Source organism: Modestobacter marinus (genome assembly GCF_011758655.1).
In the GTDB taxonomy this organism is placed as follows: domain Bacteria; phylum Actinomycetota; class Actinomycetes; order Mycobacteriales; family Geodermatophilaceae; genus Modestobacter; species Modestobacter marinus.
In genome coordinates this window covers 1,936,040-2,047,916 of record NZ_JAAMPA010000001.1, presented here as the reverse complement: position 1 = coordinate 2,047,916, position 111,877 = coordinate 1,936,040, and the positions used below count along the sequence as shown (strand labels likewise).

115 protein-coding genes and 1 riboswitch (2 of these 116 cut by a window edge) are annotated in these 111,877 nt (G+C 75.0%); of the genes, 44 read left to right on the top strand and 71 right to left on the bottom strand.

Annotated features, from left to right (window positions below; translation table 11 throughout):
- The 7 genes from nuoF to FB380_RS09710 form a co-directional block, all read right to left on the bottom strand.
- Positions 1 to 456: the 5' end (the start) of an NADH-quinone oxidoreductase subunit NuoF gene (gene nuoF, locus FB380_RS09740; protein WP_166754887.1), read on the bottom strand. The gene continues 870 nt to the left of window position 1, outside the view; only the first 456 of its 1,326 coding nucleotides appear in the window; it begins with the start codon at positions 454 to 456; the stop codon falls past the left edge of the window.
- A gap of 1 nt (position 457) precedes the next feature.
- Positions 458 to 1,462: an NADH-quinone oxidoreductase subunit NuoE gene (nuoE, locus tag FB380_RS09735; RefSeq protein ID WP_188959503.1), complete on the bottom strand. Its 1,005-nt coding sequence runs from the start codon at positions 1,460 to 1,462 to the stop codon at positions 458 to 460.
- 76 nt (positions 1,463 to 1,538) lie between these two features.
- Positions 1,539 to 2,861, bottom strand: a complete 1,323-nt coding sequence (locus tag FB380_RS09730; protein WP_166754886.1) for an NADH-quinone oxidoreductase subunit D — start codon at positions 2,859 to 2,861, stop codon at positions 1,539 to 1,541.
- Positions 2,858 to 3,577, bottom strand: coding sequence for an NADH-quinone oxidoreductase subunit C (locus FB380_RS09725; RefSeq protein WP_166754885.1), 720 nt, complete (start codon positions 3,575 to 3,577; stop codon positions 2,858 to 2,860). Before FB380_RS09725 ends, FB380_RS09730 begins: the two co-directional genes overlap by 4 nt.
- Complete coding sequence (locus FB380_RS09720; protein ID WP_166754884.1) at positions 3,574 to 4,242, bottom strand: NuoB/complex I 20 kDa subunit family protein; 669 nt, start codon at positions 4,240 to 4,242, stop codon at positions 3,574 to 3,576. Before FB380_RS09720 ends, FB380_RS09725 begins: the two co-directional genes overlap by 4 nt.
- A 36-nt stretch (positions 4,243 to 4,278) precedes the next feature.
- A complete protein-coding gene (locus tag FB380_RS09715; RefSeq protein WP_373286324.1) occupies positions 4,279 to 4,641 on the bottom strand; it encodes an NADH-quinone oxidoreductase subunit A in 363 nt (120 codons plus the stop codon).
- 667 nt (positions 4,642 to 5,308) lie between these two features.
- The gene (locus tag FB380_RS09710) at positions 5,309 to 6,025 is read right to left on the bottom strand and encodes a demethylmenaquinone methyltransferase (RefSeq protein ID WP_166754883.1); all 717 of its coding nucleotides are present in this window, start codon (positions 6,023 to 6,025) and stop codon (positions 5,309 to 5,311) included.
- A 38-nt stretch (positions 6,026 to 6,063) separates the two neighbouring features.
- Here FB380_RS09710 and FB380_RS09705 point away from each other — a divergent pair, with 38 nt between their 5' ends.
- Both FB380_RS09705 and FB380_RS09700 read left to right on the top strand, forming a co-directional pair.
- Positions 6,064 to 7,338, top strand: a complete 1,275-nt coding sequence (locus FB380_RS09705; protein WP_166754882.1) for an isochorismate synthase — start codon at positions 6,064 to 6,066, stop codon at positions 7,336 to 7,338.
- Positions 7,339 to 7,450: 112 nt separating this feature from the next.
- Positions 7,451 to 10,159, top strand: a complete 2,709-nt coding sequence (locus FB380_RS09700; RefSeq protein ID WP_166754881.1) for a putative bifunctional diguanylate cyclase/phosphodiesterase — start codon at positions 7,451 to 7,453, stop codon at positions 10,157 to 10,159.
- 1 nt (position 10,160) lies between these two features.
- Here FB380_RS09700 and menD read toward each other — a convergent pair whose 3' ends face one another.
- Positions 10,161 to 11,906 (bottom strand): 2-succinyl-5-enolpyruvyl-6-hydroxy-3-cyclohexene-1-carboxylic-acid synthase, encoded by a 1,746-nt coding sequence (gene menD / locus FB380_RS09695; RefSeq protein WP_166754880.1) that lies wholly within the window; start codon positions 11,904 to 11,906, stop codon positions 10,161 to 10,163.
- Entirely contained in the window at positions 11,903 to 12,865 is a 963-nt protein-coding gene (locus FB380_RS09690) for an o-succinylbenzoate synthase (protein ID WP_229681860.1), read from the bottom strand. Before FB380_RS09690 ends, menD begins: the two co-directional genes overlap by 4 nt.
- Before the next feature lie 132 nt (positions 12,866 to 12,997).
- Here FB380_RS09690 and FB380_RS09685 point away from each other — a divergent pair, with 132 nt between their 5' ends.
- Genes FB380_RS09685 through FB380_RS09670 form a run of 4 tightly spaced genes read left to right on the top strand, consistent with a single transcriptional unit; the run spans position 12,998 to position 16,291 of the window.
- Positions 12,998 to 13,702 (top strand): CDP-alcohol phosphatidyltransferase family protein, encoded by a 705-nt coding sequence (locus FB380_RS09685; protein ID WP_166754879.1) that lies wholly within the window; start codon positions 12,998 to 13,000, stop codon positions 13,700 to 13,702.
- Complete coding sequence (locus FB380_RS09680) at positions 13,695 to 14,252, top strand: P-loop NTPase family protein (protein ID WP_166754878.1); 558 nt, start codon at positions 13,695 to 13,697, stop codon at positions 14,250 to 14,252. The genes FB380_RS09685 and FB380_RS09680 overlap by 8 nt, the downstream gene beginning before the upstream one ends.
- A 27-nt stretch (positions 14,253 to 14,279) precedes the next feature.
- A complete protein-coding gene (gene menE / locus FB380_RS09675) occupies positions 14,280 to 15,425 on the top strand; it encodes an o-succinylbenzoate--CoA ligase (RefSeq protein WP_229681859.1) in 1,146 nt (381 codons plus the stop codon).
- Complete coding sequence (locus tag FB380_RS09670; protein WP_166754877.1) at positions 15,422 to 16,291, top strand: 1,4-dihydroxy-2-naphthoate polyprenyltransferase; 870 nt, start codon at positions 15,422 to 15,424, stop codon at positions 16,289 to 16,291. Before menE ends, FB380_RS09670 begins: the two co-directional genes overlap by 4 nt.
- A gap of 63 nt (positions 16,292 to 16,354) precedes the next feature.
- On the opposite strand, the gene FB380_RS09665 is transcribed toward FB380_RS09670, so the two are convergent.
- Both FB380_RS09665 and FB380_RS09660 read right to left on the bottom strand, forming a co-directional pair.
- Positions 16,355 to 16,678, bottom strand: coding sequence for a DUF4229 domain-containing protein (locus FB380_RS09665; protein ID WP_229681858.1), 324 nt, complete (start codon positions 16,676 to 16,678; stop codon positions 16,355 to 16,357).
- Positions 16,671 to 17,108 carry an Lrp/AsnC family transcriptional regulator gene (locus FB380_RS09660; protein ID WP_166756189.1) on the bottom strand — a complete coding sequence of 146 codons (438 nt, stop codon included), beginning with the start codon at positions 17,106 to 17,108 and terminating at the stop codon, positions 16,671 to 16,673. The genes FB380_RS09665 and FB380_RS09660 overlap by 8 nt, the downstream gene beginning before the upstream one ends.
- 130 nt (positions 17,109 to 17,238) lie before the next feature.
- On the opposite strand from FB380_RS09660, the gene FB380_RS09655 reads away from it, so the two are divergent.
- Positions 17,239 to 17,481 (top strand): hypothetical protein, encoded by a 243-nt coding sequence (locus FB380_RS09655; RefSeq protein WP_166754876.1) that lies wholly within the window; start codon positions 17,239 to 17,241, stop codon positions 17,479 to 17,481.
- A 202-nt stretch (positions 17,482 to 17,683) separates the two neighbouring features.
- Here the strand turns inward: FB380_RS09655 and FB380_RS09650 are convergent, their stop codons facing one another.
- The 14 genes from FB380_RS09650 to FB380_RS09585 form a co-directional block, all read right to left on the bottom strand.
- Positions 17,684 to 18,274 carry a hypothetical protein gene (locus tag FB380_RS09650; RefSeq protein WP_166754875.1) on the bottom strand — a complete coding sequence of 197 codons (591 nt, stop codon included), beginning with the start codon at positions 18,272 to 18,274 and terminating at the stop codon, positions 17,684 to 17,686.
- 135 nt (positions 18,275 to 18,409) lie between these two features.
- On the bottom strand, positions 18,410 to 19,384 hold the full coding sequence (ccsB, locus tag FB380_RS09645) for a c-type cytochrome biogenesis protein CcsB (RefSeq protein WP_166754874.1): 975 nt from the start codon (positions 19,382 to 19,384) through the stop codon (positions 18,410 to 18,412).
- The gene (resB, locus tag FB380_RS09640; protein WP_166754873.1) at positions 19,381 to 21,033 is read right to left on the bottom strand and encodes a cytochrome c biogenesis protein ResB; all 1,653 of its coding nucleotides are present in this window, start codon (positions 21,031 to 21,033) and stop codon (positions 19,381 to 19,383) included. Before resB ends, ccsB begins: the two co-directional genes overlap by 4 nt.
- 64 nt (positions 21,034 to 21,097) lie before the next feature.
- Positions 21,098 to 21,943: a cytochrome c biogenesis CcdA family protein gene (locus FB380_RS09635; RefSeq protein WP_166754872.1), complete on the bottom strand. Its 846-nt coding sequence runs from the start codon at positions 21,941 to 21,943 to the stop codon at positions 21,098 to 21,100.
- Positions 21,944 to 21,946: 3 nt separating this feature from the next.
- The gene (locus FB380_RS09630) at positions 21,947 to 22,522 is read right to left on the bottom strand and encodes a TlpA family protein disulfide reductase (RefSeq protein WP_166754871.1); all 576 of its coding nucleotides are present in this window, start codon (positions 22,520 to 22,522) and stop codon (positions 21,947 to 21,949) included.
- Positions 22,515 to 23,150 carry a histidine phosphatase family protein gene (locus tag FB380_RS09625; RefSeq protein ID WP_229681856.1) on the bottom strand — a complete coding sequence of 212 codons (636 nt, stop codon included), beginning with the start codon at positions 23,148 to 23,150 and terminating at the stop codon, positions 22,515 to 22,517. Before FB380_RS09625 ends, FB380_RS09630 begins: the two co-directional genes overlap by 8 nt.
- Positions 23,147 to 24,511 carry a glutamate-1-semialdehyde 2,1-aminomutase gene (gene hemL / locus FB380_RS09620; protein WP_166754870.1) on the bottom strand — a complete coding sequence of 455 codons (1,365 nt, stop codon included), beginning with the start codon at positions 24,509 to 24,511 and terminating at the stop codon, positions 23,147 to 23,149. Before hemL ends, FB380_RS09625 begins: the two co-directional genes overlap by 4 nt.
- A 102-nt stretch (positions 24,512 to 24,613) precedes the next feature.
- Entirely contained in the window at positions 24,614 to 25,612 is a 999-nt protein-coding gene (hemB, locus tag FB380_RS09615; RefSeq protein WP_166754869.1) for a porphobilinogen synthase, read from the bottom strand.
- Entirely contained in the window at positions 25,609 to 27,168 is a 1,560-nt protein-coding gene (locus FB380_RS09610; protein WP_166754868.1) for a bifunctional uroporphyrinogen-III C-methyltransferase/uroporphyrinogen-III synthase, read from the bottom strand. Before FB380_RS09610 ends, hemB begins: the two co-directional genes overlap by 4 nt.
- Positions 27,169 to 27,280: 112 nt before the next feature.
- A complete protein-coding gene (gene hemC / locus FB380_RS09605) occupies positions 27,281 to 28,219 on the bottom strand; it encodes a hydroxymethylbilane synthase (RefSeq protein ID WP_166754867.1) in 939 nt (312 codons plus the stop codon).
- Positions 28,216 to 29,634 (bottom strand): glutamyl-tRNA reductase, encoded by a 1,419-nt coding sequence (locus FB380_RS09600; protein ID WP_166754866.1) that lies wholly within the window; start codon positions 29,632 to 29,634, stop codon positions 28,216 to 28,218. The genes hemC and FB380_RS09600 overlap by 4 nt, the downstream gene beginning before the upstream one ends.
- On the bottom strand, positions 29,631 to 30,320 hold the full coding sequence (locus FB380_RS09595; protein ID WP_166754865.1) for a redox-sensing transcriptional repressor Rex: 690 nt from the start codon (positions 30,318 to 30,320) through the stop codon (positions 29,631 to 29,633). The genes FB380_RS09600 and FB380_RS09595 overlap by 4 nt, the downstream gene beginning before the upstream one ends.
- A gap of 277 nt (positions 30,321 to 30,597) precedes the next feature.
- Entirely contained in the window at positions 30,598 to 30,858 is a 261-nt protein-coding gene (locus tag FB380_RS09590; RefSeq protein ID WP_166754864.1) for a glutaredoxin family protein, read from the bottom strand.
- Positions 30,851 to 32,515 (bottom strand): AMP-binding protein, encoded by a 1,665-nt coding sequence (locus FB380_RS09585; protein ID WP_166754863.1) that lies wholly within the window; start codon positions 32,513 to 32,515, stop codon positions 30,851 to 30,853. The genes FB380_RS09590 and FB380_RS09585 overlap by 8 nt, the downstream gene beginning before the upstream one ends.
- Positions 32,516 to 32,669: 154 nt before the next feature.
- Between FB380_RS09585 and FB380_RS09580 the strand changes: the two genes are divergently transcribed.
- Together FB380_RS09580 and FB380_RS09575 are read left to right on the top strand one after the other, a co-directional pair.
- Positions 32,670 to 33,323, top strand: coding sequence for a sigma-70 family RNA polymerase sigma factor (locus FB380_RS09580; protein WP_166754862.1), 654 nt, complete (start codon positions 32,670 to 32,672; stop codon positions 33,321 to 33,323).
- A 76-nt stretch (positions 33,324 to 33,399) separates the two neighbouring features.
- The gene (locus tag FB380_RS09575) at positions 33,400 to 34,311 is read left to right on the top strand and encodes an HAD family hydrolase (protein WP_166754861.1); all 912 of its coding nucleotides are present in this window, start codon (positions 33,400 to 33,402) and stop codon (positions 34,309 to 34,311) included.
- A gap of 330 nt (positions 34,312 to 34,641) precedes the next feature.
- Here the strand turns inward: FB380_RS09575 and FB380_RS09570 are convergent, their stop codons facing one another.
- The 5 genes from FB380_RS09570 to proC form a co-directional block, all read right to left on the bottom strand.
- Complete coding sequence (locus FB380_RS09570; protein WP_166754860.1) at positions 34,642 to 35,547, bottom strand: lysophospholipid acyltransferase family protein; 906 nt, start codon at positions 35,545 to 35,547, stop codon at positions 34,642 to 34,644.
- Positions 35,540 to 36,670, bottom strand: a complete 1,131-nt coding sequence (locus tag FB380_RS09565) for an NAD-dependent epimerase/dehydratase family protein (RefSeq protein WP_166754859.1) — start codon at positions 36,668 to 36,670, stop codon at positions 35,540 to 35,542. The genes FB380_RS09570 and FB380_RS09565 overlap by 8 nt, the downstream gene beginning before the upstream one ends.
- 10 nt (positions 36,671 to 36,680) lie before the next feature.
- On the bottom strand, positions 36,681 to 36,779 hold the full coding sequence (locus FB380_RS09560) for a 30S ribosomal protein bS22 (protein WP_012854759.1): 99 nt from the start codon (positions 36,777 to 36,779) through the stop codon (positions 36,681 to 36,683).
- A 268-nt stretch (positions 36,780 to 37,047) separates the two neighbouring features.
- Complete coding sequence (locus FB380_RS26325) at positions 37,048 to 37,386, bottom strand: helix-turn-helix domain-containing protein (RefSeq protein WP_229681855.1); 339 nt, start codon at positions 37,384 to 37,386, stop codon at positions 37,048 to 37,050.
- A gap of 288 nt (positions 37,387 to 37,674) precedes the next feature.
- Positions 37,675 to 38,505 (bottom strand): pyrroline-5-carboxylate reductase, encoded by an 831-nt coding sequence (gene proC, locus FB380_RS09550; protein ID WP_166754858.1) that lies wholly within the window; start codon positions 38,503 to 38,505, stop codon positions 37,675 to 37,677.
- A gap of 58 nt (positions 38,506 to 38,563) precedes the next feature.
- Here proC and FB380_RS09545 point away from each other — a divergent pair, with 58 nt between their 5' ends.
- The gene (locus FB380_RS09545; protein WP_166754857.1) at positions 38,564 to 39,109 is read left to right on the top strand and encodes a type 1 glutamine amidotransferase domain-containing protein; all 546 of its coding nucleotides are present in this window, start codon (positions 38,564 to 38,566) and stop codon (positions 39,107 to 39,109) included.
- A gap of 9 nt (positions 39,110 to 39,118) precedes the next feature.
- Here FB380_RS09545 and FB380_RS09540 read toward each other — a convergent pair whose 3' ends face one another.
- Both FB380_RS09540 and FB380_RS09535 read right to left on the bottom strand, forming a co-directional pair.
- Positions 39,119 to 40,111, bottom strand: coding sequence for a hypothetical protein (locus FB380_RS09540; RefSeq protein WP_166754856.1), 993 nt, complete (start codon positions 40,109 to 40,111; stop codon positions 39,119 to 39,121).
- Positions 40,111 to 41,055: a Ppx/GppA phosphatase family protein gene (locus FB380_RS09535; protein ID WP_166754855.1), complete on the bottom strand. Its 945-nt coding sequence runs from the start codon at positions 41,053 to 41,055 to the stop codon at positions 40,111 to 40,113. Before FB380_RS09535 ends, FB380_RS09540 begins: the two co-directional genes overlap by 1 nt.
- Positions 41,056 to 41,094: 39 nt before the next feature.
- On the opposite strand from FB380_RS09535, the gene FB380_RS09530 reads away from it, so the two are divergent.
- Entirely contained in the window at positions 41,095 to 41,934 is an 840-nt protein-coding gene (locus FB380_RS09530) for a DUF3109 family protein (RefSeq protein WP_166754854.1), read from the top strand.
- Here FB380_RS09530 and FB380_RS09525 read toward each other — a convergent pair.
- Positions 41,830 to 42,915 carry a helix-turn-helix domain-containing protein gene (locus tag FB380_RS09525; protein ID WP_166754853.1) on the bottom strand — a complete coding sequence of 362 codons (1,086 nt, stop codon included), beginning with the start codon at positions 42,913 to 42,915 and terminating at the stop codon, positions 41,830 to 41,832. The two genes, FB380_RS09530 and FB380_RS09525, sit on opposite strands and share 105 nt — an antisense overlap.
- Positions 42,916 to 42,996: 81 nt before the next feature.
- Here FB380_RS09525 and FB380_RS09520 point away from each other — a divergent pair, with 81 nt between their 5' ends.
- Entirely contained in the window at positions 42,997 to 43,290 is a 294-nt protein-coding gene (locus FB380_RS09520) for a hypothetical protein (protein ID WP_166753292.1), read from the top strand.
- 10 nt (positions 43,291 to 43,300) lie between these two features.
- Positions 43,301 to 43,519 carry a DUF3072 domain-containing protein gene (locus tag FB380_RS09515; RefSeq protein ID WP_166754852.1) on the top strand — a complete coding sequence of 73 codons (219 nt, stop codon included), beginning with the start codon at positions 43,301 to 43,303 and terminating at the stop codon, positions 43,517 to 43,519.
- A gap of 425 nt (positions 43,520 to 43,944) precedes the next feature.
- On the opposite strand, the gene FB380_RS09510 is transcribed toward FB380_RS09515, so the two are convergent.
- Together FB380_RS09510 and FB380_RS09505 are read right to left on the bottom strand one after the other, a co-directional pair.
- Complete coding sequence (locus FB380_RS09510; protein WP_036333121.1) at positions 43,945 to 44,625, bottom strand: response regulator transcription factor; 681 nt, start codon at positions 44,623 to 44,625, stop codon at positions 43,945 to 43,947.
- Positions 44,622 to 45,944 (bottom strand): sensor histidine kinase, encoded by a 1,323-nt coding sequence (locus FB380_RS09505; RefSeq protein ID WP_229681854.1) that lies wholly within the window; start codon positions 45,942 to 45,944, stop codon positions 44,622 to 44,624. Before FB380_RS09505 ends, FB380_RS09510 begins: the two co-directional genes overlap by 4 nt.
- Before the next feature lie 242 nt (positions 45,945 to 46,186).
- Between FB380_RS09505 and phoU the strand changes: the two genes are divergently transcribed.
- Positions 46,187 to 46,855, top strand: coding sequence for a phosphate signaling complex protein PhoU (phoU, locus tag FB380_RS09500; protein WP_229681853.1), 669 nt, complete (start codon positions 46,187 to 46,189; stop codon positions 46,853 to 46,855).
- Between the two features lie 56 nt (positions 46,856 to 46,911).
- Here phoU and FB380_RS09495 read toward each other — a convergent pair whose 3' ends face one another.
- The 5 genes from FB380_RS09495 to mshA all read right to left on the bottom strand — a co-directional run bounded on the left by FB380_RS09495 (position 46,912) and on the right by mshA (position 52,711).
- Complete coding sequence (locus FB380_RS09495; RefSeq protein ID WP_166754851.1) at positions 46,912 to 47,676, bottom strand: phosphoglyceromutase; 765 nt, start codon at positions 47,674 to 47,676, stop codon at positions 46,912 to 46,914.
- A gap of 79 nt (positions 47,677 to 47,755) precedes the next feature.
- Complete coding sequence (locus FB380_RS09490; protein WP_166754850.1) at positions 47,756 to 49,030, bottom strand: aminotransferase class I/II-fold pyridoxal phosphate-dependent enzyme; 1,275 nt, start codon at positions 49,028 to 49,030, stop codon at positions 47,756 to 47,758.
- Between the two features lie 209 nt (positions 49,031 to 49,239).
- Positions 49,240 to 50,799, bottom strand: a complete 1,560-nt coding sequence (locus FB380_RS09485; RefSeq protein WP_188959502.1) for an MFS transporter — start codon at positions 50,797 to 50,799, stop codon at positions 49,240 to 49,242.
- The gene (locus tag FB380_RS09480) at positions 50,796 to 51,320 is read right to left on the bottom strand and encodes a type III secretion system chaperone family protein (RefSeq protein WP_166754849.1); all 525 of its coding nucleotides are present in this window, start codon (positions 51,318 to 51,320) and stop codon (positions 50,796 to 50,798) included. The genes FB380_RS09485 and FB380_RS09480 overlap by 4 nt, the downstream gene beginning before the upstream one ends.
- Positions 51,317 to 52,711 carry a D-inositol-3-phosphate glycosyltransferase gene (mshA, locus tag FB380_RS09475; protein WP_229681852.1) on the bottom strand — a complete coding sequence of 465 codons (1,395 nt, stop codon included), beginning with the start codon at positions 52,709 to 52,711 and terminating at the stop codon, positions 51,317 to 51,319. The genes FB380_RS09480 and mshA overlap by 4 nt, the downstream gene beginning before the upstream one ends.
- 111 nt (positions 52,712 to 52,822) lie before the next feature.
- On the opposite strand from mshA, the gene FB380_RS09470 reads away from it, so the two are divergent.
- Positions 52,823 to 53,608, top strand: a complete 786-nt coding sequence (locus FB380_RS09470) for an SDR family oxidoreductase (protein WP_166754848.1) — start codon at positions 52,823 to 52,825, stop codon at positions 53,606 to 53,608.
- Positions 53,609 to 53,688: 80 nt separating this feature from the next.
- Here FB380_RS09470 and FB380_RS09465 read toward each other — a convergent pair whose 3' ends face one another.
- Positions 53,689 to 53,964 carry a hypothetical protein gene (locus tag FB380_RS09465; protein WP_166754847.1) on the bottom strand — a complete coding sequence of 92 codons (276 nt, stop codon included), beginning with the start codon at positions 53,962 to 53,964 and terminating at the stop codon, positions 53,689 to 53,691.
- The gene (locus tag FB380_RS09460; RefSeq protein WP_166754846.1) at positions 53,961 to 54,995 is read right to left on the bottom strand and encodes a UDP-N-acetylmuramate dehydrogenase; all 1,035 of its coding nucleotides are present in this window, start codon (positions 54,993 to 54,995) and stop codon (positions 53,961 to 53,963) included. Before FB380_RS09460 ends, FB380_RS09465 begins: the two co-directional genes overlap by 4 nt.
- Before the next feature lie 40 nt (positions 54,996 to 55,035).
- Between FB380_RS09460 and FB380_RS09455 the strand changes: the two genes are divergently transcribed.
- The 4 genes from FB380_RS09455 to FB380_RS09440 are packed head-to-tail and all read left to right on the top strand — an operon-like array spanning position 55,036 to position 57,803.
- Positions 55,036 to 55,881, top strand: coding sequence for a class I SAM-dependent methyltransferase (locus FB380_RS09455; protein ID WP_166754845.1), 846 nt, complete (start codon positions 55,036 to 55,038; stop codon positions 55,879 to 55,881).
- A 26-nt stretch (positions 55,882 to 55,907) separates the two neighbouring features.
- The gene (locus FB380_RS09450; RefSeq protein WP_166754844.1) at positions 55,908 to 56,687 is read left to right on the top strand and encodes a maleylpyruvate isomerase N-terminal domain-containing protein; all 780 of its coding nucleotides are present in this window, start codon (positions 55,908 to 55,910) and stop codon (positions 56,685 to 56,687) included.
- 2 nt (positions 56,688 to 56,689) lie between these two features.
- Positions 56,690 to 57,550 carry a spermidine synthase gene (locus tag FB380_RS09445; protein WP_166754843.1) on the top strand — a complete coding sequence of 287 codons (861 nt, stop codon included), beginning with the start codon at positions 56,690 to 56,692 and terminating at the stop codon, positions 57,548 to 57,550.
- Positions 57,551 to 57,599: 49 nt separating this feature from the next.
- Positions 57,600 to 57,803 (top strand): PspC domain-containing protein, encoded by a 204-nt coding sequence (locus tag FB380_RS09440; RefSeq protein ID WP_166754842.1) that lies wholly within the window; start codon positions 57,600 to 57,602, stop codon positions 57,801 to 57,803.
- Between the two features lie 27 nt (positions 57,804 to 57,830).
- On the opposite strand, the gene FB380_RS09435 is transcribed toward FB380_RS09440, so the two are convergent.
- From FB380_RS09435 to FB380_RS09400, 8 genes are all read right to left on the bottom strand, one after another.
- A complete protein-coding gene (locus tag FB380_RS09435) occupies positions 57,831 to 58,118 on the bottom strand; it encodes a DUF2516 family protein (protein ID WP_166754841.1) in 288 nt (95 codons plus the stop codon).
- A gap of 237 nt (positions 58,119 to 58,355) precedes the next feature.
- Positions 58,356 to 59,273 (bottom strand): hypothetical protein, encoded by a 918-nt coding sequence (locus tag FB380_RS09430; protein WP_166754840.1) that lies wholly within the window; start codon positions 59,271 to 59,273, stop codon positions 58,356 to 58,358.
- A complete protein-coding gene (locus tag FB380_RS09425) occupies positions 59,270 to 59,773 on the bottom strand; it encodes a helix-turn-helix domain-containing protein (RefSeq protein ID WP_166754839.1) in 504 nt (167 codons plus the stop codon). Before FB380_RS09425 ends, FB380_RS09430 begins: the two co-directional genes overlap by 4 nt.
- 58 nt (positions 59,774 to 59,831) lie before the next feature.
- On the bottom strand, positions 59,832 to 60,821 hold the full coding sequence (locus tag FB380_RS09420) for an asparaginase (RefSeq protein ID WP_166754838.1): 990 nt from the start codon (positions 60,819 to 60,821) through the stop codon (positions 59,832 to 59,834).
- A complete protein-coding gene (locus tag FB380_RS09415) occupies positions 60,821 to 61,384 on the bottom strand; it encodes an RsiG family protein (protein ID WP_166754837.1) in 564 nt (187 codons plus the stop codon). The genes FB380_RS09420 and FB380_RS09415 overlap by 1 nt, the downstream gene beginning before the upstream one ends.
- Positions 61,381 to 62,250, bottom strand: coding sequence for a beta-keto acid cleavage family enzyme (locus FB380_RS09410; protein WP_166754836.1), 870 nt, complete (start codon positions 62,248 to 62,250; stop codon positions 61,381 to 61,383). The genes FB380_RS09415 and FB380_RS09410 overlap by 4 nt, the downstream gene beginning before the upstream one ends.
- Positions 62,251 to 62,308: 58 nt before the next feature.
- Positions 62,309 to 63,436, bottom strand: coding sequence for a CAF17-like 4Fe-4S cluster assembly/insertion protein YgfZ (gene ygfZ, locus FB380_RS09405; RefSeq protein WP_166754835.1), 1,128 nt, complete (start codon positions 63,434 to 63,436; stop codon positions 62,309 to 62,311).
- On the bottom strand, positions 63,433 to 63,882 hold the full coding sequence (locus FB380_RS09400) for a Fur family transcriptional regulator (protein WP_229681851.1): 450 nt from the start codon (positions 63,880 to 63,882) through the stop codon (positions 63,433 to 63,435). Before FB380_RS09400 ends, ygfZ begins: the two co-directional genes overlap by 4 nt.
- Before the next feature lie 63 nt (positions 63,883 to 63,945).
- Between FB380_RS09400 and FB380_RS09395 the strand changes: the two genes are divergently transcribed.
- From FB380_RS09395 to FB380_RS09385, 3 genes are all read left to right on the top strand, one after another.
- Positions 63,946 to 64,791, top strand: coding sequence for an aminotransferase class IV (locus tag FB380_RS09395; RefSeq protein WP_166754833.1), 846 nt, complete (start codon positions 63,946 to 63,948; stop codon positions 64,789 to 64,791).
- A 70-nt stretch (positions 64,792 to 64,861) separates the two neighbouring features.
- The gene (gene nhaA / locus FB380_RS09390; RefSeq protein WP_166754832.1) at positions 64,862 to 66,259 is read left to right on the top strand and encodes a Na+/H+ antiporter NhaA; all 1,398 of its coding nucleotides are present in this window, start codon (positions 64,862 to 64,864) and stop codon (positions 66,257 to 66,259) included.
- Between the two features lie 362 nt (positions 66,260 to 66,621).
- Positions 66,622 to 67,350: a hypothetical protein gene (locus FB380_RS09385; RefSeq protein ID WP_188959501.1), complete on the top strand. Its 729-nt coding sequence runs from the start codon at positions 66,622 to 66,624 to the stop codon at positions 67,348 to 67,350.
- A gap of 80 nt (positions 67,351 to 67,430) precedes the next feature.
- On the opposite strand, the gene FB380_RS09380 is transcribed toward FB380_RS09385, so the two are convergent.
- Entirely contained in the window at positions 67,431 to 69,131 is a 1,701-nt protein-coding gene (locus tag FB380_RS09380) for a DUF885 domain-containing protein (RefSeq protein ID WP_229681850.1), read from the bottom strand.
- A gap of 5 nt (positions 69,132 to 69,136) precedes the next feature.
- A complete protein-coding gene (locus tag FB380_RS09375; protein WP_166754831.1) occupies positions 69,137 to 69,709 on the bottom strand; it encodes a heme-binding beta-barrel domain-containing protein in 573 nt (190 codons plus the stop codon).
- Between the two features lie 287 nt (positions 69,710 to 69,996).
- Here FB380_RS09375 and FB380_RS09370 point away from each other — a divergent pair, with 287 nt between their 5' ends.
- Together FB380_RS09370 and FB380_RS09365 are read left to right on the top strand one after the other, a co-directional pair.
- Positions 69,997 to 70,845, top strand: a complete 849-nt coding sequence (locus FB380_RS09370; protein WP_166754830.1) for an alpha/beta fold hydrolase — start codon at positions 69,997 to 69,999, stop codon at positions 70,843 to 70,845.
- Positions 70,845 to 72,593 (top strand): putative bifunctional diguanylate cyclase/phosphodiesterase, encoded by a 1,749-nt coding sequence (locus FB380_RS09365; protein WP_166756182.1) that lies wholly within the window; start codon positions 70,845 to 70,847, stop codon positions 72,591 to 72,593. Before FB380_RS09370 ends, FB380_RS09365 begins: the two co-directional genes overlap by 1 nt.
- On the opposite strand, the gene FB380_RS09360 is transcribed toward FB380_RS09365, so the two are convergent.
- Positions 72,527 to 73,510 (bottom strand): NAD-dependent epimerase/dehydratase family protein, encoded by a 984-nt coding sequence (locus FB380_RS09360; protein ID WP_166754829.1) that lies wholly within the window; start codon positions 73,508 to 73,510, stop codon positions 72,527 to 72,529. The genes FB380_RS09365 and FB380_RS09360 overlap by 67 nt on opposite strands.
- Before the next feature lie 126 nt (positions 73,511 to 73,636).
- Here FB380_RS09360 and FB380_RS09355 point away from each other — a divergent pair, with 126 nt between their 5' ends.
- Entirely contained in the window at positions 73,637 to 74,326 is a 690-nt protein-coding gene (locus FB380_RS09355; protein WP_166754828.1) for a TetR/AcrR family transcriptional regulator, read from the top strand.
- A 147-nt stretch (positions 74,327 to 74,473) separates the two neighbouring features.
- Here the strand turns inward: FB380_RS09355 and FB380_RS09350 are convergent, their stop codons facing one another.
- The 5 genes from FB380_RS09350 to FB380_RS09330 all read right to left on the bottom strand — a co-directional run bounded on the left by FB380_RS09350 (position 74,474) and on the right by FB380_RS09330 (position 77,837).
- Positions 74,474 to 74,767, bottom strand: a complete 294-nt coding sequence (locus FB380_RS09350) for a DUF1416 domain-containing protein (RefSeq protein ID WP_166754827.1) — start codon at positions 74,765 to 74,767, stop codon at positions 74,474 to 74,476.
- Positions 74,768 to 74,773: 6 nt separating this feature from the next.
- Entirely contained in the window at positions 74,774 to 75,601 is an 828-nt protein-coding gene (locus FB380_RS09345) for a sulfurtransferase (RefSeq protein ID WP_166754826.1), read from the bottom strand.
- Between the two features lie 276 nt (positions 75,602 to 75,877).
- Positions 75,878 to 76,225 carry a TlpA family protein disulfide reductase gene (locus FB380_RS09340; RefSeq protein ID WP_229681849.1) on the bottom strand — a complete coding sequence of 116 codons (348 nt, stop codon included), beginning with the start codon at positions 76,223 to 76,225 and terminating at the stop codon, positions 75,878 to 75,880.
- A 79-nt stretch (positions 76,226 to 76,304) separates the two neighbouring features.
- On the bottom strand, positions 76,305 to 76,994 hold the full coding sequence (locus tag FB380_RS09335; RefSeq protein ID WP_166754825.1) for an LmeA family phospholipid-binding protein: 690 nt from the start codon (positions 76,992 to 76,994) through the stop codon (positions 76,305 to 76,307).
- Between the two features lie 21 nt (positions 76,995 to 77,015).
- The gene (locus FB380_RS09330) at positions 77,016 to 77,837 is read right to left on the bottom strand and encodes a hypothetical protein (protein WP_166754824.1); all 822 of its coding nucleotides are present in this window, start codon (positions 77,835 to 77,837) and stop codon (positions 77,016 to 77,018) included.
- 182 nt (positions 77,838 to 78,019) lie between these two features.
- On the opposite strand from FB380_RS09330, the gene FB380_RS09325 reads away from it, so the two are divergent.
- The 6 genes from FB380_RS09325 (at position 78,020) to pstB (ending at position 84,046) form a co-directional block, all read left to right on the top strand.
- Entirely contained in the window at positions 78,020 to 78,757 is a 738-nt protein-coding gene (locus FB380_RS09325) for a winged helix-turn-helix transcriptional regulator (protein WP_166754823.1), read from the top strand.
- Positions 78,758 to 78,776: 19 nt separating this feature from the next.
- Positions 78,777 to 79,712, top strand: a complete 936-nt coding sequence (gene mshD, locus FB380_RS09320; RefSeq protein ID WP_188959500.1) for a mycothiol synthase — start codon at positions 78,777 to 78,779, stop codon at positions 79,710 to 79,712.
- 258 nt (positions 79,713 to 79,970) lie between these two features.
- Positions 79,971 to 81,086, top strand: coding sequence for a phosphate ABC transporter substrate-binding protein PstS (gene pstS, locus FB380_RS09315; protein WP_166754822.1), 1,116 nt, complete (start codon positions 79,971 to 79,973; stop codon positions 81,084 to 81,086).
- A gap of 109 nt (positions 81,087 to 81,195) precedes the next feature.
- A complete protein-coding gene (gene pstC, locus FB380_RS09310; protein ID WP_166754821.1) occupies positions 81,196 to 82,146 on the top strand; it encodes a phosphate ABC transporter permease subunit PstC in 951 nt (316 codons plus the stop codon).
- Entirely contained in the window at positions 82,146 to 83,228 is a 1,083-nt protein-coding gene (gene pstA / locus FB380_RS09305; protein ID WP_166754820.1) for a phosphate ABC transporter permease PstA, read from the top strand. The genes pstC and pstA overlap by 1 nt, the downstream gene beginning before the upstream one ends.
- A 38-nt stretch (positions 83,229 to 83,266) precedes the next feature.
- Positions 83,267 to 84,046: a phosphate ABC transporter ATP-binding protein PstB gene (pstB, locus tag FB380_RS09300; protein WP_166754819.1), complete on the top strand. Its 780-nt coding sequence runs from the start codon at positions 83,267 to 83,269 to the stop codon at positions 84,044 to 84,046.
- A gap of 24 nt (positions 84,047 to 84,070) precedes the next feature.
- Here pstB and FB380_RS09295 read toward each other — a convergent pair whose 3' ends face one another.
- A complete protein-coding gene (locus tag FB380_RS09295) occupies positions 84,071 to 85,564 on the bottom strand; it encodes an LCP family protein (protein WP_229681848.1) in 1,494 nt (497 codons plus the stop codon).
- A 1,049-nt stretch (positions 85,565 to 86,613) separates the two neighbouring features.
- Here FB380_RS09295 and FB380_RS09290 point away from each other — a divergent pair.
- Positions 86,614 to 87,918 (top strand): hypothetical protein, encoded by a 1,305-nt coding sequence (locus tag FB380_RS09290; RefSeq protein WP_166754817.1) that lies wholly within the window; start codon positions 86,614 to 86,616, stop codon positions 87,916 to 87,918.
- 61 nt (positions 87,919 to 87,979) lie between these two features.
- On the opposite strand, the gene FB380_RS25955 is transcribed toward FB380_RS09290, so the two are convergent.
- Together FB380_RS25955 and FB380_RS09280 are read right to left on the bottom strand one after the other, a co-directional pair.
- Positions 87,980 to 88,405, bottom strand: coding sequence for a DUF2795 domain-containing protein (locus tag FB380_RS25955; RefSeq protein WP_166754816.1), 426 nt, complete (start codon positions 88,403 to 88,405; stop codon positions 87,980 to 87,982).
- 34 nt (positions 88,406 to 88,439) lie between these two features.
- Positions 88,440 to 88,649, bottom strand: coding sequence for a hypervirulence associated TUDOR domain-containing protein (locus FB380_RS09280; RefSeq protein WP_164703215.1), 210 nt, complete (start codon positions 88,647 to 88,649; stop codon positions 88,440 to 88,442).
- Positions 88,650 to 88,966: 317 nt separating this feature from the next.
- Between FB380_RS09280 and FB380_RS09275 the strand changes: the two genes are divergently transcribed.
- The 5 genes from FB380_RS09275 to cysD all read left to right on the top strand — a co-directional run bounded on the left by FB380_RS09275 (position 88,967) and on the right by cysD (position 94,019).
- Positions 88,967 to 89,791, top strand: coding sequence for a siderophore-interacting protein (locus FB380_RS09275; protein ID WP_229681847.1), 825 nt, complete (start codon positions 88,967 to 88,969; stop codon positions 89,789 to 89,791).
- A 123-nt stretch (positions 89,792 to 89,914) separates the two neighbouring features.
- The gene (locus FB380_RS09270) at positions 89,915 to 90,655 is read left to right on the top strand and encodes a response regulator transcription factor (protein ID WP_229681846.1); all 741 of its coding nucleotides are present in this window, start codon (positions 89,915 to 89,917) and stop codon (positions 90,653 to 90,655) included.
- Positions 90,652 to 92,223 carry a sensor histidine kinase gene (locus FB380_RS25950; protein WP_229681845.1) on the top strand — a complete coding sequence of 524 codons (1,572 nt, stop codon included), beginning with the start codon at positions 90,652 to 90,654 and terminating at the stop codon, positions 92,221 to 92,223. Before FB380_RS09270 ends, FB380_RS25950 begins: the two co-directional genes overlap by 4 nt.
- 33 nt (positions 92,224 to 92,256) lie before the next feature.
- Positions 92,257 to 92,976 carry a PaaI family thioesterase gene (locus FB380_RS09260; RefSeq protein WP_166754815.1) on the top strand — a complete coding sequence of 240 codons (720 nt, stop codon included), beginning with the start codon at positions 92,257 to 92,259 and terminating at the stop codon, positions 92,974 to 92,976.
- A gap of 134 nt (positions 92,977 to 93,110) precedes the next feature.
- Entirely contained in the window at positions 93,111 to 94,019 is a 909-nt protein-coding gene (cysD, locus tag FB380_RS09255) for a sulfate adenylyltransferase subunit CysD (protein WP_166754814.1), read from the top strand.
- Here cysD and FB380_RS09250 read toward each other — a convergent pair.
- Entirely contained in the window at positions 94,010 to 94,321 is a 312-nt protein-coding gene (locus FB380_RS09250) for a hypothetical protein (protein ID WP_229681844.1), read from the bottom strand. The genes cysD and FB380_RS09250 overlap by 10 nt on opposite strands.
- Positions 94,322 to 94,413: 92 nt before the next feature.
- Between FB380_RS09250 and FB380_RS09245 the strand changes: the two genes are divergently transcribed.
- Positions 94,414 to 95,727: a sulfate adenylyltransferase subunit 1 gene (locus FB380_RS09245; protein WP_229681843.1), complete on the top strand. Its 1,314-nt coding sequence runs from the start codon at positions 94,414 to 94,416 to the stop codon at positions 95,725 to 95,727.
- A gap of 43 nt (positions 95,728 to 95,770) precedes the next feature.
- On the top strand, positions 95,771 to 96,991 hold the full coding sequence (locus FB380_RS09240) for a CynX/NimT family MFS transporter (protein ID WP_208382805.1): 1,221 nt from the start codon (positions 95,771 to 95,773) through the stop codon (positions 96,989 to 96,991).
- Here FB380_RS09240 and FB380_RS09235 read toward each other — a convergent pair.
- Positions 96,988 to 97,170 (bottom strand): hypothetical protein, encoded by a 183-nt coding sequence (locus FB380_RS09235; RefSeq protein WP_166754813.1) that lies wholly within the window; start codon positions 97,168 to 97,170, stop codon positions 96,988 to 96,990. The genes FB380_RS09240 and FB380_RS09235 overlap by 4 nt on opposite strands.
- Positions 97,163 to 97,651: an ATP-binding protein gene (locus tag FB380_RS09230; protein WP_208382804.1), complete on the bottom strand. Its 489-nt coding sequence runs from the start codon at positions 97,649 to 97,651 to the stop codon at positions 97,163 to 97,165. The genes FB380_RS09235 and FB380_RS09230 overlap by 8 nt, the downstream gene beginning before the upstream one ends.
- 199 nt (positions 97,652 to 97,850) lie before the next feature.
- Here FB380_RS09230 and FB380_RS09225 point away from each other — a divergent pair, with 199 nt between their 5' ends.
- Positions 97,851 to 98,213 (top strand): hypothetical protein, encoded by a 363-nt coding sequence (locus FB380_RS09225; RefSeq protein ID WP_166754812.1) that lies wholly within the window; start codon positions 97,851 to 97,853, stop codon positions 98,211 to 98,213.
- A gap of 38 nt (positions 98,214 to 98,251) precedes the next feature.
- Here the strand turns inward: FB380_RS09225 and hrpA are convergent, their stop codons facing one another.
- Positions 98,252 to 102,253, bottom strand: a complete 4,002-nt coding sequence (gene hrpA, locus FB380_RS09220; RefSeq protein ID WP_166754811.1) for an ATP-dependent RNA helicase HrpA — start codon at positions 102,251 to 102,253, stop codon at positions 98,252 to 98,254.
- Between the two features lie 189 nt (positions 102,254 to 102,442).
- Here hrpA and FB380_RS09215 point away from each other — a divergent pair, with 189 nt between their 5' ends.
- Entirely contained in the window at positions 102,443 to 102,961 is a 519-nt protein-coding gene (locus tag FB380_RS09215; protein WP_166754810.1) for a MarR family winged helix-turn-helix transcriptional regulator, read from the top strand.
- Positions 102,958 to 104,898, top strand: coding sequence for an MDR family MFS transporter (locus FB380_RS09210; protein WP_166754809.1), 1,941 nt, complete (start codon positions 102,958 to 102,960; stop codon positions 104,896 to 104,898). The genes FB380_RS09215 and FB380_RS09210 overlap by 4 nt, the downstream gene beginning before the upstream one ends.
- A gap of 94 nt (positions 104,899 to 104,992) precedes the next feature.
- Here FB380_RS09210 and FB380_RS09205 read toward each other — a convergent pair whose 3' ends face one another.
- The 3 genes from FB380_RS09205 to FB380_RS09195 all read right to left on the bottom strand — a co-directional run bounded on the left by FB380_RS09205 (position 104,993) and on the right by FB380_RS09195 (position 107,079).
- Entirely contained in the window at positions 104,993 to 105,307 is a 315-nt protein-coding gene (locus FB380_RS09205; RefSeq protein ID WP_166754808.1) for a DMT family transporter, read from the bottom strand.
- A gap of 10 nt (positions 105,308 to 105,317) precedes the next feature.
- Positions 105,318 to 105,382, bottom strand: a riboswitch (guanidine-III (ykkC-III) riboswitch).
- A gap of 54 nt (positions 105,383 to 105,436) precedes the next feature.
- Entirely contained in the window at positions 105,437 to 106,612 is a 1,176-nt protein-coding gene (locus FB380_RS09200; protein ID WP_166754807.1) for a zinc-dependent alcohol dehydrogenase, read from the bottom strand.
- The gene (locus FB380_RS09195) at positions 106,609 to 107,079 is read right to left on the bottom strand and encodes a hypothetical protein (protein ID WP_166754806.1); all 471 of its coding nucleotides are present in this window, start codon (positions 107,077 to 107,079) and stop codon (positions 106,609 to 106,611) included. Before FB380_RS09195 ends, FB380_RS09200 begins: the two co-directional genes overlap by 4 nt.
- A 174-nt stretch (positions 107,080 to 107,253) precedes the next feature.
- Here FB380_RS09195 and FB380_RS09190 point away from each other — a divergent pair, with 174 nt between their 5' ends.
- A complete protein-coding gene (locus FB380_RS09190; protein ID WP_166754805.1) occupies positions 107,254 to 109,047 on the top strand; it encodes an acyl-CoA dehydrogenase in 1,794 nt (597 codons plus the stop codon).
- A 78-nt stretch (positions 109,048 to 109,125) separates the two neighbouring features.
- On the opposite strand, the gene FB380_RS09185 is transcribed toward FB380_RS09190, so the two are convergent.
- Positions 109,126 to 109,305: a hypothetical protein gene (locus FB380_RS09185; RefSeq protein ID WP_166754804.1), complete on the bottom strand. Its 180-nt coding sequence runs from the start codon at positions 109,303 to 109,305 to the stop codon at positions 109,126 to 109,128.
- Positions 109,306 to 109,593: 288 nt separating this feature from the next.
- On the opposite strand from FB380_RS09185, the gene FB380_RS09180 reads away from it, so the two are divergent.
- A complete protein-coding gene (locus FB380_RS09180; RefSeq protein WP_166754803.1) occupies positions 109,594 to 110,634 on the top strand; it encodes a YihY/virulence factor BrkB family protein in 1,041 nt (346 codons plus the stop codon).
- 62 nt (positions 110,635 to 110,696) lie between these two features.
- Here the strand turns inward: FB380_RS09180 and FB380_RS09175 are convergent, their stop codons facing one another.
- Entirely contained in the window at positions 110,697 to 111,446 is a 750-nt protein-coding gene (locus FB380_RS09175; RefSeq protein ID WP_166754802.1) for an enoyl-CoA hydratase-related protein, read from the bottom strand.
- A 77-nt stretch (positions 111,447 to 111,523) separates the two neighbouring features.
- Positions 111,524 to 111,877 carry the 3' end of a hemerythrin domain-containing protein gene (locus FB380_RS09170; RefSeq protein ID WP_166754801.1) on the bottom strand. The gene runs 357 nt beyond the window's last position, so the window shows 354 of its 711 coding nt (coding positions 358-711); the start codon falls outside the window, past its right edge; its stop codon occupies positions 111,524 to 111,526.

The following is a 111,877-nucleotide window of genomic DNA, read 5'->3' as shown; positions in this document are numbered from 1 at the left end:
GGCGTAGGCCTCCTGCACGGCGGCCACCAGCCGGCGGTGGGCGTGCACCGCCTCACCGCGGACGTAGATGACGGCGAAGCTCGAGCGGATCGCGTAGGCGGTGATGATCACCCCCTCCAGCAGGGAGTGCGGGTCGGCCATCATCAGCGGCAGGTCCTTGCAGGTGCCGGGCTCACCCTCGTCGGCGTTGACCACCAGGTACTTCGGGGCCGCCGCCGGGCCGGTCGGGGTCTCCCCCGGCTTGGGCTGCGGGATGAAGCTCCACTTCATCCCGGTCGGGAAGCCGGCACCGCCGCGGCCGCGCAGGCCGGAGTCCTTGACCAGCGCGACGACGTCGTCCGGCGCCATCTCCAGGGCCGAGCGGAGCGCGCGGTAACCGTCCAGCCGCTCGTAGGTGTCCAGGGTCCAGGAGAGCGGCGCGTCGAACCGGGAGGTGAGGACAGGGGTCAGGGGCATCTCAGGCCTCCCGCTCGATCGAGCTGTTCTGCCCGGCGCCGGAGCTGGTGGGCGGGGTGTCGGTGCCCTCGCGGCCGCGCTCGGCCGGCTGGCGGCCGGCGGGCTCCGGGGAGTCGGGGTGGTGCTGGGCGGCACCGGCCCGCTCGGCCGGGGTGTCGGCGGAGGCGACGGCGGTGTCGGCGGCCTGCTCGGACGGCGTCTCGCCGGCACCGCCCGCGGGCTCGACGTCCGGCTCCGGTGCGGACTCCGGCTCCGGGGACTGCATCGGCGGCGCGGACTCGCCCCGCTCGGCGGCCAGCCGCACCCCCACCAGCGTCGGCACCCCGGCCGACGGGGCGTCGACCGCCGCCCGCTCGGCCGCCGGGTCGGCGTGCTGGGAGAAGCCGGCCAGCTGGCGGGAGATGCCGCGGAAGTCGGTCAGCGGCGCCCCGCGGGTGGGCGGCGGCTTCTCCCCCGCCCGCAGCGCGGCCACCAGGGCCCGGGCGGACTCGACGTCCTGCTGGTCGTAGAACTCGTAGTCGACGGTGACCACCGGCGCGTAGTCGCAGGCGGCCAGGCACTCGGCGTGCTCCAGGGTGACCGAGCCGTCGGCGGCGGTCTGGTCGTGGCCCACGCCGAGGTCGGCGGAGACGGCGTCGTAGATCTGCTGCCCGCCGAGGACGGCGCACAGCGTGTTGGTGCAGACGCTGACCAGGTGCCGGCCGGTGGGGTGCCGCTTGTACATCGTGTAGAAGGTCGCGACCGCGCCGACCTCGGCCTTGGTCAGCCCGAGCAGCCGGGCGCAGAAGCCGACGCCCTCCGGGGAGACGTAGCCCTGCACCGACTGGACCAGGTGCAGCATCGGCAGCAGCGCCGAGCGCGGCTGCGGGTAGCGGGCCATCACCTCGCGCGCCTCGGCCTCGGTCTGCTCGGTCAGCGGCGGCAGGTCCGGGGCGGCCGGCTCGACCGGGCTGGAGTCCAGCCCGGTGACCGCCGTTCCCTCGTACGACCCGGGAAGCGCACTCACGTCGTCACCTCGCTGGCGCTCGTCGACGCCGCTCGCGCGGCACTGCTCTGCTCTCCGGATGAGCTCGCGAGCTCGCTCATCTGTCGACTCCCCCCATCACGGGGTCGATGGAGGCGATCGCGGCGATGACGTCGGCGATCATGCCGCCCTCGCTCATCGCCGCGGTGGCCTGCAGGTTGACGAAGCTGGGGTCGCGGACGTGCACCCGGAACGGCCGGGTCCCGCCGTCGCTGACCACGTGGTAGCCGAGCTCGCCGCGCGGGGACTCGATGGCCGCGTAGACCTGGCCGGCCGGCACCCGGAAGCCTTCGGTGACCAGCTTGAAGTGGTGGATCAGGGCCTCCATCGACTGGCCCATGATGTGCCGGACGTGGTCCAGGGAGTTGCCCATCCCGTCGGCGCCCAAGGACAGCTGCGCCGGCCAGGCGATCTTCTTGTCCTCGACCATCACCGGCCCCGGCTCCAGCCGGTCCAGGGCCTGGCCGATGATCTTGATGGACTCGGTGATCTCGCCCATCCGCACCAGGTAGCGGCCCCAGGCGTCGCAGGTGTCCGCCGTCGGCACCTCGAAGTCGTAGGTCTCGTAGCCCAGGTAGGGCTCCACCTTGCGCATGTCCCAGGGCAGCCCGGCCGCACGGAGCACCGGGCCGGTGACGCCGAGGGCCACGCAGCCGGTGAGGTCGAGGTAGCCGACGTCCTTGAGCCGGCGCTGCCAGATCGGCTGGCCGGTGAGCAGCCGGTGGGTGCCCGCGACCCGCTCGGGGAGGACGGCGAGCAGCTCCCGCACGGACTCGACGGCGCCCTCGGGGAGGTCCTGCGCCAGCCCGCCGGGGCGGACGTAGGCGTGGTTCATCCGCAGCCCGGTGATCTCCTCGAGCACGTCGAGGACCAGCTCGCGCTCCCGGAAGCCGTTGGTCATGCCGGTGAGCGCGCCCATCTCCATGCCGAAGGTGGCCAGCGCGACCAGGTGCGAGGCGATCCGGTTGAGCTCCAGGACCAGCACCCGGATGGTCTGCGCCCGGGGCGGCGCCTCGATGCCGAGCAGCTTCTCCACGGCCAGGCAGTAGGCGGTCTCGTTGAACAGCGGGGCCAGGTAGTCCATCCGCGTCACCAGGGTCGTGCCCTGGGTCCAGGTGCGGTACTCCGTCGTCTTCTCGATGCCGGTGTGCAGGTAGCCGATGACGACGCGCGCCTGGGTGACGGTCTCGCCCTCGAGGTCGAGCACCAGGCGGAGCACCCCGTGGGTCGAGGGGTGCTGCGGGCCCATGTTGACCACGAGCCGCTCGTCGTCGTGGGTGTCGGCGCCGAAGGTCTGGTCCCAGTCGCCGCCGGTGACCGTGTAGACCCGGCCCTCGGTCGTCTCCCGCGAGCCGGCGTACGGGTCGCTCGTCGTCGTCATCGGTAGCTCCGGCGCTCGTCGGGCGGGGGGATCTGGGCGCCCTTGTACTCGACCGGGACACCGCCGAGCGGGTAGTCCTTGCGCTGGGGGTGGCCCTCCCAGTCGTCGGGCATGAGGATCCGGGTCAGCGCGGGGTGGCCGTCGAAGACGATGCCGAACATGTCCCAGGCCTCCCGCTCGTGCCAGTCCGCCGTCGGGTAGACCGAGGCGACGGAGGGGACGTGCGGGTCCTCGACGGTCACCGCCACCTCGAGCCGGATCCGGCGGCGGTAGGTCATCGAGGTGAGGTGGTAGACGACGTGCAGCCGCGGCCGGTCCGGCGTCGCGACCGGGCCGCCGCTGTCGGCGTAGTCGACGCCGGAGACGCTGCTGCACAGCTCGAAGCGCAGCGCCTCGTCGTCCCGCAGCGCCCGGACCAGGGTGAGCAGGTGCTCCCGGGCGACGAACCAGGTGATCTCGCCCCGGTCGACCAAGACCCGGTGGACGGCGGCGGCGTAGGTGGCCTCGCCCACCGCGTCGATGAGCGCGTCGGCGACCTCGTCGAACCAGCCGCCGTAGGGCCGGTCGGTGGAGTGCAGCGCCACCGCGCCACCGGGCTCGACCCGGACCAGGCCGCCGAAGCCGGAGGTGTCACCGCTGCCGCTGACCCCGAAGGCGCCCTTGCGGAACCCCCCGCCGGGCTCGGTCGCCGCGCCGAAGCCGGCCTCGTCGCTCACCGGTCTGCTCCGCGCAGGACGACGGCGTTGCCCCCGCGCTGCTCGATGGTGAACTGGCCGGTGCGCCCCTCGGCGGCGGCCTGCTCGTAGGCCCGCCGGGCCGCCGGGTCGGCCCGGACGCTGGAGGGCATCGCGAGGTGCAGCTCCGGCGCCGTGCCGTTGGCCCGGGCCTCGGCCTGCTCCCGGGCACGCTTGGCGCCCAGCGGCTGGTGCTGGATCTTGTGGTGCAGCTTGAGGATGGCGTCGGTGAGCATCTCCGGCCGCGGCGGGCAGCCGGGCAGGTACATGTCCACCGGGACGATGTGGTCGACGCCCTGCACGATCGCGTAGTTGTTGAACATGCCGCCGGAGCTGGCGCAGACGCCCATGGCGAGCACGTACCGCGGCTCGGGCATCTGGTCGTAGATCTGCCGGAGGACCGGCGCCATCTTCTGGCTGACCCGCCCCGCCACGATCATCAGGTCGGCCTGGCGCGGGGAGGCGCGGAAGACCTCCATGCCGAAGCGGGCCAGGTCGTAGCGGCCGGCGCCGGACGCCATCATCTCGATCGCACAGCAGGCCAGGCCGAACGTGGCCGGCCAGAGCGAGGACTTGCGGGTCCAGTTGACGAGCTTCTCGACGCTGGTCAGCAGCACGCCGCTCGGGAGCTTCTCCTCCAGGCCCATCTCAGCGCCTCCCGTCCGTGGTCGGTGCCGTGTCGGTCAGTCCCATTCCAGCCCCCCGCGGCGCCACTCGTAGACGAAGGCGATGAACACGGTGCCGATGAAGACCGCCATCGCGCCGAGACCCCACAGGCCCAGGGCGTCGTTGGCGACCGCCCACGGGTAGAGGAAGACGATCTCGATGTCGAAGACGATGAAGAGCATCGCGGTGAGGAAGTACTTGACCGGGATCCGTCCGCCGGTGAGCGGCTGGTCGACTGGTTCGATCCCGCACTCGTAGGCCTGCACCTTCGCGCTGTTGTAGCGGCGCGGCCCGATGAACGGGGCAGCGGTGACCGAGAAGAGCGCGAAGCCCGCGGCGAGCACGAAGAGCCCGACCAGGGGCACGTAGTTCGACAGCATCAGCAGCTCCCGGGCAGGTCGGTCGGGAGCATGTACGTCGTCGGGCGGAACACTGTGCCGACCTCCCCCTGCCTGCGACGTCCGGACGGACCGTCGTGACCTGTCTCACCTGCCGCTTGTGAACTTGTTCACAAAGTCGGGTGATCGAAGCCTATGCCGAGGGGTGCCGGAACACCAGGACCCCCGGTGATCGAGTTCACACCGGGGGTCCTGACAGGCCGCGCTGGACGCGGATCGGGCTGGGGCTCACCGCAGCCGGGGGCCGGGGCTCAGAGCGGCCCGGGGGCCGGGGCTCAGAGCGGCCCGGGGGCCGGGGCTCAGAGCGGGCCGGGGCCCGGGGTGGGCGGTGGGGCGGTCGGGTCGGTCGGGTCCGGGCCCGGGACGGGCGCGGGGGCCGGCGGGGAGATCGGGTCGGTCGGTGACGGGGACGGCGAGGGCGGCTGGGGCTCGGGGGTGGGCGGGATCGTCATGCCCGGAGCCTGCTCCTCCTCGGGCGGTCGGGGAACGCTGTCCGCTCCGGGCAGAACACTCCCCGACGAGCCCTCGCCGAGAGACGAGCTGTGCACGTCTGCTCCGGGCCGCAGGCGTCGACGACTCGACACTCGATGCCGGGCCCGGAGCGGCCCCGGGCGGGCCCGGGGGCGGGGCCGCGCCGGGGTCGGAGCCGCTAGACGCGGGTGCCGCGGTGCAGGGCGACGACGCCGCCGGTCAGGTCGCGCCAGGCGACGTCGGCCCAGCCGGCGCCCTGCAGCCAGCGCGCCAGCTCCGACTGCGGCGGCCACGCCCGGATCGACTCGGCCAGGTAGACGTAGGCCTCCGGGTTGCTGCTCACCGCCCGCGCGATCGTCGGCAGTGCCCGCATCAGGTACTCGGTGTAGACGGTGCGGAACGGCGCGAACGTGGGGCTGGAGAACTCGCAGACCACCAGCGTGCCGCCGGGCCGGGTCACCCGGGAGAACTCGCGGAGCGCCGCCTGCGGGTCGGCGACGTTGCGCAGCCCGAAGGAGATGACCACGCCGTCGACGCTCTCGTCGGCCAGCGGCAGCGCCATCGCGTCCCCGGCCACCTTCGGCACCGGCCGGGAGGCCCCGGCGCGCAGCATGCCCTGGGAGAAGTCGCAGGCGATGGCGTGCACCCCGCCGGCGGCGAGCTCGACGGTGGAGACCGCCGTCCCGGCGGCGACGTCCAGCACGGTGGAGCCGGGGCGGGCCCCGAGCGCCTCGCGGGTGGCCCGCCGCCAGCCGGCGTCCAGCCCGGCGGAGAGCACCGTGTTGGTCAGGTCGTACCGGCCGGCGACCCGGTCGAACATCGCCGCGACGTCGGCCGGCCGCTTGTCCAGCCCGGCTCGCGTCCCCGCTGCCCCAGCCCGTTCCCCGGTCGCCACGACGGCGACGCTACCTGCGCCTCTCCTACCCTGGAGCGGTGACTCCGGCAGCCGCACGCACCGCGACCAGCGCGGCAGCCGTCACCACGACCCCGCTGGGCGCCCGGCGCACGCCGCTGCTGACCCTGCTCCCCCGCGACGGCGCGCTGGCCTGGGTGCGCCGCGGTGAGGGCCTGGTCGGCTGGGGCGAGGCGGCCCGGCTGGAGGTGTCGGGCCCCGGTGCGCTCGCCGCGGCCGCCGACTGGTGGGCCCAGCGCTGCGCCGGCACCGAGGTCCACGACCCGGTCGGCGTCCCCGGTTCCGGGCCGGTCCTCTTCGCCTCCGTGGCCTTCGACCCGGCGGTGGGGACGTCGGTGTTCGTCGTCCCCGAGGTGGTCGTGGGCCGCCGCGACGGGTGCACCTGGGTGACCGTCACCGGCGACGCGGACGACGAGGACCGCGCCGTCGTCGAGACCTCCCCGCAGCACGCGGCCACCTCGATCGGCCGGCTGGCCTACGCCGACGGCGCCCTGGACCCGATGGCGTGGTGCCGCGCCGTCGCCGCCGCGGTCGCCCGGATCGACGCCGGCGAGCTGGACAAGGTGGTGCTGGCCCGCGACCTGCTGGTCACCGCCGACCGGCCGCTGGACCCCCGCCGGCTGCTGCTGCGGCTGGCCGAGCGGTTCCCCGACACCTGGACCTTCGCCGTCGACGGCCTGCTGGGCGCCACCCCCGAGCTGCTGCTGCGCCGCACCGGCCGCGAGATCGACTCCCGGGTGCTGGCCGGCACCGCGCCCCGCGGCGCCGGCGCCGAGGACGACCGGCTGGCCGCCGGCCTGCAGACCTCGGTCAAGGACCACGCCGAGCACGCCTACGCCGTCGACTCCCTCGCCGACGCGCTCCGCCCGTTCGTCGACGAGCTCGTCGTCCCGGAGCAGCCGACCGTGCTGACCCTGCCGAACGTCCGGCACCTGGCCAGCGACGTCCGCGGCCGCCAGCGGGACGACGACGCGACCGGGCTGCTGGAGCTGGTGGGCGCCGTGCACCCGACCGCCGCGGTCTGCGGCAGCCCGACCACCGCCGCGGCGCGGGTGATCGCCGAGCTGGAGGGGATGGACCGGGGCCGCTACGCCGGGCCGGTCGGCTGGCTCGACGCCCGCGGTGACGGCGAGTTCGGGCTGGCGCTGCGCTGCGCTGAGCTGACCGGGGCCGACGGGGGACGACAGGCCCGGTTGTTCGCCGGGTGCGGCATCGTCGCCGACTCCGACCCGATCGCCGAGCTGGCCGAGACCCAGGCGAAGCTGGCCGCCTTCCAGGCCGCCCTCGAGGACTGAGCCCCTCCCCCCGAGGGGGGATCCCGCCCCTCGGGTGCCCCGGAGAGGTCAAGAGGGCGCGCCCGCGTTCCGAGACTGTTCGGTACAGGAGACCGACAGGGGGACGACGGACATGGACAGCAGGACGGCGGACGGCCGCGACCGCAGGATCGCGGTCGGCTGGCTCTCGCTGGCGGCTGCCCTCGTCGTCCTGGTCGGTGTCGGCGACGGGTACGAGGCGTCCTCGGTGCTCTACCTGGTGGTCAGCACCGGCGCCGCGGTCGCCGCCTGGCTGGGTCTGCGGCGGTGCCGCCCGGGCCCGGCGGCCCGGTGGGTCGCGGTCGCCGTCTCGCTCAACGCCGTCGGCGACCTGCTCTGGCAGGTGCAGACGTGGCTGGCCGGGTCCTCACCGGACGTGTCGGTGGCCGATGCGGCCTACCTGGCCTCCTACGGCGCCCTCGGTGCCGCGCTGCTGGTCTACGCCGGCGACGGGGACACCCATCCGCGGGCCCGGTTCCACGCCCTGCTCGACGGCGGCGCCGTGCTGGTGGTCGCCCTGCTGGTGGTCTGGCAGAGCTCGGTGCACTCGACGCTGACCGACGCGGGCCTGCCGCTGGGCACGCGGGCGATCTGGGCGGCGTACCCGCTGCTGGACGCGGTGGTCATCGGCCTGGTGGTGCGCGGCATGGTCGTGCAGTCGCGGGTCGGGGTGCCGGCGCTGCTGCTGGGGCTCGGTTCGTGCGCCTGGCTGGCCTCGGACCTGGCCTGGCTGCTGCTCGCCGCCCCCGACACGGTCGGTGGCTGGCTGGACGCCGGCTGGCTGGTCGGCGCGGTCGCCCTCGCCGCGCTGACCTGGACGGACCGCCAGGACCGCGGACCCGGGGTGCAGACGGAGCTCGCAGCCGGCACCGGACGCTGGCGGATGACGCTGGCCTTCCTGCCACTGCTGGTGCCCGGCGCCTTCGAGCTGCGGGCCTGGGTGACCGGTGAGGACATCGACCCGCTGCCGGGGCTGCTGGCCACCTGCACGCTGACCCTGCTGATGATCGTGCGCGCCCAGCGGCTGCTCACCGACCAGTGCCGCTCGCGGACGGAGGTCCGTTCCCTGGCCCGGCGGTACGAGGCGCTGGCGATGACCTCCTCCGACGCGGTGGCCGTCGTCGACCGCGACGGGCGGCTGACCGCGGACTCCCGGTCGCTGGCCGAGCTGCTCGGCCGCCCCGGGGGCGCCGGGCGCTCCCTGCCGCAGCTGCTCAGCGGCGTCGGCGTCGACCCCGCCGACGTGCTGGCCGCCCTGGACCGCGCCCGGCTCGCGCCGGGTGAGCCGGTCGAGCTGGAGCTGCGCGGCGACCACCCCGCCGGGGGCACGGTGTGGCTGGGCGGTCGCGCCGTCGACCTGCGGGACGACCCGGACGTCGGCGGGATCGCCGTCAGCGTCTACGACATCACCGCCCGCAAGCTGGCCGAGCAGGAGCTGGCCCACCAGGCCTTCTACGACGGGCTGACCGGGCTGGCCAACCGGTCGCTCTTCCTGGACCACACCGAGCAGGCGCTGCGCCGGGCCGGCCGCACCGGCAGCCCGCCGATCGTGCTGTGCCTGGACCTCGACGGCTTCAAGGACGTCAACGACAGCCTGGGTCACCTGGCCGGCGACGACCTGCTCTGCACGGTCGCCGAGCGGCTGCGGGGCGTCGTCCGGGCCGCCGACACCGTGGCCCGGCTGGGCGGCGACGAGTTCGCCGTCCTCGTCGACGACACCCGGGGCGGGCTGCCGGCCGCCGCCTCGCTGGCCGAGCGGCTGCTGCAGGTCCTCGGCGAGCCGGTGCTGCTGCACGGGCACCGGGTGACCGTGGCCGCCAGCATCGGCATCGTCGCCGCCGAACCCGAGGCCACCCCGCTGTCGCTGTTCCGCGACGCCGACATCGCCATGTACCGGGCCAAGGCCGCCGGCCGGGCCCAGTGGGTCGTGTTCGACCCGGGGATGCGCGCTGCCGCGCTGGAGCGGATCGAGCTGGAGCGGGAGCTGGGTGGGGCGCTCGCCGCCGGCCAGCTGCGGCTGGTCTACCAGCCGGTCGTCGACCTGCAGACCGAGCAGGTGGTCGGCTTCGAGGCACTGCTCCGCTGGCAGCACCCCACCCTCGGCGCCATCGGGCCGGACCGGTTCGTCCCGGTCGCGGAGGACTCCGGGCACATCGTGCCGATCGGTCGCTGGGTGCTCGCCGAGGCCACCGCCACCGCCGCCCGCTGGCAGCGCGCCCACCCCCGGGCCACGCCGCTGTCCATGGCGGTCAACGTCTCCGCGCGGCAGCTGGCCGGCGGCACCCTGGTCGAGCACGTCGCCGAGGCGCTGGCCTCCAGCGGCATCGCGCCGTCCTCGCTGGTCCTGGAGGTCACCGAGACGGCGCTGGTCACCGACCCGGACGCGGTGGCCGAACGGCTCACCGAGCTGCGCGCGCTGGGCACCCGGCTGGCGCTGGACGACTTCGGCACCGGCTACTCCTCGCTGAGCTACCTGCGCCAGTTCGACGTCGACGTCCTCAAGATCGACCGCTCGTTCGTGGACCTGCTCGACGGCTCGGCCGACGACGCGGCCATCGTGCACGGACTCGTCCAGCTGGGCCGCACGCTGCGGCTGGAGGTCGTCGCCGAGGGCGTCGAGACCGAGGCCCAGCGCGACCGGCTGCGCGCCGAGCGCTGCGACCTGGCCCAGGGCTGGCTGTTCGCCAAGCCGCTGGAGGCCGACGAGGCGGAGCTGCTGCTGCTCGCCCAGGCCTCCGGCGCACCGGCGCTGCCCCGCCCGCGGCCGGCGACCACCGGCGAACGGCCCGTCGCGCAGGCCTGAGTCAGCCCAGGGCGGCGACGGCGGCCGCGCGCAGCCGGGTGGCCAGGGCGGCCTCGGCCGCGGCGTCGGTGCGGACGACGACCACCCGCGGCCCGCCCGCGCCCAGCGCGGCCACCAGCTGGGTGGGGTCGCTGACCGCGGTCGCCGCCCAGCCCAGCGAGCGCGCCACCGCCACCAGGTCCCGGCCGTGCGGGGTGCCGAACACCCGCCGGTAGCTGGCCGCGTACTGCGGCTGCCCCGGCTCCAGCTGGGCGAAGATGCCGCCCCCGTCGTTGTCCGGGACGACGACGGTCAGGTCCGGTCGCGGCTCGCCCGCCCCGGGCAGCAGACCGGTCAGGTCGTGCAGGAACGTGAGGTCGCCCATCAGCGCGAACGCCGGGCCGCCACCGGCCCCCTGGTGTGCCAGCGCGGCCCCGACCGCGGTGGAGATCGTGCCGTCGATGCCGGCCACCCCGCGGTTGGCCAGCACGGTCAGCCCCGGTCGCGGCACGGCCAGCCGGTCGACGTCGCGCACCGGCGTGGAGGACCCCAGCACCAGCAGGGCGCCGGCGGGCAGCGTGGCGACCACGTCCCGGGCCAGCCGGGCCGCGGTCAGCCCCGGCCCGGGGAGGTCGTCCAGCTCCGCGTCGACCGCGGCGCCGACCAGCCGGGCGGCCTCGGCCCAGCGGGCGGCCCACTCCCCGCCGCCGCGCGGTCCGGGGTCGCGCAGCGCCAGGCCCGGGTCCAGCCGGGCGCTGCCGACGACGCTGCTGCCCCGGCCCGGGTCGGCCCAGCGCGGCGTGGGCCCGTAGGTCTCCACGCTCACCGCCGGGTCGGCCAGCAGGGCGTTGACCGGCCGGGACAGCGTGGGCCGGCCGACGACGACGACCCGCTCGGGCCGGTGGGCGGCCAGCCAGTCGGCGGCCCCCAGCAGCAGGGCGGGCCCGCGCAGCGCCCCGCTCGCCCCCCAGGCCCCGCTGCTGGGCTCGGCCAGCACCGGCCAGCCCCGCTGGTCGGCGACGACGGCAGCGGCCCGCCCGACCGCGGACGGAGCGTCCCCGGCGACGAGCAGCGTGCGGCCCCCACCGGCCGGCTCACCGCCGCTCAGCGGCGCCCCGAGCGTCCCGTCCCCAGCAGCTGACGTCCATGGCGCACCACCGGGGCGGCCGGCGAACCCACCCGACAGCGGCGCCGGCCGCTCCCCGGCGTCATCGGGCATGAGCGGCTCCCGGAGCGCCACGTTCAGGTGCACCGGGCCGGGGTCGCCGGACAGGTCGCCCCGGGCCACGAGCAGCGCCTTGGCCACCACCGACCGCCAGTACCGGTTCTGCGCCACCTCGCGCCCCGGCTCGGGCACCCCGACGTCCAGGGCCCAGCGCACCGCCCCGCCGTAGAGGCCGACCTGGTCGATCGTCTGGTTCGCGCCGGTGGCCCGCAGCTCCGGCGGGCGGTCCGCGGTCAGCGCCAGCAGCGGCACCCCGCTCTCGTGCGCCTCCAGCACCGCGGCGTGCAGGTGCGCGGTCGCCGTCCCGGAGGTGGTGAGCACCGGCACCGGCCGCCCGGCGGCCTTGGCCAGCCCGAGCGCGAGGAAGGCCGCCGTCCGCTCGTCGATCCGCACGTGCAGCCGCAGCCGGCCCGCCGTCTCGGCGTTGGCCAGCGCGAGCGCGACCGGCGCGGACCGGGAGCCGGGGGCGAGCACCGCGTCGGTGACGCCGCCGCGGACCAGCTCGTCGACGAGCACCCGGGCGAAGGCGGTGGCCGGGTTCACGGGGCCGTCACCGCGGCCAGCCGGGCGCGCCAGCGCTGCTCCACGGCCGGCCCGGCCGCGGTCTCGGCCAGCCGGTCCGGCTCGGGACGGCGCACCGGCAGCGCCCCGTCGACCGGCAGCAGCGGCGCACCGGTGACGTCGTCGGTGAACAGCGCGACGGTGGCGAGGCCGCAGGCGAACGGCAGCTCCGGCAGCGCGGCGGCCAGCGCGACCCCGGCGGCGATCCCCACCGAGCTCTCCAAGGCCGAGGAGACGACGCAGGGCAGCCCGTGCGCCTCGGCCACCGCCAGCCCCGCGCGCACCCCGCCCAGCGGCTGCACCTTCAGCACGACGACGTCGGCCGCCTCGCGGAGGTCGACGGTGCGGGGGTCGGCGGCGCGGCGGACCACCTCGTCGGCGGCGACCCGGACGTCGACCCGCCGGCGCACCGCGGCCAGCTCGGCGAGCGTGGCGCAGGGCTGCTCGGCGTACTCCAGGCCCACGCGGTCCAGCTCGCGCAGCCGGGCCACCGCGGTGTCGACGTCCCAGGCGGCGTTGGCGTCGACCCGGATCGCCCCGGCCGGGCCGAGCGCGTCGCGCACCGCCTCCACCCGGGCGAGGTCCTCGGCCGGGGACTGGCCGGGCTCGGCGACCTTCACCTTCGCGGTGCGGCAGCCCGACGCCGACACGATCGCGTGCGCCCGCTCCGGTCCGACGGCCGGCACGGTGGCGTTGACCGGCACGCGGTCGCGCACCGGGTCCGGCCAGCCGAGGACGGCGGCCTCGTGCGCCGCGGCCCACCAGCGGCGGCTCTCCGCGACGTCGTAGTCCCAGAACGGGGAGAACTCGCCCCACCCGGCCGGGCCGCGCACCAGCACCCCGTCCCGGACGTCGATGCCGCGGAACCGGGTGCGCATCGGCACCGACCAGACGTGCGCCTCCAGGGCCGCCGCGGCGGCGTCGGGAGGGGCGGTGACCACGGCCGACAGCGTAGGCGGGCGGCCGGGACACCCGGCGCGGTCCTGGTGCACCGACCAACCGACCCCTAGCGTGCACCCCGCAGCGCCGCCCGCGCCCCTGATCCGGCGCGCCCGAGACCCGGAGGTCCCCCCGTGGCCCACTCGACGGCTCCACGGACCGTCTCCGTCGACCGCACCCCGCGCCGTCCCGGGCTGCCGGTGCGCTGCGGCGTGCGCGGCTGCGCCTGCGAGGACCCCCGCCAGCTGCTCAACGCCGCCAACGTCGTCACCGTCATCCGCACGCTCGCCTCGCTGGCGCTGGTGACCACCGCCGCCGTCCAGCACTCCTGGCCGTGGCTGCTCGCCGCCTACCTGACCTACTGGATCGGCGACTCGGCCGACGGCAACATCGCCCGCTGGCGGGGCCAGGAGACCCGCTTCGGCGCGGTGTTCGACGTGGTCTGCGACCGGGTCAACTGCGTGAGCTGCGCCATCGTGTTCCTCCAGTTCGTCGACGCGCCCTGGCCGATCGCGGTGTTCCTCTTCCAGTTCGTGGTGGTCGACCTGCCGCTGACCCTGCTGCCGATGCGCTGGCCGGTGCTCTCGCCCAACTACTTCGCCCTCGTCGACCGGCTGGCGTACACGCTCAACTGGCACGTGGCCGCGAAGGTCACCAACACCACCCTGCTGATCACCCTGCTCGTCGTGCTCCCCGACCAGCAGTGGATCGCCCTGGTCGCCGCGTCGACCGTGCTGGCGATCAAGGTCTGGTCGCTGGGCCGGGTGCTGCGGCTGCCCCGGCCGACCGACCTGGTGCACGTCCGGCAGCCGACCCCGGGCGCCGCCGCCCGTGCCTGACGCCGGCACGCTCGGTCTGATCGCGCTGGGCCTGGTGGTCGGCGCGGTCTCGGCCGTCACGCCGTTCCTGCCGGTGGAGGCCTACGTCATCGGCCTGGCGGTGACCCGCTCCCCCACCGTGGCCGTCGCCGGCGCCCTCGCCGCCGCGGTCGGCCAGACCGTGGGCAAGGTGCTGCTCTTCTCCGCCGCCCGCGGGGCGACCAGCTCCCGCTGGCTGGAGCGGCTGCGCGAGCGCGGGGCGAGGGAGGCCGCCGAGGTCGCCGCCGCCGAACGGGCCGGGGAGCCACCGCCGGGCGGGCCGGTCACGCGGGCGCTCCGGCCGGTGACACGCTGGCTGGGGCGGGTCAACGCGCGCGGCATCGAGCTGCTGTCCGGCCGCTGGGGCCCGGGGGTGGTGCTGCTCAGCGGCTCGGTGGGCATCCCGCCGCTGCTGGCGATCGCCTTCTACGCCGGGACGTCGAAGATGACCCTGCGGGCGTTCGTGGTGACCTGCCTGCTCGGCCGCGCGATCCGCTTCGTCGTCCTGGCGCTGGTGCCCGACCTGTTCTGAGGGCGGGCCGCCGTAGCCTGACTCCTCGTGCACCGGCAGCTGACCCTCGTGGCCGCGCCGCCGCCGGAGGCGGCCGCGGCGGTGCTCACCACCGTCTGGCCGGCGCTCCTGCGCAGCCTGGACGGCGACGGGCCGCTGGCCGTCCTCCCCGCCGGCACCGGGCCCGCCGACGCCGCCCGCGCCGTGCTGCGCCCCGACCAGCCGCTGGAGCCGGGCACCGACCTGGTCGTGGTCACCTCCGGGTCGACAGGCACCGGCAAGGGCGTGCTGCTCACCGCGGCGGCGCTGCGGGCCTCGGCGGCCGCCACCGCCGACCGGCTCGGCGGCCCCGGCAGCTGGCTGCTCGCCCTGCCGACGTCGGCGATCGGCGGGCTCCAGGTGCTGGTCCGCACCGCGCTGGCCGGCCGGGAGCCCGCCGTCCTCGGGCGGGGGGAGTCCCTGGCCACCGCCGCGGCCCGGCTGCCCGCCGGCGACCGCCACTACGTCGCCCTGGTGCCCACCCAGCTGCGCCGGTACCTGGCCGAGGAACCGGCCGCGCTGGCCACCTTCGACGCCGTCCTCATCGGCGGCGCCGCCACCGACCCCGCGCTGCTCGCCGCCGCCCGCGCCGCCGGGGTGCGGGTGCGCACCGCCTACGGCATGAGCGAGACCGCGAGCGGCTGCGTCTACGACGGCGTGCCGCTGGCCGGGGTGTCGGTGCGGGTGGCCGACGGCATCGAGGTCTCCGGCCCGGTGCTGGCGTCGGGCTACCGGCTCGACCCGGCCGGCACGGCGGCCGCCTTCCGCGACGGCTGGTTCCGCACCCGGGACGCCGGCACGCTGGACGACGCCGGCCGGCTCACCGTGCACGGCCGGCTGGACGACGTGGTGATCAGCGGCGGGGTCAACGTCTCCCCCGCGGCCGTGGAGGCGGCGCTGCGCGAGCACCCGTCGGTCGCCGACGCCGTCGTCACCGGGCTCCCCGACCCCGAGTGGGGGCAGCGGGTGGTCGCCGCCGTCGTCGCCGCCCCCGGCGCCCGCCCCGACCTGGCCGAGCTGCGCCCCTGGGTCAGCGCCCGGCTCGGCGCGGCCGCCGCCCCTCGGGCGCTCACGCTCCTCGACGCCGTCCCCACCCTGCACACCGGCAAGCCCGACCGCCGGGCCGTCCAGCGCACCCTTGGAGAGAGCCAGTGACCACCGCCGCCCAGTGGCTGGAGGGCGCCCGCCCGCGCACCCTGCCCGCCGCCCTCGCCCCGGTGCTCGTCGGCACCGGCGCCGCGGCCGCGCTCGACGGGTTCCGGCTGGTGCCGGCGCTACTGGCGCTGGTCGTCGCGCTCGCCCTGCAGGTGGCGGTCAACTACGCCAACGACTACTCCGACGGCAAGCGCGGCACCGACGCCGACCGGGTCGGGCCGATGCGGCTGGTCGGTTCCGGCGCGGCGACCCCGCAGCAGGTGCTGGTGGCCGCGATGGCGTCCTTCGCGGTGGCGGCGGTGGCCGGCCTGGCGCTCGCGGCGGTGTCCAGCTGGTGGCTCGTCGCCGTCGGCGCGGTGAGCATCCTGGCGGCCTGGACCTACACCGGCGGCCCGATCCCCTACGGCTACCGGGCGCTCGGCGAGGTGTTCGTCTTCGTCTTCTTCGGCCTGGTCGCCGTCGTCGGGACGACGTTCGCGCAGACCGAGACGCTGGACGGGCTCGCGTTCGCCGCGGCGGTGCCGATCGGGCTGCTCTCGGTGGCGCTGCTGGTGGTCAACAACCTCCGCGACGTGCACGGGGACGCCGCCGTCGGCAAGCGGACCCTGGCGGTGCTGCTCGGCGAGGCCCGCACCCGGCTCTTCTACACCGGGCTGCTGGTCGTCGCCTTCGCCGTCGTCGCCGGGATCGGCGTCGTCCGGCCCTGGGCGCTGCTCGGCCTGCTCGCCGCCCCCCTGGCGGTGCCACCGGTGCGCACCGTGCTCGGCGGCGGCCGCGGGCCGGCGCTGATCGGGGCGCTCCAGGGGACCGGCCGGCTCACCCTGGTCACCGGCGTCCTGTTCGCCCTGGGCCTCGCGCTCAGCTGAGGCCGCGCTCAGCTGAGGCCGCGCTCAGCTGAGGCCGCGCTGCAGGGGCGCGCAGCAGGGCCGTCAGCCGTCGTCGGCGTCGCTGCCGCGGAGCTCGGCCCGCAGCCGCTGCTTGCGGTCGCTGCGCGCCACCAGCGCGCCCGTCAGCTGCTCGCGCACCCGCCGGAGCACCAGGTAGGACACCGGCATCGCCAGCAGCACCCCGAACAGGAAGCCGGGGGTGCCGGGCAGCCCCAGCACCCACAGCAGCCCGATCAGGACGGCGGCGATCGCCAGGCGCCCGAGGGTGTAGATCGCGAACCACTTCGCGACCCCGCCCTGGCCCGGCGAGCCGCCGTCGGCGCTCCCGGCCACCGACGAGCCCTCGGCCCGCATCCGTTCAGCCACGACGGCCCTCCCACTTGGTCGACAGCACCACGGTCGTCCGGGTGCGTGCGACGCCCCGGATCCTGTTCAACGCACTGATGGTGTCCTCGAGTGCCCGGATGTCGGGGACCCGCACCTTGAGCACGTACCCCTCGCTGCCGGCGACCCGCCAGCAGTCCTCCACCGACGCCAGCTCGGCCAGCGCCTCCTCCAGCCCGGTGTCGTCGACCTGGTCGCTCTCGATCACCCCGACCAGCGCCGTGACACCGAGCCCGACCGACGCCGGGTCGACCAGGGCCTGGTAGCCGGTGATCACCCCGGCCGCCTCCAGCTTGCCGACCCGCTCGTGCACCGAGGGCGCCGAGAGCCCGACCTGTCGGGCGAGCTCGGCGTAGCTGGCCCGGCCGTTGGCCCGCAACAGGCTGATCAGCTGCTCGTCGACCGCGTCGATGTCGCCCTCCGGCTCCTCGTGTGCGCGCCCGGCAAGACGCCGGCGCAGGGCCCGCCCCGATCGGGCAGGAGATCACCGGGTCCGAGTATCGCCGCGGTCGTACATTGGTGGCGATGAGGGGGGTGGCCCGATGGTCTTCCTGGTGATGATGGTGATCGCGGTGGCCGTGGTCGTGCTGGTGATGCGCGCCGCGTCGGCGCAGGAGGGTGGCCGAGGAGGGTCGGGCGGGATCGGTCGCCCGGAGCGGCCGCCGCGCGCGCCGCGTCCGCCCCGGGCGCAGCGGCCCACCCGGCCGGTGGCCCCCGACGACGACCCGGAGTTCCTGCGCGAGCTCGAGCGGCGGGCCCGGCGGGACGACGGCAGCCTGAACTGAGACCCGCGGGCACCTGGCCCGCTCCCTGACGCGCCACGAGCCGTCAGCCCCCCGGGGCTGGCGGCTCGCTGCGTTCAGGCGACCGGGCTCGAGGCGACCGTGCTGGGGTCGCCGTGCTCAACGCGACCGTGCTCGGGGTCGCCGTGCTCGGGGTCGCCGTAGTCGGAGCGCCCGGCGCGGATCCCGCGCCCGGGCCGCCTGCTCAGGCGGCGTCGGTGCCGGGCGTCGCGGGTGAGGCGGCCGGGCTCCCGCCGAACCAGCGACGCCAGCCGAACCGGCGCCGGGCCGGTCGGTCGGCCCCGGTGGCCGGGGGCACGGGAGACGCCACCACGCCGCCGGTGATCACAGCCGTGTCGGCCGGGGTCGGTGTGGCGTCGGCCGGTGCCACGACGGCCGGTGCCGTGTCGAGGGCGCCCCCGTCAGGGGCGCCGATGTCGGCGGCGGTGGTCGCAGCAGCGGTCCGGTCGGCGGCAGCCAGGTCGGTCGTGCCGTCGCGGTCCGGCCACCCCAGGCCGTCGCCTTCACCGGGCTCACCGGGCCAGCCCAGCCCGCCGTCCGACTGGCCGCCGCCGGGCTGTCCGCCGTCCGCCTGGCCGCCGTCGGGCTGGCCACCGGCCCGCGGCGGGGGGATGGGGTGATAGCCGACGTGCTCGCTGCCGGCCGGCCGGCTGCCGCGGGAGTCGCTCGGTGCAAGGCGCGCTGGGGCCGGCTCCACCGACGTCGTCCGCTGCCGCAGCGCGGCCGCGACGATCGGGTCGATGCGCGCACCGTTCCCCGCCGAGTGCCTACCCACGGTGGACTCGACCGCGTCCCGTCATGCGGTCAGGATGACATGGCGAGCGCACGCGGGCCCAGCACTCCGGGTACCGGCCGGTCCGGTTCCACCCGATCGTGACGATGGGTGATCAGCCGCCGAGCCTCCGGAGGGTCAGACGCCGCCGTAGCTGTGCAGCCCGGTCGACACCAGGTTGACGAACAGCAGGTTGAAGATCATCACCGCTAGGCCGACGATGTTGATCCACGCCGAGGGACGCCCCCGCCATCCGGCGGTGGTGCGCGCGTGCAGGTAGGCCGCGTACACGATCCAGGCGATGAACGCCCAGGTCTCCTTCGGGTCCCAGCCCCAGAACCGGCCCCAGGCGCTCTCCGCCCAGATGGCGCCCGCGATGACCGCGAAGGTCCAGATCGGGAAGCCGAAGACGGCGGTGCGGTGGGCCGTGCGGTCCAGCGCCGCCGCCGTGGGCAGCCGGTCCAGCAGGGACGGCGCAGCGGGTGCACCCGTCGAGGCGCCCGCGGCCACGAGCGCGTCCCGCCGGGTGCGCACCAGGTAGAGAATGCTCGCGATGCCGCTGACGAAGAAGATGCCGAACCCGATGGTGGCGGTGCTGACGTGGATGGCCAGCCAGCTCGACCGCAGGGCGGCCACCAGCGGACCGGCCTCGGCGTAGAGGAACAGCCCGATCAGCACCATCGACAGCACGACCGGGGCCAGCAGGAAGACCCCGATGTGCCGCAGCGCCGGCGCCCGCACGGCGAGCACCAGGTAGGCCACGACGGCGACCAGGACCACCGCGGTGGCGAACTCGTACATGTTGCCCCAGGGCAACCGGTCGGTGGCCATGCCCCGCGCCACCAGCACCCCGGCATGGGTCACCGCGCCGAGCCCGGTCAGCACCATCGCGACCAGGCCCAGCCGGCGGGCACCCTCGGGCTCCGCGGCCGGGGTCACGGCCGACGCCCCGGCCGGTGGCAGCGCGGGCCCGCCGGCGGCCACGAGCTCCCGCGGCTGCCGCGACCGGCCGAAGGCCAGCTCGGCGCAGAAGGCGACCACGGCCAGGGAGTACAGGCCGACGCTGACCGAGAACAGGGTGTCGGACAGTGCGGCCAACGACTCGTCGATCACGACGGCGGTGCCTCCTCATCGGGTGCCGGCCCGTGTCCACGGGCCGCTGGGGTGCTCGCCGGGGCGTCGGCGCGGGCGGCCAGGGCTGCCTGCACGTCCTCGGTGAGCGAGGTGAAACGGGGACCGGTGTCCGCGCTGCCCCGGGTCAGCGAGCCGATCGACAGCACGGTACCCCCGCCGTCCGGGGCGGGGCCGGAGCGGGCGAAGACCCGCTCCCGACGCACCAGCAGCATGCCCAGCAGGCCCGCCAGGACGGCGATCGACGCCCCCAGCACCCACACCTGGCCGGGGTCGTGCGAGACCTGCAGCGCCGCGTACTCCTTGAGACCGCTGAAGGTGACCACGGTGCCGTCGGGCAGCGTGGTCGACTCCCCCACGGCGAGGTTCGTCCGGGCCACCCGGTTCAGCAGACCGCGGTCGATCTGGTCGCGGTCGAGCGCGTAGACCGACTGCGGCAGGCCGGAGTCCAGCCCCAGGTAGCCGGTGTAGACGTCGATGCCGACCTTCGGGTCCAGCGGGGCCGGGTTGATCGAGGTGAGGAAGCCGGCCTCCAGCACGCCGGTGGGGGCGAGGAACCCCTCGATGGCCAGCTGCTCGGTCGTGTCGGCGCCCAGGTCGGGCACCTTCAGCACGCCCTGGCTGAGCATCGTCCCCGTGTCGGCGGGGAGGAACGGCGCGGACAGGTCGGTGAGGGTCTGGCCGTCCGGCCGGGTGATGCTGAAGACGGGGCTGAACCCGTGTCCGGTGACGTAGACCCGGTCGCCGTCCACCCGCAGCGGGTCGTTGACCCCGATGGTGGTGCTCACCGGGTCGGCGCCGTCCAGCTCCCAGCTGATGTCCGCGGTGTAGGACGCGGCGGTGAGGTTCTCCTCGTAGTCGGCCTCGAAGTCCTCGAGGTCCACGCACAGCCGCGACAGGTCCGCACCGTCGACCAGCGGGCCGGACCGGTGGGTGTCGTACTGCTGGAACGCGTTGCAGAAGCCCTGGCCCTCGGTCACCAGGATGCTGCCCTCGTAGCCCCACAGCTTGCCGCCGGCCAGACCGAGCAGCAGCGCCAGCAGCGAGAGGTGGAACAGCACGTTGCCGGTCTCCCGGAGGTAGCCCTTCTCCGCGGAGACCTCCGGACCGGACCTGCCCGCACGGCGGACCACCCGGAAGCGGCGGACCCGCAGCTCCTCCTCGACGACGTCCAGCGCGGCCGGACCGGCCAGCGACGTGCTGAGCTCGGCCGACTCCGGCAGCCGCTGCAGGTGCCGGGGGGCCGTCGGCGGCGGGGTGAACAGCGCGCGGCCGTGCTCGATCGCCCGGGGCACGACGCAGCCGATCAGCGAGATGAACAGCAGCAGGTAGATCGCCGCGAACCACGGCGAGCTGAAGACGTCGAACAGGTAGAGCCGGTCCAGCCAGGGTGCGAGCGTCGGGTGGTCGGTGAAGTAGCCGGCCACGTTGCGCTGCGACAGCGAGCGCTGCGGCAGCAGCGACCCGGGGATCGCCGCGAGCGCCAGCAGGAACAGCAGGATCAGCGCCGTGCGCATCGCGGTCAGCTGCCGCCACCAGCGCAGCAGCCGGGCCAGCACCCGGCGGCCCGGTGAGGGCGGGGACGACGGACCGGCCGGCGCGGCCGGGCGCGGTGGGGCGCTGGTGGTCACCGGGCCTCCTCGCCGTCGCAGGTCGGGCCGGCGACGCCGCTCGTCGATGGCCGCACGTGCCCGGTCACAGCGGCGCCGACTCGGCCAGGCCGGTGGCGGCCAGCCAGCCGCGCAGCCAGATCATCAGCTCGGTCCACGCCCCGGTGACCAGCATCAGGCCGACGCCGATCAGCACCACGCCACCGACCCGGGTGACCGTGCGGGCGTTGCGGCGCAGGAACGACATGGCCCCCACCGCCCAGCGGGCGCCCAGCGCCACCAGCACGAACGGCACGCCGAGCCCCAGGCAGTAGGCGAGCCCGAGGAACGCGCCGCGCCCCACGGTCGCCTCGCTGAAGGCCAGGCTCTGCACGGCCTGCAGGGTGGGGCCCAGGCACGGGGTCCAGCCCAGGCCGAACACCACGCCCAGCAGCGGGGCACCGGCCAGGCCGACGGCGGGGCGCGCGGTGATCCGGGCGGTGCGCTGCAGGAACGGCAGCCAGCCCAGGAAGCCCAGCCCCACCACGATGGTGACCAGGCCCATCACCCGGGTGATGACGTCGTTGTACTCCAGCAGCAGCCGGCCCAGCCCGCCCACGGCGCTGCTGATCGCCACGAAGACCACGGTGAAGCCGAGCACGAACAGCACCGCGCCCAGCACCATCCGGCCGCGCGAGGCGCGCTCGTCGACCGGCCGGACGGCGGTGGCCACCGAGGCGCCGCCGGCCGCTGACCCGCCTCCCGGCGGCGGGCCGGCCGGAGCCGCCGGCCGCGGGGCGCTGCCCACCAGGCCGGTGACGTAGGAGAGGTAGCCGGGGACCAGCGGCAGCACGCACGGCGAGGCGAAGCTGATCAGGCCGGCCAGCGCCGCCACCGCGGCGGCGACCAGCAGCGGCCCGTTACCGATCAGCTCCCTGATGGCCTCCACCACGGCTCAGGCCTCCCCGGTCAGCTGCGCGATCACCGTGCGCAGGTCGTCCTGCTGCACAGCACCGGTGTACACCGCCGCGACGCGACCCTCGCGGTCGAGCACGATCGTCGAGGGGATCGCCGCGGCCGGGTAGTCGCGGAACGCGAGCGCCACCTCACCGCGGGGGTCGAAGAGCGAGGGGAAGGTGATGCCCTTGCTCTCCACGAAAGCGGTGGCCAGCTGCTCGGTGTCCTTGACGTTCAGGCCGAGGAACTCGACGCCGTCGTCCCGGACCTCGGTGTAGACCTCCTGGAACTCCGGGCTCTCCACCCGGCAGGGCGCGCACCACGAACCCCAGAAGTTGAGCACCGCGACGTCCCCGGCCAGCTCCGCGGAGTCGAACTCCCCGCCGCCGAGCAGCGTGCCGGAGAAGCCCGGGGCGCCGGCCCGCTCCGCCTCGGGGATGACCTCGCCGGACGGCGTGCCGGCCACGAACCGGAACTCACCGCCGTTGGTCACGTCCACCGCGTCGTCGCCGGTGCTGCAGCCGGCGGTGAGCACCGCGGCCACCCCCAGCGCCGCGACCAGTCGGCTACGCACCGGGCACCGCGTCGGGATCGGTGGCCCCGGCCGGCTCGGCGTACTCCAGCCGCACCAGCCGGTCGCCGTCGTAGGTGAGGGAGGTGACGCTGGCCAGCCCGCACTCCCGCCGCCGCGGGTCGTGCAGGTAGCGGCGGCCCTCCAGGTGCAGCCGCACGGTCCAGACCGGCAGCTGGTGGCTGACGCAGACCGCGGCGTGCCCGCGGGCGGCGTCCCGCGCGGAGTCGATCGCCCCGAGCATCCGGGCGGCGATCTCCCGGTAGGGCTCGCCCCAGGACGGCGTCCACGGGTTGCGGAGCCGCCACCAGTTGCCCGGGTGCCGCATCGCCCCGTCGCCGACGCCGAAGGTCTTGCCCTCGAAGGAGTTGCCCGCCTCGATCAGCCGCTCGTCCGTGGCGATCTCCAGGCCGAGGGTGTCGGCGATCGGGCGCGCGGTCTGCTGCGCCCGCTCCAGCGGGCTGGCCACCAGGTGGGTGACGTCGCGGTCGGCGAACCAGGCGGCCGCGGTGCGGGCCATGCCCTCGCCGGCCTCGCTCAGCCGGTAGCCGGGCAGCCGCCCGTAGAGGACGCCGGCGGGGTTGTGCACCTCGCCGTGCCGCATCAGGTGGACGACGGTCGTCTCGCTCACGGCTGCAGCTCCAGGGTGTCCTTCGCCTCGGGCGAGGCGGGGCCGCCCGAGGCGGCCGCGGCGGCCGCGGCGGCGGCGGGCAGTGCGGCCAGCACGTGGTCGAGCGCCTCCTCGTCCAGGGCGGCGCTGACGAACCAGGCCTCGAACGCCGAGGGCGGCAGGTAGACGCCGCGGGCGAGCATGGCGTGGAAGAAGGCGGTGTGTGCGGCGACGTCCTGGCTGCGGGCGTCGTCGTAGTCGCGCACCTGGCGCTCGTCCGGGACGAAGAACACCGAGAACATCGAGCCGGCCTGCTGCACCCGGTGCGGCACCCCGGCGGCGAACAGCGCCGCGCTGGCGGCACCCCGCAGGAGGGCCGCCACGGAGTCACAGCGCTCGTAGACCTCGTCGGTGCACAGCCGCAGCGTGGTCAGCCCGGCCGCCACCGCCACCGGGTTCCCGGCCAGCGTGCCCGCCTGGTAGACCGGCCCGGAGGGGGCCAGCTGGTCCATCACGTCGGCGCGGCCGCCGAACGCCGCGGCCGGCATGCCCCCGCCCATGACCTTGCCGAAGGTGAACAGGTCGGCGTCCACCGGGTCCAGGCCGTACCAGCCGGCGCCGGAGACCCGGAACCCGGTCATCACCTCGTCGACCAGCAGCAGCGCACCGTGCGCGGCGGTGATCCGGCGCAGGTGGCCGTTGAACCCGTCCAGCGGCGGGACGACGCCCATGTTGCCGGCGGCCGCCTCGGTGACCACGCAGGCGATCTGGTCGCCGCGCTCGGCGAACACCGCCTCGACCGCGGCGACGTCGTTGTAGGGCAGCACGATGGTGTCCGCGGCCGCCCCGGTGGTGACGCCGGGGGTGTCGGGCAGGCCGAGGGTGGCGACGCCGGAACCGGCGGAGGCCAGGAGGGCGTCGACGTGCCCGTGGTAGCAGCCGGCGAACTTCACCACCAGCGGGCGGCCGGTGTACCCGCGGGCCAGCCGGACCGCCGACAGCACCGCCTCGGTGCCGGAGTTGACCAGCCGCACCCGCTCGACCGGGGCCACCCGGGAGACGATCTCCTCCGCCAGCTCGGCCTCACCGGCGGTGGGCGTGCCGAAGGTGAAGCCGCGGCGGGCCGCCTCGGTGACGGCGGCCACGACCTCGGGGTGCGCGTGCCCCAGGATCATCGGGCCCCAGGAGGCCACCAGGTCCACGTAGCGGCGGCCGTCGACGTCGGTCAGCCACGGACCCGAGCCCGAGGCCATGAACCGCGGGGTGCCCCCGACCGCCCGGAACGCGCGCACCGGGGAGTTCACGCCGCCGGGCGTCACCCGGCCGGCCCGTTCGAACAGCTCTGCCGACACCGGGGCCTCGTACGGGTAGGGCTCAGTCACGGTCCCACTGTCCCAGGCCCGGCTGTGTCCGCGCCGCCCGCGGGGTGGACGGTGAGCAGCGCCACTCCGTGCCCACTCCTCGCCGCCCGACCCGCGACCGCTTCAGCGCAGCCAGCGGGCGGCCTCGACCGCCCAGTAGGTCAGCACCGAACCGGCGCCGGCCCGTCGGATCGAAGTCAGCGTCTCCAGGACCGCCCGCCGGCGGTCGACCCAGCCGTGGGCGGCGGCCGCCTCGACCATCGCGTACTCGCCGCTGACCTGGTAAGCGCTCACCGGGACGTCGACGGCGTCGGCCACCCGGGCGACGATGTCCAGGTAGGGCCCGGCCGGCTTGACCATCACCGCGTCCGCGCCCTCGGCGATGTCCTGCGCCACCTCGCGCAGCGCCTCGTCGGTGTTGGGCGGGTCCATCTGGTACGTCGAGCGGTCACCGAACTGCGGCGCCCCCTCGGCGGCCTCGCGGAAGGGCCCGTAGAAGCCGGAGGCGTACTTGGCGGCGTAGGCCAGGATCGGCGTCTCGGTGGAGCCGCTGGAGTCCAGCCCGGCGCGGATCGCCGCGACCTGGCCGTCCATCATCCCGCTGGGGGCGATGACGTGCGCCCCGGCCTGGGCCTGGGCGATCGCGACCGCGGCGTACCGGTCCAGCGTCGGGTCGTTGTCCACGACCCCTGCGGGCGTGACCACCCCGCAGTGCCCGTGGTCGGTGTACTCGCACAGGCACAGGTCCGCCATCAGCACCAGCTCGTCGCCGAGGTCAGCCCGCAGCTGCTGCAGCGCGACGTTGACGATCCCGTCCGCGGCGTCCGCCTGGGACCCGACGGCGTCCTTCTCCGCCGGGATGCCGAACAGCATCAGCCCGCTGATCCCCGCCTCGGCCGCCTCGGCGGCGGCCTTCCGCAGCGACTCGGGGCTGTGCTGGACGACGCCGGGCATGGAGCTGATCGGCACCGGCTCGGTGATGCCCTCCTTGACGAAGACCGGCAGCACCAGGTCGGCCGGGGCCAGCCGGGTCTGCGCCGTCCACCGGCGCATGGCCGGGGTCGAGCGCAGCCGGCGTCCCCGGGCGAACCCGGGGTTCGTGCCGCCCTGGCCGGAGGTCACTGCGACTCCCCGGCCTCCGCCTCGGCCCGGCGGGCCTGGGCGAACTCGGCCAGCGCGTCGACCAGCGGGCCGACGGCCGCGGTCTCCGGCTGCACGTCCACCCGCAGGCCGAACTCGGTGGCGCTGGCCGCGGTGGCCGGGCCGATCACCGAGACGACGGTGCGGGCGTGCGGCTTGCCGGCGATGCCGACCAGGTTGCGCACCGTCGAGGACGAGGTGAAGCAGACCGCGTCGAAGCCGCCGCCCTTGATCGCCTCGCGCACCGCGGCCGGCGGCGGCGCCGCCCGGACGGTGCGGTAGGCGGTGACGTCGTCGATCTCCCAGCCGCGCTCCTTCAGGCCCGCGGCGAGGGTCTCGGTGGCGATGTCGGCGCGGGGCAGCAGCACCCGGTCGATCGGGTCGAAGACGTCGTCGTACGGCGGGAAGTCGGCCAGCAGGCCCTCGCTGGACTGCTCGCCGCTGGGCACCAGCTCCGGCACGATGCCGAACTCGCGCACCGCGTCGGCGGTCTGCTCACCGACGCAGGCGACCTTGACCCCGGCGAAGGCGCGGGCGTCCAGGCCGAGCTCGGTGAACTTCTCCCGGACGGCGCGCACCGCGTTGGTCGAGGTGAACACGATCCAGCCGTAGCGGCCGGTCACCAGGCCCTTGACCGCGCGGTCCATCTGCGCGGGGCTGCGGGGCGGCTCGACGGCGATCGTCGGCACCTCCACCGGCACGGCACCGTAGGCGCGCAGCCGCTCGCTCATGTCGCCGGCCTGCTCCTTGGTGCGCGGCACCAGCACCCGCCAGCCGAACAGCGGGCGGCTCTCCCACCAGGAGAGCTTGGCGCGCTTGTCGACCACGGCGCCGACGGTGACCACGACCGGGCCGGACAGGCTGTCCAGCCCGGCGGACTTCTCGGCGACGGCGGCCAGCTTCGCGGCGATGCTCTTCTGCGCCGTCCCGGTGCCCTGGGTCGTGACGACGACCGGGGTGTTGCCGGACAGGCCGCCGTCGACCAGGCCGACGGCGGCGGTGGCCACCTGGTCGGCGTCGGCCTGCAGCACCAGCGGGCTGCCGGTGCCGGTCGCCGCGGCGGCGAGCGCCGCCAGGTCGACCGGGGCGTCCAGGCTGCGGAGGTCCGCCTGCACCGAACTGGCACCCAGCGGGACGCCGGCGTAGGCGGGCACGGCGGTGCCGACCGCGACGCCGGGGACGACGTCGAACGCGACGCTGGTGCGGGTGACCGCCAGCGCCTCCTTGACCACGGCGTCGCTGGTGAACGGGTCACCGGCGATCAGCCGGACGACGACGCCGCCGTTCTTCGCCGCGGCGACCGCGGACTTGGCCACCTCGGCCGGCTCACCGCTGACCGTGGTGATCTCCAGGTCCGGGTCGGCCGCCAGCAGCGCCTCGCGGACGGCGGTGGAGACCTCGGGGTCGGCCAGCACCGTGTCGGCGCCGGCGATCGCCGCGCTGGCCCGGACGGTCAGCAGCTCCGGGTCGCCGGGACCGGCGCCCACGAAGACCACCGTGCCCTTGCCGTTGCCGTTCTGCTTGCGTGAGCGCGTCATCGCGTGCTCCTGTTCCTGCCCCCGGAGGGGGTCGCTGCGGGTGGTACGGGACGGATGGGGTGGGGGGCATGGCCCCCGCAGGAGGAGGTCACCGGGCCCCCGCGGGGGGCGGTCACCGGCTGGCCGCCATCAGCGCGGCCGCGCCGCGGTCCAGCAGCTCGGCGGCCAGGTCGCGGCCGAGGGAGGCGGCGGTGTCGGCGGGCCCGGTGATCGAGCTCCGGAGGCCGTCGCTGCCGTCGACCGCGGTGACCGAGGCGCGCAGGTAGAGCTCCGCGGCGCCGTCCTCCCCCTCGGCGAGTTCGGCGTGCGCGGCCACCGGGGCGCTGCACCCGGCCTCCAGCGCGGTGAGCACCGCACGCTCGGCCGCCACGCAGGCGCGGGCCGCGGGGTCGTCGAGCAGGGCCAGCAGCTCCCGGACCCGGGTGTCGTCGACTCGGCACTCCACGGCGAGGGCACCCTGTGCCGGGGCGGGCAGGACCTGGATCGGGTCGAGCACCTCGGTCACCGCCGACAGCCGGTCCAGCCGGGCCAGGCCGGCCCGGGCCAGCACCACGGCGTCCAGGTCCCCGGAGGTGACCCGGCCCATCCGGGTTTCGACGTTGCCGCGGATCGGCACGATCTCCAGCCCGAGGCCCAGGGCGCGCAGCTGGGCCACCCGGCGGGGCGCACCGGTGCCGATCCGCGAGCCGACGGGCAGCTCGCCGAGGGTGAGGCCGTCGCGGGCGACCAGCACGTCGCGGGGGTCCTGCCGCGGCGGGACGGCGGCCACGACCAGCCCCGGGCTCGGCGCGGTCGGCAGGTCCTTGAAGCTGTGGACGGCGAGGTCGACGGTGCCCTGCAGCAGGGCGTCGCGCAGCGCGGTGACGAAGACGCCGGTGCCGCCGAGCTGGTTGATCGCCTCGGTGGACCGGTCGCCGTAGGTGCTGATGTGCACCAGCTCGACCGGCACGCCGGTGGCCGCGGTCAGCGCGTCGGCGACGTGCTGGGACTGGGTGAGCGCCAGCTGGCTCGCCCGGGTGCCCAGCCGCAGCGGCGACTGGGGAGCGGTCACGCGGCACCACCGCCGCGCCCGTCGCGGCCGGCGTCGACCCGCGGGTCCAGGGCCGACAACGGGGTGCCGGCCGGCAGCTCGGGGTCCACGGTGACCGCGTCGGAGAGGCTGGTGCGCTCCCCGTCGGTGGCACCGGACAGCCCCAGCCCGAACAGCGCCCGCAGGGCGTCGGCGTAGTCGGTGCCGCCAGGGGCACCGGCCAGCTCCTTCACGCGGACGGTGGGCTCGTGCAGCAGCTTGTCGACCACCCGGCGCACGGTGCGGGCGATCTCGCTGCGGGCCTTGGCGTCCAGGTCGGGCAGGCGGGTCGACAGCCGCAGCAGCTCGGCGTCGACCACCTCGGCGGCCTGGCTGCGCAGCGCCGAGACGGTGGGGGCCACCGCGGCGGCCTGCCGCTCGGCGCGCAGCAGCGAGGTCTCCAGCTCGACCAGGGCGTGCGCGGCGGCGATGTCGTCGGCGGCCACGGAGCCGGCCACCGGCACGCCGGGGTGCGCAGCGCGCTCGCCCTGCAGCATCGCCAGGTCCACGACGTGCACCCCGGGCAGGCCCGCGACCGCGGCGTCGACGTCGCGCGGGAGGGCGAGGTCGACGATCACCAGCGGCCGGTCCGCCCGCCCGCCGAGCGCCTGCTCGACCAGGTCGGTGCCGATGACCGTGCCGGTGGCGCCGGTGCAGGTGACCAGGACGTCGGCCGCGGGGAGCTCGTCGGGCAGCTGCTCGAGGTCGGCCTGCCGGCCGCCGATCGTCTCGGCCAGGCGGGCGGCGCTGGCCGGCGTCCGGCTGCTGACGGTGACCGCCGCGCCGCGGCGGGCCAGGGTGGTCGCGGCCAGCGCGCCCATCGACCCGGCCCCGACAACCAGCACCGGGCGGCCGTCGAGCGCACCGAGGGTCTCGGAGACCCGGTCCAGGGCCACCGAGACCAGCGAGGCGCCGGCCCGGTCGATGCCGGTCTCGGCGTGCACGCGCTTGCCCACGCGCAGCGCCCGCTGGGCGATCGGGTGCAGCTCGCGCCCGACCGTGCCCTCCTCCTGGGCCAGGGCGTAGGCCGCGCGCAGCTGCCCGAGCACCTGGGTCTCGCCGACGACCATCGAGTCCAGGCCCGCGGCGACGGTGCACAGGTGCCCGATCGCCTGGTCCTCGTAGTAGACGGTGACGTACGGGGAGAGCTCCTCCACGGTCGCGCCGGCGTGCCGGGCGAGCACCCGGCTGACGTCGGTGATCCCGCCGTGGAAGCGGTCGACCTCGGCGAAGACCTCGATCCGGTTGCAGGTGGCCAGCACGATGGCCTCGGAGACGTGGTCGCTCTCGACCAGCTCGTGCAGGGTCTTGACCTTGTCGTCGCCGGTCATGCTCACCTGCTCGAGCAGGGCGACCGGCGCGGTCTGGTGGCTGATGCCGACCGCGAGCAGGCTCATCGCGCTGCCCCCTGGGCGGCCCGCAGCGGGGCCAGCAGTGGCGGCGTCCCGTGGCGCTGTTGGTCCAGGAAGGCCAGCACCTGCAGCTCCACGGACAGGTCGACCTTGCGGACGTCGACACCCGCAGGGACCGTCAACGCCACCGGCGCGAAGTTCAAGATGCTCCTCACCCCGACCGAGACCAGCCGGTCGCAGACCGACTGGGCCACCTCGGCCGGTGTCGTGATGACGCCGATGGTCGCCCGGGTCTCGGCGACGACGGCCTCCAGCTCCTCCACCGGGCGGACCCGGAGGCCACCGACCTGGTGCCCGACGGTGGCGGGGTCGGTGTCCAGCAGCCCGACGAACTCGAAGCCCCGGCTGGCGAACCCGGCGTAGTCGGCCAGCGCCGACCCCAGCCGGCCGATCCCGATGAGCACGCAGGGCCGGGAACGCTCCCCGCCCAGGGCGTCGGTGAGCCGGTCCCGCAGGCCCGCGACCGAGTACCCGACCCCACGGACGCCGCAGGGGCCCAGGTAGGAGAGGTCCTTGCGGAGACCGGCGGGGTTCACCCCGGCCGCCGAGGCTAGCTCGCCGGAGGAGACGTGACTGCGACCGCCGTCGGCGAGGCCGGCCAGCACCCTCAGGTACACGGCCAACCGGGCAACGGTGGCCTCCGGGATGATCCGGGGCCGCGACTGGGACACGGGCAGACTCCACAGCGGTCCGACCGCACCCCCCGGCCGGGCCGGGGACGATCGGGGAGACTCAGACAGGTCAGGGAGACGGGCACGTCGGCACCCGGCAAACGCCACGGTAACCGCTTGTGAACGCCTGAACAAAGTCGCCGAGGGCGTTGCCGCAGGTCGCAGCCGCCCGCTGTGGTGGAGACCACGCCCGTGGCGGGCCCCGGTGCACCCGGACGGGTGTCCAGCATCTCACCGGCCGCCGACCGCGGCGCACCCGGTGGTCGGCCCGTGCGGGTCAGTGCGGCGAGGGGATGCCCAGGTCGCTGCGCAACCGCGGGACGTCGACGGTGAAGTGGCTGTGCTCCCGGCCGTCCAGCAGCACCACCGGCACGCGGTCGCCGTACTCGATCCGCAGCTCGGTGTCGGTGTCGACGTCGACCAGCGAGACGCCCAGGCCGGCCTCCCCGGCGATCCGGGTGAGCGTCTCCGCGGCGATGACGCAGAGGTGGCAGCCCTCGCGGGTGAGCAGCTGCAGCCGAGGTGCCGGCTCAGTCATCCGATCCCTCCGTGGTCGACGGCTCGGCCGCCGCCGCGGCCGACGGTTCGGCGTCCGCCGCGGCCGCGGCCCGCTCCAGCCCGAGCTCGCGGAGCCGGGCCCGGCTGACCTTGCCGGCCAGGGAGTGCGGCAGCTCGGGCACGAAGTGGACGGCCACCGGCACCTTGAACCGGGCCAGCGACCGACCGGCGTGCTCGCGGAGCTGCTCCTCGGTCACCTCCGCGCCCGGGGTGCGGACGACGACGGCGTGCACCGCCTCGCCGCTGCGCTGGTCCGGCACGCCGATCACCGCGCTCTCGGCCACCTCCGGGTGCTCGCCGAGGACCCGCTCCACCTCGCCCGGGTAGACGTTGAAGCCGCTGACCAGCACCAGGTCCCGGCGCCGATCGACCAGCTTGAGGTCGCCCTCGGCGTCGCGGTAGGCGATGTCGCCGGTGAGCAGCCAGCCGTCGGCGTCCGGGCCGTCGGCCCCGTCGGGCCAGTAGCCGCCGAACAGGTTGGGGCCGCGCACGCAGATCTCGCCGGTCTCCCCGTCGGCGTCCTCGTCGCCGAACGGGTCGCCGAACACGTCCGCCCGCACCCGGCTGCCCGGGTCCGGCCCGGCCGTCGGCCCGCCGGCGGTGTCGCGCAGCACCAGCTCCACGCCGGGCAGCGGACCGCCGATGCACTCTGGCTTCGCCCGCCCGGTGGCCAGGGTGCTGGCCAGCACCGGGGCGGCCTCGGTCAGCCCGTAGCCCTCCCAGACCGTCACCGCGGCGCGGGTGCGCATCGCCTCGAACAGCGCACCGGGCATCGGGGCGGCACCGCAGCTCGCCGTCCGGACGGCGGCGAACCCGCGGCGGAGCACGGCGTCGCTCCCGGCCGCGTCGGCCACCGCCAGCCAGGCGGCGTACATCGGCGGGGCACCCGGCACCGCCGACACCTCCTCGGCGGCCATCAGCGCCAGGGACGCCGCCGGGTCGAACTCCTCCAGCACCACGGCACACGCACCGGTGGCCGCAACCAGCCCCCAGCCGCTGTTGAAGCCGTAGACGTGGAACAGCGGCAGGGCCAGCAGGACGCGGTCACCGGCCCGCACCGGCGGCGGGTCCAGCGCCAGGCACTGCTGCTGGTTGGCCAGCAGGGCCGCGTGGGTCAGCATCGCGCCGCGCGGGCGGCCGGTGGTGCCGCTGGTGTAGGCCAGCAGGGCCAGCGCGCCGGGGTCGTCCGGGTCGGCCGGCGGCGGGCCGTCGGCGGCCGGGGGCCCGACGACCACCGGGACGCCGGCCAGCTCCGGCCGCTCCCCCGTCACCACGAGCAGCCGTGCACCGGAGTCGGTCAGCAGGTGGGTGACCTCCGGGTCGGTGTAGGCGGTGTTGACCGGGACGACGACCAGCCCGGCCCGCAGCGCGCCCATCACCGCGACCAGCCAGTCCACGCCGTTGGGCAGCTGCACCGCCACCCGGTCACCGGTGCGCAGACCCCGCTCGACGTACCCCGCGGCCGCCCGGTCGGTCAGGGCGTCGACCTCCGACCAGGTCAGCCGGCGCGCGCCGTGCACCACCGCCGGCGCGTCCCCGTGGCCCGCGGCCGCGCGCCGGACGAGCGCGGAGAACGAGCGCACCGCACCGCCCTGCTCCTGACCGTCCCGATCGTGCGGTGCTGGATCGACCGACACGACAGACCTCCGCGGGGCAGCAGCCGTCTCGGACGGCGGGGACGTGGACGCAGCGGCACGATGTTGTCACCATGGGCCGCGGACCGCACCGTTCCATGGCTGCGTGGCGACCAGACAGACGACTCGGCGGGGATGGGGGAGGTCCGACAGCGGCATGAGCCCTCTCCCGTCCGTCACGTCGCCGTCCCTGGGGTCCCCGGCGCGGTCGCACGTCGTCCCCCGGCCGCGCCGGAGCGGCGAGCCGACCCCGGCCGAGGTCGAGGTCTGGGCGCTCGTGGACCGGGCGCAGTCCGGAGACGCCGACGGGTTCGGTGAGCTCTACGACCGGTACGCCGACGTCGTCCACCGCTACCTGTCCCGCCGGGTCGCGGACCAGGCCACCGCCGAGGACCTCACCAGCGAGACCTTCGCCCGCGCCCTCCGCCGGATCGACTCGCTGACCTACCAGGGGCGCGACGTCGCGGCCTGGCTGATCAGCATCGCCCGCAACATCGCACTGGACCACGTGAAGAGCGGCCGGCACCGGCTGGAGGTCCTCACCGCCGACATGCGGGACGCCGACCAGGCCACCGCCGGCCCCGAGGACGCCGTCCTGCAGCGGTTGGCCGACGTGGACCTGCGGGCCGGCGTCCAGCAGCTGTCCGCCGACCAGCGCCGGTGCGTCGAGCTGCGCTTCTTCCAGGGGCTCTCGGTGTCCGAGACCGCCACGGCCATGGGCCGCAAGGACGGGGCGGTCAAGGCGCTGCAGCACCGGGCGGTACGCCGCCTGGCCGCACTGCTCCCCGACGGACCGGCCACCGGAGGGTGACCCGGCGCTAGGGTCGCAGTGACGGTCAGCGAGATGGCGGCCGACGGTCGGAGTCACACCGGGGAGGTGGTGCGGGATGGTCCGAGTGCACTTCCGGGGCCGCCGGGCGCGCACCCCCGTCGAACTCGAGGACGACGAGGCCCGCGCGCTCGTCGCCGGTGCCGCCTCGGCCGCCGCAGCCGAGACCGAGGCCACCGCCCCGGCGCCCGACCGCACGGCCGCGGCGTTCTTCGACGTCGACAACACGATGATGATGGGCGCCTCGCTGTTCTGGTTCGCCCGCGGGCTGGCCGCCCGCAAGTACTTCACCAGCCGCGACGTCGCCTCCTTCGTCTGGCAGCAGGCCAAGTTCCGGGTCGCCGGCAGCGAGAGCGCGACCGACATGCACACCGTCCGGGACAACGCCCTCGCGTTCGTCGCCGGCCGCGAGGTGCAGGAGATCGTCGACGCCAGCGAGGAGATCTACGACGAGCTGATGGCCGACCGGATCTGGTCGGGCACCCGCAACCTCGCCCAGCAGCACCTGGACGCCGGCCAGCGGGTCTGGCTCGTCACCGCGACCCCGGTCGAGCTCGCCTCGATCATCGCCCACCGCCTCGGCCTGACCGGCGCGCTGGGCACCGTCTCCGAGATCGTCGACGGCCGCTACACCGGCCGGCTGGTCGGCGAGATGATGCACGGGGAGTCCAAGGCGCAGGCCGTGCGGGCGATCGCCGAGCGCGAGGGCCTGGACCTGACCCGCTGCACCGCCTACAGCGACTCCACCAACGACCTGCCCATGCTGACCCTGGTGGGCACCGCGGTCGCGGTGAACCCCGACTCCGAGCTGCGCGCCGTCGCCCGCTCCCGCGGCTGGACGATCAAGGACTACCGGACCGGACGCAAGGCCGCCAAGATCGGCGTGCCCACGGTGGGTGTCGCCGCCCTCTCCGGCGGCGTCGTCGGCGGGCTCATCTCCCTGCGCCGGCGCAACCACTGGCCGTTCTGATGGTCATCCTCCGGATGACACCGCGGCCAATGGCCGTGCCCCCTCCGCGCTGAGCCGTTTGCCGGCCCACCTCGGGGGACCCTCCGGGCCCCCGCTCGGCGGGCCCGCGACTTCGTCGCGTCTCCTGCCCCGCGACCAGGGGGCGTGCCCCGGTCTCGCTGAGCCCCTTCCCGGGCCACCTCGGGGGACCCTGCGGGCCCCCGCCCGGATGTGCCGTGCCCGGCCTGCGTGGAGGCGCTGCCTGCACTTCCTCTGGGGGCCTTCGGCCCCCGTCGTCGCGCCCGGCTGCGCCGGGAGTGCGATCGGGGGTCCCCTCCCTCGACCCGCTGGCTAGCTGAAGACGGATCTGCGCTGGAGGAGGAGGCGGTAGAGGGAGTGCTGGATGGTCTCGCGGACCTGGTCGGTCAGGTTGAAGACGACCATGGGGTCGTCGGCTGCGGCCGGGCCGTAGGACGCGGTCTCGATCGGCTCGCCGAAGGCGATGAACCACTTCGACGGCAGCGGCACCGCGCCGAGCGGCCCCAGCAGCGGGAAGGTCGGGGTGATCGGGAAGTACGGCAGCCCGAGCAGGCGGGCAGCGGTGCGCGCGTTGCCGATCATCGGGTAGATCTCCTCGGCCCCCACGATCGCGCACGGCACGATCGGGGAGCCCGTCCGCAGCGCGGCACTGACGAAACCCCCGCGCCCGAACCGCTGCAGGGTGTACCGCTCGTGGAACGGCTTGCCGACGCCCTTGAAGCCCTCGGGGAAGACGCCCACCAGCTCACCATCGGACAGCAGCCGCTCGGCGTCCTCGTTGCAGGCCAGCGTGACGCCCAGCTTGCGCGCCAGGGAGCCGATGAAGGGCACCTGGAAGACCAGGTCGGCGCCGAGCAGCCGCAGCCGGCGAGCCGCGGGGTGCTCGTCGTGCAGCGCCACCGTGGCCATCAGCGCATCGACCGGGATCGTGCCCGAGTGGTTGGCCACCACCAGGGCGCCGCCGACGTCGGGCACGTTCTCCAGCCCTTGGGTCTCCACCCGGAACCAGCGCTGGAACAGCGGGCGCAGCCCCGGCAGCAGCAGGTGGTCGGTGAGGTCGGGGTCGAAGCCGAACTCGTCGGTGTCGTACTCACCGGTCAGCCGGCGCCGCAGGAACTCCAGGCCACCGGCCAGCTGCTCGTCCCAGCCCGGAGGGGCCCCCGGCGGCGGTGGCGGGTCGTCGTCGGGCCGCAACGGGATCACCCGGGCCTCAGGCATCGCGCACCGCCCGCAGACCAGGGACCGAGGGCGCGGCACTGCGGCGCCGACCGGCCACGCTGTCGACGACGCCCTGCACGGCGTGCACGCCACCGGCGACCGAACCCAGCACCGACCGCGCGGAGGCCGTGACGTCGTCGACGAGCTCGGCGCGGACGACCGGGGTCAGGCTGCGCCCGTAGTCGGCGAGGGTCTCGGCAGTGCTGTACCGCGGCGTGTAGCCGAACTCCTCGCGCAGCACCCGGGTGTCGATGACCCGGCCGAAGTTCAGGAAGCGCATCTGCTCCGGCGACCAGTCGACCAGACGGGCCCAGCGGGTGGTCCGGCCGAGGGAGCCCATCGCGGGCTCGGGCAGCGGCAGCGCGACGCGGCCGAGCCGGCGGATCGCCTGGGAGAGCAGCAGCGTGCCGGAGGCGCCGACGTTCACGGTGCCGACGAAGTCGCCGGTGGCAGCCCGGGTGAGCACGGCCACGGCGTCGTCCTCGTGGAGGAGCTGCAGCCGGGCGTCGTGCCCCAGCGCGGTCGGGACGACGGGCATCCGGAGGAACCCGGACAGCAGCGAGTCGATCCGCGGGCCGATCAAGTTGGTGAAGCGCAATACGGCGACGCCCACGTCGGGACGGCGGCGGGCGAAGGCGCGGACGTACCCCTCGATGTCGAGGCTGTCCTTGGCGAAGCCACCGCCGGGCACCCGCCGGGCCTGCATGGTCTCGGTGAAGACCGCAGGGTCCCGGGAACTGGCGCCGTAGACCGCGCTGGTGCTCTTGAGGACCAGCCGGCGGACCGCCGGAGAACGCTGACAGGCAGCCAGCAACTGCATGGTGCCGATGACGTTGAGCTCCTTCATCGACACCCGCCCACCGGCACCGGCCGGCGTGGCGCTGATGTTCATGTGGACGACGGTGTCCACGGACGCCGACTCGATCACCTTCCCGATCAACGGGCTGCGGATGTCGGCGCGGACGAACTCGGTGCGGCCGAGGCGGCGGAGCACCTCGGGGGCCGGGGGGACGGTGTCCACCCCGATGACCCGGTCGATGGCCGGGTCAGCTGCGAGCTCGGCCGCCAGCGCGCCGCCCAGCCACCGGCTGACGCCGGTGACGAGGACGACCGCGGGCGGCACGAGCGTCAGCTCACTTCTTGTTGCGCCGCTGGACGCGGGTCTTCTTGAGCAGCTTGCGGTGCTTCTTCTTCGCCATCCGCTTGCGGCGCTTCTTGATGACAGAACCCATGTCCCGCTCCCGACGTCGTCGTCGCTCGGCGGCCGGGGGTGGTGACCGGGGTGGTCACGCGGATCCGTGGTCCGGGCGCCGGGCGAGGTGATCAGCTCGTGCGCGGCCCGCCCCGGGGGGCGGCGCCGCTCAGCACCCGAGACTACCCGGCGGGTGCCACCGGACGGGCGGCCCGCCCGGCGACGTGCTGGAGTGCGGCCTCACAGGTGCCTCCACGAGCGGAGGAGGCGAGGACCTGGCCTCGTCGCGAGGCGGACGAGGTCCTCGCTCAGGCGATGTCGGTGTACGCGTCGCGCAGGTACTCGTGGACGGCGCGCTCGGGCACCCGGAAGGAACGACCCACGCGGACGGCGGAGAGCTCGCCGCCGTGGACCAGCCGGTAGACCGTCATCTTCGAGACGCGCATCAGGGCGGCGACCTCGGCGACGGTCAGGAACGAGACTGCGGCGCGGGGCGCCGGGACGGCGGCCGGGCGGCCGATCGGCATGGCGGCCGGGTGCGCCGCGGGGACCGGGCGGGCCATCGAGGCGGCCGAGATCGGCCGGCCCATCTGGCGGGGCATCGGGACGCCCGGACGGACGGTCTGGACGGCGGCGCGCTGGGGCATGGTCACGATGATCAACTCCGGTTCTCAGCACCATGTGCGGCCACCGGCTTCCCCACCGGCGAACAGAACGCTCATGCGCTGGAACAGAGCGTAAGGGGATTGGAGTGACGGAAGCGATGGGTGAATCGGACAGGCGGACCGGTCCGTCCTGGGCACAAGTGGACAGAAACACCGCGTGACACACCCGTCACGGCGTGTTGTCCCCAAGTCGACACGTTCCGGAGGGGCGGTTCTCCACAGAATTCTGTGGAAAACCACACGCGTGTGATTCAGGGCTGCGCCAGCGGGTCAGGAGGGGCGGCCGAGCTCCACGGAGCGCTGGTGCGCCGCCTCGATCGCGGCGATCAGCGCGGCCCGCACGCCGTGCCGCTCCAGCTCCCGGATGGCAGCGATCGTCGTCCCGCCGGGGCTGGTGACCGCCTCCCGCAGCTGCACCGGGTGCTCACCGGAGTCGCGCAGCATGACCGCGGCGCCGTAGGCGGTCTGCACGATCAGGTCGGCGGCGAGCGAGCGGGGCAGGCCGAGCAGGATGCCGGCGTCGATCATCGCCTCGACCAGGAAGAAGAAGTAGGCCGGACCGCTGCCCGACAGGGCGGTCACGGCATCCTGCTGGCCCTCCGGCACCCGGCGCACCTGACCCACTGGCAGCAGCAGCGCCTCCGCCTCGTCCAGGTGTGCCTCGGTCGCGTGCGCCCCGGCCGAGAGCACGCTCATCCCCGCGTCGACCAGCGCCGGCGTGTTCGGCATGACCCGCACGACCGGGGTGCCCGCCGGGAGGGCGGCCTCGACCCGGCTGGTGGGCACCCCCGCCGCCACGGACACCACCAGGTGGTCCGGGGTCACGTGCGGGCCCAGCGCCGCCAGCAGTGCGTCGATGTCCTGCGGCTTCACGGCCAGCAGCAGCACCCGGGCCCGCGCGGCCGCCCCGGCGAGGTCGGTGGTGCCGACGCCGTACCGGTCGGTCAGCTCGGCAGCCCGCTCGGGGCTGCGTTCCACGACCAGGAACCCCTCCCCGTCCCCGGCCTGCCGGACCAGGCCGGCGAGCAGTGCCTCGCCGATCTTGCCGCCGCCGATGACGGCCAGCCGTGCGTCGGGACCCGCGTGCCCTGCATCGATCATGTCCGCGACCGTAGCGCCCGGACGTGTGTGGCCCGGAGGAGCCGGGTAGCGCCCGGCCATGTCCGGAGAACTGAACGGCAAGCGGGTGGCCGTGCTCGCCACCGACGGGGTCGAGCAGGCCGAGCTGGACCAGCCCTGGCAGGCGCTGGTCGACGCCGGCGCGCGGCCGGAGCTCGTCGGGCTCCAGACCGGCACGATCACCGCCTACCAGCACATCGACAAGGGCGACACCAAGGACGTCGACGTCGCGCTGTCCGATGCCGACCCCGCCGGCTACGACGCGCTCGTGCTGCCCGGCGGCGTGATCAACGGCGACTTCGTGCGCGCCGACCAGTCGGCCGTGCGGTTCGTGAAGGCCTTCTTCGACGCCGGCAAGCCGGTGGCCGCCATCTGCCACGCGCCGTGGGTGCTCGCCGAGGCCGACGTCGTCCGTGGGCGCCGGATGACCTCGTGGCCCTCGCTGCAGACCGACCTGCGCAACGCCGGCGCCGAGTGGGTGGACGAGGAGGTCGTCGTGGACGGCAACCTGACCACCAGCCGCAACCCCGACGACCTGCCGGCGTTCGGGCGCACCCTCGTCCAGCAGTTCGCCGCCGCGGGCTGACCGGGCAGGTCAGCTGCTGGCGAGCAGGCCCGCGGCCGGGGCGATCACCAGCACCGTCCCGGCCAGGAGCAGCACCGCCAGCAGCCGGACCGGCAGCGCCCCCTGACCGCGGCGCTGCCGGTACGCCGCCACCCCGGCGACCAGACCGGTGACCGTCACCGGCGCCGCCACCAGGGCGACGTAGGGCAGCAGTTCCCACAGCACGGTGAAGGCGAAGTAGACGCCGATGCCGGCAGCGAGCGCGACCACCAGCTCGCCGGCGAACCGCGCCCAGGCCAGCACGCTCTCCCGGCCGGTCAGCGGCTCCTCGTCGGCCCGGGCGGCCGCAGTCCTGGCCGCCTCCGCCTGAGCGGCGGCGACCGGGATCGGGCCGGTGACCGGGTGGTCGGCGCCGCGCCGTCCCGCGCCCCGGGCGGTCGCCCCCGTGGGGCCGGTGCGCGGTGCGGCGGCGTGCGCCGAGCCGGTGTGCCCGGAGCCGGTGTGCGTGGCGGCCGGTGTGGAGGTCGTCGTCGGGGCTGCCGCCGGGATGGCGGCGGTCGAGGGCCCGGTGCCGAACAGCGGCTCCCCGCCGGGGCCGGTCGGGGTGCCGTCGGACTTCCGCCGGCCGGTGCGCACCGCGGGAGGCGCCTCGTCCGCGCGGCCGGGCGCCGGCCGGGGCGAGGCGGGGGCCGACGGCGTCTGCGGGGCCAGCAGGCCGGCGGCGGGTCGCGCCTTCGGCTCGGGGGCCGGGGTCCAGACCGGGACCGACGGCGCGCGCTCCGGTGCCCGTGCCGGGGAGCGGGGCGGGGCGGCGGCCCGGCCGTTCGGCGGCGCCGAGGGCGCGCCCGCCCGGGGCGTCCCCGAGCCGGTGTCCACCCGCGCCGAGCGGCCGGTCTCGGCAGCACCGGGGGTCTGCCGCCGCCGGCCCGGGCGGGTGCCGAGTTCGCTCTCCAGACCGTGCTCGCGCAGGATCTCGGCGAGCGAGCGGACGCTGTACTCCCCCGACGGGTTGGGCTGCGTCATCACGCTCCTTCCAGCTGGTCCAGGCGCCGCAGGATGACGCCCTCGCGCAGCGCCCACGGGCAGATCCGCACGAACGGTACGTCCACCGCCCGCATCGCGGCCTGCGCCACGACGGCACCGGCCGGGACCTGGTGCGCGCGTTGCGCCGACACCCCCTGCAGCTCCGCCAGCGCGGTGCACTCGATCCGGGAGACGAAGCCGAGCACCTGGGACAGGCCGGTGGCGGTCAGCTCCCGCGGGGCACGCAGCCCGGCGGCCGACGGCGCGGCACCGGCCAGCCGGGCCAGCGTCCGGAAGGTCTTGGACGTCGCGGCGACCAGGTCCGGCGTCCCGGCGTCACGGAGCTTCCGGCCGACCGGGGCCAGCACGTCGGTGGCGTGCTCGGCGAGCGCGTCCAGCGCGGACAGGTCGGGGCGGCCCCCGGTCTCGGCGTCGGGCAGGAACCGGCGGGTCATCCGGCCGGCGCCGAGCGGGACCGACAGCGCGACGTCGGGGTCCTCGTCTACGCCGGTGGCCAGCTCCAGCGACCCGCCACCGATATCGAGCACCAGCAGCCGGCCGGCGCTCCAGCCGAACCACCGCCGGACCGCCAGGAAGGTCAGCCGGGCCTCGTCCTCGCCGGTGAGCACCTGCAGGTCGACGCCGGTCTGCTCGCGGACCCGGCGGAGCACCGCGGCCCCGTTGTCCGCCTCCCGGATCGCGGAGGTGACGAAGGCCAGCAGCTCGTCGCAGCGCTGCGCGGCCGCCTGCTGCTTGGCCTTCTGCACCGCGTTCAGCAGGCTCTTCTCCCCCGCCTTCGACAGCTTCCCGTCGGCGCCGACGTGCTCGGCCAGCCGGAGGACGGAGCGGTCGTCGTGCATGGGGGTGGGGTGCGCACCGCGGTGTGCGTCCACCACCAGGAGGTGCACGGTGTTCGAGCCGACGTCCAGCACCCCGAGTCGCATGCCGGAGAGTCTGCCGGGTGCGGCGCTTACGCTGCGCCGGTGGACCCGAGCACAGCCGCCGACAGCCCTCCCGAGGTCGGGCTGGACTTCCCCCGCGAGTGGATCGAGTTCCTCGACCCCGCCGATCCCGAGCACCTCGTCCGCGCCGACCTCACCTGGCTCACCAGCGCCTGGACTTGCGTGTTCGGGCGTGGCTGCGCCGGCGTGGTGGCCGGGCGCGCCGAGGACGGCTGCTGCAACCACGGCGCCTTCTTCACCGACACCGACGACCTCACCCGGGTCGAGGAGTCGGTCGGCGAGCTGACGCCGGAGGACTGGCAGCGGCACCCCGGCACGGCCGTCGTCCGCGACGACTGGACCGAACCGGACACGCTGACCGAGCCGGCCCCGGGCGAGGAGGCCGAGCAGGCGCTGCGCACCCGGGTGGTCGAGGGTGCCTGCGTCTTCCTCAACCGCCCGGGGCACCCCGCCGGCGCCGGCTGCGCGCTGCACGCCATGGCGCTGCGGCAGGGCCGGCACCCGCTGGAGACCAAGCCCGACGTCTGCTGGCAGTTGCCGGTGCGCCGGGAGCAGGAGTGGGTCGACCGCCCCGACGACAGCCGGGTGCTGGTGTCCACGATCGGCGAGTTCGACCGGCGGGGCTGGGGCCCGGGCGGGCACGACCTGCACTGGTGGTGCACGGGTTCGCCGACGGCGCACGTCGCCGCCGAGCCGCTGGTGGAGACCTACGGCCCGGAGCTCACCGCGCTCCTGGGGCCGGCCGCGTACGGCGAGCTACGCCGGCTGACCGAGGCCCGCCTGGACGCCGGCCTCGTCGCCCCGCACCCGGCCAGCCCCCGGCCGGTCCCGGTGGAGCTGCACCGGCGCCGTCCCGGCTGAGCCGCCGGGGCGGGCCCCGGCCCGGAACGTCTGCCGGTAGGCGCGTGGGGAGACCCCGCGCCGCCGGGCGAACTGCTCGCGCAGGCCCGCGGCGGTGCCGAACCCGACCAGCCGGGCGATCTCCTCCACCGGGGCGTCGCTGCCCTCCAGCAGCGACTCGGCCGCGGCCAGCCGCTGGGCGAGCAACCAGGCGTGCGGGGTGGTGCCGGTGGTGGCCTTGAACCGGCGGGCGAAGCTGCGCGGGCTCATCAGCGCCCGGCGGGCGAGCAGGTCGACGGTGATCTCCTCGGCCAGGTGGCCGCGGGCCCACTCCAGGACGAGGCCGAGCAGGTCGTCCTCGCAGCGGGCCACCGGCTCGTCGATGAACTGAGCCTGGCCGCCGTCGCGGTGCGGGGGCACCACCATGTCCCGGGCCAGCGCGTTCGCCGCCGCGGGGCCCCACTCCCGGCGGACCAGGTGCAGCAGCGTGTCGACGCCGGCGGCGGTGCCCGCTCCGGTGATCAGCTGCCCGCAGTCGACGTAGAGGACGGCGGGGTCGACGGTGACGGCGGGGAACCGCGCGGCCAGCTCGCCGGCGTGCCGCCAGTGCGTGGTGGCCCGACAGCCGTCCAGCAGCCCGGCGGCGGCCACGATGAAGGCACCGGTGCACTGGCTGACCACGATGGCGCCCCGCGCGTGCGCGTCGCGGATCCCGGCGATCAACGCGGCCGAGGGCTCGCGCTCGTAGAGCTCCCAGGCGGTGAGCAGCACGATGTCGGACACCGCCAGCCGCTCCAGCCCGTCGTCGACCAGCAGCCGGACGCCGGTGTCGGTCTGCACCACCCCGGGCACCTCGGTGACCAGGGCGAAGTCGAACAGCGGCAGGCCCATCGCGGTGCGGTCGTAGCCGAACACCTCCGACGTCACCCCCAGCCCGAAGTTGCCCACGACGCCGTCGGCGACGACGACGCTCACCACCAGCGGACGGTCGGTCGCGGTCATGGCGAGAGCATGGCAGAAAACCTGCGGTCGTGGTCACGTCTGCCACTCGTCCGTTCACGTGACGACGGCGACGCTCTTCCCATGTTGCTGATCACCTGCCCCGTGACCCGGACCGACGAGCTGGTCGCCGACCGGCGGATCCGATCGGTCGCCAACCACCCCACCCACATTGCCGTGGCGGTCGAGTGCCCGTCGTGCGGCGGCAGCCACGTCTTCCGCACCGGCCGGCGGTGGGAGGAGCACCGCGCCGAGCTCGCCTCCCGGGCCGCCACGCAGGCGGCCACCCAGGCACCTGCGCAGGAGACGGCGCAGGACACTGCGCCGGACACGTCGGCCGCCGCCGCTCGAGCTGCACGGGTCCGGCAGCCCGCGTAGCTTCGAACACATGAGCGAAGCGAACAGCACCGGCCCGGACAGCCCGCAGAGCACCGAGAAGGACCCGAACGACTGGGTCACCGGTGGCGAGCCGGCCACCGGCGCGCAGAAGAGCTACCTGAACACCCTGGCCCGGGAGGCCGGCGAGGACGTCCCCGACGACATCAACAAGGCCGACGCCTCGAAGAAGATCGACGAACTCCAGGACGAGACCGGCCGCGGCCAGTAACAGCGCCCCGGCGGGACCCCCAGGTCCCGCCGGCCCGCCAGCGAGCAAGCGAGCACGTCCCGCCCCCGGGCCGACCACCGCCACCAGCAGCCGCCTGCCCCGCGGCCCCGACCGGTCCCGCGGGTGAGTCAGCAAGGCCCGTCGCGTCCCGAGGGCCGACCACCACCAGCAGCCGCCTGACACGAGCCCCGAGAGGTCCTGTGTGCGTCAGCGCAGCCCGTCGCGTCCCCCAGATCGGCCACCTCCACCGGTGGTCATGCCGGACGGCGGGCCCGCAGGGTCCACCTCCGGCATGACGGGACCCGCCGCAGGCGGTCAGCCCGGGCGGCGGGCCCGCAGGGTCCTCCCCCGGGCTGACAGGAACGGCTCAGCGCAGCCCGACCCGGCTCCTGGCCGCGGTGGGAGGCCGGAGGCCGACAGTCCCACTAGGCCTCGAACTTGTACCCCAGCCCCCGGACGGTGACCAGGTAGCGCGGGTTGGCCGGGTCGGGCTCCAGCTTGGCGCGCAGCCGCTTGACGTGGACGTCGAGGGTCTTGGTGTCCCCGACGTAGTCCGCGCCCCACACCCGGTCGATGAGCTGGCCCCGGGTGAGGACCCGGCCGGCGTTGCGCAGCAGCAGCTCGAGCAGGTCGAACTCCTTGAGCGGCAGGGACACCGTCTGGCCGTCGACCGCGACGACGTGCCGGTCGACGTCCAGCCGGACCGGTCCGGCGACGAGGGCACCCTCGGCCGTGGGCTCGGCCTCGGTGCCGCGGCGCAGCACGGCCCGCATCCGGGCGACCAGCTCACGGGCCGAGTACGGCTTGGTGACGTAGTCGTCGGCGCCCAGCTCGAGCCCGACCACCTTGTCGATCTCGGCGTCCTTGGCGGTGAGCATGATGATCGGCACGGAGCTCTTGGCCCGCAGCGACCGGCAGACCTCGGTGCCCGAGAGCCCGGGCAGCATCAGGTCGAGCAGCACGATGTCGGCTCCGGCCCGGTCGAACTCGACGAGCGCGTCCGTCCCGGTGGAGGCCACGACGGTGTCGTAGCCCTCCCGCCGCAACATGTAGGACAGCGCGTCGGAGAAGGACTCCTCGTCCTCCACCACGAGCACTCGGGTCATGACCGTCCCTTCTGCAGGGCCCCGGAGGGTCCCTCGTCGGCCCCGGTGGGGCCCTGATCGGATGTCTGGCGGCTGTGCAGTGGCGGTACCGGTGGCCGTTCGGGCGCACCGTCGTCGGCCAGCGAGCGGTCGGCCTCGGCCGCCAGCGGGATGCGCAGGGTGAAGGTCGAGCCGAGCCCCTCCTCGCTCCAGACCGTCACCGTGCCGCCGTGGTTGGTGGCGACGTGCTTGACGATCGCCAGCCCCAGCCCGGTGCCGCCGGTGGCACTGGCCCGTGACGCGTCGACCCGGTAGAAGCGCTCGAACACCCGGGAGCGGTCCGAGCGGGGGATGCCGATGCCCGAGTCGGTCACCGCCACCTCGGCGAAGCCGGCCCGTGCCCGCGCGCCGACGGCGATCGTGGTGCCGCCCGGACTGTAGGCGACGGCGTTGGCGAGCAGGTTGGTCAGCGCGGTGGCCAGTTGCGCCTCCACGCCGCGGACGACGAGGCCGGGCTGGACGGCGACGGCGAGCTGGATGTCCTTCGCCGCGGCTGCGGCGCGGGTGCGGTCGACCGCCTCGGAGACGACGGTGCCGACCGCGACCGGCACGAGCTCCGGCAGCGGTTCGGCGCCCTGCAACCGGGAGAGGTCGATCAGCTCGCGGACCAGCCGGGCCAGCCGGTCGGCCTCGTGGCTCATCCGGGCGGCGAACCGCTGCACGGTCTCCGGGTCGTCGGCCGCGCCCTGCACCGCCTCGGCCAGCAGCGCGAGGGCCCCGACCGGCGTCTTCAGCTCGTGCCCGACGTTGGCGACGAAGTCCTTGCGGACCGCCTCGACCCGGCGGGCCTCGGTGACGTCCTGCAGCACCAGGGCGACCGGCCCGGCGGCGCCGGCGGGGCCGGTGGCGAGCCGGATGCCGTGCACCGCGACCATCCGGGGCCCCGCGCCCACGAGGTCGCTGGGCAGGGCGATGTCGGCCCGGTGGCTCCCGGTGGACTGCACCTCGCGGGCGACCTCCACCAGGCCGGCGACCAGCAGCCGGTTGCCGCGCAGGATGCCCAGCGCCCGGGCGGAGGCGTTGGCGAGCAGGACCGCGTCGTCGGGACCGAGCAGGACGACGGCGGGGTCCATCAGGTCGACCAGCCGCCGGCTCAGCACGGCGTCGGAGTCCGCACGGCGCGCGGCGCGGTCGGCGACCCCGGCCGCGCGGTCGTCCACGGCCTGCTTCCGGGCGCGCGAGGAGCGCACGACCAGCGCCGCTGACGCCGTCAGCAGCAGGCCGAGCACCAGGCCCACCAGCAGGGCGACCACCGGGTCCACGATGCCGATGCTAGACACGCCCCGCACCGGGACCAGCATCGTCGCGGCCGATCACCCGGTCGGGGCGGAGGTGTTCACCGCCGGGCCCCTGGCCGTTCACCTGGCGGACCGCTCAGGCCCGCACACGGGTCTCTACCCTCGTCCACACACGTGTCGCGACCGACGAATCCGCCGGCGGCGCACACGCGGGGGGACCGCGTCGTCCCGGGTCGCCGTCCCCCGGGTGCCGCGTGCGCGCGGCGACGGGACGAGGAGGAACCGTGTTGCGAGAGAGCTACCGCGAGGAACTGGACGACATCAACGCCTGCCTGGTGGAGATGGCCAACTCCGTCGGCTCGGCGATGAGCACGGCCACGACCGCCCTGCTGGACGCCGACGTCGCCCTCGCCGACCTGGTGATCGCCGGCGACGAGCGCATCGACGCGGTCCGGGAGAGCATCGAGGAGCGCTGCTTCACCCTGCTGGCCCGCCAGCAGCCGGTCGCCACCGACCTGCGCACCATCACCACGGCCATGCGGATCGTCGGCGACCTGGAGCGGATGGGCGACCTGGCCGAGCACATCGCCAAGGTGGCCCGCATGCGGTTCCCGGAGCACGCGGTGCCGCAGGAGGTCCGGCCCGTCCTCCTGGAGGCCGGGCACATCGCGGAGAGCCTGGTGACCAAGGCGGGCACGGTCATCGCCAAGCGCGACGTCGAGGCGGCCATCGAGCTGGAGGCCGAGGACGACCTGATGGACCAGCTGCACAAGCAGCTGTTCCGTGAGCTGCTCAGCCCGACCTGGGTGCACGGCATGGAGTCGGCCATCGACGTCACGCTGCTCGGCCGCTACTACGAGCGCTTCGCCGACCACGCGGTCAGCGTGGCCCGCCGGGTGGTCTTCCTGGTCACCGGCGAGAAGCCGGCCCCGGCGGTCACCGACCCCCGCTGATCCACCGCACGACGAAGGGGCCCCGGCGCGATGCGCCGGGGCCCCTTCGTCGTCCGCTACTTCTTGCCCTGGTTCTTGACCGCCTCGATCGCGGCGGCCGCGGCCTCGGGGTCGAGGTACTGCCCGCCGGGCTTGACCGGCCGCAGGTCGTCGTCCAGGTCGTAGCGCAGCGGGACGCCGGTGGGGATGTTCAGCCCGACGACCTCGTCCTCGCCCATGCCGTCCAGGTGCTTCACCAGGGCCCGCAGGCTGTTGCCGTGCGCGGCCACCAGGACGGTCTGGCCGCTGCGCAGGTCCGGCACGATCGCGTCGTACCAGTACGGCAGCATCCGGACGACGACGTCGGCGAGGCACTCGGTGGCCGGGCGGGCCTCGGAGGGGAGGAACCGGTAGCGGGGGTCGCCGTCCTGGCTGTACTCGCTCCCGGCCTCGATCGGCGGCGGCGGGGTGGCGTAGCTGCGCCGCCAGGTCATGAACTGCTCCTCGCCGTACTCGGCGAGGGTGGCGGCCTTGTCCTTGCCCTGCAGCGCCCCGTAGTGCCGCTCGTTGAGCCGCCAGGAACGGCGGACCGGGATCCACTGCCGGTCCGCCGCCGCCAGCGCCAGCTCCGCCGTGGTGATGGCCCGCTTGAGCAGCGAGGTGTGCAGGACGTCGGGCAGCAGCCCCTGCTCGGCGAGCAGGCGCCCGCCGCGGGCGGCCTCGGCGCGGCCCTTCTCCGACAGCTCGACGTCCACCCAGCCGGTGAACAGGTTGGCCTTGTTCCACTCGCTCTCGCCGTGGCGGAGCAGGATGAGGGTCCCGGTGCTCGTCGTGTCGCTCACGCGGCCATCCTGCCCGACCGCCGCCGGCCCCGTGCACAGCAGGCGGAGGCGGCGGCGTCCGGCGGTGCTGCCGGAGGCGTCAGGCCATCGCGTTGGCCGGCTCCGGGGTGCGCACCCCGCGGACGGCGGCGGCGACCAGCTCCCCGGCCAGCCGCAGCTGCTCCTCGGTGTGGGTGGCCATCACCGACAGCCGCAGCACGCCCTGTCCCCGCGGGACGGCCGGGTAGCGCACCGCGTTGGTGTAGACCCCGGCCTCGTGCGCCGCTGCCCAGGCACTGCGGGTGGCCTCGTCCTCGCCGGTGCGGACGGCGATGACGGCGCCCTTGCCGGGGACGGGCGGGACCCCGCACTCGGTGAGCACCCGCCGCAGCAGGTCGCCGTTGTCCCGCAGCCGCTGCATCCGCTCCGGCTCCCGGCGCAGCACCCGGAGTGCGGCGAGCGCGGCGGCGACCGCCGCGGGGGCGTTCGCGGCGCTGAAGATGTAGGGCATCGCCGAGGCGCGGATCCCGTCGGCGACCGCGCGGGAGGTCAGCACCGCGCCGCCGACGCTGGCCAGCGACTTGCTGAACGCCACGGTGACCGCGTCGACCCGGTCCAGGACCCCGGCCGCCTCCGCCGCGCCCCGGCCGTTCTCCCCCAGCACCCCGAGCCCGTGCGCCTCGTCGACCACCAGCCGGGCGGAGAACCGGCGGCAGAGGCCGGCGATCGCCGCCAGCGGCGCGGCCTCCCCGCTCATCGAGTAGACGCCGTCGACGACCACGACCGCCCCGGCCTCGGGGTCCAGGCGCGCCAGCCGCCGCTCCAGGGACGCCGCCGAGTTGTGGGTGAAGCGGAGCACGGTGCCCCGGCTGGCCGCCGCCGCGGCGTGCAGGCTGGCGTGGGCGTGGGCGTCGACGAGCAGGGCGTCACCGGGCGCGCAGATGGTGGACAGGATCGCGGCGTTGGCGTTGACCCCCGCGGAGGTCAGCACCGCGTCCTCGGTGCCGTGGTGCTCGGCGAGCTCCCGCTCCAGGGTCAGGTGCAGGCGGGTGGTGCCGTTGAGGATGCGGCTGCCGGCCGCGCTGGTGCCGTACTGCCGCAGGGCGGCGACGGCGGCCTCCACCACCTGCGGGTCGCCGGCCAGGCCGAGGTAGTTGTTGGTGCCCAGGTTGATCCGGGTCCGGCCGTCGTCGAACACCGTGAGCGGCTGGGGCGCCCCGGCGGTGGGCACCGAGTGCGTGGCCACCCCCTCGCGCACGTGCCGCCGCATCATCTCGGCCCGGCTGCTCTCCAGCAGCGGGGCGAAGGGGTCACGGCGGACCACCGACCGGGCAGCGTGGGACAGCACGGTGTGGGACAGGGCGGGGTCGAGCACGGCAGCTCCTCGCAGTTCGGCGCGGGGATCGCAGCCGTTCACCCCTGACCCTGACGGTCAACACGCTCCGTGGTCAACGGATACCGCACAGTCCGGTCGAGGGTCACCCGAGCAGGCGTGCGGCGGGTCACTCCTCGACGCAGCGTCCCGAGCCGGGCAGCCGTGAGCGCCCCGCCGGGTGACACCCGGTCGCGCGAGGGAGGGACCGCTCAGGGGGTGCGGCGCCGGCCGGGCAGCCAGACCAGGACGACGATCGCGGCGACCACCGCACACCCCGCGGTGCCGACGGCGGTCAGGTGCATGGCCCCGACGAACGCCTCCCGGGCCGGGTCGACGAGGGCCGCAGCCGCTGCCGCGGTCTCCCCGCCGGCGGCCTCGGCGTCCTGCACCGCGGCGAGGGTCGCCACGATCGACTCCCCCGCCTGGTCCCGTGCCCCCGCCGGCAGCGCCAGGACGTCGTCCCCGAGCCGGTTGGCGTAGGAGGTGGCCAGCACCGAGCCGAGGATCGCCACGCCCAAGGCGCCGCCGACCTGGCGGACCGCGTTGTTGACGGCCGCCCCGGCGCCGGCCTTCTCCCGCGGGACGACGGACATGATCGACTCGGTCGCCGGGGCCATCACCGCGCCCATGCCGACGCCCTGCAGCGCGAGGTCGGCGAGCACCAGCCAGACGGGTGCGTCGGCGTCCAGCAGCTGGATGCCGGCGAAGGAGATCGCGATCAGCGTGAAGCCGGTGGCGCAGACGGCCTTGGCGCCGAACCGCTCGGCCAGCCGCGAGGTGCGCGGCGCGGTCAGCGCGATGCCCAGGGCGACCGGCACCAGCGAGGCCCCGCTCTCCAGCGGTGAGTACCCGCGCACGCCCTGCAGGTAGTAGACGAGGTAGAACGTCGCCCCCTGCAGGGCGAAGAAGTTGAGCGCCAGCGCCCCGGCCGCCGCGGAGAACGCGGGGTTGCGGAACAGCGAGACGTCCAGCGCCGGGTGCGCGGTGCGCCGCTGCCACCAGACGAAGACGGCGAGCAGGACGACGCCGGCGGCCAGCGGCCCCCAGGTCTGCAGCTCGCCCCAGCCCTCGCTGCCGCCGCGGATGATGCCGTAGACGACCCCGACCAGCGCCGCGATCGACAGCAGCACGCCGGGGACGTCGAGCCGGCCCGGGTCGGGGTCCTTGGACTCGGGGACGACGGTCAGCACCCCGACCACGCCGACCGCCGCGACCGGGACGCCGAGCAGGAAGACCGCACCCCACCAGAAGTGCTCCAGCACCAGCCCGCCGGCCAGCGGCCCACCGGCGACGGCCAGCCCGGAGGCACCGGCCCACAAGCCGATCGCCCGGCCCCGCTCGCCGGCGGGGAAGACGTTGGTGATGACGGCGAGGGTGGCCGGCTGGATGGCCGCACCCCCGACGCCCATCAGCGCCCGCCAGCCGATCAGCTCGAGCGCGGAGTCGCTGAAGGCGGCCAGCACCGACCCGATCGCGAAGATCGTCAGCCCGGCCAGCAGCACCTTGCGCCGGCCGATCCGGTCGCCGATGACGCCCCAGCTGAACAGCAGGCCGGCGAACACCAAGATGTAGGAGTCGATCGCCCACTGCAGCTCACCCTGGGTGGCGTCCAGCTCCCGCTGCAGGGTGGGCAGCGCGACGTTCAGGATCGTGTTGCCCATGATCACCATGAGCAGGCAGACGATCATCGTGCCGAGCACCCACCAGCGGCGCTCGTAGCCGGGCGGCAGCTGGTCGGCCGCCGGCACCGGGCGTTCGGTGGTGCTCACCCCTGCGGGTCCCGGGGCCGCCGGGCGGGGTCGGCGAAGGCGGCGAAGGCCTCCAGGTTGCGCAGCGACTCCCCGCGCTTGACCCGCCAGTCCCACTCGCGGCGGATCGAGGTGCCGAAGCCGATCTCCAGCAGGGTGTTGAAGTGGTCGTCGGCGTGGCTGAGCACCGAGCCGAGCAGCCGGTCGATCTCCTCGGGGCTGATCACCGCGTGCGGGAGCCGGCCGGTCAGGTACACGTCACCGACGCTGTCGATGGACCAGCTGACCCCGTAGCTGCGCGCGTTGTGCTGCAGCAGCCAGGCCCACAGCTGCTCCCGGTTCTCGTCGGGCTGCCGGCAGACGAAGGCCTCGATCGTCAGGGCGTGGGCGCCGATGGTCAGCCCGACGACCGTCTTCAGCTTCTTCGTGCCCGGCAGGGTGACGACGAAGCGCCCCTGCCCCGGGTGCTCGTACTCCAGCTCGGCCGCGCGCAGCGTCTCCTCGACGACGGCGTCGAGTTCGGACACGCTGCGCTCGCTCATCGCCGGGCCCGGCCTCCGACGCTGTTCCCGCCGGTCAGCAGCCGCACGGCCTCGGCGGCCCGGTGTGCGGGGCGCACCCGGCGCCGGCCCATCTCGCTCATCGCCGCGGCGTAGGCATCGACCAGCGAGTCGGTGGTGCGGTCCCAGCTGAAGGCGGCGGCGTGCCGGCGCGCACCGGCGGCGAGCAGCTCCCGGCGGGCCAGCACCCGGCGGATGGCCGCGGCGTAGCCCTCGGGGTCGCGGCCGGTGACCAGCAGCCCGGACACCCCGTCGTCCACGGCGGTGGGCAGCCCGCCGACCGCGGCGGCGACCACCGGCGTGCCGCAGGCCTGGGCCTCCAGCGCGACCAGGCCGAAGGACTCGTTGTGGCTCGGGACGACGGCGACGTCGGCGGCCCGGTAGTGGTCGGCGAGCTGCGCGGGCGCCTGCGGCGGCACGAACCGGACCACGTCGGCGACGCCCAGGGAGACCGCGAGCTCCTGCAGCCGCTGCGGCTCGGCCAGCCCCGACCCGCTGGGCGCGCCGACGACCAGCACCTCGAGCCGGTCGCGCAGGGCCGGGTCGGTGGCGAGCATCCGGGCCGCGGCGTGCAGCAGCATCTCCGGGGCCTTGAGCGGCTGGATCCGGCCGACGAACAGCAGGACGACGGCGTCCGGGGCCACCCCGACCCGCGCCCTGGCGGCCTGGCGGTCACCGGGCCGGAAGCAGTCCAGGTCCACGCCCGGCGGGACGACCAGGGTGCGGCGGGGGTCGGCGTCGTAGAAGTCGACCAGCTGCCGGGCCTCCTCGGCGGTGTTCGCCACCAGCCGGTCGGCCTCCGCGACGACCTGCTCCTCACCGATCACCCGGGTGCGGGGCTCGGGCTCGTCGCCCTCGGCCAGCGCGGCGTTCTTCACCTTCGCCAGGGTGTGCGCCGAGTGCACCAGCGGCACGCCCCAGCGGTCCCGGGCCAGCCAGCCGACCTGACCGGAGAGCCAGTAGTGGGAGTGGACGACGTCGAAGTGGCCCGGCTCGTGCTGGGCCTCCTCACGGAGCACCGCGGCGGTGAAGGCGCACATCTGGGCGGGCAGCTCCTGCTTGCCCAGCCCCTCGAACGGACCGGCGCTCACGTGCCGCACGGTCACGCCTGGGCTCATCTCGACCACCGGCGGCTGCTCGCTGGAGGTGGCCCGGGTGAACACGTCGACGGCGATCCCACGGTCGGCCAGCCGGCGGGAGACCTCGACCACGTAGACGTTCATGCCCCCGGCGTCACCGGCGCCCGGCTGCTCCAGCGGGCTGGTGTGCACCGAGAGGGTCGCCACCCGGCGGGGCAGCACCGGCGCGGCCGGCTCCGGGACGGCACCGGCGCGCCACGGCGTGGGCTGGCGCGGAGAGCGGCGAGCGGGCACGGAGCTCCTCCCGCTCGGGCGCCTGGCCGACCGTCGGCCTGGTGGGTCGTACGGCACCCGATCGGGCACCCCTGTCGTGCTCTCAGTGTGCAACAGCGCCAGGATGGGCACATGTCCAGCCCCGTCGCCCCGTCCTCCACCAGCACCCCTCCCGGCGGGGCCGGCCGCGTCGCCGTCGTCACCGGCGCCTCCAGCGGCATCGGCGCCGCGACCGCCGAGCGGCTGGCCGCCGACGGGTTCTCCGTCGTGCTGGCCGCCCGCCGGATCGACCGGCTCACCGAGCTGGCGGAGCGGATCGGCGGCCGGGCCGTGCAGCTCGACGTCACCGACCCCGACTCGGTGGCCGCGCTGGCCGCCGGGCTGGACCGGGTCGACGTCCTGGTCAACAACGCCGGCGGCGCGTTCGACACCAACCCGGTGGCCGACGCGGACCTCGACTCCTGGCAGCGCACCTACGACGTCAACGTGCTGGGCACCGTGCGGGTGACCAAGGCGCTGCTGCCGGCGCTGCGGGCCTCGGGCGCGGGTGACCTGGTGTTCGTCGGCTCGACGGCCGGGCTGGTCAGCTACGAGGGCGGCGCCAGCTACACCGCCGCCAAGCACGGGGTGCACACGCTGGTCGAGACGCTGCGCCTGGAGCTGGTGGCCGAGCCGGTCCGGGTGGTCGAGATCGCGCCGGGGATGGTCAGGACCGAGGAGTTCTCGCTCAACCGCACGCGGTCGCAGGAGAAGGCCGACGCCGTCTACCGCGGGGTGCGCGAGCCGCTGGTCGCCGCGGACGTCGCCGACTGCATCGCCTGGGCGGTCACCCGGCCGCACCACGTGAACGTCGACCTGCTCGTCGTCCGCCCGCGCGCGCAGGCCGCCCAGCACAAGGTCCACCGCGAGTCCGACTGAGCCCTCGGCCGGGCCGAGATCGGGCTGAGGGCTGCCACCGGGCACGCCGGCCCAGCACCCAGCCCGATCTCGACGCCGGCCTACTCGGCGTTGCGGTGCAGGACCTCGTAGGCCCGCGTGACCCGCGCCGGGTCGGCGGCGGTGCCGCTCCGCTCGAACAGCGCCTGCGCGTCGGTCACCTCGGCCGCGGTGGCGCTCCCGGAGTTCAGCACCCGGGAGATCAGCCCGGTCAGTGCGGCGTCGGCCTCCACGCGGGCCATCCACCGAGTCAGCTGGGCGGGATCGGCCGGCATGGGGGCCGGGGAGCGCAGCGCGTCGTAGAGGGCGCCCAGCTGCAGGGACTCGGCCGGGTTCACGGGCGCACCGCGGTCGGCTCGGGCACCAGGGTGACGCCGAACTGCTCGCGCACCGCGGCGACCACCTGGCCGGCGAAGGCCATCAGCTCCGCGGCGGTGGCGCCGGGCTCGGTGGTCAGCGCCAGGCTGTGCCGCGACGACGTCCCGACCCGGCCCGCGCGGGTGCCCCGGCCGTAGCCGGAGTGCTGCACCAGCCAGGCCGCGCTCAGCTTCACCTGCGCGGCCCCGTCGGCCCCGATGCCGGCCGGCCAGGACGGGCACTCGGGGACGGCGGTGCCGACCGGCACGACGGGATTGGTGAAGAAGGAGCCGGCGCTGCGCGAGTCGGGGTCGGCCGGGTCCCAGACCATCCCCTTGCCGCGGCGCAGGGCCAGCACGGCGTCGCGCACCGCGCCCAGCGGCGCCGTCTCGCCCAGCTCGACGCCCAGCGCCTTGGCGAGCTCCGCGTAGCTGACCGGGCTGGACTGCTCCGAGGCCCGCAGCCGGAAGGTCACCGAGAGGACGACGTACGCGCCGGGCTGCTGCTTGAGCCGGCTGTCCCGGTAGGCGAAGCCCAGCTCGGCCGGGCCGAACGCCCGCTCGACCCCGCCCGCGCGGTCGTACACCCGCACGGAGGTGATCAGCGCCGCGACCTCCTGGCCGTAGGCGCCGACGTTCTGCACCGGGGTGGCGCCGGTCGAGCCGGGGATGCCCGACAGCGCCTCCATCCCGGCCAGCCGCTGCGCCACGGTGTGCGCCACCAGGTCGTCCCAGGGCTCACCGGCCTCCACCTCGAGCTCGACGCCGTCGGCGGCGTCCCGGCGCGCGATGCCCCGGGTGCGCACCAGGACCACGTCGCCGGGCCAGCCGGCGTCCGGGGCCACGACGTTCGAGCCGCCGCCGAGCACCAGCAGCGGGCGGCCGGCGTCGTCGGCGTCCCGGATGGCGGCGACCAGCTCGTCGCGGCCGGTGACCTCGACCAGCCTCTCGATCGGACCGCCGACCCCCAGGGTCGTCAGGTCCGCCAGCCGGGCGTCATGGCGTACCTGCACGGCACCACGGTAAACGGCCCTCCGACTAACCTCGTGCACCGTGAGCGACCACACCCAGCGTGCGTCGCTGCCCCCCGTCCGCAAGGCCCCCCGGCTGGCCGCCGGCCGCGCCCGCGCGCTCGGGCTGCCGACCCGCGGCACCACGAACGCCAACCGGCTGCGCCGGGTCGACCGCTGGCTGGTGGCCACCCAGGTCGCCCGGCTGCGCGACGCCGCCCGACCACTGGTCGTCGACCTCGGGTACGGGGCGTCGGCGGTGACCACGCTGGAGCTGGTCGACCGGCTCGCCCCGGAGGTCGACCGGCTGGAGGTGGTCGGCCTGGAGATCGACCCCGAGCGGGTGGCCGCCGTCGCCGCCGACCGCGACCCGCCGCGGGTGGACTTCCGGGTGGGCGGGTTCGAGCTCGCCGGCCTGCGCCCGGTGCTGGTGCGGGCGTTCAACGTGCTGCGCCAGTACGACGAGGAGTCCGCCACCCGCGCCTGGGACACGATGCGCGCCGCGCTGGCGCCCGGGGGCCTGCTGGTCGAGGGCACCTGCGACGAGTGGGGACGACGCTCGACCTGGGTGGCCCTGGACGAGGACGGCCCGCTCACCCTGACCCTCGCCGCCCGGGTGTCGGACCTGGAGCGGCCCTCGGACCTGGCCGAACGGCTGCCCAAGGCGCTGATCCACCACAACGTCCCCGGCCAGCCGGTGCACGCCTTCCTCACCGCCTTCGACACCGCCTGGGCCTCGGCGGCCGGGCTGTCCACGTTCGGCCCGCGGCAGCGCTGGGCCGCCGCCGTCGAGACGCTGGCCGCCGACGGCTGGCCGCTGGTCGGCCCCAGCCGGCGGTGGCGGCACGGCGAGGTCAGCGTGCGCTGGTCGGCGGTCGCGCCGGCCTGAGCCACCGCGTGCGGCACGATGACGAGGTGCCCGCCCCCCTGCTCACCCCCGACGAGCTGCACGACCGGTGCATCGCCGCGGTCGTGCAGGACGGCGAGCGGATCGGCGTCCTCGCCCAGGAGCTGGCCGCCGGGCGCACCCCGGCCGCCGGCGGGCTGGACACCGAGGTGCCGTGGGTGGCCGGCTGGACGGCCCGGGATCTCATCGCCCACCTCGGTGCGGTGCACCGCTGGGTCACCGGGATCCTGCGGGCCGGCCACACCCGCGCGCCCGGCTCCTACAGCGGCATCGCCCCGCCGCACGACGACCTGCACGGCTGGTACGCCCTGGGCCTGACCGAGCTGGTCGCCACGCTGCGCACCACCGACCCCGACGCGCCGGCCTGGCACATGAGCCCCGCGGCCGCCCACACCGCCCGGGACTGGGCCCGGCGGCAGGCCCACGAGCACACCGTCCACCGGCAGGACCTGGAGGCGGCCGCCTCCCTGGCCCCCGCCCCGGTCGACCCGGTGCTGGCCGGTGACGGGGTGGACGAGCTGCTGACCGTCGTCCTCCCCCGCTGGCAGCACACCGCCCCGCTGGCCACCGCCCGGGCGTCGGTCGGCGTCACCGCGACCGACCTCGGGCGCGGCTGGACCGTCGAGGTGGCCGACGGCGCCGTCCGCTGCACCGACGGCGCCACCGCCGACGCCGACGCCCAGCTCTCCGGGACGGCGGCCCAGCTGCTCCTGCGGCTGTGGGGCCGCCCGGCCGACGTGACGGTGCACGGTGACCGGGCCGCCGAGGCCCTGCTGCGGGGCCGCTGACCGTGGGCCGACGCGACCGCGGGCACCTCACCGCACTCCCGGGCGCCACCGAGGTGGGCGGCGGGACGGCGGAGCTGCTCGCCGACGCCGACCGGGACGGCGCCTGGCAGCTGCTGGTCAACGGCACCCCGCAGTCCCACGTCGACCTGACCGACCCCGCGTACCTGGAGTTCGAGTACGTGCGGCGGATGGGCCACGTGCTCGACCTCGTCGCCGAGCCCGGACGGCCGCTGGACGTCGTGCACCTGGGCGGGGGTGCGCTGACGCTGCCCCGCTACGTGGCGGTGACCCGGCCGGGGTCGGCGCAGCGGGTGATGGAGCTCGACGAGGCGCTCACCGAGCTGGTCCGCCGGGAGCTGCCCCTGCCCCGCAACGCCCGCGTCCGGGTGCGGGGGATCGACGCCCGGGCGGGCCTGGCCGCGCTGCCCGACGCCAGCGCCGACGTCGTCCTGGTCGACGTCTTCGCCGGCGCCCGCACCCCGGCGCACCTGACCACGGTCGAGTTCGCCACCGACGTGGCCCGGGTGCTGCGCCCCGGTGGCACGACGGCCTGGAACGTCTCCGACGGCCCGCCGCTGCGGTTCGCGCGCGCCGAGGCGGCGACCCTGCGGGCCGTCTTCGGCCACGTCGCGCTGCTCGCCGAGCCCGGCACGCTGCGCGGGCGGCGGTTCGGCAACACCGTGGCGGTCGCCTCGGCGGCGGAGCTGCCGATCCCCGGGCTCACCCGCCGCTGCGCCGGTGACCCGATGCCCTCCCGGGTCGTCAGCGGCGCGGAGCTGGACCGTTTCGTCGGGCAGGCGGCCCCGGTGACCGACGCCGCCGCCGAGCCCTCGCCGCCACCACCGGCCGGCATCTTCGACTGAGTGGCGGCGAGGGCTGCGCCGGTCCGGGCGTCGGCCGTAGGGTCGGGCCATGACCGCTCCCGCATCCCGCCGGCTCACCCGCGACTCCCAGCACAAGGTCATCGCCGGGGTGTGCGCCGGTCTGGCCCGCCGGTTCGGCCTGTCCCGCACCGGTCTGCGGGTGGCGTTCGTCGTCTCCTGCGTGCTCCCGGGCCCGCAGTTCATCGCCTACCTGGTGCTGTGGGTCGTCATGCCGCGCGACGACCGGCGCTGACCACCGCTCCCTCAGGGAGCGGTGAGCTCACCAGCTCGAGTTGCCCCGGGGGAGACCGCGCACCGCGGGGCGCACGTCGACCAGGTAGACGACGGCGGCGATCACGGCCGGCAGGCCCAGGAAGCTGAGCGGCCCCTGCCAGAGCAGCACCAGCGTCGCGATGCCGGTGATCGCCATCCAGCCGGGCTTGGTCAGCTTCCCGGCCGCGACGAAGGCGGCGGCCGGTCGGATGATCGCGTCGATGAACGCCCACGCGGCGAGGGCGAGGGTCGCGTAGAAGACGACGAGGTTGATGAGCCCGTCGATGCCAGCCATGTCAGCAGGATAGGCGCGCGGGGGCTCCCGGCGGCGCCTCGACCCTCGCGGCACCACGGTCCTGCCGCCTGGGGGTGGACAGCACGGCGCCCCGGCACCCGCAGTGCGGGCGCCGGGGCGCGGTCAGGCCCCCGTGCAGGGTCCCGCCGCGAGCTCGCGAGTGGCGGGGTCAGGCCCCCTGCAGGGGCCCGCGCCGAGCGCGCGAGGCGTGGGGGGCAGGGGGTCCTTCTGCCTTCCTCAGCTGGTGGCGTCGGTGCTCTTCGCGGGGACGGCCAGCGGGTCGGGCACCGTGGTGCCCTCGGACATCACCGGGGCGACGGTCGCCGGGGTGGCCTTGGTGGTGCGCTTGGCGGCTGCCTTCCTGGCCGGCGCCTTCTTCGCCGGGGCGGTGGTCCCCCGGGCGCTGCGCTTGGCCGAGTCGGCGACCTCCTGGGTCTCCTGCTGGGCGGCGTCGACGGCCTTGTCGGTACGCGACTTGGCCTTCTGCGCCACCGAGGTCACCTCGTCGGAGGCCTTGCCGATCGTCTCGCCGGTCTCCTCGAGCACGTCCTCGACGGCGTCCTCGACGGCGTCGACGGCCTTGTCGGTGCGCGACTTGGCCTTCTGCGCCACCGAGGTCACCTCGTCGGAGGCCTTGCCGACGGTCTCGCCGGTCTCCTCCAGCACGTCCTCGACGGTGTCCTCGACGGCGTCGACGGCCCGCTCGGTCCGGGCGGCGACCCGGCGGAACGCCGGCTGGGTGCGCAGCTCGCCGACGACCTTCTCGCCGCGGCCGGCCAGCTCCTCGATCGCCTCGAGGGCCTGGGTGCGGGCGTTCTCGACGAGACCGGTGACGGTGCCGAGCACGGTCTCCGGGCGCACGGCCGTGGCGGCCCCGCGGGCCTGCTCGGCGCGGACCCGGGCCTCGGCCGCCGCCTGGGCGGCGCGGGCACGGGCGGCCTCGACGCGGCTGCGGGCCTCCTTGCCGGCCAGGTCGGCCTGCACCTGGGCCTCGCCGGGCAGCGCCTCGGCGCGGGTGCGGAAGGTGCCGACGACGGTGCGGGCGCGGTCGACCGCGACGTCGCCGGCGCCGAGCGCGGCCAGCAGGCCGGTGCGGACCAGGGTCTCGCCCTGCTGCACGAGGGTCTGGTTCTTCAGGGTGTCGGTGCGGCTCATGCCGTCTCCTCCTGCGAAGTGGGGGTGGGTGCTGCTGTGGTGGTGGGCGCCGCCGCCTGCTCACGGGCCAGGTGCGCGGCGTGCTCCCGGGTGTAGGTCTCGTACAGCTCCAGGAGCACGGCCTTGTGCCGCTCGGAGAGCGCCTCGTCGGCGCGCAGGGCGGCGACGGTGCCGGCCGTCCCGGACCGCCGGTCGAGGATCCCGGCCTGCTCGTAGAGCGTCTCCGCCGAGATCTTCAGGCCGCGGGCGATCTGCGCCAGGATCTCGGCCGAGGGCTTGCGCAGCCCGCGCTCGACCTGGGACAGGTACGGGTTGCTGACCCCGGCGCGGCGGGACAGCTCGCGCAGCGACACCTCGGCGGCGTTGCGCTGGGTGCGGATGAACTCACCCACCGAGGAGCTGACGGTCGTGTTCACCGTCGAGGCCTCGGCGGCCGCGGTCGCCACGCTCTCGCGGACCGCGGTCACCTGCTCCCGGACGAACTCCGTGGGTCGCTGCACAGCCCCCACGTTAGCCCAACGTGCTAGCTGCTGCAAGCAGGCTGCTAGCGGCCCGCCCTCAGCCGAGGACGGCGGCCGCCCGGACCTCGCCCACCACGCCCTCGCCACCGCTCACCGGCGTGACCAGCCACCGGGCCAGCGTCTCGGCCGGCACCCCCAGGCGCCGCAGCCCCGCGGCCAGCGCCGGCGCCCGGCCCCGGTCGCCGCCGTCGTCGAGCTTCAAGGCCACGGCCCCGGCCCCCGGCAGCGCCGCGACGTGCACCCCGTCGGCCCCGCCCTTCACCAGCAGACCGTCCACCGCCTGCATCAGCTCGGTGTCCTCCCGGCCGGTGCCGGCCACCAGCCAGGGGTGCGCGCGCATCGCGTCGGCGACCCGGCGCCCCGGTGTGCCGGGCTCGGCCTGCACCAGCGACAGGACACCGCGGGCCAGCCCGGTCAGCGAGATCGCGTGCTGCGGCGCACCGCACCCGTCGACCACGACCGCGGCGACGGGCTCGCCCGCGGCCTCGCCCAGCCGCACCTCGATCGCCTGCTGCAGCGGGTGGTCGCGGTCCAGGTACCCGGCGGTCGGCCAGCCGGCCGCCACGCAGGCGGCCAGCATCGCCGCGTGCTTGCCCGAGCAGTTCATCGCCAGCCGCTCCGGCGCACGACCGGCCACCAGCCACTCGGCCCGGGTGCGCTCGTGCTGCGGCAGCGCCGGCGGGCAGCCCAGGTCGTCGGGGCCCAGCCCGGCGCCGGCGAGCAGCTCGCCGGCGAGCGCCCGGTGCTCGTCCTCCCCGTTGTGCGAGGCGGCCGCGATGGCCAGCTCCCGGTCGTGCCGGGGCTCCCAGCCCGCCTGCAGGTACGTGGTGGCCTGGACCGGCTTGTTCGACGAGCGCGGCAGCACCGGCCGGGCGACGTCGCCGACCTCCAGCAGGGGTGCGCCGTCGGCACCGAGCACGACCAGCGCCCCGCGGTGCACCGACTCCAGCACGTCGACGCCGAGACCGGCCCGCCAGACCTCGACGAGCACCGGCTCGTCGGCCCAGCGGCTCAACTGGTCGCCCATCAGGCGCGGTGCCGGGACTCGTCGGCCAGCAGCTGGGCGACGTCGGCCAGGCCCTCGCGGTAGCGGCGGGCCAGCTCACCGGCGACGGTGTCCATCACCTGCTGCACACCACGGCGCCGCTCGGACAGCGTCCGCTCGCCCTCGCCGAGCGCCCGGGCGGCCTGCTCCAGCTGGTCGTCGGGCAGGGACGGGACGTCGGACAGGTCCACCCCCGGCGCCAGCCCGTTGACCCAGGTCTCGAACTGCTCCGGGGACGTCGGCTGGACGGTCTGGTGCCGGCCGAGCCCGTGCGCGGGGCCGCGGCCCTTCTCCGAGAGGATCTCCGGCAGCAGGTCGACCAGCGAGCGCCCGTCGTGCTCGGCCCGCCGCTGCAGCTCCCGGCGGACGATGTCCAGCCGGCCCTGGAGCAGCCGCCGGGTGTAGGAGAGGTTGACCTCCCCCTGCTCGGCGCGGTGCCGCAACGCACGGACGTCGGCCATCGGCAGCTGCTGGACGCCGTCCAGGAAGGACGGGTCGAGCAGCTCGTCGACACCGGCACCGCCGGCCGGGAGAGGGGCAGTCATCGGGGGACCTCCGCAGGGGTGGGGACGCGCGTGATGCCCAGCAGCTGCCGGGCCTCGGTCGGGGTGATCGGCGGGCGCTGGGCGATCCGGGCGAGCCCGGCCGCGCGGGCCACCAGCTGGGCGTTGTCGCGCACCGGCTCGCCGGGGGCGTAGGTGAGGGTGTCCTCCATGCCGACCCGCAGGTGACCGCCGGCCGACAGCGCGGCGAGCATCACCGGCAGCGAGGTGCGGCCCACGCCGGTGGCGGCGAAGGTGGCCCCGGGCGGGAGGAACGGCAGGCAGGCGGCCAGCGCGGCGGTCGTCCCGGGCATCCCGCCGGGCACCCCCATCACCAGGTCGACGTGCACGTGCCCACCGGCGGGCGGCCCGTGCCGGTCGAGCAGCCGGGCGAGGGTGGCCAGCTGGCCCAGGTCGAACACCTCGTACTCGGGGACGACGCCGCGCTGCTGCATCCGGGTGTGCAGCTCGACGATGAGGTCCCAGGGGTTGTAGAAGACGTCGCGGCCGAAGTTGACCGTGCCCAGGGACAGCGAGGCGGCGTCCGGCGCGGCGTCCAGCACCGCCAGCCGGGCCTCGGCCGGGTCGGTGACCGCGCCGCCGGTGGAGAGCTGGACGACCAGGTCGGTGGCCTCCCGGACGGCGGCCACGACCTCCCGGACCCGGGGCAGGTCCAGCGTGGGCCGGGTGTCGGTGCCCCGCACGTGCAGGTGCAGCACCGCTGCGCCGAGGGCCTGGCAGTCGCGGGCGGTGGCCACCACCTCCTCGACGGTGACCGGCAGGGCCGGGACGTCGGCCTTGGCCGACTCGGCGCCGGTCGGCGCCAGGGTCAGCAGGGTGCCCTGGACGCCGACCGGGGTGCTCACCATCCCGCGTCCCGGCTGCGCAACCGCTCCACCCCTCACTCGCTGGCGCGCGCTGCGATGCTCACGAACGCGTCGACTCGGGCCGCATCGTCGCAGACCGGACGGCGCGCACGCGGTCGCGGGCCGCCGCCCGGGTGTCGTCCAGCTCCGCCGGGGCGTCCTCGGGGTCGATCACGGCGACCGCCTCCCCGACCCGCAGGTCGGCGTCCGGTGCCACGGACTGCTTGACCAGCGCCAGCGCGATCACGCCCAGCTCGTGGTGGCGCACCACGCTGCCCACCCGGCCGACCTCGCGCGTGCCGGCGGTGACCGGGGTGCCGGGCGCGGGGAGCACCTCGCTCATCCCGTCCAGGTGCAGCAGCACCTGGCGGCGCGGCGGGCGGCCGAGGTTGTGCACCCGGGCGACCGTCTCCTGCCCGCGGTAGCAGCCCTTGTCCAGGTGGACGGCGGTGCTCAGCCAGACCAGCTCGTTGGGGATGGTGCGGTGGTCGGAGTCGATGCCGGCGCGCGGGCGACGGGCCTCCACCCGCAGCGCCTCGTAGGCGTCCAGCCCGGCGAGCACCGCACCGGCGGCCAGCAGGGCGTCGGCCCGGGCGGCCAACTCGGCCCGCGGCAGGAGCAGGTCGACGACCGCGGCCGTCCCGTCGCCGATCGCGGGCATCCGGCGCACCCAGCCCCCGCCGTCCAGCGGCGCGACGGCGTGCTCCGCTCCCGGCACCGGCCAGCCGGCCGCCGCGAGCACCGCGTCGCCCTGCGGCCCGACCAGGCTCAGCAGGGCCCAGTCCGCGGTGCGCAGCTCGGGCTCCACCCGGAGCATGAACCGCATCTTCTGCAGCCACCCGGCCAGCGCCGCACCGGTGCCCGGCTCGAGGTCGGCCCAGGTGGTGCCGGCGAGCTCGGTCAGCACCGCGTGGTGCTCGACCCGTCCGTTCGGGTCGAGGAACAGCGCCTCGGTGCCGGTCGCGTCGGGCAGGTCGCGCAGGTGCTGGGAGGACAGGTCGTGCAGCCAGCTCAGCCGGTCGGGACCGGGGACGGCGACGACGTCCCGGTCGCTGCGGTCGACCAGCCCGGCGCCCTCGGCGAGCCGGCGCTGCTCGGGCAGCGGCTCCCCGTAGTGCGCGGCGACCGAGCCACCACCGTCGACGTCCAGGGCGACCGCGCCGGGGCGCTGCAGCAGGGGCGAGCTCATGCGTCCTCCTTCTCCGCGCAGGCTCGACAGGTGCCGGACAGCGCCACGTGGCCCACGTCCAGGGTGAAACCCAGCTGGGCGCCCAGACGTTCCGCGGCACCGTCCAGCAGCGCGGGGTCGACCGACTGGACCTCACCGCAGGACTGGCAGACGACGTGCAGGTGCGGGTGCTGGGCGGCGTGGTAGATCGGTGCGCCCTTGCCCAGGTGGGTGTGCCAGACGAGGCCGAGCCGCTCGAGCAGCTCCAGCGTCCGGTAGACCGTCGAGGTGTCCGGGGCGGCGCCGCCCGGGCCGGCGTCGGCCCGCAGCCGGGCGCCGATCTCCTCGGGGGTGCCGTGCTCCAGCGCCGCGACGGCGGCCAGCACCCGCTGCCGCTGGCTGGTCAGCCGCAGGCCGCGGGCCCGCAGCTCGGCGGCCAACGGCGGCGCGCTCTCCGGTCCGGACACGGTGCCGAGCCTAGTTCGCCGGTACGGCATGGTGGACGTCGTGACGAAGGCAGGGTGGGTGTCGTGACGAACGCGCGGGTCGTGGTCTGGCGGGACGGCGCGGCGACGGTGGTCGCCCCTGACGAGCCGGTGGTGACCGGGTTCGACCTCGGGCTGGGCCGGGGCGACGGCGTGTTCGAGTCGGTGCTGGTCACCGGCGGGGCGACGCCGCACCTGGACGCGCACCTGCACCGGCTGCGCCGCTCCACGGCGATCATGGCGCTGACCCACCCCGGGGACGACGCCGTCCGGGCCGTGGTGGCCGCCGGGGTCGCCGACTGGCCGGCCGACGTCGAGGGGGCCTGCCGGGTCCTGCTCACCCGCGGCCTCGGCGACGGCACCGCGCCGACGCTGCTGGCCCTGCTGGCCCCGGTGCCGGGGGAGACGCTGCGGCAGCGGGAGGAGGGGATCGCCGTGGTCAGCCTCTCCCTCGGCGTGCCCGCCGACGTCCGCGCCGGCGCCCCGTGGCTGCTGGGTGGGGCCAAGACGCTCTCCTACGCGGTGAACATGGCCGCCCTGCGGCAGGCGCACGCGGTCGGCGCCGACGACGTCGTCCTCACCTCCGTGGAGGGCCGGCTGCTGGAGGGGCCGACGTCGACGGTCGTCTGGGCCGCCGGCGGCCGGCTGCACACCCCGCCGGTGGAGACCGGCATCCTGGCCGGCACCACGCAGGCCCGGCTCTTCGACCGGGCCGAGGCGGCCGGGTGGCCGACCGCGGTCACGCCGGGATCGGTCGAGGACCTGCAGGCCGCCGACGCGGTGTGGCTGCTGTCCGGCATCCGAGGTGCGGCGACGGTCACCCGGCTGGACGGCGTCTCCCGCGGGGACGCCGGGTTGTCCCGGCAGGTGCGCGAGCTGCTGGCCCGGTAGCCTCGATCGAGGTGCGCCGGGAAGTCTGGTCGGCAACTCTCTTCCCGACCCTGCACATCGGAGCCGCCACGTGACCACACCCACCCGCCTGTTCAGCCGGGGGTCCTACCCAGAGGCCACGCGCATCGCCGCGATCCTCCGCAAGGAGACCATCGGCGGGGCCCTGCTGCTGGTGGGCACGGTGATCGCTCTGATCTGGGCGAACTCACCCTGGGCGGAGTCCTACGAGTCGCTCCGGGACACCCGGGTCGGCCCCGAGTCGCTGCACCTGGACCTCACCCTCGGCACCTGGGCGGCCGACGGGCTGCTGGCGATCTTCTTCTTCGTGGTCGGCCTCGAGCTCAAGCGCGAGTTCGTCGCCGGCGACCTGCGCGACCCCCGGCGGGCGGCCCTCCCGGTCGCCGCCGCGGTGGGCGGCATGGTGGTCCCGGCCGTGCTGTTCGTGCTTCTGAACCTGGGCACCGGCGACGGCGCGCTGCGCGGCTGGGCGATCCCCACGGCCACCGACATCGCCTTCGCGCTCGCCGTCCTCGCGGTGATCAGCACCCACCTGCCCACCGCGCTGCGCACCTTCCTGCTGACCCTGGCCGTGGTCGACGACCTGCTGGCGATCACGGTCATCGCGATCTTCTACACCTCCGAGCTGGCGGTCACGCCGCTGCTGCTCTCGCTGGTCCCGCTCGCCGTCTTCGGGTTCCTGGTGCAGAAGCGGATCCGCCACTGGTGGCTGCTCATCCCGCTCGCCGTGATCACCTGGGTGCTGGTGCACGAGTCCGGGGTGCACGCCACCGTCGCCGGGGTGCTGCTCGCCTTCACCGTGCCGGTCATCCGCAGCCAGGCCGCCGGCGGTCCGGACGCCGGACCGGGCCTGGCCGAGCACTTCGAGCACCGCATCCGCCCGATCTCCGCCGGGTTCGCCGTCCCGGTGTTCGCCTTCTTCGCCGCCGGCGTCACCATCGGCGGCCTGTCCGGCCTGGTCGAGTCGCTGTCGGACCCGGTCGCCATCGGCATCGTCGTGGGCCTGGTGGCCGGCAAGACGATCGGCATCGCCGGCGCCACCTGGCTGGTCTCCCGCTTCACCCGTGCCCAGCTGGACGAGTCGCTGGGCTGGCCCGACGTCATCGGCCTGGCGATGCTCGCCGGCATCGGGTTCACCGTCTCCCTGCTCATCGGCGCGCTCGCCTACGGCGAGGGCTCGCTGCGCGACGAGCACGTGAAGGTCGGCGTCCTCGTCGGCACCCTGACCGCGGCCCTGCTGGCCTCGATCCTGCTCAAGACGCGCGACCGCCGGTACCGCCGGATCGCCGAGATCGAGACTGAGGACCGCGACCAGGACGGCGTGCCCGACGTCTACCAGACCAAGGACGGGCGGGAAGTCCGCACGGTCGACGACGCGGCCACCCACGACCCCGACTGGAAGGGCGCACCGCCGCCCGGGCGCACGACCGGCCCGTCGTCCGACACCTGAGCGGACCCGGCCGCCGACACCTCGGAAAAGGTCGTTGCCGAGCCCTCCTCCGCGTCGTACCGTCGTGGCACACGAGAGAGGAGGTGGTCCCGAAGTTGATGACTTACAGGACACGTGAGGTGGCTGTCCGCTAGCCGCACTCCAGATGGGCCGCCCGCCCAGCGCTCGTGGAAGACCCACGGGAGCTGAGCGACGGCACTCCCGCCCGTCCGTCGATGGCGGCAGGCGAGAACCGGACAGTCACCCGACCCTCGGGCTGCCGACGTTGTCCAGTCGGCCCGCGAGCCGCTCCCCACCACGGTGGGTCCAGCGCCGCGGAGCAGCCCGGGGGTTGTCCGTTTGTCGGGGGGAGTTGTCGCCGCGTGCAGTTCACCGGCCGCTCCGTCGCCCTGGACACCTCCGCCGGCATCTGGCTGGCCGAGTCCGCCGCGGCCGCCCCGCCCTGCACCGTGGCCGCGCTGGTCCCCTCCTCCTTCGAGGCCGTGGCCCGGGTCCTCCACCCGGCCGTCCGGTACGTGGGGGACGACGACGTCGAGGTGCCCTGGGCCTCCGTCGCAGCCGCCAACGGCACCACCGTGCACCCGCTGATGCAGTGGGGTTCGGTGACCGGCGCGATGGAGTACTTCGAGAACGACGACCAGTCGCCGCTGTGGCACGGCGCCCCCGCCCGCGGCCACCTGCCCGCACCGGTCGCCGAACGCCTGGTCGCGGTGCTGTCCCGCTGGACGACGACCCCCGACGTCTGCTGGTACGCGGTGGCCCAGGGCGGCGCCGTCCTCACCGACCACCCGACGCTGAGCCTGCCCGACCGCGAGTACTGGCTGATCAACGGGCCGATCGAGCTGGCCGCGCAGAACATGGCCGCCGAGCCGTTCGAGCAGAGCGCCAACCTGTGGTGGCCGGCCGACCGCGCCTGGTGCGTGGTGACCGACATCGACCTGGTCAGCACCTACGTCGGGGGCAGCGCCGCCTGCCTCGCCGAGCTGTTCGACGCCGAGGGCCTGGAGGTCCTCCCCGCGGCGCCCGGCCAGCGCACCACCTGGGACGCCGACCAGGTCAACCCGACCCCACCCGACGCCCCCGACCTCTGACCGCGCCCCTCAGGACCACCAAAATGGCCATTTTGGTGGTCCTGAGCGTCACCGCAGGCGTGCGCGAGAGGCGTCGCTTCCTAGAGCTGGGCGAGTTCGGCGGCCAGGTCGTCGAGGCCGAGGCTGCCCTGGGAGAGGGCGGCCATGTGCCATGCCTTCAGGTCGAAGTCGGCGCCCCGCGCCTGCTGGGCGGCCGCCCGGCCGGCCAGCCAGGCCCGCTCCCCCAGCTTGTAGCTGATCGCCTGCCCGGGCATGCCCAGGTAGCGGACCAGCTCGCTGTCCAGGAAGTCGGCGTCCCGGCCGCAGTTCTCCCCGAAGAAGGCGCGCGCCAGCTCCGGCGTCCACGGCTCGCCGCGGTGCGCGGCGACCGCGCCCTCGGCGTCGTCGGGGATCGGCAGCTCCAGGTGCATTCCGATGTCGACGACCACCCGCACGGCGCGCATCTGCTGCGCGTCCAGGTAGCCCAGCCGCGCACCCGGGTCGGTCAGGAAACCCAGCTCGTCCATCAGCCGCTCGGCGTAGAGCGCCCAGCCCTCGACGTTGGCACCGACCGACCCCAGCGAGGTCTGGTAGGAGGACAGGTCGCCGGAGACGTACGCCCACTGCGCCAGCTGCAGGTGGTGACCGGGGACGCCCTCGTGGTACCAGGTCGAGACCAGGTCCCACAGCGGGAAGCGCTCCCGGCCCAGCGTCGGCAGCCAGGTGCGCCCGGGCCGGGAGAAGTCCTGGGTGGGCCGGGTGTAGTACGGCGCCGCTGCGCTGCCCGGCGGGGCGATCATCGCCTCGACCTGGCGCACCGGGCCGGCGATGTCGAAGTGCACCCCGTCGAGGGCCTCGATCGCGGTGTCCATCATCGCCTGCAGCCGCAGCCGGACCGGCTCCACGCCCTCGACGGCCTCGCCGTGCTCGCTCAGCCAGCGCATCGCCTCCATGGGCGTCGCCCCGGGGAGCGCCCTCTCCGCCTCGGTGCGTTGCTCGGCCAGGATCCGCTGGTGCTCGGCCCAGCCCCAGGCGTAGGCCTCCTCCAGGCCGCGGCCCGCGCCGAGGTCCGAGCCGTTCCACGACCGGGCGAACCGGGCGTACCGCTCGCGGCCCACCGCGTCCGGGGTGCCCTCGGCCTGCGGGGCGTAGGTGTCCCGGAGGAAGTCACGGACGGCGGCGACGGCGCCGTCGGCAGCCGCGGCGGCGGCGTCCAGCTCGGCGCGCAGCTCGTCGGGGCCGGCGGCGACCAGGCCGGCGAAGTAGGGGCCGGACAGCCACTCGTCGAGCTGCCCGACGACGGTGTGCACCTGGCGGGGCGCGGCGAACAGGCCCCGCGCGGCCCCGGCGCTCAGCGACTCGCGGTAGCCGCGGTAGGCCGCCGGGACCCGGGCGAGCCGGCGGGCCAGCACCGCCCAGTCCTCCGGCGTCCGGGTCGGCATCATCGAGAAGACCTGCCGGATGGAGTGGACCGGGGAGAACAGGTTGGACACCGCCCGCAGGTCCTCGCCGGCCTCGTGCAGGTCCAGCGCAGCCGTGAGCCGCTCCCGCAGCAGCCGCGCGCAGCGGCGCTCCACCGGGTCGTCGTCCAGCGACGGGTCCGCGGCCAGCACCGCGTCCAGCTCGGCGAGCGTGGTCCGGATCAGCTCGGCCTCGGCGGCCAGCCCGGTCGGGCTGGTGTCGGGCAGCCGGTCGTCCCCGGGGCGGGTGCCCAGCTGGGTGGCGACGATCGGGTCCAGGTCACAGACCGCGTCGACGTAGCGGTCGGCGACCTGACGGGGGGTGGTGGCGGGCTGCGTCACGGTGCTCAGCGGATCCTCTCCAGGCGGGCGGACATGGTGGGGCGCAGGGGCTCGTCGCCCGCCGCCCGGTCGACGGCGTAGAGCAGGGCGCCGTCGACGATGCCGTACAGCCGCTTGGCCCGGCTGGTGTCGGGGTGGTCGGGGGTGCGGGCCAGGACGTCGCTGTCCAGCTCCCAGCTGGTCGTCGTCCGGGCCGTGCCGACGTAGATCTCGACGAGGCCGGCCGGCGAGCTGACCAGCAGCTCCACCTCCTCCTCGCCGCGGGGCCGCCAGAAGCCGGACTCCCGCTGGTCCGGGCCGGCGACCTGGCCGTCGTCGGTGAGCCGCCACGTGCGCGACTCGTAGCTGAGGAAGCCGCGCCCGTCGTGGGCGAAGCGGACCCACTGCCCGAAGCGGTGGTCGCCCTCGGTGCCGGCGGCCTGCCCCTCCCCGTGCCACTCGCCGAGCAGCGGCAGCACCGACAGCAGCTCGTGGGCCACCTCGGGCCCCTCGCGGACGTCGACGGTGTCGGGCACCGGCAGCTCGGTCGGGCCGGCGACCGGCCCGTTCGGGAGGCCGGGCGGGACGGGGGCGCTCATCGGGCGCGCCCCGGTCGCTCGGCACGGGCGACCCGCCACGCCGAGGCGGCGAAGCCCAGCGCGACCAGCGCGACGAGGGTGATGAGCACCCAGGCGGAGAACAGACCCATGCCGTCACGGTAATCCGGGGGGCCGGTGCGCACCGGGAGCGGGGCGCCCTCACCCGACGGGAGGAAGACCGGCGGCGTCCGCCCGTTCCGCTCAAGCAGGCGCGCCGTCCCGTCGAAGTAGGGAGTGCACGACGGATCTCGAACACCGCGGATCCGCGATCAGTTCGAGGTGACGGCATGTCGATGGAGGTGGCCATGGGGCCGACCGATGTCCTGACCGGACCGGTGGCGCAGCGGCTGCACGTGACCAGCACGGGCGACCCGGACGGGCCGGTCCTGCTGCTGGCGCACGGTTTCGGCTGCGACCAGGGGATGTGGGACGGCGTCCTGCCGCACCTGCGCGCGGACCACCGGGTCGTCCGCCACGACCTGATGGGGTACGGCCGGTCCGACGTCGCGGCCTACGACCCGGTCCGCTACGCCACGCTGGACGGGCACGCCGACGACATGCTCGCCATCTGCGCCGAGCTGGACCTGCACGACGTCACGCTCGTCGCGCACAGCGTCAGCACGATGATGGCGCTGCTGGCCGCGGTGCGAGAGCCCGGGCGCTTCCGGCAGCTCGTGCTGGTGGCGGCGTCCCCCTACTTCCTGCAGGACCCGGCTGCCGGTTACGACGGCGGCTTCTCCACCGCCGACATGGCCGAGGTGGCCGGCGCGCTGGACAGCAACTACTTCACCTGGGCCGAGGCGATGGCCCCGGTGATCATGGGCACCCCGGACGACCCGGAGCACGGCGACCGGCTCACCGCGAGCTTCTGCCGGGTCGACCCCGACATCGCCCGACAACTGCTCGGGACCATGTTCGCCACCGACTTCCGCCCCCTGCTGCCCCAGGTCGCCACACCCACGGTCATCCTGCAGAGCCGGGCCGACGCGATGGTGCCGCCGTCGGTGGGCGACCACCTGCACACCCACCTCGCCGGCTCCACGCTGGTGCAGCTGGAGGCCATCGGGCACTGCCCGCACATCAGCGCACCCGAGGAGACGGCCGCGGCCATCCGCGCCCACCTCCTCCCCCGGTGATGCGCGACTACGCCGAGCTCTGGCAGCACGCCCCCGGCGGGCACCTGCTGCTCGACGACGACGGCCTGGTCACCGCGGTCAACGCGACCTTCACCGACTGGACCGGGCACATCGCCGCGGACCTGCTGGGCACCCCGTTCGCGAGACTGCTGCCCATCGGCGACCGGGTGCTCTACACGACGCACTCCCTCCCCCAGCTGATGGTCAGCGGCCGGATCGCCGAGGCCTCCGTCCAGGTCCTGGGACCCGACGGGGCGCGGCACCCGGCCCTGCTCAGCGCCACCCGCGCCGACGGGCCGGAGGGGCCGGAGACGCAGATCGTGCTGGTCGACGCCCAGCAGCGCCGCCGGTACGAGGAGGAGCTGCTGGCCGCGCGCCGGCGGGCCGAGGAGTCCGAGGCCCGGATCACCGAGGCCGAGGCCGAGCTCACCGAACTGGTCCACCACGACGCGCTCACCGGGCTGCTCAACCGCCCCGGGCTGCTCCGGGCCCTGCGCGGCCGGCTCGGTGAGGCCCGCACCGACCGGGGGGACGGCGCGGTGCCGACCGTGCTGTTCGTCGACCTCGACGGCTTCAAGACGGTCAACGACGCCCTCGGGCACGCAAGCGGTGACGAGCTGCTGCAGGTGGTCGCGCGCCGCATCCGCTGCGCCTCCCGCGCCGGCGCGGACGTCGCGCGCTTCGCCGGCGACGAGTTCGTCGTCCTCGACGACGTCGCCCCCTCCGGCGCGGCCCGGGTCGCCGAGCGGTTGATCGACCTGCTCGCCGAGCCGGTGGTGCTGCAGGGCGTGGAGGTCGTCGTCACCGCGAGCGTCGGGGTCTGCTCCGCCGAGGTGCCGGTGGCCGAGGCGGATGCGGCCGGGCTCCCCGAGCTGCTGCTGCGCCGGGCCGACCACGCCATGTACCGGGCGAAGGCCCAGGGCAGCGGGCACTGGACCGCCCACCGCCCCGGGGACAGCGACCCCGGCGCCGACCGGCTCCTGCTGCTGGAGCAGCTGCGCAGCGGCATCCGCGAGGGCGAGCTGCGGGTGCACTACCAGCCCCGGCAGCACCTGCCGACCGGGCAGCTGAGCGGCGTCGAGGCGCTGGTCCGCTGGCAGCACCCGACCCGGGGACTGCTCCAGCCCGCCGCGTTCATCGACGCCGCGGAGCAGTCCGGGATCATCCGGGAGCTGGGTGCCTGGGTGCTGACCGAGGCCGTCGAGCAGGCCGTCCGCTGGGACGCGGCCGGCGGACCGGCGGGCCTGCAGACGGCGGTCAACCTCTCCGCCCGTCAGCTCGCCGACCCCGACCTCGTGCCCCTGGTGGCCCGCACCCTGGCCCGCGCCGGGCTGCCGGCGTCCCGACTGGTCCTGGAGATCACCGAGACGGCGCTGATGACCGACCCGGACGCCGCCCTCGCCTCGCTCCAGGCGCTCAAGGCGCTGGGTGTCCTGCTGGCCGTGGACGACTTCGGCACCGGCTTCTCCAGCTTCACCTACCTCAAGCGGTTCCCGGTCGACGAGCTGAAGATCGACCGGTCCTTCGTCACCGGGATGACCACCGACGCCGGCGACCACGCGATCGTCGCCAGCTGCGTGCACCTCGCCCACGCGATGGGCCTGGTCGCCGTCGCGGAGGGTGTGGAGACCGCCGCCGAGCGCGACGCCCTCCGCGCACTGGGCGCCGACCAGGCCCAGGGCTACTTCTTCAGCCGGCCGGTCCCGGCCTCCGCGCTGCTCCCCGAGCCGGCCGACGTCCCCGGCTGAACCGCCGCGACGGTGCTGCGGACGACGTCGTCCCACGGCGTCGCGGCCAGCCCGAACACCGCGGTGGTCTCGGACGCGTCCAGGACGAACTCCTGGTCCCACTGGTGCCGGATCGCCCCGACCTCGCGCATCAGCGGGACGGCGAGCCCGGCAGCCCGCAGCACCGGCCAGGGGATGCCGCTGACCCTGGCCGGCGGTGCGCCCATCGCCCGGGCCAGGTCGGTCAGCGCCTGCCGCTGCGAGCGGGGCGCCGGGCTGGGCACGTGCCAGGCCCGGCCCCAGGACCGGTCGTCGGCGCCCAGCGCGATCAGCGTGGCCGCGGCGTCGGGCACGTGGGTCCAGCTGTGCCGGACGTCGGGGTCACCGACCACCCAGGCCCGCCGGCCGCGCCGCAGGGTCTCCAGCTGGCGGACCAGGTGCGACTGGGCGGGCGGGATGCCCGGGCCGACGAAGTCCGAGGCGCGGGCCTCGGTGACCCGGAGCCGACCGGCCTGGTGCGCGGCGAGCGCGTCGGTCCACAGCTGCGCGCGCAGCCGCCCCTTCTCGTCCGTGGCGGCCAGGGGGCTCTGCGGCGTCAGGGGGCCCGACGGGCGGCCGTAGCCGTAGAGGTTGCCCATGACCACGAGCCCGGCGCCGGAACGCTCGGCCGCGGTGAGCAGAGCCGCCGCCAGCGGCGGCCAGTCGCGGCTCCAGGTGGTGTAGTCCGGGGGGTTGACCGCGTTGTAGAGCAGGTCGGCCCGGCCGACGGCGCGGGTCAGCGCCTCGGCGTCGGCCGCGTCGACGGCCCGGTGCTCCACCCGGTCGGTGCTCGTGCCGCCGCTACGGGAGAGCACGAGCACCTCGTGCCCCTGCTCGGCCAGCAGCCGCGCCGTCGTCGACCCCACCGGGCCCTTGCCGACCACCACGTGACGCGCCATCTCGTACTCCTCGACACACAGGGAGAGCACTGCTCTCGGACGCGGTCAGCGTGCTCGCGGGCGACACATCTGTCAAGAGCAGTGCTCTCTGTTGCGTGCACCGCTCTCGACTGGCACGCTGCTCCGGTGCCGCCCACCACCGCCCGCGAGCGCGCCCGCGCCGAGCTCACCGCGGAGATCACCGACCTCGCCCGGGAGCAGCTGGCCACCGTGGGCGCCGCCGGGCTCTCGCTCCGGGCCGTCGCCCGGGAGCTGGGCATGGCCTCCTCCGCCGTGTACCGCTACTTCCCCAGCCGCGACGAGCTGCTCACCCGGCTGATCATCGACGGGTACGACTCCCTGGGTGAGGCGGCCGAACGGGCTGACGACCCCACCGCTGCGCCGATGACGCGGTGGCTCGCGGTCTGCCGGGCGGTGCGCCGCTGGGCCCTGGCCCACCCGCACGAGTACGCGCTGCTCTACGGCTCGCCGGTGCCCGGCTACCGGGCTCCCCAGGACACCGTCCCGGCGGCCGTCCGGGTCGGCGCGGTGCTGGGCCGGGTGCTCGGGGACGCCGCCCGGGCCGGTCTGTTGCCGCCCGCGACGGGCCGGTCGACCGGCACGGTCCACCCGGACGTCGCACCGGTGCTGGGCGGGGACCACCCGGCGCTGGACGACGCCGTGCGCGCCCGGGCGCTGCTGGCCTGGAGCTCGCTGTTCGGCGCGGTGAGCTTCGAGCTGTTCGGTCACCTCGTCGGCTCGGTCGCCGACGCCGACGCCTTCTTCGACGACGCCATGCGCGACCTCGCCGGGCTCGTCGGCCTGCCGGACAGCTGAGCATGCCCTTCACCGGCAGCTACCCCGCCGCCGTCCTGCCGTTCCTGCGCACCGCCGCCCACACCGGCCGGACCGGCTGGCAGACGACAGCGCCCGCCCCGGCCGGAGCCGGAGCGGGCGCTGGTGGACCCGTGACGCGGGCCGTCGTCAGTCGATCGCGAGGGTCGTCTCGTTCAGCCCGACCTCGGCGTCGACCGGGCGCTCGGCCCGGCCGACCGGCGCCAGGGTGCGCAGCGTCCAGCGCCCCGGTGCGGCGAAGAACCGGAACTCACCCTCCGGGCTGGTCACCACCTCGGCGGTGAACTCGTCGGTGGCGTCCAGCAGCCGCACGTACGCGCCGGCGACCGGTGCGCCGTCGTGCCACACCGATCCCTGGATGACGGTCTGGGTGCTCAGGTCGACACCGGCCAGGCTGCCGCCCTGCTTCGGGGCTCCGCACATGTCAGCTCACTTCTCGATCGGGACGCCGACCAGCGAGCCGTACTCGACCCAGGAGCCGTCGTAGTTCTTGACGTCGGACTTGCCGAGCAGCTCGCGCAGCACGAACCAGGTGTGGCTGGAGCGCTCGCCGATGCGGCAGTAGGCGATGGTCGGCTTGCTCTCGTCGTAGCCCTGCTCGGCGTAGAGCTTGGCCAGGTCCTCGTCGCTCTTGAAGGTGCCGTCCTCGTTGGCCGCCTTGCTCCACGGGATGTTCATCGCCGTGGGCACGTGCCCGGCCTTCTGCGCCTGCTCCTGCGGCAGGTGCGCGGGGGCGAGGATCTTGCCGGAGAACTCGTCGGGCGAGCGCACGTCGATGATGTTCTTGCTGCCGATGGAGGCCACGACCTCGTCCCGGAAGGCGCGGATCGACAGGTCCGGCTCGCTGGCGCGGTAGGTGGTGGCCGGGCGCTCCACGACGTCCTTGGACAGCGGGCGACCGTCGAGCTCCCACTTCTTGCGGCCACCGTCGATCAGCTTCACGTCACCGTGCCCGTAGAGCGTGAAGTACCAGTAGGCGTAGGCGGCGAACCAGTTGTTGTTGCCGCCGTAGAGCACCACGGTGTCGTCGTTGCCGATGCCGCGCGAGGAGAGCAGCGCCTCGAACGCCTCGCGGCCGACGAAGTCGCGGCGCAGCGGGTCCTGCAGGTCGGTCTTCCAGTCCAGCTTGACGGCACCCTCGAGGTGGCCGCCGTCGTAGGCGCTGGTGTCCTCGTCGACCTCGACGAAGACGATCCCGGGGTCGCCCAGGTGCTCCTGGGCCCAGTCGGCGGTGACGAGCACGTCGCTACGGCTCATGGGTGTGGTTCCTCCATCAGGTGGGGCGGATGGTGCGGACGTCGTGCGGGGGCGGATCTGGAACGGGTGCAGATCCCGTGCGGGACCCGGGAGCCGGTGTCCACCGGAGCGCACATCCGGCGGCGGCCGGCCAGGGGGTGCGGAGAGCGGCGCGGGACGGCGTCCCCGGCGCGGGGGTGCGGCCTCAGCAGGCCGGACAGCGGGAGCTGCCGACGCGGCACAGGTCGACTGTGCGGCGCGAGGTCAGCAGGGGGCCCACGGCGCGAGGGTAGCGGATCACGGTGCCGACCTCACGTGAGCGGCCACCAGGGCGGCCAGCTCGGCCGGCTGCGGCGCGCCGGTGTGGCGGGCCACCACCGTGCCGGCACCGTCCAGCCAGATCAGCGTCGGCGTGGCCCGCACGTCGAGCGCCCGCACCTCGTCCAGGTGGCTCTCGGCGTCCACGTGCACGTACGACAGCCCCGGCCGGGTGGCCTGCAGGCGCTGCAACCGGGCCCGGGTGGCCCGGCACGGCCCGCAGAAGGCCGTGGAGAACTGGACGACGGTCAGCTCCGCCTCCGCCGGACGCACCCCGAGCCGGGCCAGGGCGCCCGTGGCGTCGGCGCTGCCGGTGGTCGTGGTCACCTCAGGGGCAACGGGCGCCCGGCCGGTCACATTCCGGCGGTCGCCCTCGCGCCACCGACCGGCGGCGCCGCACCGGGTCTCAGCCCTGCAGCACCGTGTCGGTCGCCCTCACCCGCACGTGGACCCCGTCGTCCTGGGGGTCGACGCCGGTCAGCTCCAGCCCGAAGGGCAGCTCCGGCACCGGGTAGCGGAAGTCGAGCACGTCGACGGCGCGGTCCAGGACGAAGCCGGGGACATCGACGCCCGCCGCCGACGCGTCGTCCACGTCGACCACCAGGTCCCGCCCGTCGAGGGTGACGGTGCCCAGGGCGGTGACCGGGACCATGAGGCCGGCGAGGTCGAGCGTGCGCTCGATCCGCAGCCGGTCGCCGTCGGGGGCCAGCTGCGTGTCGCCGCCGAGTTCCCGGGCGAGCAGTGCGTAGGCCAGCGTCGCCGTCCCGTCGACCTGCTCGACCGGGATCGCCACGACCGAACCGGAGACCACGTCGGACAGCGGCACCTGCACGCCGAACAGCGACACGTCGGCCCGGGTGCCGGCCGGTTCACCCAGCTGCTCGGCGGTCAGGCTGATCCGCACCTCGTCGTACCGGCCCGACACCGCCTGGGTGAGGAACGGGAACCCGGTGATGTCGACCTCCGGCGTCCCGGCCAGCTCACCCCGCGCGGCCAGCTGGTCAGCGACCTGCCCCTCGGCGACGGAGACGCCGACCCGGTCGACCAGGACCAGCAGGCCGAGGGCGAGCAGCAGGGCGATCAGGAGTGCCTTCACGCCCCGAGTCTCCCCTGCCGCTCAGCCGGCGCCGTACGCGGCGAGGGCGTAGGCGACGGGTGCGACGGCGGCCAGCGGGAGCACCGCCTGCACCACCGGCAGCGCCCAGCTCCACGTACCGCGCTCGGCCACGACGTACGAGGCGCCCAGCGCGGTCAGCGCGGCCGCCCCACCCAGTGCTGCGCCGTAGATGGCCGCCGACAGGACGTCGACCAGCGCGTCGCCCGCTCGGTCCAGCAGGGCCACCCCCGTGGCGGCCAGCACGGCGAGGACGACGCCGAGCAGGCCACGGGGCACGTCCGGCGTGATCTCCGGGCGGGGCAGCACGACGTCGACCAGGTGCCCGACCAGCAGGGCGGCACCGACCACCAGCACCGCCGTCTCCAGTGCCCGCGGCCCGCCCTCGAGCCGGGCGACGCCCAGCAGCACGGCCAGCGCGGACACCGAGCACACCAGCAGGACGACGCCGGCCAGGGACGCGACCAGGTAGCGGCGCGGCGCCGGGCGGGTCATCTGGTGGACGACGGCGGCCAGGAACCCGAGGCCGAGCACCGCCAGCAGCCAGTCCAGCTGCGGGCGGGCCGGGAGGAGCATGGCCGCGTCCGCCGCGACCGCCGCGGCGCCGCCCAGGGTGAGGGAGCCCAGGAACCCGCGGATGCCGGTGGCGACCACCCAGCCGGCGACCAGCCCCGCCTGCAGCAGCGCCACCGAGACGACCCGCCCCGTGTCGCCGAGCTCGGCGGGCAGCCAGACGGCCACCGCGGTGACCACGACGACCATCCCGGCCGCCGGGAGGTGATGGGCGCGCGGGGACAGCTGGGTGTCCGGAGCGGCCTGCGTCACCCCGTGATCCTCGCAGAGGCGACCCGGCCCGCCGGGTGCGCCGGCGTCCTCGTGTCGCCGGCACGCGACCGGACCGTGCAGTACGTCACGACATCGTCATGACGGCGACGCACGTCCGCTATCCTGCAGCTTCACCTCGACAGCGCCGTCGACGGCCTGGGTCCGCCCAGTGAGGAGACGACATGCGACTCGTGCTCATGACCTCGGCCCGTCAGGCCACCACCGAGGTCCTCCCGGCCCTGGGGCTGTTGGCCCACCAGGTGCGCGTCGTGCCCCCCGAGCTGTCCAGCCTGCTCGACGGTGACGCCGGGGACGTCGTCCTGGTCGACGCGCGTCACGACCTCGTCTCCGCCCGCACGCTGTGCTCGCTGCTGGCCTCGACGGGCGTCGCCGCCTCCCTGGTCGCGGTGCTCTCCGAGGGCGGCCTCGTCGCACTGTCGGCCGACTGGGGGGTCGACGACGTCGTGCTCGACACCGCCGGCCCGGCCGAGGTCGACGCCCGGCTGAAGTGGGCCTCCGCCCGCCGGCTGGCCGCCGCCACCCCTGCCGACGGCGCCGAGGGCGGCGTGACGAAGGCCGGCGAGCTGGTGATCGACGAGCACAGCTACTCGGCGAAGCTCCGCGGCCGCCCCCTCGACCTCACGTACAAGGAGTTCGAGCTCCTCAAGTACCTCGCCCAGCACCCGGGCCGGGTCTTCTCCCGCGCCCAGCTGCTGCAGGAGATCTGGGGCTACGACTACTTCGGCGGCACCCGCACCGTCGACGTGCACGTCCGCCGGCTGCGCGCCAAGCTCGGCACCGAGCACGAGGCGCTGATCGGCACCGTCCGCAACGTCGGCTACAAGCTCGACCAGCAGGTCGCCGACGCCACCGCCGCGGCCAACGTGGCGTCGCTCGACAGCGGCGTCCCGCTGTCCTGAGCACGGTCCGCTGAGCCAGGTGCAGGTCGAGGTCGCCGAACGGCTCCCCGCCGAGGTCGTGCAGGAGGTGCGGGGGCTGCTCGCCGCCGCGCTGGCCGCCGACGGGGTCCGGCCGGTCTCCGAGGAGTCCGAGCTGCGGCTGCAGCACGGCGGCCCGGTGGGCGGCGTGGACGTCACCGCGCGGGACGACGCCGGCACGCTGCTCGGCTACGCCCGGCTGGAGCTCCCGCCCGGGGACCCGGAGGCCGAGGCCGAGCTCGTCGTGGCCCCGGGCAGTCGCCGCCGCGGCGTGGGCACCGCCCTGGCCGCCCGGCTCGAGGAGCTCGCCGCCGACCGCCCGCTCCGGGTGTGGGCCCACGGCGAGCTTCCCGGTTCCGCCGAGCTCGCCCGTCGCCGCGGCTACGACCGGGCGCGGGTGCTGCTGCAGATGCGCCGCCCGCTGGACGACGTCGACCCGGCCCCCGAGGTCGCGCTGCCCGCGGGCGTGTCGGTCGCGACGTTCCGGCCGGGCACCGACGAGGACGCCTGGCTGCGGGTGAACGTCCGCGCGTTCGCCGCGCACCCGGAGCAGGGCCGGTGGACCCGCGGCGACCTCGCACTGCGCGAGGCCGAGGCGTGGTTCGACCCGGCCGGGTTCTTCCTCGCCTGGCGCGAGGAGCCCGAGGGGCCCCGGCTGCTGGGCTCGCACTGGACCAAGGTGCACCCGGCCGGCGAGGTCGGCGACGAGCCGATCGGCGAGGTCTACGTCCTCGGCATCGACCCGGACGCGCAGGGGATGCGGCTGGGCCGGGCGCTGACCGACCTGGGACTGGCCCACCTGCGCGCCGCCGGCCTGTCCGCCGTCCTCCTCTACGTCGAGGAGGACAACACCGCCGCCGTCGCGCTGTACGAGCGGAGCGGGTTCACCCGGCACGCCGTCGACGTCTCCTGGCGGCGGCCCGCCGACCGCGGCTGATCGTCGTCCGACGACCCTGCGCACCCGTGATCCACGACACGCAATACCGTAACGAAGCCATAACGGCCAGCCCGCCACGGCCGGGTTCACCCAGTGGACGGCCAACGTCCCCACACTGGGCACCCAGCCATCCGATGCCGTTCATTGCGCGTTCACCGTTCCACCCGGAGCCGTCCACCTGGGGTGCTTAGCGTCCTCGACGTTCGGTTCCCGCTGCCCGGCTCCGACGTCCGGGCACACCAGTGAAAGGCCACTGAGTTGAAGCTCAGCACCACGACGCGCACGGCGGCTCTGTCCGCAGCGCTCGCCGCCACCTTCGCCCTCAGCGCGTGCGGCGCCTCCAACGAGGAGACCGACGCCGGCACCGCCGCCGCCGGTGGCGACAGCGGGGAAGAGCTCAGCGGCACGCTCGTCGGCGCCGGCGCGAGCAGCCAGCAGGCCGCCATGCAGGGCTGGACCGCGGGCTACTCCAGCGTCCAGCCCGACGTCACGGTGAACTACGACCCGGTGGGCTCCGGCGGTGGCCGTGAGCAGTTCATCGCCGGCGGCACCAACTTCGCCGGCTCCGACGCCGCCCTGGACGACGAGGAGCTCGCCGCCGCGCAGGAGCGCTGCGCCGGCGGGGAGATCTTCGAGCTGCCGAACTACATCGCCCCGATCGCCGTGGTCTACAACCTCGAGGGCGTCGAGGGTCTGAACCTCCCGCCGGAGGTCATCGCCGGGATCTTCGCCCAGCAGATCACCAACTGGAACGACCCGGCGATCGCCGAGGCGAACCCGGACGCCACGCTGCCGGACCAGGCGATCACCGTGGTCAACCGCTCCGACGAGTCCGGCACGACCGAGAACTTCACCGAGTACCTCTCCGCGGTGGCCCCGGACGTCTGGACCTACGAGCCCAGCGGTGACTGGCCGGTGCAGGGTGGCGAGCAGGCGCAGGGCACCTCCGGTGTCGTCAGCGCCGTCCAGGCCGGCCAGGGCACCATCGGCTACGCCGACCTCTCGCAGGCCGGTGACCTGGGCGTGGCCAACGTCGGCGTCGGCGAGGAGTTCGTCGAGCCGACGGCCGAGTCGGCCGCCGCGGTCGTGGAGAACTCCGAGACGCTGGAGGGTCGTGGCGAGTACGACTACGCCATCGAGCTGGCCCGCGACACGACCGAGTCGGGCAACTACCCGATCGTGCTGATCAGCTACCACATCGGCTGCATCACCTACGAGGACCAGGAGACCGCCGACCTGGTCTCGGACTTCATGTCCTACGTGATCAGCGAGGAGGGCCAGCAGGCTGCCGCCGAGGCCGCCGGCTCCGCCCCGATCTCCGACGGTCTGCGCGAGCAGGCACAGACCGCGATCGACGCGATCACCGCCGGCTGACCAGGCACCATCCCGCTGCGGCCCGGGGCGTCCTCCGACGCCCCGGGCCGCAGCACCGCCTCCCCACCCCCGGCCCGCGCGCACCACGACCACGACCCACGGAGCAACGGTGACAGCCACCCAGACGGCGTCCGAGCCCACCGCCGACAAGCCCGTCCGCAGGTTCGGCGACCGGCTCTTCGCCGGCGCCGCCCGGGGCTCCGGCATCCTGATCCTCGTCATCCTCGCGGGGGTCGCCGCCTTCCTGGTCGCCGAGGCGATCCCGGCGCTGCTCGCCCCCGCCGAGGACGTCCCCGGCGGCGAGGGCCTCTTCGCCTACGTCGACTCCCTCGTCTTCGGCACGCTCCTCGCCTCCGTCATCGCGCTGGTCCTCGGGGCCCCGCTGGCAGTGGCGATCGCGCTGTTCATCACCCACTTCGCCCCCCGGCGGCTGGCCATGGGCCTGGGGTACCTCGTCGACCTGCTCGCCGCGATCCCGAGCATCGTCTACGGCTTCTGGGGCATCACCTGGCTGGCGCCGAAGCTGGTGCCCTTCTACCAGTGGCTCGAGGCCAACCTCGGCTTCATCCCGCTGTTCAGCGGGCCGGCGTCGGCGACCGGCCGGACCATGCTCACCGCCGGCATCGTGCTGGCGATCATGATCCTGCCGATCGTCAGCGCCATCTCCCGCGAGGTCTTCACCCAGGTGCCCACGCTGCACAAGGAGGCCGCGCTGGCCTTGGGCGCGACCCGCTGGGAGATGATCAAGATGGCCGTCATCCCCTACGGCAAGAGCGGGGTCATCGGCGGCTCGATGCTCGGCCTGGGCCGGGCGCTGGGCGAGACCCTCGCGGTGACCCTCGTGCTCTCCGTCGGCGGTGGCATCACCTTCGACCTGATCAGCAGCTCCAACCCCGGGACGATCGCGGCGAACATCGCCCTGCAGTTCCCGGAGTCCACCGGCATCGCCGTGAACACCCTGATCGCCAGCGGCCTCGTGCTGTTCGTCATCACCCTGGCGGTCAACATGCTGGCGCGCTGGATCGTCAACCGTCGGGCCGACTTCTCCGGAGCGAACTGATGACCACCCAGACGCCTCCCCGGGCGACCGGCGCCTCCCCCGCCACCCGCGAGACGCAGCGCTCCGAGGGCACCCTGCCCACCTGGGCCCTCGTCGCCGCCTTCGCCGCCGGCGCCGCGCTCGCCGCCGTGCTGAGCGTGCTCACCGGCTTCAACATCGTGCTGTTCGTCATCTACGCGGTCGTCCTCGGCACCCTCGCGGTCTACCTGCTCTCCCGCGTCAAGGAGGGCCGGCGCAGCTCGACCGACCGCCTCGTCACCGCCGTCGTCACGACGGCCTTCGGCATCGCGATGGTGCCGCTGGTCGCGCTGGTCTGGGAGGTCGTCGGGCGCGGCATCGAGCGGCTGGACCCGGAGTTCTTCCAGGCCTCCCTGCAGGGCCTCATCGGCGAGGGCGGCGGTGCCTACCACGCCATCTTCGGCACGCTGATCATCACCGTGCTGACCGCGCTCATCTCGGTGCCGATCGGTCTGATGACCGCCATCTACCTGGTGGAGTACGCGCAGGGCCGGCTCAAGCGCCTCATCACCTTCTTCGTCGACGTCATGACCGGCATCCCGTCCATCGTCGCGGGTCTGTTCGCCTACGCGCTGTTCGTGCTGATCTTCGGCCCGGGCATCCGGCTGGGCATCATGGGCGCCATCGCGCTGTCGGTGCTGATGATCCCGGTCGTCGTCCGGTCGGCCGAGGAGGTCCTCAAGCTGGTCCCCAACGAGCTGCGTGAGGCCGCCTACGCGCTCGGCGTGCCGAAGTGGCGGACGATCCTCAAGGTGGTCATCCCCACCGCCATCGCCGGTCTGGGCACCGGCGTCACGCTGGCCATCGCCCGGGTCGTCGGCGAGACCGCGCCCCTGCTGGTCACCGTCGGCATCACCAACGCCACCAACTTCAACCCGTTCGACGGCCGGATGGCCACCCTGCCGGTGTACGCGTACTACCAGCTGACCCAGCCGGGTGTCCCGCCCGAGTACGCCATCGACCGGGCCTGGACGGCAGCCCTGTTGCTCATCATCCTGGTCATGGGCCTCAACGTGGTCGCCCGCCTGATCAGCCGTATGTTCGCCCCCAAGACGAGCCGCTGACGACCGTCGCGAGCCCGAACAAGGAAGGGACCACACCCGTGGCCAAGCGCATCGAGGTCTCCGACCTCGACATCTACTACGGCAACTTCCTCGCCGTCCAGGGTGTCAACGTCTCCGTCGAGCCACGCACGATCACGGCGCTGATCGGGCCCTCGGGGTGTGGCAAGTCGACGTTCCTGCGCGCACTCAACCGCATGCACGAGGTCATCCCGGGCGCGCGTGTCGAGGGCAAGGTCGTCATGGACGGCCAGGACCTCTACGGCGCCGACTCCGACCCGGTGAGCGTCCGCCGGCAGGTCGGCATGGTGTTCCAGCGGCCCAACCCGTTCCCGACCATGTCGATCTACGACAACGTCGCGGCCGGGCTGCGCCTCAACAGCCGCAAGATGAGCAAGTCCGACATGGACGACCTCGTCGAGCGGTCCCTGCGCGGCGCCAACCTGTGGGAAGAGGTCAAGGACCGCCTCGACCGCCCCGGTTCCGGGCTCTCCGGCGGTCAGCAGCAGCGGCTGTGCATCGCCCGGGCGATCGCCGTCGAGCCCGACGTCCTGCTCATGGACGAGCCCTGTTCCGCGCTGGACCCGATCTCCACGCTCGCCATCGAGGACCTGATGAACGAGCTGCGCGAGCGGTTCACCATCGTCATCGTCACGCACAACATGCAGCAGGCGGCGCGGGTGAGCGAGTTCACCGGCTTCTTCAACCTCAACGGCGTGGGGCAGCCCGGCCGGATGATCGAGTACAACCCCACCGAGAAGATCTTCAGCAACCCCGACGAGAAGGCGACGGAGGACTACATCTCCGGCCGGTTCGGGTGATGCCCCGCTGAGCGGCGGTCCCGCTCAGCTGCAGGACGATGCGGCCCCGGCCTCCGCGACAGCGGGGTCCGGGGCCGCTGTCGTGGGCACCGGTGTGCCGAGGTCGACGGGGGCCAGGCCGGTGAAGTCCGGCCCGACGACCAGCTGCACCGCCGTGCCGACGAGGTCGGTCTCGACCAGGACGGCCCCGGGCACGGCCGCGGCCACCGTGCGCGCCGGCTCCAGCGCGGCCGGGCCGTACCGGACGACGGTGCGCTGCACGGTGGCCGGCTCGACCCCCCGGGCACCGACCCGGAAGCCCGCCGCGGCCAGGCCGTCGGCCACCTCACCCGTGCGCCCGGCACCGGAGCCGTCCAGCACGTCCACCGTGACCCCGGCCGGGGCCACCGAGACCGTCGTCCCTGCGGGGACCGGGTCGGCTGCGGCCGCCGGCTCGGTGAGCGCGGGGTCGGTCGGCGCCGCACCGGCCACGGCCTCGCCGGCCGGGTCGGGCAGCTCCCCTGTGTCGATGACCGCGTCGAACAGCTGCCGGGTCGCGGTGGCGTCGATGACGACCACCGCTTGGTCGCTGCCGCTGGGCACGTGGCCGACCTCGGCGACCGGCAGCCCGGTGCGCTGGACGGCGTCCACCGGCAGGTCGCCCAGGGCGGCCCCGAAGGCCCGGAGGTCGCCCAGCGTCGTCGCGCCGTCCACGGTGAGGGCATCGCCGGCGCGGGACAGGAAACGGGTCAGGGTGAGCGGGTCCGCCAGCGTGCTGCCCGTCAGGGCGGAGTCGAGCGCCGAGACCAGCACGCGCTGCTCACGCTCCGCCGCCGCCGCGCCCGTGACGTCGGGACCGGTCGGCTGCAGGTAGCCGGCCACGTCCGCACCGGCCAGCCGCTCGCCGCCCGCGCCGGGGCAGGCCGGCACCCCGCCGAGCGCCTCGACCATGCCGGGCAGCCGGGCGAGGTCGACGGCGACGTAGTGGTCGACCCGCAGCCCGGTCAGCTGCTGCACCGACCGGACCAGGCAGGACGGTCCCCCGTCGAGCAGGGCGGCGGCGAACGGCTCCGTCATGGCCTGGCGCAGGTCGCCGTCCGCCGTCCGGCAGACCGGGGTGTCGGTCAGCGCCGTGGGGGGCAGGCTGACCAGGACCGCCTGCTCGCCGTCGCCGGAGACGTGCGCGAGCACGGGGCTGATCGCCGCCAGCTCTGTGTCCCCGGGCGAGCCGGTGCCGACCACCAGGTAGGTCGACGAGGTCTCCTGCAGCTGCGGGGCCAGCACCTCGGGGCCGTCGGTGACCAGCGCGTCGACCCGGTCGATCCCGCGGTCGACGTAGAAGTAGAGGCCGACGTAGTAGACGGTCACCAGGCCGAGCAGCGCGACCAGCGCGAGGGCGACCCGGGTCAGCCGACGGCGGACCGGGCCGGCCGGTGGACGCGACGCCGGCAGGTCGGCGACCGTGGCACCCCCGGGGACCAGGGGCACGTCGCGGCCGGGGATCGGCGGGACGGGCAGGCTGCGGCGCACCCCGGGCACCGGCACCGAGTACTGCGGTGGCGCGGAGGGCGGGCTCGCGGTCCGCGGCGGCGGAGGTGCCGCGGCCGCCCGGTGCGGAGGCGCCGCGGGCGGTACCGGAGGCGTGGGCGGAGCCGTTGCCGCAGGCGGGGTCGGCACGGCTCCGGGCGTCGCACGGGGGACCGGCCGTGGGGGCACCGGCGCGAGCGGTGTCGCGGCCGGAGGCGGCGCGGCCTGGCCGCGATCGGCGGGTGGCGCCGAGCTCCGCGGGAGACCAGGGGCCGGCTCGGCCGGCGCCGAGGCAGGGACCGGGGGACGACGGCCCGCCATCGGCGTGGCCCGCGGCGCGGCGGGCGGTGCCGGCGCGGGCGAGCCGGGGGGCGCGGCCGGCGGGCGGGCGGCCCGCACCTCCGGCTCCTCGGCCGGGGTGGCGGGCTCCGGCTCGGCGGCCGGTCCGGGCATCGCCGGCTGCCAGCCGGTCGGCAGCACCGGCGGCGAGGGCACGACGGACGGCTCCGGACGGTCCCGCCGTGCACCCCGGGCCCCGAACTCGTCCGAGGGGGCCGACCGGGCGGGCCCGTCACCCCGGGCAGGTGCCGGCTGCCACAGCGGGGTCCCCGCATCGTCGACCGGCGGCTGACGGCCGGTGACCTCACCGGCCTCCCGTCGCTCGGCCCGTCGCCGGCGGACCCCCGTACCGGAGCGGGCCAGCAGCTCGGCGACGGTCAGCGGCGCGGCCGGGCCGTCTGCGCCGGGAGCGCCCGCATCGCCCCCGCGCACCGGGGGGACCGCGCCGGCCGGTCGGTCGCCGCGGCGGGGACCGCGGTCGTCCCCGTCCCGCGTCGGCTGGTCCGCCACCGGCGTCGACATCCCATCGTCGTTGTCCGCAGTCGCTCGCTGCGCGGTCGTCCTGCGCCCCGGGACGGCCGAGACCGCCGCCAGCGCGACCGTTCCACGATACGGGCGGTGGGCCACCAGGCCGGGCGGACGCGCGGACGGTGGCGGATCGGGTCGCCCGGAACAGCGCTCTCGACCGGCAGGCTGACCCACCGGAACGTAGCGTCTGGCCCGTGAAGTTGCCTCTTCCCGGCCCGTCGGACGTGCTGCACGCCGCCGAGGGCCTCCGTGACGGCGTCGCCGAGGCCCTCGCCCTGCTGCCCCGGGTGGTGGGGGCGCTCAGTGAGGGTGAACAGCTGCTGAAGCGGGTCGGGGTGCTGGTCGACCGGATGGAGCGCATCGCCGACCGGGCCGAGGTGGCGGTCGCGGGCATCGACGTCACCCGCGCCCACGCCGACGAGGCCGTCGCCCGGATCGGCGTCACGAACGACGCCGCGGACGCCGCCGTCGCACGCATCGGCGTCACCAACGAAGCGGCAGACGCCGCGGTGGCACGTATCGGGGTGACGAATGACGCCGCGGACGCGGCCGTGGCTCGGATCGGCGTCACGAACGACGCCGCAGACGCCGCCGTCGCCCGGATCGGGGTCACCAACGACGCCGCCGACGCCGCTGTCGCCCGGATCGGCGTCACCAACGACGCTGCCGACGCCGCTGTTGCGCGCATCGGGGTCACGAACGACGCCGCCGACGCAGCCGTCGCCCGGATCGGCGTCACGAACGACGCCGCCGACGCCGCCGTCGCCCGGATCGGCGTCACCAATGACGCCGCGGACGCCGCCGTCGCCCGGATCGGCGTCACCAACGACGCTGCCGACGCCGCTGTTGCGCGCATCGGGGTGACCAACGACGCCGCGGACGAGTCCGTCGCCCGGATCGGGGTGACGAATGACGCGGCCGACGCAGCTGTCGCACGGATCGGCGTCACGAACGACGCCGCGGACGCCGCCGTCGCCCGGATCGGGGTCACCAACGACGCCGCCGACCAGTCCGTCGCCCGGATCGGGGTGACCAACGACGCCGCGGACGAGTCCGTCGCCCGGATCGGCCGGTCCACCGATGCGGCCGAGGCGCTCCTGACCGCCGTCTCGGGCACGGCCGGCGCCGCGGACGGGACGCTGGCCCGCGCGGAGGCGATGCTCGCCGCGATCTCCCCGCTGCTGGACGCCTACCGCCCGGCGTTGACCGCGCTGGCGCCGTCGCTGACCCGGTTCGCCGAGGAGCTGCACACCGACGAGGTCACCGCGATCATCACGCTGGTCGACCGGCTCCCCGACCTGGTGGTGCACCTCGACGAGGACGTGCTGCCGGTGTTGCTGACGATGAGCGACGTCGCACCGGACGTGCACACCCTGGTGGAGACGGTGCAGGACATGCGCCAGGTGGTGAAGGGCTTCCCCGGTTCACGGCTGTTCCGTCGCCGCGGCGCCGAGGAGATCGCCGAGGAGGAGGCCGAGGCGGAGTCCTCCTCCTCCTGAACGCAGCGACCGGCGCCGCCCCGCGGGGGCGACGCCGGTCGCTGGTCGATCAGATCGGGGATCAGGTCTCCGTCGGGTAGCCCAGTGCCCGGACGACGTCCCCGATGCGCTCGTAGACCTGCCCCTCGGGCAGCCGGGACAGCTCGTCGGCCACGACGTCGGGGGCCCGGTGGTCACGGGCGGCCTCGACCAGCTCCGGGCCGGTGCTCGGGAAGTCCGCCCGGTCCAGCCAGCGGGACAGCTCGGCCCGGGCCACGACCGCATCCGCGTCCATCCCCTGCGGGACCCCGCCGACCAGCGTGCCGGCCGGGTCGGCGTCGATGTCGGGCTGGTCCTCCCCGACCGGCTCCACCTCGCGCCACTCCTCCGAGCGGGTGGCCCGCTCGGCCTTCATCATCCCCTGCACCTCGTGCTCGAGCTCCTCGTCGAGGCGCGGGCTGTGCTTGTTGCTGCGGCTCCCGGTGAAGCCGGCGTCGGACTCGCTCACGTTCTCCTCCTCCGTGCGGGCGTCGCCGCGCCGCTCAGTCCTTCTCCAGTGCGCTGGGCTTGTGCACGGCGGTGCCCCCGCTCTTCTCGCTCTCGACCTCGTACTGCGGGTCGTCGGAGCTGGCGCGCACCGTGCGCCCGGCAGCCTCGGTGTCCTCGGTGATCTTCCGCTTCACCGTGCCCTCGGCCGTCCCGCCGTGGCTCTTCCAGCTCACGTGGTCGCCCTTCGAGAACTCCTCCGCCATGTCAGGCCTCCCTCTCGCACCGTCGGTCCGGTGTGCCTGCCCGTGGCGGCGCGACCGCACACATCGGGGGCCGGCGCGCGACGACCCGCCCCCTGCCACCCGACGGCGGTCACTCGTTCGGGGCATCTCCGACCAGGCGGTGGTGCCGACGGCGCGATCGTCACGTAGCGTGCTGACTCGACGGGACGCACACGACGTCTTCCCTGATCAGTGCGATCAACTGGTCACGTTGGGTGAGGTCCTCGTCCACGATCGCCGGCTCGGCTGGCCCCATTCCCCCGGGGCCGGCCGGGCCGGCCCCGTTAGGGTCGGTCCCCGTGGCACCGATCGAGGAACCCGCCCCCACGGCAGCCGAGCCCGGCGCCGGGGCAGCCGACCCCGCCGTCCGCCCGGTCGACGTGCTCCGCGTGACCTCGGTGCAGGACGTGACGCGCGCCGTCCGCCGGGTCACCCTGACCGCGTCGGCCGCCGTGGTCGCCGCCTGCGGCCCGACGATGTCGCTGCTGGTCCCCCGCCCCGACGACCGGTCCCCGCGCTGGCCGCAGGTGGCCCGCGACGGCCGCATCGTCTGGCCGCAGGGCAGCCACGGCGTCGCCCTCCGCAGCTACACCGCGCGACGGCAGGACCCGAGCGCCGGTGAGATCGACGTCGACTTCGTGCTGCACGGCGACGGCCCGGCCGCCTCGTGGGCGGCGTCCGCCCAGCCCGGTGCCGTGCTCGGCCTGGCCAGCGCCGCACCCCTGGGCGCCTCCCCCGCCGGCTGGCTGCTGCTGGCCGGCGACGAGACCGCGCTGCCCGCGATCAGCCGGATCCTGGCGGCGGCCGCGCCGGACACCCGCGGCGTGGCCCTGCTGGAGGTGGCCGGCCCGCAGGAGGAGCAGCCGCTGGCCGCACCGGCCGGCGTCGAGCTGCGCTGGCTGCACCGGGCCGGGACGGCGCCGGAGGCGAGCACCCTCCTGGTCGACGCCGTCGCGGCGCTGTCCCGTCCACCGGGTGAGGACCTCTTCGCCTGGGTGGGTGCCGAATCGGCCGTCGTCCGCGCCGTGCGCGCGGACCTGCGAGGCCGGTGGGGCCTGCGCCGGGGTCAGCACCACGCCATCGGCTACTGGCGCGCCGGCCGCGCGATGTCCCCGGCCGGTTGACGCCTCGCCGGTCCCCACGGCCGGACACCCAGGCTCCTCACAGGTAGCGTCCAGGACAGCCGCAGCCGCCAGCGGAACCCTGGAGCGATGACGACGTCGCCGCAGGGTCCATCGGGAGGGGACGTGTCCACCATCAGCTCCGGCTCACCGGCGCCCGGCGCCCGACGGCCCGAGGCCCGGCTCCTCGTCGTCGACGACGAGCCGAACATCCGCGAGCTGCTCTCGGCCAGCCTCCGCTACGCCGGCTTCGAGGTCGCCACCGCACCCGACGGGCAGCAGGCCCTGTCGATCGCCGACGAGTTCCACCCGGATCTGCTGGTGCTGGACGTGATGATGCCCGGGATGGACGGCTTCGGCGTCGTCCGGCGGCTGCGTCAGAACGGGACGAACACCCCGGTCCTCTTCCTGACCGCCCGGGACGCCGCCGAGGACAAGGTGGCCGGGTTGACCCTGGGTGGGGACGACTACGTCACCAAGCCGTTCAGCCTCGACGAGGTGCTCGCCCGGATCCGGGCGGTGCTGCGCCGGACGCAGAGCGTGCCGCAGGCCACCGAGGCGCCGCGGCTGACGTTCGCCGACATCGAGCTCGACGAGGAGTCCCACGAGGTCCTCAAGGCCGGCAAGCTGGTCAGCCTGTCGCCGACGGAGTTCAAGCTGCTCCGCTACCTGATGACCAACTCCGGCCGGGTGCTGTCGAAGGCGCAGATCCTCGACCACGTGTGGAACTACGACTTCAACGGCGAGGCCAACGTCGTCGAGTCCTACATCTCCTACCTGCGGCGCAAGATCGACACGACCGAGCCGCGGCTGCTGCACACGCTGCGCGGCGTCGGCTACTCCCTGCGGCTGCCCCGCGGCTCGTGACCGCCACCGTCCGGCGCGCACCGGTGGAGCCCGCGCCGTCCCCGGACGTCCCGGCCCGCACGACCGACCGCCGTCCTCCTCCCCGGGTGCCCTTGCGGATCACCCTCGTGGCGCTGATGGTCACCCTGGTCGCCGCGGCCCTCACCGCCACCGGCTTCGCCGCCACCTCGCTGATGCGCGACTACCTGATCGACCAGCAGGACGCCCAGCTGGCCAGGACGCTGGAAGGGGTGGCGGGGGAGCCGTTCCAGGTCATCCAGTACTGCACCCAGGGCGAGATGCGGTTCCCCCGCAGCGACCAGTACATCGCCTGCGCCGACCTCGGCGCCGGTGACGGCACCCTGACGGTCGCGACGGGCCCCCCGGACGACGGCGACCTGCCCGACGTCGGCGACCTGGACCCGGCGTCGGTCGACGGGCCGCGGATCTTCACCGCCACCGCCCAGGACGGGCGGACCAACTGGCGGGTGGGGGCGACCCGGGTGCCCGCCACCCCCTTCAGCGAGGACTTCGTCCTCCTCGTGGGGGTCGACCTCTCCGCCGACGAGGACGCCCTGGGCTGGCTGGTGCGGATCGAGCTGGTCGTCGGGCTGCTGGTCCTCACGGTGCTGGGCGTCGCCGGCCACCTGATGGTGCGCAACAGCCTGCGGCCGCTGGTCGAGGTCGAGCACACCGCCCAGGCGATCGCCGCCGGCGACCTGTCCCGGCGGGTGCCCGACGGCGACGACCGGACCGAGGTCGGCCGGCTGTCGCTGGCGCTCAACGGCATGCTCGGCCGGATCGAGAGCTCCTTCCGCGCGCAGCAGGCCTCCGAGGAGCACGCCGTCGCCTCCGAGGCGCGGATGCGCCGGTTCGTCGCCGACGCCAGCCACGAGCTGCGCACCCCGCTGACCTCCATCCGCGGTTTCGCCGAGCTGCACCGCCAGGGCGCGGTCCACGGCCCGGAGGACACCGGCCGGCTCATGCAGCGGATCGAGTCCGAGGCGACCCGGATGGGCCTGCTCGTCGAGGACCTGCTGCAGCTGGCCCGGCTGGACCAGCAGCGGCCGCTGGCCCTGGCGCCCGTCGACCTGGCCGAGCTGGCCGGGGACGCCGTGCACGACGCCCGCGCCGTCGCCCCCGACCGGCCGGTCGTCCTGCAGCTGGACCCCTCGCTCACCGACGTCCCCGTGGTGCGCGGCGACGAGGCCCGGTTGCGCCAGGTGATCGGGAACCTGGTCACCAACGCGCTGACCCACACCCCCGCCGGCACCCGGGTGACCGTCCGGGTGGCCGAGGACCCCGCCGCGCCCGACTGGCTCGTCCTCGAGGTCGGCGACGACGGGCCCGGGCTGGCCCCGGCCGACGCGGACCGGGTGTTCGAGCGGTTCTACCGGGCCGACTCCTCCCGGACCCGGGCTGCCGGGGGCACCGGCCTCGGGCTGTCGATCGTCGCCGCGCTGGTCGCGGCGCACGGTGGCCGGGTCGAGCTGCGCACCGCCCCCGGCGAGGGCGCCACCTTCGCCGTCCACCTGCCCCGCTCCGGCCCTCCGGCCCAGACCCCGGACCAGGAGCCGGGCCCCTCCTGACCCGGCCGTGGGACCGACTGGTCCAATCCACGGGTGACGATCGAGGGAACCGCGTCCGAGGCCGAGCTGCTGGCTGCCGTCACCGACCTGGGCAGCGCCCTGCGCGAGCTGGTCGGCAGCACGGTGACGACGACGGTCCCGGCCGCCGAACTGCGGTCGGCCGCCGTCGCCGTCCGGCAGGTCACCGCCCGGCTGTCGGCCGCCCGCCGCAGCCGCGACCAGCTGCCGGCGCTCGACGACCCGGGGCAGTCCCGCCGGGTCTTCAACCCGGTCAGCGGCGTCGGGAACCCGCTGGCCCCGCCCCTGGTCATCCGGCGCGAGGGCGACGGCGTCACCACCGAGGTGGCGCTGGGGCTGGCCTACGAGGGCCCGCCGAGCTACGTGCACGGCGGGATCAGCGCGCTGATGATGGACCAGCTGCTCGGCGCCGCGGCCATCGCTGCCGGGCGCTGGGGCATGACGGCACGGCTCGAGCTGGACTACCGCCGTCCGGTGCCGCTGGAGACGGCACTGGTGCTGCGCGCGGCGGTCGGCGAGAGCGCCGGCCGCCGGACCACGGTCACCGGGACGATCGCGCTCGCCGCGGACCCCGACCAGCCGCTGGTGCAGGCGCACGGGATGTTCGTGACGCCCCGGCCGGAGCAGGCCGCTGCCTACTTCGCCGCGATCACCGATGCCGCCGGCCGGCCGACCCCGCCCGGCCGGCCCGGGGACGCCACCGCGGTCGTCGACCGGCCCGGCGCCACCGGCTGAGCCGCCCGGCCGCCGGGCCCGGGTACGCCATGCCGGACACTGGTGCCGGGAATCCCCATCACGTCGATGAGGTTGCCCCACTGATCGCGTCGCCGTCCGGCGACGTCTACCGTCGTCCCCAGGAGCTCGACAGCGTGTCCACCGCCGACCACCGGCTCACCCAGCTGCAGACGCTGGAGGCCGAGTCCGTCCACGTGATCCGCGAGGTGGCCGCCGAGTCCGAGCGGCCGGTGCTGCTGTTCTCCGGCGGCAAGGACTCGATCGTCATGCTCGAGCTCGCCCGCAAGGCGTTCGCGCCCGCCCGCATCCCCTTCCCGGTGATGCACGTCGACACCGGGCTGAACTTCCCCGAGGTCCTGGAGTTCCGGGACAAGCGGGTCGCCGAGCTCGGCGTGGAGCTGGTCGTCGCCTCGGTCCCCGACGCCATCGCCGCCGGCACGGTGCGCCAGGAGCCGAACGGCTCGCGCAACCGGATCCAGACCCCGGTGCTGCTGGACGCCGTCGAGCAGCACGGCTTCACCGCCCTCTTCGGCGGCGCGCGGCGCGACGAGGACAAGGCGCGGGCCAAGGAGCGGATGTTCTCCTTCCGTGACGAGTTCGGCCAGTGGGACCCGAAGAACCAGCGCCCCGAGCTCTGGGACCTCTACAACGGCCGGACCCACCTCGGCGAGTCGATCCGGGTCTTCCCGCTGTCGAACTGGACCGAGCTGGACATCTGGGGCTACATCGCCCAGGAGGAGATCGCGATCCCGCAGCTGTACCTGGCCCGCGACCGGGACGTCGTGGACCGCCAGGGGATGCTCTACGCGGTCAACGAGTTCATCACGCCCCGGGACGGCGAGCAGGTGCTCCGGGAGAGCGTCCGGTACCGCACCGTGGGCGACGCCAACCTGACCGCGGCCGTCCGCTCGACGGCCAGCAGCGTCGAGGAGGTCATCGCCGAGATCGCGGTGACCCGGCTGACCGAGCGCGGCGCCACCCGCGGCGACGACAAGGTCAGCGACGCCGCCATGGAGGACCGCAAGAAGGAGGGCTACTTCTGATGGCGGCGAGCACGCGCGGCCAGCGCGGCCTCCAGCCGCTCGACCTCCGCCTGCCGTCCCCGGAGGCGGGCCCGGCGCAGCGCGCGTCGCAGGCGCCGGCGGCGGTCGACCAGCACCCGGACGACGACGCCCAGCAGCAGCAGCCCGGTCAGCCAGCCGACGACCTCGGGCACGCCCGGGCCCAGCGGCGCGCCGAACGCCGAGCCGAGCAGACCGCTGGCCCACTCGGTGACGACGTAGCCGACGACGTAGCCCAGCACCACGACCATCAGCGCGGGCACTGCGGCAGCGAAGACGAACACCGTTCCCTCTCCGTGGACGTGGGGCCCAGCCTCCGCCCTCACGGAGCCGCCCGCCAGCACGACCTCCCACGAGACAGGGAAGAGGCCGCCTGATGACCTCCGCCGAGGCCCCCACCCCGCACGTCGACCACCAGGCCGCGGTCGCCGAGCTGGTGAACACCCGCCGGGACATCCTGCGGATCGCCACCGCCGGCTCGGTCGACGACGGCAAGAGCACGCTGATCGGCCGGCTGCTGTACGACAGCAAGGCCGTGTTCGAGGACCAGTACGCGGCGATCGAGCGGGCCAGCCGCGGCGACTACGTCGACCTCGCGCTGCTCACCGACGGGCTGCGCGCCGAGCGCGAGCAGGGCATCACGATCGACGTCGCCTACCGGTACTTCAGCACCCCGCGGCGCACGTTCATCCTCGCCGACACCCCCGGGCACGTGCAGTACACCCGCAACATGGTCACCGGCGCCTCGACCGCCGACCTGGCGATCGTGCTGGTCGACGCCCGCAAGGGGATGGTCGAGCAGAGCCGCCGGCACGCCTTCCTCGCCTCCCTGCTGCGGGTGCCGCACCTGGTGGTCGCGGTGAACAAGATGGACCTGGTCGACTGGTCCGAGGACGTCTTCGAGGGCATCCGCGACGAGTTCACCGCCTTCGCCACCAAGCTCGAGGTGCCCGACCTCACGGTCGTCCCGATCTCCGCGCTGCAGGGCGACAACGTGGTGACCCGGTCGACGCACATGCCCTGGTACGAGGGCACCTCGCTGTTGCACCACCTGGAGCACGTGCACGTGGCCAGCGACCGGAACCTCGTCGACACCCGGTTCCCGGTCCAGTACGTGATCCGGCCGCAGTCCGACGCCTTCCACGACTACCGCGGCTACGCCGGCCGGGTCGGCGCCGGCGTGCTGCGCCCCGGCGACGAGGTGCAGGTGCTGCCCAGCGGGCTGACCACCACGATCACCGCGATCGACGGTCCGGACGGCCCGGTGGAGGCGGCCTTCCCGCCGATGTCGGTGACCGTGCGGCTGGCCGACGACCTGGACGTCTCCCGCGGCGACATGATCTGCCGCCCGCACAACGCCCCGCACGTCACCCAGGACCTCGACGCGCTGGTCTGCTGGATGGCCGACGCGCCGCTGACCCCGCGGATGCGGCTGGCCGTCAAGCACACCACCCGCACGGTGCGCGCGATGGTCAAGGAGCTGCAGTACCGGCTGGACGTCAACACCCTGCACCGGGAGACCGATGCGACCGGCCTGGGCCTCAACGACATCGGCCGGGTGCGGCTGCGCACCACCCAGCCGCTGTTCGTCGACGACTACCACCGCAACCGGGTGACCGGCCGCTTCATCCTGATCGACGAGGCGACCAACGCGACCGTCGGCGCCGGGATGCTCACCCCCGCAGGGTGACGGTCGACCGGCCGCGTCCGCACCGGGGCGGGGCCGTGGGGTGGTGACCGACGTCGCCGCACCGCGGGTCCGCTCGCGGGGCGCGGTGCTGCTGCTGGTCACGGCGATCGTCGTGGTCGCGCTCAACCAGCGACCGGCCGTGGTCGCGGTGGCCCCACTGCTGGGCGAGCTGCGGGCGGACACCGGCCTGAGCAGTGCGCTGGCCGGTCTGCTGACCGCGCTGCCGGTGCTCTGTTTCGGCGCGTTCGCCCCGCTCGCCCCCCGGCTGGCCCGCCGGATCGGCCTGGAGACGGCGGTGGCCGCCTCGCTCGTGCTGCTGGCCGCGGGCATCGCCCTGCGGCTGCTGCCCCCGGTCGCGCTCCTCTACGCCGGCAGCCTGGTGGCCGGCGCGGCGATCGCCATCGCGAACGTGCTGATGCCGGCCTACGTCAAACGGGAGTTCACCCGGCCCGGCGCGGTGATGGGCGCCTACTCCGCGTCGCTGAACGTCGGCGCGGCCGCCGCCGCGGGGCTCACCGTGCCGATCGGCGCGGCGCTGGGGGCGGAGTGGCGGGTGGCCCTCGCCTCCTGGCTGGTGCTGGCCGTGGCGGCGCTGGCGCTCTGGCTGCCGGTGGCCGGGGTCCGCGGCACCCGGACGACGCCGCCGGAGGCCAGCTCGTGGTCGCTGCTGCGGCAGCCGCTGGCCCGGCAGGTGACGGCCTACCTCGGCCTGCAGAGCGTGCAGTTCTACTCGTTCGCCGCGTGGTTGCCCACCCTGCTGGCCGACGCCGGGGTGCCGGTGCGGGAGGGCGGGCTGCTGCTGGCGGCCTCCAACGTCACCGGCGCGCTCGGGGCACTGCTGATCCCGGCCGCCGCCGGCCGGATGGCGGCCCAGCGGCCCCTGGTGGTCGGCGTCCTGGCCGCGTACGCCGTCGGGCTGGGCGGGCTGCTGCTCGCCCCGGCCAGCGGGACGCTGCTCTGGGTCGCGGTGTTCGGCGTCGCCCAGGGCGGCGGGTTCGCCCTGGCGCTGACGCTCATCGTGCTGCGCAGCCCGAGCCCGCTGGTGGCCGCCCGGCTGGGCGGGGTGGCCCAGTGCCTGGGATACCTGGTCGCCTCGACCGGCCCGGTGGTGCTGGGGGCCCTGCACGATGCGACGAGCGGGTGGACCTGGCCCCTGGTGCTGCTGATCGCGCTGCTGGCCCCGATGGTGTGGGCCGGCTGGGGTGCCGCGCGCGACGCCGTCCTGGACCCGGCAGGAACGAGGACGGCGTCGCGGGAGGACTAGGCCGTCGGGTCGGTCGCGGCGTCCGGCTGCGGGGCGTCCGCGGCCTCGCCGTTCCAGTCCTTGCCGGCCTCGTCGGCGTTCTCCGAGGCGCTGTCGGTCTGCCCGGCGACGGTCTCCACCATCTCCTCGTCGGACAGGCCCTGCCCGGCGGGCTCGGTGTGGCTGGTCGGCTCACTCATGCGACGACTCCTTCGTCTGACGGTCGCGGTCCCCCGGACCGTCCCCGCCCTGCCCGGGCGGCAAACCCGCGGCAGCCCGGGCACCCCGGTCCCCGGCGGGCGGGAGCTCGAACCACACCCGCTTCCCGGTGCCCTGCGCCTCGCACCCCCACCGTTCCGCGATGGCCGCGACCAGCCGCATCCCCCGGCCCCGCTCCTCGGTGAGCGACAGCTCCCGGATCACCGGCATCACCGCGGAGCCGTCCCGCACGCCGACCCGCAGCACGGGGCCGGCCAGGCTCAGCTCCAGCGAGAGAACGTCACCACCGGCGTGGTCGACGACGTTGGCCACCAGCTCGGTGACCAGCAGCTCGGCGTCCTCCCGGTCCTGCGGCGCCTGCCAGGTCGCCAGCACCTCCCGCACCAGACGCCGGGCCAGCGGGACACTGCTCGGCTGCGGCGGCAGGTCGACGCTCGCGGTGAAGGAGGACACGGGGCTCATCTCGACAGGCCGGACTCCGGTTGTGCGCAACCGGCGAGCGCCACCCTCCCACCGGAGGTCGCGAAGCGCAATGCCCATTGCCTGTAATGCCCATTGCATGTCATGGTCATTGCACGCAAGGACCGTTCAGTCCGGTAGTCTGCAACCGACCTCGCGAGCCGACCGGCTCCCTGCACCGACGCCCGAGGGGGCCGACGGCGTGACCGAGACCGGCGGACCGTCCGACGACGCCGCCACGACCGCCCTGCGCACACTGCTCACCGAGCTGGACTCCTGCACCGCCCAGCTCGAGCAGGCGAAGGCGCGGGCCGAGACGCTGCTCGCGGCCCGCGCGTCCGGCCGGACCTGGCAGGACGTCGTCGGCTCGGAGCCGCGACCGTTGGTCGTGGAGCGGATCAGCTCCGTGCTGGCCACCCTCTCCACCGCCGGGCACGCCTGGCGGCGGGAGCAGGCGGCCGCCCTGCAGGCCGAGGACGTGAGCATCAACCGGATCGCGGCGATGTTCGGCGTGACCCGCCAGCGGATCTCCGCCCTGCTCCGGGAGGCCAACGACCCCGCCTGACCCGGGCCGCACGGCAGGGCGCGCAGGCGGTGGCGTCCTCAGGCGCTGATCGCGTCGATCGCCTTGTAGACCCGCTGCTCGGAGATCGGCCGGGGCGTGCCGACGGTCTGCGCGAACAGCCCCACCCGCAGCTCCTCGATCATCCAGCGCACCCGGGTGACCGGGTCGTCCGGCGCCCCGGACGGCGGGGACGCCGCACGCAGCTGCGCGTACTCCGCCGCCACCGCGGCCACCTGCGCGGTCCACAGCTCGTCGCGGGCGGCGTTGGCCGGCAGCTTCTCCAGCCGGTGGGCCATGGCGGTCAGGTACCGCACCAGGTCCGGCAGCCGGCGACGGCCGGCGGTCGCGACGAACCCGCGGTGCAGCAGCCCGCCCATCTGGGCGCGCAGGTCGGCGATCGCCGCCTCCGGCACCCGGCGTCCCGGCGCGGCACCGATGGCGATCGCGACCTCGCGGGCCTGGGTCAGCACCGCCTCCACCCGGCGGACGGCGTCGGAGGTCAGCGGCAGCAACTGCTCCCGCGCCGAGGCGACCAGCGCGGTGAACGCGGCCTCGGTGCGCGGCGGTCCCCCGGCTGCGGCGATGAGCTCGTCGGCGGCGGCGTCCACGCAGTCGGCCACCAGGTCGGGGATCTCGCCGTCCGGGTTGAACTGCAGCGCCAGCCGGCTGCGCGGGCCCAGCCCCTTGACCACCTGCTTGACCGGCGCCCCGGCGACCAGCACCAGCAGCCGCCGCGCGCCGCGCCAGCCCAGCCGGGTCGCTTCGGCCTGGGTGGCCACCACCCGGACGCCGACCGTCTCGCCCTCGTCGACCAGCGCCGGGAAGGCCGTGACGACGTGCCCGCCGCGCTGCACCTCCACCGTCGCGGGCAGGTCACCGAAGGTCCAGCCGGTCTGGCCGGTGCGCTCGTAGGTGGAGGCCGCCCGCGCCAGGCTCGCCCGGGCCTGCGGTGCCACCTCGGCCCGCAGCGCGGTCAGGTCCTTGCCCTGGGCCAGCGGGCGCTGCTGGTCGTCGAGCACCCGGAAGGTCGCCCGCAGGTGGGCGGGCACCTCGGCCGGCTGCCAGGCGTCCGGCGGGATGACGACCGAGGTCGCCCGGCGCAGCTCACGTTCCAGCGCCGGCAGCAACGGCTCGGTGGGCTCGATGTGCGGCAGCACCTCGCGCACCCGGTCGGGGATCGGCACGAGGCCGCGGCGCAGCTGCTTGGGCAGCGAGCGCAGCAGCTCGGTGACCAGCTCGGCCCGCTGCCCGGGCACGGTGAACGCCAGTGACTCCCCCGACGTCGCGGCCAGGGTGTCCAGCACGCCCAGCGGGACGTCGACGGTGACGCCGTCCTCGGCCGCGCCGGGGGCGAACGCGTAGGACAGCGGCAGGGTCAGCCCCTGGGTCAGGTGCACCTCGTCCGGGTAGTCCTCGGCCTGCACCTGGCCGGCGGCCGCGGCGTTGGTGAGCATTTCCGGGGTGAAGGTCAGCAGGTCCGCACGACTCCGCCGGGCCTCCTTCCACCAGCGGTCGAAGTGCCGGGTGGAGACGACGTCGGCGGGCACCCGGGCGTCGTAGAGCTCGAACACCGTCTCGTCGTCGACCCGGATGTCGCGCCGGCGGGCCCGCTCCTCGAGCTCGGCGACCCGCTCGATCGCGGCCTGGTTCTCCGCCCAGAACCGGTGGTGCGTCGTCCACTCGCCCTGCACGAGGGCGTGCCGGATGAACAGCTCCCGGGAGACGACCGGGTCGATCGAGCCGTACTGCACCCGCCGGCCCACCACCAGCGGCAGGCCGTAGAGCGTGACCCGCTCGGTGGCGACGACCGAGCCGCGCTTGGCGTCCCACCGCGGTTCGCTGTACTGCCGGTGCACCAGGTGGTCGGCCAGCCGCTCGACCACCTCGGGGTCGATCCGGGCGACCGTGCGGGCGAAGAGCCGGCTGGTCTCGACCAGCTCGGCGGCGACCACCCAGCGCGGCGGCTTCTTCGCCAGCGGGGTGCCCGGGGCGATCACGAACCGGGTGTTGCGGGTGCCCAGGTACTCGCGGCCGGGCCGGCCCGGCTTGCCGCTGCGGTCCTTCACCGGCTCGGCCTGCATGCCGACCTGGGAGAGCAGGCCGGCCAGCAGGGACGCCGTCACCCCGCGCTCGTCGGGGGCCGGGGCCAGCGTGCCGGTGGTCATGCCCAGCCGGCGCGCGGTGCTGCGCAGCTGGCCGTGCAGGTCCTGCCACTCGCGGATCCGCAGGTAGTGCAGGAACTCCTTCTTCACCGTGCGCCGGAACTGGTTGCCCGACAGCTCCTCGGCCCGCTCCGCCAGGTACTGCCAGAGGTTGAGCAGGGCGAGGAAGTCGGAGTTCTCGTCGGCGAAGCGCCGGTGCAGCTCGTCGGCGGCCTGCTGGTGCTCGGCCGGGCGCTCCCGGACGTCCTGCACCGTGAGGCCCGCGGCGATGACCAGCACCTCCTCCAGCACCCCGCGCCGGTCGGCCTCCACGACCATCCGGGCGATCCGCGGGTCCAGCGGCAGCGCGGCCAGCGCCCGGCCGGTCTCGGTGAGCTTCCCCGCGCCGTCCAGGGCGGCGAGCTCCTCCAGCAACGCGAGGCCGTCGGCGACGGCGCGCCGGTCCGGCGGGTCGATGAACGGGAAGTCGGCGACGTCGCCGAGGTCGAGCGAGGCCATCTGCAGCAGCACCGAGGCGAGGTTGGTGCGCAGGATCTCCGGGTCGGTGTACTCCGGCCGGGCGTCGAAGTCCTCCTCGGTGTACAGCCGGATCGCGATGCCCTCGCTGGTGCGCCCGCACCGGCCCGAGCGCTGCCGGGCCGAGGCCTGGCTGACCGGCTCGATCGGCAGCCGCTGCACCTTGGTGCGATGGCTGTACCGGGAGATCCGCGCGGTGCCCGGGTCGACGACGTACTTGATGCCGGGCACCGTCAGCGACGTCTCGGCGACGTTGGTGGCCAGCACGATCCGCCGTCCGGTGTGCGCCTGGAAGACCTTGTGCTGGTCGGCGGCCGACAGCCGGGAGTACAGCGGCAGGACGTCGATGGGCGTGCCGTTGCGCTCCGTCGTCCCGGCGAGCGCCTCGGCGGTGTCCCGGATCTCGCGCTCGCCGGCGAGGAACACCAGGACGTCGCCCGGCCCCTCGGCGACCAGCTCGGCGCAGGCGTCGACGATCGCGGAGACCTGGTCGCGGTCCGGGTCGGCCTCCGGGTCGTCGGGGTCGATGACCGGCCGGTAGCGGACCTCGACCGGATAGGTCCGCCCGCTCACCTCGACGACCGGCACCTCCGCGCCGCCCTGACCACCAGAATGGCCATCTTGGTGGTCGAGGGGGGCGGCGCGGCCGGTGAAGTGCTTGGCGATCCGGTCGACGTCGATGGTCGCCGAGGTGATGACCAGCTTCAGGTCCGGACGGCGGGGCAGCAGCCGGGCGAGGTAGCCCAGCAGGAAGTCGATGTTGAGGCTCCGCTCGTGGGCCTCGTCGATGATGATCGTGTCGTACTGGCGCAGCATCCGGTCGCGCTGCACCTCGGCCAGCAGGACGCCGTCGGTCATCAGCTTGACCAGCGTGCGGTCGCCGACCTCGTCGGTGAACCGGACCTTCCAGCCGACGGTCTCGCCCAGCGGGGAGCCGATCTCCTCGGCGATCCGCTCGGCCACCGTGCGGGCGGCCAGCCGCCGCGGCTGGGTGTGGCCGATCCGGCCGCGCACCCCGCGGCCCAGCTCGAGCAGGATCTTCGGCAGCTGGGTGGTCTTCCCCGAGCCGGTCTCACCGGCCACCACGACCACCTGGGAGTCGCGCAGCGCGGCGGCGATGTCCTCGCGGCGCTGGCTGACCGGCAGCTCCTCCGGGTAGCTGACCACCGGGACGGCGGCGCGGCGGCGGGCGATGCGCTCCTCGGCGGTGGCGACGTCCGCCGCGATCTGCTCCTGCTGGCGGGCGCGGGCGGCCGGGTCCTTGGTGCGCCGGGTGCCGTCGAGCCGCCGGCGGAGCCGGTGCTCGTCGGCGAGGGTGAGTGCGGACAGCCGGGACCGGAGGTCGTCGTGCGGGGTGGTCACGGGGTGCTCGCAGTTCCTCGAGGACGGGGGCGACCTCCCAGGGTCTCACCTCCCGGGTCACCGTCGCAGGCGTCACACTGTGTGCAAGCTGCAACTGGTTGCGTGTATGGCGCAACGGATTGTATGGTGCAACCGTTCTCCCGGCGCACCGTCGCGCTGCCCAGCCCCGCCGCGACCCCCGGAGCACCGATGACCGACCTCGCCCCAGACCTGGACCAGGGGGCCGCCCTGGGCGACGAGCTCGCCCGGCTGATGCGGGTGATGCACGCGCTCAAGGCCCAGGCCACCGACGGTTCCGGCCCGGACGCCCGGGAGCGGGCCGCCCACGTGCTGCTGTTCCCGCTGACCCGGCTGGGCCCGCTCCGCCAGGGCGCGCTCGCCGAGGTGGTCCACGCCGACCCCTCCACGGTCAGCCGGCACGTCACGCTGCTCGTCGACCAGGGGCTGGTCCGCCGGGTGGCCGACGAGCGCGACGGCCGGGCCAGCCGGCTCATCGTGACCCCCGCCGGCGAGGCCGCCCTGGAGCGGCTGCGCGAGGAGCGCAACACCCACCTGGCGCAGGCCACCTCCGGCTGGACCCCCGCCGAGCTGGACTCCTTCACCGCCGCCCTGCAGCGGTTCGTCCAGGACCTCACCGACCACCTCCCCACCCTGGGCGCCCCCGCTGGCAGCGCCAGGGACGACAGCGAGAAGAAGAAGGACCGATGACCCAGACCAGCGACCGCGCCACCGGCGCCGAACGCCAGAGCGCCCGGGCCGCCGCGGCGGCGCCCGACGACTCCGGGGCGTTCACCCACCGCCAGATCATGACGATCCTGGGCGGCCTCCTGCTCGGCATGTTCCTCGCCGCGCTGGACCAGACCGTGGTCTCCACGGCGATCCGCACGATCGCCGACGACCTGAACGGCTACGACCTGCAGGCGTGGGCGACCACGGCCTTCCTGATCACCTCGACGATCACCACGCCGCTCTACGGCAAGCTGAGCGACATGTACGGCCGGCGGCCGTTCTACCTCTTCGCGATCGCCGTGTTCGTGATCGGCTCGATGCTCTGCGGCCTGGCCGACTCGATGTACCAGCTGGCCGTCTACCGGGCGATCCAGGGCATCGGTGCCGGTGGGCTGATGTCGCTGGCGCTGGCGATCATCGCCGACATCGTGCCGCCGCGGGAGCGCTCGAAGTACCAGGGCTACTTCATGGCCGTCTTCGGCACCTCCAGCGTGCTGGGCCCGGTCATCGGCGGGTTCCTCGCCGGCCAGTCCTCGATCCTGGGCATCACCGGCTGGCGCTGGATCTTCTACGTCAACGTGCCGCTGGGCCTCCTGGCGTTCGCCGTCGTCTTCAAGGTGCTGCACCTGCCGCACACCAAGCGCGAGCACCGGATCGACTTCCCCGGCGCGCTGGCGCTGATCACCTTCCTGGTGCCGCTGCTGATCGTCGCCGAGCAGGGCCGCACGTGGGGCTGGGCCAGCACCGGGGCGCTGGTCTGCTACGCCCTCTCCGCGGTCGGGTTCGTGCTCTTCGTGCTCGCCGAGCGGGCCTACCGGGACGACGCCCTGCTGCCGCTGCGGATGTTCGCCAACCGCACGTTCGCGGTGAGCAGCCTCAGCAGCGTGGTGCTCGGCGCCGGCATGTTCGGTGGCATCCTGCTGCTGCCCCAGTACCTGCAGATCGTGCACGGCTCCAGCCCCACGGTCGCCGGGCTGCAGATGATCCCGCTGGTCATGGGGATCATGACCGGCTCGATCATCGCCGGCCAGGTCATCGCTCGGACCAGCGTCTACAAGCCCTTCCCCCTGGTCGGCGTGGTCTTCATCGTGACCGCGCTGGTGTCCCTGTCGTTCATCGTCGGCGCGGACACCTCGGTCTGGGCGATGTTCCCCTTCATGCTGCTGCTGGGGCTGGGCCTGGGCTTCAACTTCCAGCCGGTCATCCTGGCGGTGCAGAACGCGGTGAGCCCGCGGGAGATCGGGGTCGCCACCTCCTCGGTGACGTTCTTCCGCCAGATGGGCGGCACGCTGGGGACGGCGGTCTTCCTGTCCGTGCTGTTCACCCGGCTGCCCACCGACATCGGCAGCCGGGTCTCCGACGCCGCGGCGGCCGACCCGGCGCTGGCCCCGCAGCTGCAGGCGGCGGCCGGCAACGCGGCCGACCTGTCGGACACCTCCTTCATCCAGGAGCTGCCCAGCGCCGTGGCCCTGCCGTTCAAGGCCGGGTTCGCCGACTCGATCGACCTGGTGTTCCTGATCGCCGCCGGCGTGGTCGCCCTCGGGTTCTTCGTGCTGCTCTTCCTGCCCCAGCTGGAGCTGCGCACCCAGTCCGGCATCCAGGCCCAGCAGGCCGGCGCCCGCGAGGTCACCGACGACCCGGCCACCGCGACGGCACACGCCGCGGGTGTCGCGGCACCGACGTCGGTGGAGCCGCCGGTCGACGACGCCGACCGCACCGACCGGCGTCTGGACGGCGACCGGGTCGCCGCACCGGCTGCCGGTGCAACGGGGTCGGCCGGCGGCCGGCACGAGGCCGCGGACCCGGACGGGGACCAGCCGGAGGGCGGCCGGCACGAGGCGACCGCCGGTCAGCCCAGCGGGCTGGCGAGCGTGCCCGCCGACCACCTGCCCGACGGGGTCCGCGGCCGGCACTGACCGCTCCCCCACGCGCCCCGGGCGCTGTGCACGTGCTCCGGCACGGGCACAGCGCCCGTCGTGCGTCCGGTGGGGTCGGGGGCGTGCGGCGCGGTCAGTGGGTGAGCTTGAGCCCGACGACGCAGCCGACGATGCCGGCCAGCAGCAGCACCCGGACGACGGAGACCGGCTCCTCCCCCGACCACATCGCCCAGCCGGCGGTCAGCGCCGCACCGATGCCCACCCAGACGGCGTAGGCGGTGCCGATGGGCAGGCCGCGCATCGCGTAGGCGAGTCCGGCCATGCTCCCGGCCAGGCCGACGGCGAACACCACGGTCGGCACGAGCCGGGAGAAGCCCTCGGACCGGCCGAGGGCGGTGGCCCAGACGGCCTCGAGCACGCCGGAGAGGACGAGGACGAGCCAGTACACCGGACCTCCTGGTACACCGTCTTGTCGCTGTCCGGGTACGGCGTGCTCGTCCGGGAGCCCGGTGCCGGGCCCGCCCCCAGCCTGACACGGCCGGGGACGGGCCCCTCAGCTGCCCCGGGGGAGTTCCGCTCAGCTGCCGGGGGTGAAGACGGCCCGCACGCAGCCGTCCTCCTTGTCCTTGAACATCTGGTAGCCGCGGGGCGCCTCGCTCAGCGGCAGCACGTGGGTGGCCAGGTGCTCGGTGACCAGCTCTCCCCGCTCCATCCGCTCCAGCAGCTCGGGGATGTAGCGCTGGGCGTGCACCTGGGCCCCGCGCATGGTGATGCCCTTGTTCATCAGCGCGCCCAGCGGGAACTTGTCCACCATCGCGGCGAAGACCCCGAGGGTGAAGATGCTCCCGCCCTTGCGGCAGGCCATGACCGCCTCACGGAGCGCGGTGGGCCGGTCGGTCTGCAGCCGCAGCTGCTGCTTGACCTGGTCGTAGACGCCCGCGGCACCGGAGCTGTGCGCCTCCATGCCGACCGCCTCGATGCAGACGTCGGGGCCGCGACCACCGGTGCGCTCCCGCAGCTCGGCGAGGACGTCGGTGCTGGAGTAGTCGATGGCCTCGGCACCCACGTGCTCCCGCACCTGCTGGAGCCGCTCGGGGATGCGGTCGACGACGACCACCTGCTCGGCACCGAGCAGCATCGCGGCCCGCGCCGCCATCTGCCCGACCCCGCCGCCGCCCCAGACGGCCACCACGTCGCCCGGCTTCGTGCCGGCCAGGTCGGCGCCCATCCAGCCGGTCGAGGCCGCGTCCGAGGCGAACAGCGCCCGGGTGTCGGAGACGCCCTCGGGGACGACGAACGTGCCGACGTCGCCGTAGGGCACCCGGAGGTACTCCGAGTGGCTGCCGGCGTAGCCGCCCATGGCGTGGGAGTACCCGAGGCAGCCGCCGGGGCTCTGGCCCCACAGCCCCTCGGTGATCCCGGGGTGGGCGTTGCCGTTGTCGCACAGCGAGTACTGCTCCTGCTTGCAGTACCAGCAGTTGCCGCAGGCGGCGAACGGTGCGCCGACGACCCGGTCGCCGACCTTGCGGTCGCGCACCGCGGACCCGACCTCCACGACCTCGCCGAGGAACTCGTGGCCCAGCACGTCACCGGCCCGCATGAAGGGGATGTAGCCACCCAGCAGGTGCAGGTCCGACCCGCAGGTGACCGACTGCTTGATCTTCAGGATCACGTCGTGGTCGTTGAGCAGCGTGGGCTCGGGCACCTCCTCGACGGAGACCTCGTTGACGCCGGTCCAGGTCGCGGCCTTCACAGCACGCCCTCCTTCGCTGCTCGCTCGTCCATCCCGTCCAGGACCTTGCCCTGCGGGGTCTTGGCGCGGTGACCGTGCGGCTGGGGCTCGTTCCGCAGCACCTCACCGGTCTCGATCCGCTGCTTGGCCTCCCGCAGCGCCGAGCGCAGCTCGCCCAGCTCGTCCTCCCCGGCCCGGTGCCGGAAGCGGGCGGCCAGCTCGGCGCCGCGCTCGCCCGGGGCCGGGGTCACCCGGATCTCCACCCGGTCCCCGAACCGGGCCAGCGGCTCCGGGGTCCTGGTCCGCAGCTGCTCGGGGTCGGTGAGCACGGTGACCGCTCTCCAGCGCCGCGCGGCGGTCTCCGGGTCGTCGGTGGCCGAGGCCTGCCCGACACCGGGGAGCCGGACGTGCTGGAGCTGCTTGAGCGCGCCGCTGCCGGCCTCGGAGGCCAGCCCGGCCGCACGGGCCAGGATGTCTGAAAGGGGCATGGTCGCCCACGTACCCGGAGCCGCCGGGTGCCCAACCCCGCACAGTGCGACACGCTGCACGAGGGTCCGCGAAGGCTGGTCACCGAGCACCGTCGACGTCCAGCGGTGGGCGCCTAACCTGGGAGGGGGCCGGCCGCCCGCCCCACCGACACCGCCGTCGTCCTAGGAGCCCCCGTGCGCTCGTCGCTCGTCCTGTCCCCCCGTGACCTCGAGTTCCTGCTGCACGAGTGGCTGCAGGTCGAGAGCCTGACCAAGCGGGAGCGGTACGCCGAGCACTCGCGGGAGACGTTCGACGCCGTCCTGGAGCTGGCCGAGCAGATCGCCACCGAGCAGTTCGCGCCGCACAACCGGAAGGCCGACGAGAACGAGCCGCACGTCGTCGACGGCAAGGTCGTGCTGATCCCGGAGGTGGCGGCGGCACTGCGGGTCTTCGCCGAGGCGGGGATGAACGCGGCCGCGCTGCCCGAGGAGCTCGGCGGGCTGCAGCTGCCGGCGGTGGTGAACCAGGCGGTGCACGTGTGGTTCCAGGCCGCCAACATCGGCACCTCGGCCTACCCGTTCCTGACGATGGCCAACGCCAACCTGCTCGTCGCCCACGGCACGCCGGAGCAGGTGCAGACCTACGTGCCGCCGATGGCCGAGGGCCGCTGGTTCGGCACGATGGCGCTGTCGGAGCCGCAGGCCGGGTCGTCGCTGGCCGACATCACCACCCGCGCCGTCCCGCAGGACGACGGCAGCTACCGGCTGACCGGCAACAAGATGTGGATCTCGGCCGGTGACCACGAGCTGACCGAGAACATCGTCCACCTGGTGCTGGCGAAGGTGCCCGGCGGGCCGGCCGGGGTGAAGGGCATCTCGCTGTTCATCGTGCCGAAGTTCCTGGTGGCCGAGGACGGGTCGCTCGGCGAGCGGAACGACGTCGTCCTGGCCGGCCTGAACCACAAGATGGGCTACCGCGGGACGACGAACACGCTGCTGAACTTCGGGGAGGGCGTGCACACCCCCGGCGGGCAGCCCGGCGCCGTCGGCTTCCTGGTCGGCGAGCAGCACCGCGGGCTGACCTACATGTTCCACATGATGAACGAGGCGCGGATCGGCGTCGGGATGGGCGCCACCGGGCTGGGCTACACCGGGTACCTGCACGCCCTGGACTACGCCCGGGACCGCACCCAGGGCCGGCCGCTGACCGGCAAGGACCCGTCGGCGCCGCCGGTGCCGATCATCGAGCACCCCGACGTCCGGCGGATGCTGCTGGCCGGCAAGTCCTACGTCGAGGGCGGGCTGGCGCTGGGCCTGTACTGCGCCCGGCTGGTCGACGAGGAGCGCACCGCCGAGGAGGAGGCCGACCGGCAGCGGGCGCACCTGCTGCTGGAGATGCTGACCCCGATCGCCAAGAGCTGGCCCTCGCAGTGGTGCCTGGCCGCCGACGACCTGGCCATCCAGGTGCACGGCGGCTACGGGTACACCCGCGACTACCCGGTCGAGCAGTTCTACCGGGACAACCGGCTGAACCCGATCCACGAGGGCACCCACGGCGTCCAGGCGCTGGACCTGCTCGGGCGCAAGGTCGTCATGTCCGGCGGGGCGGGGCTGAGCCTGCTGGGCGAGACGATCGCGGCGACCACCGCACGGGCCGCCGGCACGCCGTGGGCCGACCTGGGTGAGCAGCTCGACGGCCTGGTGCAACAGCTCGGGGCGGTCACCGCGACGCTGTGGGGGCAGGGCGACCCGCAGGTGGCGCTGGCCAACGCCAGCGTCTACCTGGAGGCGGCCGGCCACGTCGTCGTCGGCTGGCTGTGGCTGGAGCAGGCCCTGGCCACCGAGGGCCGGGACGGCGACTTCTACACCGGCAAGCGGCAGGCCGCGCGGTACTTCCAGCGCTGGGAGCTGCCCAAGGTGGGCCCGCAGCTGGCCCTGCTGGCCTCGCTGGACACCACGGTGCTGGAGATGCGCAGCGACTGGTACTGAACGCGACGACGGCGGCCCTCCGGGAGGAGGACCGCCGTCGTCGGGCAGTTCAGCGGCGCCGGGTCGGGCGCCGGCGGGTCAGGAGACCGCGTTCGCAGGCAGCGGGCTCCGGGACTCCCCGACCGCGTGCCGAGTGCGCGCACCGGAGGCTGCGCGCTTCTCCGCCTCGTACCGCGCCGTGGACTGCGTGCCCATCGCGATCACCAGGGCCGTGAGGACCAGGAACCCGATCAGGCTCAGTGCCGGCCAGAACACCATCTGTCGCTCTCCATGCTTCTCGTCGAGGCTCGCCGGGACGCGCCCGGCGACTTCCGTCCGGGGTCCACTGCCCGGTCCCGCCCGCCGCGAACCCCGGCACACGCGATGTTCACCCGATCGAGGTGTGACGCTGCTCGCACGGGCCGTGGCAGGTGGGCCGACCGGCCGACCCCGCGCGGCACCCGGGACCGCCCGGTGCCGGTTTCTCTCCCGCTGGAGGAGTGCCGGGGGCCTCGCCGGGGCATCCAGCGCTCGACAATGACGGCGCCACACCCCCGGAGGCCACGAATGGCCGGAGCCAGTGCGCGCGACCCCCGCGAGGGGGCGCGCAGCGACACGGCGCAGCACGACCCGGAGCGAGACATCGCGCCGGACGACGACAACATCACGCACGAGCGGGCCGACTTCGCCCCGACCGGTGCGGACACGAAGACCACCACCGGCGGCACGCTCAAGCGCACGCTGAAGGAGTTCAGCGAGGACGGGCTGACCGACTGGGCGGCCACGCTGACCTACTACGGCGTGCTGGCGCTCTTCCCCGCCCTCGCCGCGCTGGCCTCGATCGTCGGCCTGCTCACTGATCCGGAAGAGCTGACCACCGCGCTCACCGAGGTCGTGCCCGAGCAGGCGGCCGACACGCTGAACCCGGTGATCGAGCAGGTCGCCGGCAGTTCCGGTGCGGCCGGGTTCGGCCTGGTCCTCGGTCTGTTCGGTGCCATCTGGTCGGCCTCGGGCTACGTCGGCGCCTTCACCCGGGCGGCCAACGTGGTCTACGAGACCCGCGAGGGCCGCAAGATCTGGAAGCTCAAGCCGCTGCAGCTGCTGGTCACGCTGATCGGCATCCTGTTCGCCGCGCTGATCCTGGCGATGCTGGTGCTCAGCGGCCCGGTGGTCGACGCCGTCGGCCAGGCGATCGGCCTGGGCGACACCGTGCTGACCATCTGGACCTGGATCAAGTGGCCGGTCATCCTGGTGCTGCTGGCCCTGATGATCGCGGTCCTCTACTACGCGACGCCCAACGCCAAGCTGCGTGGCTTCAAGTGGGTCAGCCCCGGCGCCGGCGTCGCCATCCTGGTGGCGGTCGTGGCCTCCGCGCTGTTCGCCTTCTACGTGGCGAACTTCAGCAGCTACAACGCCACCTACGGGGCGCTGGCCGGTGTGGTGATCTTCCTGATCTGGTTCTGGCTGATCAACCTCGCCCTGCTGTTCGGCATCGAGCTCGACGCCGAGATGGAGCGGACGACGGAGCTGAAGGCCGGCGTCCCGCGCGCGGAGAAGGAGATCCAGCTCGACGCCCGGGACGAGCCGAAGCGTCAGCAGACCACCTGATCGCACCCAGCAGGTCGTCCGACGGCCCCCGGTCCAGCTGGACCGGGGGCCGTCGTGCGTCCTCAGTCGGTCGGCCGGCGCATCGACCACATCTGCGCGGGGCGCTCGAACTGGGTGGCGATCTCCCAGCTGACCCCGGGCGGGCCGGTCTCCTTGCGGAAGTTGCCGACCGCCAGCCGGGCCAGGTCCGGGTCCCGGGCCACCCGGGCGGCGAGCTCCCGGGCCCGGTCCTCGACGGCGTCGTCGTCGTGGGTCTCCCAGGCCAGCCCCAGCCGCACCGCGGCCTCGCCGTCGAGCTCCTCGCCGAACAGCGCCATCGCCGCGGCCGCCTCCCGGCCGACGAGCCGGGACAGCAGGACGAAGTGCCCGCCCCCGGGGTGGATGCCGCGCTTGAGGAAGCCGCAGATCAGCCGGGCGTCGCGGGCCACGATGCGCAGGTCGGCGGCGAGCAGCATGTTCATCCCGGCGCCCACCGCCGAGCCACGCACGGCGGCGATCGTCGGCACCCGGACCTGGCCGAGCCGGAAGAAGGAGTCGTAGATGGCCCCCATCCCGGCGTAGGCGTCGGGCGCCGCCGGGTCGCGGCCGGCGTCGGTCAGGGTCTGCACGTCACCGCCGGCGCAGAAGGACCTCCCGACCGCCTGGACCACGAGGGCGCCGACGTCGTCCCGGCCGTCGACCTCGTCGAAGGTGGCGATCAGCTCGGCGGCCATCGCCGGGGTGAGCGCGTTGCGCCGCTGCGGGGCGTTGAGCGTGACGACGGCGACGCCGTCGGAGACCTCGAGCTGGACCTCGCCTGAGCTGCCGGACATGCGACTCCCTCGCGTCGTCGGCCGGCGGCGGTGCCGACCGTGTCCCTGCGATCAGACCACGCGGCCGGCGACGCCACTCACCGGCTGGTCGACTGGCCGCCGTCGCCGCGGCGGGCCGCCGGCACCCGCTCCACCCAGCCGGCGACGGTGGCCAGCCCGCGGCTGACCACCTGCCCGGCCGGGGCGACCCGGGCCGGGGCGTGCTGCACGCCCGCGTCGACCAGGTCACGGGTGCGGTCGAGCACCGACAGCGGGAGCCCGGAGAGGGCGTTGCCCGGGGGACGGCGGGACACGGTCGGGTGCGGCCGGGTCGGGGAGACCAGTCGCATGAGCTGCCACCGGCGGCCCAGCCGGCGCAGCTCCTCGACGTCCACGGCCGCCTGCAGGCGGGGGAACATCTCGTCCTCCTCGTCCCGCACGTCCTCCCGCAG

Excerpts from the sequence above, each read along its gene's own strand:
- FB380_RS09730 (WP_166754886.1), bottom strand. The coding sequence starts at position 2,861 with ATGACGACGACGAGCGACCCGTACGCCGGCTCGCGGGAGACGACCGAG.
- FB380_RS09720 (WP_166754884.1), bottom strand. The coding sequence starts at position 4,242 with ATGGGCCTGGAGGAGAAGCTCCCGAGCGGCGTGCTGCTGACCAGCGTC.
- FB380_RS09715 (WP_373286324.1), bottom strand. The coding sequence starts at position 4,641 with ATGCTGTCGAACTACGTGCCCCTGGTCGGGCTCTTCGTGCTCGCCGCG.
- FB380_RS09700 (WP_166754881.1), top strand. The coding sequence starts at position 7,451 with ATGGACAGCAGGACGGCGGACGGCCGCGACCGCAGGATCGCGGTCGGC.
- FB380_RS09655 (WP_166754876.1), top strand. The coding sequence starts at position 17,239 with ATGGTCTTCCTGGTGATGATGGTGATCGCGGTGGCCGTGGTCGTGCTG.
- FB380_RS09610 (WP_166754868.1), bottom strand. The coding sequence starts at position 27,168 with ATGACGCGCTCACGCAAGCAGAACGGCAACGGCAAGGGCACGGTGGTC.
- FB380_RS09600 (WP_166754866.1), bottom strand. The coding sequence starts at position 29,634 with ATGAGCCTGCTCGCGGTCGGCATCAGCCACCAGACCGCGCCGGTCGCC.
- FB380_RS09590 (WP_166754864.1), bottom strand. The coding sequence starts at position 30,858 with ATGACTGAGCCGGCACCTCGGCTGCAGCTGCTCACCCGCGAGGGCTGC.
- FB380_RS09580 (WP_166754862.1), top strand. The coding sequence starts at position 32,670 with ATGAGCCCTCTCCCGTCCGTCACGTCGCCGTCCCTGGGGTCCCCGGCG.
- FB380_RS09575 (WP_166754861.1), top strand. The coding sequence starts at position 33,400 with ATGGTCCGAGTGCACTTCCGGGGCCGCCGGGCGCGCACCCCCGTCGAA.
- FB380_RS09570 (WP_166754860.1), bottom strand. The coding sequence starts at position 35,547 with ATGCCTGAGGCCCGGGTGATCCCGTTGCGGCCCGACGACGACCCGCCA.
- FB380_RS09560 (WP_012854759.1), bottom strand. The coding sequence starts at position 36,779 with ATGGGTTCTGTCATCAAGAAGCGCCGCAAGCGGATGGCGAAGAAGAAG.
- FB380_RS26325 (WP_229681855.1), bottom strand. The coding sequence starts at position 37,386 with ATGCCCCAGCGCGCCGCCGTCCAGACCGTCCGTCCGGGCGTCCCGATG.
- proC (WP_166754858.1), bottom strand. The coding sequence starts at position 38,505 with ATGATCGATGCAGGGCACGCGGGTCCCGACGCACGGCTGGCCGTCATC.
- FB380_RS09545 (WP_166754857.1), top strand. The coding sequence starts at position 38,564 with ATGTCCGGAGAACTGAACGGCAAGCGGGTGGCCGTGCTCGCCACCGAC.
- FB380_RS09540 (WP_166754856.1), bottom strand. The coding sequence starts at position 40,111 with ATGACGCAGCCCAACCCGTCGGGGGAGTACAGCGTCCGCTCGCTCGCC.
- FB380_RS09535 (WP_166754855.1), bottom strand. The coding sequence starts at position 41,055 with ATGCGACTCGGGGTGCTGGACGTCGGCTCGAACACCGTGCACCTCCTG.
- FB380_RS09525 (WP_166754853.1), bottom strand. The coding sequence starts at position 42,915 with ATGACCGCGACCGACCGTCCGCTGGTGGTGAGCGTCGTCGTCGCCGAC.
- FB380_RS09520 (WP_166753292.1), top strand. The coding sequence starts at position 42,997 with ATGTTGCTGATCACCTGCCCCGTGACCCGGACCGACGAGCTGGTCGCC.
- FB380_RS09515 (WP_166754852.1), top strand. The coding sequence starts at position 43,301 with ATGAGCGAAGCGAACAGCACCGGCCCGGACAGCCCGCAGAGCACCGAG.
- FB380_RS09510 (WP_036333121.1), bottom strand. The coding sequence starts at position 44,625 with ATGACCCGAGTGCTCGTGGTGGAGGACGAGGAGTCCTTCTCCGACGCG.
- FB380_RS09480 (WP_166754849.1), bottom strand. The coding sequence starts at position 51,320 with ATGAGCGAGCGCAGCGTGTCCGAACTCGACGCCGTCGTCGAGGAGACG.
- FB380_RS09470 (WP_166754848.1), top strand. The coding sequence starts at position 52,823 with ATGTCCAGCCCCGTCGCCCCGTCCTCCACCAGCACCCCTCCCGGCGGG.
- FB380_RS09440 (WP_166754842.1), top strand. The coding sequence starts at position 57,600 with ATGACCGCTCCCGCATCCCGCCGGCTCACCCGCGACTCCCAGCACAAG.
- FB380_RS09435 (WP_166754841.1), bottom strand. The coding sequence starts at position 58,118 with ATGGCTGGCATCGACGGGCTCATCAACCTCGTCGTCTTCTACGCGACC.
- FB380_RS09430 (WP_166754840.1), bottom strand. The coding sequence starts at position 59,273 with ATGAGCCGCACCGACACCCTGAAGAACCAGACCCTCGTGCAGCAGGGC.
- FB380_RS09420 (WP_166754838.1), bottom strand. The coding sequence starts at position 60,821 with ATGGGCGACCAGTTGAGCCGCTGGGCCGACGAGCCGGTGCTCGTCGAG.
- FB380_RS09415 (WP_166754837.1), bottom strand. The coding sequence starts at position 61,384 with ATGACTGCCCCTCTCCCGGCCGGCGGTGCCGGTGTCGACGAGCTGCTC.
- FB380_RS09410 (WP_166754836.1), bottom strand. The coding sequence starts at position 62,250 with ATGGTGAGCACCCCGGTCGGCGTCCAGGGCACCCTGCTGACCCTGGCG.
- ygfZ (WP_166754835.1), bottom strand. The coding sequence starts at position 63,436 with ATGAGCTCGCCCCTGCTGCAGCGCCCCGGCGCGGTCGCCCTGGACGTC.
- FB380_RS09375 (WP_166754831.1), bottom strand. The coding sequence starts at position 69,709 with ATGAGCGCCCCCGTCCCGCCCGGCCTCCCGAACGGGCCGGTCGCCGGC.
- FB380_RS09370 (WP_166754830.1), top strand. The coding sequence starts at position 69,997 with ATGTCGATGGAGGTGGCCATGGGGCCGACCGATGTCCTGACCGGACCG.
- FB380_RS09365 (WP_166756182.1), top strand. The coding sequence starts at position 70,845 with ATGCGCGACTACGCCGAGCTCTGGCAGCACGCCCCCGGCGGGCACCTG.
- FB380_RS09360 (WP_166754829.1), bottom strand. The coding sequence starts at position 73,510 with ATGGCGCGTCACGTGGTGGTCGGCAAGGGCCCGGTGGGGTCGACGACG.
- FB380_RS09350 (WP_166754827.1), bottom strand. The coding sequence starts at position 74,767 with ATGTGCGGAGCCCCGAAGCAGGGCGGCAGCCTGGCCGGTGTCGACCTG.
- FB380_RS09345 (WP_166754826.1), bottom strand. The coding sequence starts at position 75,601 with ATGAGCCGTAGCGACGTGCTCGTCACCGCCGACTGGGCCCAGGAGCAC.
- FB380_RS09325 (WP_166754823.1), top strand. The coding sequence starts at position 78,020 with ATGCGACTCGTGCTCATGACCTCGGCCCGTCAGGCCACCACCGAGGTC.
- pstA (WP_166754820.1), top strand. The coding sequence starts at position 82,146 with ATGACCACCCAGACGCCTCCCCGGGCGACCGGCGCCTCCCCCGCCACC.
- FB380_RS09280 (WP_164703215.1), bottom strand. The coding sequence starts at position 88,649 with ATGGCGGAGGAGTTCTCGAAGGGCGACCACGTGAGCTGGAAGAGCCAC.
- FB380_RS09245 (WP_229681843.1), top strand. The coding sequence starts at position 94,414 with ATGACCTCCGCCGAGGCCCCCACCCCGCACGTCGACCACCAGGCCGCG.
- FB380_RS09235 (WP_166754813.1), bottom strand. The coding sequence starts at position 97,170 with ATGAGTGAGCCGACCAGCCACACCGAGCCCGCCGGGCAGGGCCTGTCC.
- FB380_RS09230 (WP_208382804.1), bottom strand. The coding sequence starts at position 97,651 with ATGAGCCCCGTGTCCTCCTTCACCGCGAGCGTCGACCTGCCGCCGCAG.
- FB380_RS09215 (WP_166754810.1), top strand. The coding sequence starts at position 102,443 with ATGACCGACCTCGCCCCAGACCTGGACCAGGGGGCCGCCCTGGGCGAC.
- FB380_RS09210 (WP_166754809.1), top strand. The coding sequence starts at position 102,958 with ATGACCCAGACCAGCGACCGCGCCACCGGCGCCGAACGCCAGAGCGCC.
- FB380_RS09195 (WP_166754806.1), bottom strand. The coding sequence starts at position 107,079 with ATGCCCCTTTCAGACATCCTGGCCCGTGCGGCCGGGCTGGCCTCCGAG.
- FB380_RS09185 (WP_166754804.1), bottom strand. The coding sequence starts at position 109,305 with ATGGTGTTCTGGCCGGCACTGAGCCTGATCGGGTTCCTGGTCCTCACG.
- FB380_RS09180 (WP_166754803.1), top strand. The coding sequence starts at position 109,594 with ATGGCCGGAGCCAGTGCGCGCGACCCCCGCGAGGGGGCGCGCAGCGAC.
- FB380_RS09175 (WP_166754802.1), bottom strand. The coding sequence starts at position 111,446 with ATGTCCGGCAGCTCAGGCGAGGTCCAGCTCGAGGTCTCCGACGGCGTC.